The organism is Pseudomonas sp. FH4 (assembly GCF_000510915.2).
GTDB classification, from domain to species: domain Bacteria; phylum Pseudomonadota; class Gammaproteobacteria; order Pseudomonadales; family Pseudomonadaceae; genus Aquipseudomonas; species Aquipseudomonas brenneri.
In genome coordinates this window covers 1-115,343 of the sequence record NZ_AOHN01000012.1, presented here as the reverse complement: position 1 = coordinate 115,343, position 115,343 = coordinate 1, and the positions used below count along the sequence as shown (strand labels likewise).

Here is a 115,343-nt window from a genome sequence, read left to right as displayed (position 1 = left end):
TCACCGAGCACCATTCGTTCGATGACCGCCTCTCGGGCCGCTTTTTTATCCGCGTGGAATTCCGCCAGCCCGATGGTTTTGACGAGCAAGGCTTCCGTGATGGCCTGGCCACGCGCGGCGAAGCCTTTGGCATGATCTTCGAGCTGACGGCACCGAACTATCGGCCCAAAGTGGTGATCATGGTCTCCAAGGCCGACCACTGCCTCAACGACCTGCTGTACCGCCAGCGTATCGGTCAACTGTCGATGGATGTGGTCGCGGTGGTCTCCAACCACCCCGACCTCAAGCCCCTGGCCGACTGGCACCAGATTCCCTACTACCATTTCCCCCTCGACCCCAACGACAAACCGTCCCAGGAGCGTCAGGTGTGGCAAGTGATTGAAGAGGCGGGCGCCGAACTGGTGATCCTTGCGCGCTACATGCAAGTGCTGTCGCCAGAGTTGTGTCGCAAGCTCGATGGCAAGGCGATCAATATCCATCACTCGTTGCTGCCGGGGTTCAAGGGCGCCAAGCCTTATCACCAGGCGTACAACAAAGGGGTGAAGCTGGTCGGCGCCACTGCGCATTACATCAATAACGACCTGGACGAGGGCCCGATCATCGCCCAGGGCGTGGAGGTGGTGGACCACAGTCATTATCCCGAGGATTTGATTGCCAAGGGGCGGGATATTGAAGGCCTGACCCTGGCGCGGGCGGTGGGGTATCACATTGAGCGACGGGTATTCTTGAACGCCAATCGCACCGTCGTTCTTTAGATTGCTATCGCAGGCAAGCCAGCTCCCACACAAATGTGGGAGCTGGCTTGCCCGCGAAGAGGCCATCAGCAACAACACAAGAAACAGCATCTGTACCCGAGCACTTAAACGCGCCGCCCACCCAAAGGGGCCGCGCAGTTCCATAAAAACAACAGCGAGGTGAAAGCATGTCTGGTAATCGTGGTGTCGTATATCTGGGCAACGGCCAGGTCGAAGTACAGAAAATCGACTATCCCAAAATGCAGGATCCCCGTGGCAGGAAGATCGAACACGGCGTCATCCTGCGCGTGGTCTCCACCAACATCTGCGGCTCCGACCAACACATGGTGCGCGGCCGTACCACCGCCCAGACCGGCCTGGTACTGGGTCACGAAATCACCGGTGAGGTGATCGAGAAAGGCAGCGACGTCGAGAACCTGAAGCTTGGCGACCTGGTATCGGTGCCGTTCAACGTTGCGTGCGGGCGCTGCCGTTCCTGCAAAGAGCAACACACCGGTGTGTGCCTGACCGTCAACCCCGCCCGTGCCGGTGGTGCCTACGGTTATGTGGATATGGGGGACTGGACGGGTGGGCAAGCGGAATACGTGCTGGTGCCGTATGCCGACTTCAACCTGCTCAAGCTGCCGGATCGCGACAAGGCCATGGAGAAGATCCGCGACCTGACGTGCCTCTCCGACATCCTGCCGACCGGCTATCACGGAGCGGTCACCGCAGGCGTTGGCCCTGGCAGTACCGTCTACATTGCTGGCGCCGGCCCGGTTGGCCTGGCCGCTGCGGCCTCTGCTCGCCTGCTGGGTGCGGCGGTGGTGATCATCGGCGACGTCAACCCGATCCGCCTGGCCCATGCCAAGGCCCAGGGTTTTGAAATCGCCGACCTGTCCACTGACACTCCGCTGCACGAACAAATCGCTGCGTTGCTCGGCGAGCCGGAAGTGGACAGCGCCGTCGACTGTGTGGGCTTTGAAGCACGCGGCCACGGCCACGACGGCGTCAAGGCGGAAGCCCCGGCCACGGTGCTCAACTCACTGATGGGCGTGGTACGAGTGGCGGGCAAGATCGGCATCCCCGGCCTGTACGTCACCGAAGATCCGGGTGCGGTGGACGCTGCCGCGAAAATGGGCAGCCTGAGCATTCGCTTTGGCCTGGGTTGGGCCAAGTCCCACAGCTTCCACACCGGCCAGACCCCGGTGATGAAGTACAACCGCCAGTTGATGCAGGCGATCATGTGGGACCGTATCAACATCGCCGAAATCGTGGGCGTACAGGTGATCAGCCTGGACGACGCGCCACGCGGTTATGGCGAGTTCGATGCCGGTGTGCCGAAGAAGTTTGTGATTGACCCGCACAAGTTGTTCAGCGCGGCGTAATCACCGCCACCAATAGCCAATGTGGGAGCTGGCTCCCACATTGGTTTTGTGGTGTTTGAGCGTCAGCGGATTGCCAGCGCGCCCTGGTACACCGTCGGGCCGGTAGGCTGCTTGCTCACCGAGCCACCCTTGGTTTCCGAACTGACCATCAACTCTACCGGCTGGCTGATGGTTTCCTGTTGGCGCGGATTAAGGCCAATGATGCCTTTGCCATCCTCCGGCAACAGGCCCAGGGACACCGGTGTGCCGCCAGCGGGCAGGGCCCACAGTTCAAGGCTGCGATCCGGCTCCGGCGCAGTGCTGGCGATCGGTTGGACTTCCAGGTAATCCTTGTGCGCCATGATTTGCGCAGCCGGTTGTTGCGTAGTGCTCACCAGCGTTGCAGCGGCTTTTACGCTGTCCTGGGTGTAGAGCGCGCCGCCAATGCCGGCAACCACCACCACACAGGCGCCGATGAACAGGCGTGAGCGGGTCCAGAATGAGGGCTTGTGCTCGATCACTGGAGGTTGGGACGCAGTCATAAGGCTCTTCCTGACAAATTTTGTAGTGTCTTGATTGACCCTATGAGCGGTGATGGGTTCCTAGTGGCAATTTGATTGCGTCGGTTTTTGTCGCCTATCTGAACAAATCTGCGCGGCGGAACAACCTACGGGATGCTGAGTCCAACGGCTGCTTTAGCTCCTAATTTTAGAGGTTGTCCCCATGAAGATTTCACGCGGTTTTGCCCTGTCCTGCCTCCTGACCGTGGCTGCCAGCCCGGTATTCGCAGCAGGCTTCAGCCTGGGCGATGTGGCCAACGCCGTGTCCGGCGCGCAAGGTACCAACAAGGCCGCCGCTGCCGCACCGACTTCAGAAACCGCCGGTTTGCTGGGGGCGTTGACCAAGCAGTTGAATATCACCCCGGAGCAGGCGGTCGGTGGTACCGGCGCTATGTTGGGCCTGGCCAAGAACCAGTTGGGCGGCAGTGATTACTCGCAGTTGAGCAAGAGCGTACCGGGCCTGGACAAGCTGTCGGGCAACAATGCGTTGGGCAGCCTCGGCGCCTTGAGCGGCATGCTCGGCCAGACCGGCGGCAGCAAGACCAGCGGCCTCGATGGCCTGCTGGGTAACGTCAAAGACACCAACGACCTGAACACCGCCTTCAGCGCCCTGGGCATGGACAGCGGCATGATCGGCCAGTTTGCCCCGGTGATCCTGCAGTATCTGGGTGGCCAGGGTGCAAGCACTTCTGTACTGGGCAAGCTCGCCGGCATCTGGGGGGCGGGGAGCTGAGAAACATCTCGCTGTGAAGTTGTCCTGGGAACTGAGCGGTCGGTCTGTACCACTGATCAACACTCGCTTGGAACCCGGCTTCTTCTTATTCCTGTGAGGGAGTGCCAGGACGGGTGTCATTACCTTCATGGAGATCTTTCAATGAGTGAATCAACAATATCGCGCAACCCAGTCTCGTCATTCGTGCAACCCCAGGGCGCCAACGAAAAAATGACCAAGGAGGAGTTTGAGAAGGCCAGCGGTATGAAGTTCATGTCTTTCTCTGAAATGACAAACGGTAACAAACCTGAGTCGGGAGCGGGTAATGCCTCCGGTGGTGCGCACGCCTCGGGGAGCGTTGGCGGTATTGGTTTCAGTGCAGGAAGCAGTGCTTCGGTCGAGTTTTAAACGAGTGAGTTTGTCTGGGGGTAATCGCTGTCGGCAACGAGTTACCTGGCAAGCTCATCAATGCGCACATCCTTCTCCATCCAGAGCTGGTTGACCCAGTTCTGGACGGTCTGGCGAAACGCCGGATCGTTCTCGTAATCGCCCTGCCACAGCGCTGGATCCAGCTCGCGGGTGCGGATATCAACAATCACGCGGGGCACTGCGCCGCTGATCAAGTCCCAGAAGCCCGGGATCCTGTCTTGTGGATAAACCACCGTGACGTCGAGGATCGCGTCCAGCTGTTCGCCCATGGCCGCCAGCACAAACGCCACGCCACCGGCCTTGGGCTTGAGCAGGTGGGTGAAGGGTGAATCCTGTTGTGCCCGCTTGGCTTGGGTGAACCGCGTGCCTTCCAGGTAGTTGACCACCGTCACCGGCTGGCGCTTGAACAGCTCGCAGGCCTGTTGGGTGATCTTCAGGTCCTGGCCCGCCAGTTCCGGGTGCTTGGCCAGAAACGCCTTGCTGTAGCGTTTCATGAACGGGTAGTCCAGGGCCCACCAGGCAAGGCCCAGGAACGGTACCCAGATCAGTTCCTTTTTCAGGAAGAACTTGAAGAACGGCGTGCGCCGGTTGAGGGTCTGGATCAGCGCCGGGATATCGACCCAGGATTGGTGGTTGCTGATCACCAGGTAGGACGTGTCGCCACGCAAGCCGGTATCGCCGCGAATGTCCCATTGGGTGGGAATGCACCAGGCGAATATCAGCTTGTCGATCTCGGCCCAGGTCTCGGCGATCCACATGACTGCGGCGGAGGCGTAGTCCCGTGAACGACCGGGCGCCACCAGCTTGAGCAGGGCGAATACCAACAGGGGGCCGATCAGGATCAGCGTGTTGAGTAACAGCAGCAGTGTGACAAAACAGCCGGTGAGCAGGCGGCGCATAAGGAACTCTTGCAAGCGGGTGGACGTGCCATCATAAGCAGCTTGAGTCTAGAGGCCAAATCGCAAATCGCCTGACGAATGTTTCACTTTGTGTTGTGTATGGTAAGTAATGATCCAACTTCGGGCTGTATTTGCAGTCTAGTATTGGCCTACTTACTTCAAGGAACCCTCCGACGTGAAATCTCTCCTTGCTCTGTTAGCCCTGGCTGCCCTGCCGGTGATGGCCGCCGAGCCGACCCTGTACGGGCGCTACGAATACATCCAGTTGCCGGAGATCGGCGAAACCTTCAAGGCCAAGATGGACACCGGCGCGCTGACGGCTTCGCTGTCGGCCCGTGACATCGAGACCTTCACCCGCGATGGTGAGGATTGGGTGCGCTTCCGTCTCAGTGGCAAGGATGTGAGCAACAAGGTCTACGAACACAAAGTGGCGCGCATCAGCAAGATCAAGAACCGTGCTGACGAAGATGAAGACGGCGAAGAAACCAGCGTCGCCAAGCGCCCGGTGGTGGACCTGGAAATGTGCCTGGGCAACGTCAAGCGCACCGTCGAGGTCAACCTGACCGATCGCAGCAGCTTCAACTACCCGCTGCTGATCGGTGCCAAGGCCCTGCGTGAATTCGGCGCCGCCGTGAACCCGGCCCGCCGCTATACCGCCGACAAACCCGACTGCTGATTGACGCCGCACAAGGCATGGGGCACCGTTCACCTTTCGCTCCCTGTGCTCGGACGCCATGCCTCATATCCTGATTGTCGAAGACGAAGCGGCGATAGCCGACACGCTGATTTTTGCCCTGCAGGGCGAAGGTTTCACCACCACCTGGCTGACCCTCGGCCAGGCGGCGCTGGAGCATCAACGGCAGACCCCGGCAGATATGCTGATCCTCGACATCGGCCTGCCGGACATCAGCGGCTTTGAAACCTGCAAGCAACTGCGCCGCTTCAGTGAAGTGCCGGTGATGTTCCTCAGTGCCCGCGACGGTGAGATCGATCGCGTGGTGGGCCTGGAGATCGGTGCCGATGATTATGTGGTCAAGCCCTTCAGCCCCCGGGAAGTGGCGGCGCGGGTCAAGGCGATCCTCAAGCGGGTGATGCCGGTCGTGGCGCCGCCCAGCAGCGAACTGTTCCAGGTCGATCACGAGCGGGTACAGATCCACTACCGTGGCCTGCCCTTGAACCTCACCCGTCATGAATTTCGTCTGCTCAACTGCCTGCTGGAGCAGCCCGAGCGGGTGTTCAGCCGCGAGCAACTGCTGGATGCTGTCGGTGTGGCCGCCGATGCCGGCTACGAGCGCAATATCGACAGCCATATCAAAAGCCTGCGCAGCAAGCTACGCAGTGTGGCGGCCGATGCCGAGCCGATCCAGACCCATCGCGGCCTGGGTTACAGCTACAGCCCGAGCCACGCCTGATGCGCATGGGGCTGCGGATTTTCCTGGTGTATGCGCTGTTTATCGGCCTGACTGGCTACTTTGTGCTCAACACGGTGATGAAGGAAATCCGCCCCGGCGTGCGCCAGTCCACCGAGGAAACCCTGGTGGACACCGCCAACCTGCTGGCGGAAATCCTGCGTGAGGATGTGAAGAACGGCACCCTGGGCCAAAGCCACTGGCCGACGGTGCTCAAGGCCTATGGCGAGCGCCAGCCCGGCGCGACGATCTGGGGGCTGGCGAAGAACCAGGTCAACCACCGTATCTATGTCACCGACGCCAAGGGCATTGTGCTGCTGGACTCTACCGGTGAAGCCGTGGGCCAGGACTACTCGAAATGGAACGACGTGTACCTGACCCTGCGCGGCGAATATGGCGCCCGTTCGACCCGCAGTGATGCCGATGACCCGGCCTCGTCGGTGATGCACGTCGGCGCGCCGATCCGCGATAACGGGCAGATCATCGGCGCGGTTACCGTGGCCAAGCCCAACAGTTCGCTGCAACCCTATGTCGACCGTACCGAGCGCCGTTTACTGTGGTACGGCGCGGGCCTGGTGGCGCTGGGTTTATTGCTGGGGGCGCTGTTGTCGTGGTGGCTGAGTGCTGCGCTGCGGCGCCTGACCACCTATGCCCAGGCCGTCAGCGAAGGGCGGCGCGCCGAGTTGCCGCATTATCGCGGCGGTGAGCTGGAACAGCTGTCCACGGCGGTGGAGCACATGCGTACACAACTGGAAGGCAAGGCCTACGTCGAGCGTTATGTACACACCTTGACCCATGAACTGAAAAGCCCGCTGGCGGCGATCCGTGGTGCGGCGGAGTTGTTGCAGGGTGAAATGACAGCGGTCCAGCAGCAACGGTTTGTCGGCAATATCGCCAGCGAAAGCGCGCGGTTGCAGCAGTTGATCGAGCGCCTGTTGAACCTGGCTCAGGTCGAACAACGCCAGGGCCTGGAGCAGCAATCGGCGGTGCCGTTGGCGGCGTTGGTGGATGAGGTGCTCAAGGCGCAATGTGCGCGGATCGAACAGGCGGGGTTGCAGGTCGAGCGCCTGATCGAAGCCGACGTGAAGCTGTATGGCGAGCCGTTCCTGCTGCGCCAGGCCCTGGGCAATCTGCTGGAAAACGCCCTGGATTTCACCCCGCCCGGCGGCATCCTGCGCTTCAGTGCCCAGGTGCACAATGAGGATGTGCATGTGCGCCTGTTCAACCAGGCCGAGCCAATCCCCGAGTATGCCTTGCCACGCTTGAGCGAGCGTTTCTACTCCTTGCCACGCCCGGCCAGCGGGCGCAAAAGCACCGGCCTGGGCCTGAATTTTGTCGAGGAAGTGATGAAGCTGCATGGCGGCTCATTGCAGATCGGCAATGTGCCCGGTGGTGTGCAAGTGGTGCTGCATCTCCACACAGTCTCCACATTGCCCTCATAAATCCCCCACACGCCACCACCAGACTCTCCCCATCCAAACAGGGAGAGACCCATGAACCGCAGCCTGCTATTCAAACTGGGCGCCATTGCGCTGCTGATCCTGCTATTGCTGATTCCGTTGCTGATGATCGACGGCATCATTAACGACCGCCAGGAGATGCGCGACGGCGTATTGATGGACATTGCCCGCAGCTCCAGCTACAGCCAGCAGGTGAGTGGGCCGTTGATGGTGGTGCCGTATCGCAAGACCGTGCGTGAATGGAAGCTCAATGAAAAGCTCAACAAACGCTATGAAGTGCTCAGCGAAGAACACGGGCGCCTGTACTTCCTGCCGGAGCATTTCGAACTCGACGGCAAGGTGCAGACCGAACTGCGGGCGCGGGGGATTTACCAGGCGCGGCTGTTCCATGCCGACAACCGTATCAGCGGTCGGTTTGTGCTGCCGGCGCAGATGGGGATCAAGGAAAACTTTGCCGATTACACGTTTGAGCAGGCGTTCCTGGCGGTCGGCATCAGCGACATCCGTGGGATTGAAAACGCCCTGAAGCTGGAGTTGGGCAGCCAACGCCTGGAGTTTGCCCCGGGCACCCAGGTCAGCTTCCTCGGTGCCGGCGTGCATGTACCGCTGCCGGCCCAAGACAGCAAGAACCCCGCACCGCTGGATTTCGCCTTCGACCTGCGCCTGCAAGGTACCGAGCAACTGCAAGTGCTGCCGGTGGGCAAGACCAGCGTGGTCAAGTTGGCCTCCAACTGGCCCCATCCGAGTTTTGTCGGCAACTTCCTGCCGGTGCAGCGCGAGGTCACTGACCAGGGGTTTACCGCCAATTGGCAGACGTCGTTTTTCTCCACCAACCTTGAGGAGGCGCTGTACGGCTGCGTGGTTAGCAGTCGCTGTGATGACTTCAACGAACGCAGCTTTGGCGTGAACTTTATCGACCCGGTGGACCAGTACCTCAAGAGTGATCGCGCGATCAAATATGCGCTGCTGTTTATCACCCTGACGTTCGCCGGTTTCTTTCTGTTCGAAGTGCTCAAGAGCCTGGCGGTGCACCCGATCCAATATGCGTTGGTGGGGGTGGCCCTGGCGTTTTTCTACCTGCTGCTGCTGTCGCTGTCCGAGCATATCGGCTTTGCCCTGGCGTACCTGATCTCGGCCAGTGCTTGTGTGTTGTTGATCGGTTTTTATGTGTGCCATGTGCTGCGCAGCGTGGCCCACGGCCTGGGGTTCTCGGCGGGGTTGGCGGCGCTGTACGGCTTGCTGTACGGGCTGCTGAGTGCCGAGGATTACGCGCTGTTGATGGGCTCGTTGTTGCTGTTCGGGCTGTTGGGCACGGTGATGGTGCTGACACGCAAACTGGACTGGTATGGCGTGGGCAAGCGCAAGGCGGCCGAGCCGTTGGCGTTTGACCTGGAGGCGGTGCAATGATCGGGCTGCGTGAGGATCAGCAGGTGAGGGGAGAGTTGGTGGCGATGATCATCGCCTTGCTCCCCGCCCCTTGTAGGAGCGAGTTTGCTCGCGCAAAAGGTACATCCACCTCGGCAATGCGCCTGCAATACCTTCGCGAGCAAGCTCGCTCCTACAGGGGGGACGCCGGTCAGGCCGGAGGCTGAGTCGCCAGCATCGAAGGCCGTTGGCTGACCTCGGCGTACCAGGCTGCCAGTTTTGGATTGCTGGAGCGCCACTGCAGGCCCGGGTGGCGGAAATCCACATAACCCAAGGCGCAGGCGACGCTGATTGAGGCGATGTCGAAATGGCAGGCCAACTCAGCGATAGCGTCCCGCTCCAGCTCGGCCAGGGCGCGGCGGATCTTGTTGCGCTGCTCTTGCAGCCAACTGTCCCACTGCTTGTCGGCCGGGCGCAGGGCGGTTTCGTAGCGCATCAGTACGGCCGCATCCATGACCGCGTCAGCCATCGAGGCCAGGGTCAGGCGCCGCCAGCGGGCCGAGCCATCACGGGGGATCAGCGGGTTGCCGACATGCTGGTGGTCGAAGTAGTCGAGGATCACCCGGCTGTCGTGCAACACATTGCCATCGGCCAGGCGCAGGGCCGGGATCTTGCCCACCGGGTTGCCTTCGTTCAGCGCCGGGACCGGGCTGATCGGCGTGACCTGCACGGTCTCCAGCGCGACCCGGTCTTGCTGGCCGGTTTCGTGGAGCAGGACCAGGACTTTGCGGACAAATGGCGAAGCGGGATGTTGGAACAACGTCATGCTAGGCGCGGACATGGGCAATCCTCGGAAAAGGTCGGCCATAGACTAGACAGTTGTTGGGTGGCTGGCGAGGATATTGAGGTGTTTTTGCGGGCCTCATCGCGAGCAAGCCCCCACATTTAGATCTGGGGATATCACTGGGTCGTGAGCTCCTCCTTGACACCTTTTTCGGACAAAATCGCGGGTTCAAGATCAACGACTTGGCGACGGGCATGTTTAATAAGCCCAGCTGCGCCGACAGCTTCCAGGCGGGGCTACACCTCTTGGACTGGTGATCGCTCACACAATCATCCAGCCCGGCAGCCCCGTTTCTTCAGGGGGAATTTCAGATTAAGTTGAGACTTTTATCGTTTTTATGTCATTGGTTGATGCAGCTGCATTTGCTCCATCAAGTTCACCATCGTCAGGTCGGCCTGAACGGTTACACCGTAATCGGTGGAGGGGATTGGCGATAATGTGCTGTCTTGAGCAAACAGTTGTGCATCAAACTCCAGGACCGGTACGGAGAATCCGCTGCTGACTTCAGGTGCTGCTGTGACAAAGAAGTCTTTACTGGTGTCGCTCATGACATCGCACAGGGTCAGCCCCAACGGATTGTTCAACCCCGTCAGAGGGGTAACTGTCAGCTCGAATGTATTGCTGATCACGCCATTGGTGCTTATCGCGCTAATGCTGTGATCACCTTCACTCAGAGGCTGTGCCGGTGTGAACCGCCATTGGCCGTCAGCGGAGGCTTGAGCCGAGCCGATGACTTGGTCGTCGCTGTAGAAAGTGATCAGGCTATCAGGTATGCCGCTGCCAGTGAACGTAGGCGTAGCGTCATCGGTAGCGTCTCCATCACCAAAGTAACCCGTTTCGATACCAACGTTGTCGATAAAGTAGCTGATAAAGGGGGCCTGAGGTTCTACCGTCAGCGAGAAGGTCTCGCTACGTTCGCCAGCACTGTCGACAGCTACGAAATGGTGATCACCCAAGGACAGTTCGGTACGTGGGCTGAAGTACCAATCACCTCCAGTGTTACTGATTGTCGAGCCGATCTCCTGCTCACCGTCATAGATCGTGATAACCGAGTTAGGTCGGCCTTCCCCATACAGGCCTGGGCGAGCGTCATCGGTGCTGGCGCCATTGGTGAGAAATGCCTGTTCACCACCGACATTGTCTTGGGCCGATCCAATACTTGGATTTGGCGCGGGCGGGGTTATGACATTCAGCTCGAAGGGTTGGCTGCTCTGTCCGGCAGCATTCACCACGGTGAAGCTGTGAGTCCCGTCACTCAAATCCTTGAAGGTGCTGAGTGACCAGTTGCCGCCATTGTCGACTTTGACCGAGTTCAGGTAGATGCCGTTATCGAAGATATGCAGCTCGCTATTGGGGGAGCCTTTCCCTAGCAACTGAGGGCGCAGGTCGTCGGTGCTGGCGCCGCTGGCCAGGCTGCCTTGGCTGTAGCCGACATTATCAAAGACCGACTCAATACTCGGCTCGGGCGGGGCTATGACATTCAGCTCGAAGGGTTGGCTGCTCTGTCCGGCAGCATTCACCACGGTGAAGCTGTGAGTCCCGTCACTCAAATCCTTGAAGGTGCTGAGTGACCAGTTGCCGCCATTGTCGACTTTGACCGAGTTCAGGTAGATGCCGTTATCGAAGATATGCAGCTCGCTATTGGGGGAGCCTTTCCCTAGCAACTGAGGGCGCAGGTCGTCGGTGCTGGCGCCGCTGGCCAGGCTGCCTTGGCTGTAGCCGACATTATCAAAGACCGATTCAATGTTTGGCGGCTGAGGTAACGCTGGCAAGGATTCAATATGTAAGTTGAAGTCCGCGCTGACCAAGCCGTCGGTGATATCCTCCACAGTGAGGATCTGATTACCCTCGAGTAGTGGTTGGCTGAAGCTGAAGGACCAGTTGCCGCTGGCATCAACGTTAGCCACCCCCTGATAAGTGCCATTGGCATATACATTGAGTACGCTGTTGGGCTTGCCGTGGCCGGACAATACCGGAAAGTTGTCATCAGTGCTGGCGCCGTTACCGAGGTTACCTTGACTTGAACCTACATTATCAACGGCCCAACTGATGCGAGGTGTTGGATCCGGCGCTTGCGTCGGGTCTTGGATCTGTACGTTGAAGACGTCGCTATGCTGACCGCTGGCATCGATCACCGTGAAACTATGAGCGCCAACACTTAGGTCATTGGTTGGTGTGAATTGCCATTTACCCTTGGCATCAGCCTGAGCTGAACCGATGACCTGATCACCCTCATATATCGTGACGATGGCCTTGGGCTGAGCAACTCCACCGAAGGTAGGGCGGGCATCGTCGGTGCTGGTGTTATTGGGGAAGTACCCCTGTTGTACGCCGGTATCATCGAAATAGTACGTGATGCCGACTTCGGGCGCAGCTTCTCCCGGTCCCAGAATACGTAACACGAACACTTCGCTCTGGCCAAAAGAGTCGCTGACACGCAGATTGTAGTCACCTGGGCTCAGGTCGATGGCGGGAGTGAAACTCCACTCGCCGGAGGCATTGACCTGGGCTGTCCCGAGTAATACACCGTTGTCACGGACAGTCACCAAGCTATTGGGTTCGGCGATGCCTTGGAAGGTAGGCCGAGTGTCATCTGTGCTGCTGCTACTGCCACGCAAGCCTACGCTTTCTCCGACGTTGTCGAATACCCTCGTGATGGCGGGGGTGGAAGTGATGTCTGTGGACGAAGTGACGCTATCTTCGCTCAAGGTAGGGGTAACACCAGGTGTCATCGAAGCAGCATCTTGAAGCTGGGATATATCCGAGTTCACTGTGGCAGTCTCGATGATGCGTTTTTTTGTAGGCATGCTTAGTTACTCCTAGGAGGATGGCGGAACCTGCAGGTTTAGAGGGGAATTGAAACGACCCTGCTGATAGGAGAGTTTGAAAATGGGGAAAAATTACACGGCTGTAACGATATAACTTTGATTGAACTCCGTAATGGGCACTGACTTGAAAGATATTTGAGGAGTGTCTTGTTTTTCTGTCGTTACGTATGTGCTTGCCCTCGTCTTGTGCAGGGGGCATGAGTGTCGGATTGAGCTCCATTTATCGGCTAAGGCGTTCTGCTGAATTGAGTTAAGACAGATCTTATGTGACGGCCCAGACCCGATAAATATCATGGCGCTCCAGCTAGTTTAAATTTCCTTATGGTGTGCATCGTGGTAAAGCTTGGGCCGTTAACTCTACTGATTAGTTATTTGTTCTCAGATTATCTGTTCGCTTCGGCAAAGCAGAGCACTTTTCTAAAAACGGAACATACAAGTAATACTTCAAGCAACGCTCCTGATAAGTAAGCGTACGGTAAACATACCTTGCGAATCTTTCGCCCCCTCCGGTTTCGATAGCAGCTTGCTTCGCTTATGCTTCTCGACTCACGTGTAAGGATGATCTAAATAGGTGTGACGGCATGTAAGCAGATAAATCTTGTCCTGTAGTTCTGATATGCCGTGAACACTGTCGAATGTGGGAGCGGGCTTGCTCGCGAAAGCGTCCTCAAGGCCGCCGCACCAACCCCCATACACCGATTACCGCCGGGATCCCCAACCCAATCCAGCTAAGGGAGTCCCAAACTCCATCCCCCAACAGCGCCGCAAACAACCCCGCACCACTGAGCAACCCGATCCCCAGCGGCACCCCAAACACCTTCCAGAAGTTCGACTGTCGCGGCCTCATGGCTTGGCCGCCTTGCGCCGCACCCGCCACAGGTACACACCGCTGCCCAGCACGATGATGGTCAACACATCCATCACCGCCCAGAGGATTTTCATCGGCATGCCGCCGTAGTCGCCAAAGTGCAGGGGCTGGGACATGCCCATGGCGTCCATGTACCACGGCCGCCCGGCCACGGCGGTGACGCTCAGGTCGCTGGCGTCGATCAGTACCGGCGTCAGCAGGTGCGAGGTCAGGTGTGTGCTGCCTTTCATGAACACTGCGTAATGGTGCTCGCTGGAAAATCGCGTACCGGGAAACGCAATAAAGTCTGGCGTCATGCCCGGCGCGACCTGTTCGGCGATCTTCAGCAGGTCGGTCGCCGGCGCACGCAAGGTCAGCGGCGGCGCGTTCTTATAGGGTTCGATCATCGCGGTGAGGCTGTCATTGCGCCAGGCGGCGATGATCAGGTCGGCACAGGCGCTGATCACCCCGGTGACGCCCACCACCAGCACCCAGGTCAGGGTGACGACGCCGATCAGGTTATGCAGGTCGAGCCAGCGCAGGCGTGTGGACTTGTCCTGGCGCACGGTGGCGAATTTCAAACGGCGCATGAACGGCAGGTACAGCACCGTGCCGGAGATGATCGCGACCACAAACAGTATGCCCATGAACGCCAGCAGCAACTTGCCCGGCAACCCGGCGAACATATCCACATGCAGGCGTAGCAGGAACATCGTCAGCCCGCCATTGGCCGAGGGCATCTCCACACTGTCCCCGGTTCGGGCGTCGAGCATGAAAGTGTGGGACGCGTTCGGCTCGGTGCCGGCGGTGGCCGCCATGATCGCGATCACGCCGTTCTTGTCGTCTTCATCCCAGGCCAGGTACTGCATGGCTTCGCCAGGGCGATGGGCCTGGGCCTTGGCCACCAGTTGCTCAAGGTTGAGCTGCGGGGTATCGGCTGGCATCTGCTGGAGTTCGGGCTCGTTGCCCAGCAGGTGATCGATCTCATGGTGAAAGATCAACGGCAGGCCGGTCAGCGCCAGCATCAGCAGGAACACGGTGCAGATCAGGCTGGTCCAGGTGTGGATGAAGGACCAGCGGCGGATGGTTGTGCTTTTCATCACGGCTCCAAAAGGCAAAAGGGCCGCAATTGGGGCGGCCCTTCATCTGCGGTTTTTAACCGTCTTAGAATTTGTAATTCACGCTGGCGACGACGTTACGCTGGTCGCCGTAGTAGCAGTAGAAACCATCACAGGTGGCTAGGTAGTCCTTGTTGAAGATGTTCTTGGCATCGACCGCCACGGTGACTCCTTTCAGGGTGCTGCTTACGCGGCCAAGATCGTAGTGGGCCGAGGCGTCGTACACCGTGTAGGAGCCTACATGACCCCAGTCGGTGTTGGCAGCATTGCCGTAGGTGTCGCCGACATAGCGCACGCCCGCACCAACGCCAAAGCCATCCAGTGGGCCGCTGTGCCAGGTGTAGTCGGCCCAGGCGGTGGCCTGGTTGCGAGGTACCTGATTCATGCGGTTGCCTTTTTCTTCGGCAGTGCCCTTGGTGATTTCGCTGTCGTTATAGGTGTACGAACCCACGAGCTTGAGGCTTTCGGTAACGTCAGCACTGGCTTCCAACTCCAGGCCACGCACTCGTACCTCGCCCACTTGGCGAGTAATGCCGCCTTCTGTCACCGAGGTGTTGGTCTGAGTCAGATCGAACACAGCGGCGGTCAGCAACGCCTTGGTGCCAGGTGGTTGGTACTTGATACCGGCTTCGTATTGCTTGCCCTCGGTAGGCTTGAATGCACCTGTGCTGAGCACTTGCGTACCGGAGCCCGCCTGGAATGATTCGGCGTAAGACAGGTAGGGAGTGATGCCATTGTCGAACACATAGCTGAGCGCCGCGTTACCGCTGAAGCTCTTGTCGCGCTGGGTGTTGGTGGCGTCGTTCTGATTGTGGAAGGTAGTCCCGGTGTGTACCCAGTCCTCACGCCCGCCAAGCGTCAGGCGCCAGTTGTCGAGGGCCATCTGGTCCTGGATGTAGAGGCCGGTCTGCTGAGTTTTCTGAGTGTAGTCATACATGGTGAAGTATTGGACTTTGGAGAAGTCCTGGCCGTACACCGGTCGATTGAAGTTGATGGTAGGAACACCGGCAGAACCCCACAGCCAACGAGCATCGGCATCAGAGCGCTGGTGGTCCAGGCCCAGCAGCAAGGTGTGGCTTACAGCCCCCGTCTGGAAGTCGGCCTGGAAGTTGTTGTCGACGGCAAACTGCCCGATGTTTTCATCGACTTTGCCGGCTGAGCGGCTCACATTGCCATCGGCGTCTACAGCCAACTCTGGCCCGTTTGGCCAAAAACTCCCACCTGCAGTAATGCCTTGGAATGACAGGTCATTTTTGGTGTAGCGCAGGTTTTGACGGAACTGCCAGGTATCGTTCAGACGAGTTTCAAACGCATAACCGAGCGCGTAGTAAGTACGGTCGTAGAATTCCCAGTCAGGATCACCCAGATTTTTGTGGTGGGAAATTTTGCCAGCCGGCGAAGACAATTTGGTGCCTTGCAGCGGCAAGAACTGGCCAGTGATCCCGGTGTCGTCGCGGGTGAACTGCGAGAGCAAGGTCAGTTTGGTGTCGTCGTTGATATTCCAAGTCAGGCTGGGCGCGACGTTGTAGCGTTTGTCGGGGATGTGATCGACCGCTGTATCGCTGTCACGCACTACGCCACCAATGCGGTAAAGGAATTGACCTTCGTCATCGATTTTTCCGGTGCTGTCGAAGCTGATCTGCTTGTGATTATTGGTGCCGGTCTGTACCTCGACCTCGTTACTGCTTTCAGCTTGTGGACGACGGCTGACCATATCTAGCAAGCCGCCGGGAGGCGTCTGGCCGTAGACAGACGAAGCCGGACCGCGCAGTACGGCGATACGCTCCAGGCTCCAAGTATCGATTTTTGGCGTGGCATAGTTGCCCTTTGGCAAAGGCAGGCCATCGAGGAATTGGGTCGGTACAAAACCGCGCACCAGCAACCAATCGCTGCGCGAGTCAGAACCATAGCCGCTGCTCTGCACCCCAGCGGTATAGCGCAGGGCGTCATTGAGGTTGAGAACAGAGCGGTCTTCCATTTGTTTACGGGTGATTACCGTCACGGAACGCGGTAATTCGGCAATTGGTGTATCCGTCTTGCTCCCCGCCGCCGTACGCGTAGCCACATACCCCTCCACCGGCCCCCAGGCGCTTTCATAATTGCCCTGGCCAATGATGCTGGTCTCTGGCAGTGCAACCACACCCTCCGGGACCGGCACCAGGCTGAACGTGCCGGCGCTGCTCTGCTCCAACTGCAGACCACTGCCGCGCAAGGCTTCACGCAGGGCGCCCTGGGCGTCGAACTGGCCCTTGACCGGGGCCGAGGTCTTGCCCGCTGCCAGCGCGGGGTTGAGGGTCAGGGCCAGGCCGGCCTGGCTGGCGATCTGGTTCAGGGTGCTGGCCAGGGGGGCGGCCGGCAGGTTATAGGCACGTACGCTAGACGCCTGTTCGGCAGCGATCAGCGCAGTGCTGGCCAGCGGGGCGCTGAGGGCAATGGCCACGGCTAACAGGCTGGGGCGCAACAAGGTGTCTAGCGTGCGGGACATAGGGCGGCTCCTGAATGGAAATATTTCTCAATTGCCTGTGTGCCGAGCGAGAATCAAAAAGTGATAGGGCTGGGGGGAAATATTTTTGTCTGGGAGGAAATGGGGGGGGGCAGAGCCCTATCGCAGGCTTGCCTGCGATAGGGCCCTAAGGGTTACCCGCGACCTTTGGCACTACCGTCACCCACCACGGCGTACGCTGCTGGATCTGCACTGGCAAGGTCGGCAGCAGCGCATTCAAGGCCAGGTCGGTGTCCTGCAGCGGAAAGCTGCCGGTGATGCGCAGGTCGGCCACGTTTTTATCCACACCCAGGTAGCCGCTGCGGTAGCGGCCGAGTTCTTCGACCACATCCCCCAGCCGCGCGTTGTCGACCACCAGCATGCCGCGGGTCCAGGCATCGGAGCCGGGAGTGACCGTCAGCAGTGGACCGAGGCCGTCATGGCGCATCAGGACCTGCTGGCCTTGCTTGAACACCTGCTCCTGCTGCAACGCCTCAGGCTGCGCTGCCACGGCCGACTGCAAAACGCTGAGCCGCGTACCGTTGTCCTCGCGTTTGACGATAAACCGCGTGCCCAGGGCGCGCAGGCTGCCGTCGCGGGTCTCGACGACAAAGGGGCGTGCATCGTTGTGACCGGTCTCGACGAGGATCTCGCCGTCCTGCAGCACAATCACCCGGCGCTTTTCGTCAAAGCGCACGTCAATGGCGCTGTGGGTGTTGAGGTTGATCAGCGTGCCATCCGCCAGTTTCAGCGTGCGTTGTTCGCCGGTGGCGGTGCGTTGGTCGGCCAGCCAATAGTTGATGGGCACGTAGCGCTGGCCGGCGAACAGCGCCAGGCCGCAGACCAGCACCACACTGGCCAGGCCACTGCCGAGCTTGCGCACCCGTCGCCGGATACTTTCACGCGATTGCAGCAGCGCCGCCCGCGCCGGGCCGCTGGCCACGCAAAAGCGCTGATCGAGCATGCCCAGTTGGCGCCAGGCGCGAGCATGTTCTTCGTTGCTGGCCAGCCATTTATTGAATTCTTCATGCTCCACGGCGCTGCCATCCCCGGAATCCAGGGACAGTTGCCAGGCAATCGCGGCATCCAGCACTCGCGCAGAAACCGGTTTTGAACTGATCTGACTCACAGCGGCTCGCCATACAGTGCGATGTAGCACTGGCGAATCCCCTGGGCCAGATACTGCCGCACCCGTGGCACGGAAACCCCCAGGCGCTGGGCAATTTCGGCGTGGCCCAGGCCATCCAGGCGGTTGTAGAGGAAGGCGGCGCGAGCCTTGCTGGAGAGCTTGCCCAGCAGACGGTCGATGGCCTTGAGGTCTTCGAGGATCAGGTGCTGTTCTTCCGGGGACGGGTGTTCGCTTTCCGGGATCAGCATCAGTTCGCTGAGGTAGGCCTGTTCCAGCGCGGCGCGGCGGAAATAGTCAAACAGCAGGCCCTTGGCGACGGCCACCAGGAACGCCCGCGGTTCACGGGGCGCACGCAGTTCTTCACGGCCCAGCAGGCGCATGAAGGTGTCCTGGCTCAGGTCTTCGGCCCGACTGGGGCAGGCCACGTTGCGCCGCAGCCATGCCAGCAGCCAGCCGCGATGGTCACGGTACAACGTGCCAACAAGCTCACTGTGGGGACTTTGGGCTGACGACAAGGCATCACCAATCGAGAAGTTTAAACTAACGAGAATTATTCGCGATTGTGGCAGAGGCGCGGAATGGGCGCAATTGGCGTTGGTCGGGTGATGGCACCACAACCCATTGCAGGAGCCGGTTGCGGTGTTTAGAAGGAAGGGGCTTGCTTGCGACGTTTCCACTGGTTCAGGCGTTGCTGCAACGCAGCGGGGCTGTCCAGCCCTTGCTGGCGGGCACGGCTGAACAGAATCAACATCAACTCAGCGGTGGCCAGGGCATCGGCGCTGGCGTGATGGCGCTCACCGACCTGCAGGTTGAAGTGGGCGATCCAGTCATCCAGGCCGGCTTCGCGGATATGCGCTTGCGGGCACAGCAGCGGCGCCAGGTCCGCCACGTCGAGGAATGGATGGGCCAGGCGATAACCCAGGCTGTCCTTGAGCGCGCGGCCGAGCATGTGTTGGTCGAACGGTGCATGGAACGCCAACAGTGGGCTGTCGCCGACAAAGTCCATGAAGTCCAGCAACGCCTCGGCTGGTTCGCAACCAGCGGCGATCGCACTGGGGCCGAGGCCGTGGATCAGTACGCTGGGGCTGAGTTTGGTTTGCGCCCGTTGCAGGGTGCGCTCGAACTGCTGGGAAAAATCGACGGCACCGTCTTCGATCACCACCGCGCCAATCGACAGTACCTGATCGCGATTGAGGTTCAGGCCGCTGGTTTCCAGGTCCAGGACGACCCAGCGCTGGTCGCGCAGGGTCGTTTCGCCGAGCACTGCGGGCGCTGCTGGCAATTGCTGCAGGCGTGCTTGTTGATGCTCATCCAGTCCCGGACGGGAAGGGCGCAGCCAACTGAACAGGCTCACAGCTGATACCTCAGGGCCAGGCTGCTTTGCAGGCGCTGGGCCTGGCGCAAGGATTCACGCAGGATGCGCCGATCCAGGTGGTTGAGGCTGTCGGGATCGACCCGGTTGGAATACGGCTGGTTCTCGCGGGTCTGCAACTGGTGCTGCTGCATGCGGGTTTGCTGGATAAAGTGGTAGGCCTCTTCGTAGGCTGCGCCGTCCAGGCGTTCGATCACCTCCTTGTCCACCAGTTGCTGCAAGCGTTCCAGAGTGTTGTTGGCGGCGATCCCATTGGCCAGGGCCAGCAGGCGGGCGCCATCGACGAAGGGTGTCAAACCCTGCACCTTGAGGTCGAGCGTGGCCTTGTCCGCGCCTTTGCGCGTCAGCACGAAATCACGGAAACGCCCCACCGGCGGGCGCTGGCGCAAGGCGTTCTCGGCCATCATCCGTTGGAACAGGCGATTGTCCGCGACCTGCTCAAGCAGGTCCTGGCGCAATTGCTCACAGCCCTGTTCATCGCCCCAGACCACCCGCAGGTCGAAGTAGATACTGGATTTGAGCAGGTTCTCCGGCGTCGCCTCGCGGATAAACGCCGCAAAGCGCCGGGCCCATTCGGCACGGGACAGGCACAGCTCGGGGTTGCCGGCCATGATATTGCCCTTGCACAGGGTAAAGCCGCACAGCGCCAGGCTCTGATTGATCTGCTGCGCCAGCGGCAACAGCAGGCCGCGAATCTCGGCGGCGTGGGCGGCGTCCCTGGCGTCGAACAGAATGCCGTTGTCCTGGTCGGTATGCAGCGTCTGCTCGCGGCGGCCTTCGCTGCCGAAACACAGCCAACTGAAGGGCACGCCGGGGTCGCCTTTCTCGGCGAGGGTCAACTCGATCACCCGGCACACCGTGTGATCGTTGAGCAACGTAATAATCTGAGTGATCTGGGTGGACGACGCACCGTGGGCCAGCATGCGTTCGACCAATTGGCCGATCTCCCCGCGAATCGCCACCAGGTTCTCCACCCGTGGCGCATTGCGGATGGTGCGCGCCAGGTGCACCAGGTCGACCCGTTGCAGGGAGAACAGATCGCGCTCGGACACCACGCCGCACAGGCGCCGGTCCTTGACCAGGCACACATGGGCGATGTGCCGTTCGGTCATGGCAATCGCCGCGTCGAAGGCGCTGTGATCGGGGCTTAAAAAGAACGGCGCCTGGGTCATATGGCGCTCGATGGCCTGGGTGAAATCGCTGATGCCGTCGGCCACCACATGACGCAGGTCGCGCAGGGTGAAAATCCCCAGGGGCGTCTTGTGCTCATCCACCACCACGATGCTGCCGACCTGCTGCTCATGCATCAATGTGACCGCTTCACGCAGCGGCGTCAGCGGGCTGCACGTCACCGGGTGGCGCATGGCCAACTCGCCCAGGCGGGTATTCAATGAATACTGGGTGCCAAGATTTTCTACGGCTTTTTGCTGGACTTGCTGGTTGACCTGATCCAACAGGCTGCTGACCCCGCGCAAGGAAAAATCGCGGAACGGTCCGGAGAGGGCAAACAGCTTGATAAACGCCGGCTTGTTCAGTTGCAGGCAAAAGGTGTCTTCGGCGGCCTTGTGCTCCGTGCGGGTGGCCCGTTCCCCCAGCAGGGCGGCCAGGGGGAAGCATTCTCCGGTGGTGATTTCGAAGGTGGTTTCGGCCGAGTCCGGGCGTTCGCCAACCACACGCCCCTGCTTGACGATATAGAAGTGCTCCACCGGGCCTGCCGACGGCTTGAGGATGCTCTCGCCGGGGCCGTAGAAGCGCAATTGGCACTGCTCCACCAGAAACGCCAGGTGGGCGTTTTCCATCTGGTTGAAGGGCGGGAACCGTTGCAGGAATTGCAGGGTGCCGTGAATGTTCTGCAACACCGCAGTTTTCCCTGCCTGGGTGAAAGCATCAGCTTTACTCATAACCATGACCGCAGTTTTTTTGTCGTTATCGTGCCTCATGGTCGACCCCCACGCGACGGGTGCCCATTGGACGTAAGTCTAGGTAGCTATAAGGCCTTCAATGACTAAGGAAAAACCTTACATGAATATCGTCCAGACCCGTAGAACGCCCACTAGGAAAACTATCCGACGAAGTGCACATTGTTCGCCCTTCCGGTGATGTCTGACTTCTGTGCTGGGAGATTGAGTTGAACTGCCGAGAAACCTATGCCCGACCAAGATATTTTGAGTGATGCCGAGCGCGAGGCGCTGAGCGCCGTGATGCTGGAGCCTGATCTACCGCCGCAACGGGTGCTGATCGTTGATGACGATAAAGACGCCCGTGAATTACTGGCCGAAATCCTTGGGCTGGACGGCATTCGTTGCATGACGGCGGACAGTGGCGAGGCGGCGTGGCAGCTCCTCAACTCCAACACGTCCATCGGGTTATTGATCACCGATCTGCGCATGGCTCCCAGCAACGGCCTGGAATTGATCCGACGGGTGCGCGAGTCCACCCGGGCGGCGTTGCCGATCATCATCATGTCCGGGGATGCCGAGGCACCGGATGTGATTGATGCGATGCACTTGAGCGTGGTGGACTTTCTGCTCAAGCCGATTGATAGCGTGAAGTTGGCGAAGATGGTCAAGCGCGAGTTGGGGATGGCGCAGTAGGCGGGGTTGGGCCGTTGGTCGGGACTGTCAGATTTCACAGTATCGGCGTTTTGAGGGGGGCCTGTTTAATCGTTGGGAGGGTGCTGGCTTGGGATCGGCGCCCCTCAATGCTGCGAACAGGAGTTCACCATGAGTAATGTATGTAATAGCACCACCACGGTCGAAGCAAACATCTCGGTGCGTATCGATGGGCAAGATCAAGGCTTTTTCCCGAATCAATTTTCTGGCAGTTCGTCTGGGGTCAAGCTGGTCGCTAGCAGTGATACCACGCACCTGGAGATTGACTATGGCCAGTCCCTGGGACAGGGGACTCACAATTTAACGCATACGCAATTTCAGATAGATTATCTGGACCCTGCTGGGCGCACCTTTACACACCCGGTTGCAGGCACCATCCAGGTGAAGGTTGTCGGTAACGTGCATATGGGCACATTGACCGGTGTAAAAGTTGACGGAACGGGTTCTGGGGCTGGGGCTCAGGCTCTGCTTTCGGGGACCTACGTCATTATTGTCAGTTAAATCTTTCTACACGCTATATAAAAAGCCCCGGCCATATGGCCGGGGCTTCTTTATTTCAGTTGTCAGTTACAGGCCATTCCTGGCCTTGAACTCCCTACGCCTGCGATGCAACACCGGCTCGGTATAACCATTGGGCTGCTGGGTCCCTTCAATCACCAGCTCAATCGCGGCTTGAAACGCGATATTGCTGTCAAAATCCGGAGCCAACGGACGGTACAGCGCATCCCCGGCATTCTGCCGATCCACCACCGGCGCCATGCGCTTGAGGCTTTCCATGACCTGGGTTTGGCTGACCACGCCATGGCGCAGCCAGTTGGCGATGTGCTGGCTGGAGATACGCAGGGTGGCGCGGTCTTCCATCAGGCCCACATCGTTGATATCCGGCACTTTCGAGCAACCCACGCCCTGGTCGATCCAGCGCACCACGTAACCGAGGATGCCCTGGGCGTTGTTGTCCAGTTCGTTGCGGATTTCTTCCTCGGACCAGTCGGTATTCTGCGCCAGGGGAATGGTCAGGATGTCGTCCACCGAAGCACGCTCGCGCTTGGCCAGTTCGGCCTGGCGGGCAAATACGTCGACCTTGTGGTAATGCAGTGCGTGCAGCGCCGCGGCGGTAGGTGATGGGACCCAAGCGGTGTTGGCGCCGGCCAGTGGGTGCGCGATCTTCTGCTCCAGCATGGCAGCCATCAGGTCGGGCATCGCCCACATGCCTTTACCGATTTGCGCACGACCTTGCAGGCCGGTACTCAAGCCAATATCGACGTTCCAGTTTTCGTAGGCGCTGATCCATTTTTCCGCCTTCATCGCGGCCTTGCGCACCATCGCGCCGGCTTCCATGGAGGTGTGGATTTCGTCGCCGGTACGGTCGAGGAAGCCGGTGTTGATAAACACCACGCGCTCGCTGGCCGCCTTGATGCAGGCCTTGAGGTTGACCGTGGTGCGGCGCTCCTCGTCCATGATCCCGACCTTGAGCGTGTTGCGCGGCAGGGTCAGTACCTCTTCGATACGGCCGAACAGCTCGTTGGTAAACGCGGCTTCTTCCGGGCCGTGCATCTTCGGCTTGACGATATACACCGAGCCCGTGCGGCTGTTCTTGCGGCTGTTGTTGCCATTGAGGCTATGGACCGCTGCCAGGCTGGTGATCAGACCGTCGAGGATGCCTTCGGGCACTTCATTGCCCTGGGCGTCGAGGATCGCGTCGATGGTCATCAGGTGGCCAACGTTACGCACGAACAGCAGCGAGCGACCATGCAAGGTCACGGCATTGCCGTCGATGCCGGTGTAGCTGCGGTCGGCATTCATGGTGCGGGTGAAAGTCTTGCCGCCCTTGGCCACTTCTTCGGCCAGGTCGCCCTTCATCAGGCCGAGCCAGTTACGGTAGATCACCACTTTGTCGTCGGCATCGACGGCGGCGACGGAGTCTTCGCAGTCCATGATGGTGGTCAGCGCGGCTTCCATCAGGATGTCTTTGACGCCGGCGGCGTCGGTCTGGCCGACCGGGGTGCTGGCGTCGATCTGGATTTCGAAATGCAAGCCGTGGTTTTTCAGGAGGATCGCGATTGGCTGGGCCGCATCGCCCTGGTAGCCGATCAGTTGCGCATCGTCGCGCAGGCCGCTGTTGCTGCCGCCCTTGAGGCTGACAATCAGCTTGCCATCGACAATCTTGTAGCCGGTGGAGTCAACGTGGCTGCCGGCGGTAAGCGGTGCGGCTTCGTCGAGGAAGGCGCGGGCGAAGGCGATGACCTTGTCGCCACGCACCTTGTTGTAGCCCGGGCCTTTCTCGGCGCCGTCGGCTTCGCTGATGGCGTCGGTGCCATACAGCGCGTCGTACAGCGAGCCCCAGCGGGCATTGGAGGCGTTGAGGGCGAACCGCGCATTCATCACCGGCACCACCAACTGGGGGCCGGCCATGCGGGCGATTTCGTCATCGACGTTTTGTGTGGTCGCCTGGAAGTCCGCCGCTTCTGGCAGCAGGTAGCCAATATCTTGCAGGAAGGCCTTGTAGGCCACCGCGTCATGGGCCTGGCCGGCGTGGGTCTGGTGCCAGGCATCGATCCGCGCTTGGAAATCGTCGCGTTTGGCGAGTAGGGCTTTGTTCTTCGGTGCCAGGTCGTGAATGACCTTGTCGGCACCGGCCCAGAACTGGTCGGCGGTCAGGCCGGTACCGGGAATGGCTTCGTTGTTTACGAAGTCGAACAGGACTTTGGCGACCTGCAGGCCACCGACTTGAACGTGTTCAGTCATTGCTTGCCTCACTCTGCGGAGCTAATTCGCTTTTCAGCTTTTCAATTTACCAATGAAGCCTTCGGCCATTTAAACCACAAACCCAAGGCACCAGTACATGCCATCAACGGCGGCTGGGTGGTTCCAATCAACGGCGCAAGGCTTGCTGACGGGGTGTTCGGGGTTACGACGGCGCCTGGGCAGACATCGACCTAACGTTATGTAGTGCGCGCCGAGGCATACTACATGATGAGTTGCGGTTGTGAAAATTAGACTAAATACGTCGTTTAGCGACCCACTTTGGTTGTACGGTCACAGCGGGGTATGGGATGTTCTCAAAAAACTAATGGATTGTTCCAGATAAATATAAAAATGGTACACGATTTGTTTTTCGCTTAGCCAAATCCCCTGTAGGAGCGAGCTTGCTCGCGAAAAACTCAAGTGCGCCGCGTACATCCAGGATGCCCGCGTCATCGCTAGCGATTTTCGCGAGCAAGCTCGCTCCTACAGGCAGGTGCCTATAATCGAGTATTCATCACCAGAGGACTGTTGCCATGGACCATCTCGTACTCACCGTCATCGCCGCCGACAAACCCGGTGTGGTCGAACGTGTTGCCCACTGCATTGCCGAACGCGGTGGCAACTGGCTGGAAAGCCGCATGGCCCATATGGCCGGGCAATTTGCCGGGATCCTGCGGGTCAGTGTGCCGATGGAAAACCGCAGCGAATTGGTCAGCGCCCTGGAGGACCTATCCACCCATGGCATTCGGGTGCTGGTGGGTGAGGGCAGTGGCGGGCAGGCGAGCGCGAGCAAGCCGATCCTGATGACCCTGGTGGGCAATGATCGGCCAGGCATCGTGCGCGAAATCACCGCGCTGTTGAGCAAGCAAGGAGTCAACCTGGAACGCCTGAGCACCGACGTGCGTCCGGCGCCAATGAGCAGCGACCCGTTGTTTCACGCCGAAGCTGCGCTGGCGGTGCCCTCCACCCTGGCATTGGATGAGTTGCAGGCTGCGCTGGAAACCCTGGCCGACGATTTGATGGTGGAATTGCAACTGCGCAGCGAGGAATAACCGTCCACAGGGTTGTTCATGGAAATCTTGCATGGGCCTGTGGATAAGCTGTAGAGACCCGGCGCCAGGCCACGCCGGCCGGGGCTCTCCGTGCGCTGAGCAAAAAACGAGCAATTTCAACGGCTTGTGCACAAACACCGGGGATCAGGCTGTGGATAACCTTGGGGTGAAAGCCTGCAAGCCACGCCGGCTGTGGCATGCAGGGGTTTGTACGTTATTTGATCAGCGTTTGCGCAGGCTCAGCCATGCATCAACGCTGTAGACCGCCAGCCCGGCCCAGATAAACACGAACGCCACCAGGCTGGCGGGGGTCATGTGTTCGCCGAACAGCAATACGGCTTGCAGCAGCACCAGGGTCGGCGCCAGGTACTGCAGGAATCCCAGGGTGGTGTACGGCAAATGCCGCGCAGCGGCGTTGAAGCAGACCAACGGGATCAAGGTCACCGGGCCTGCGGCTACCAGCCACCAGGCCTCGGAGGTGCTCCAGAACGCCATATTCGCGCTGTGGGCTGTCGGATTGAGCAGCAACCACGCTAGGGCAATCGGCACCAGCATCCAGGTTTCCACCACCAACCCCGGCAGCGCCTTGACCGGCGCCTGCTTGCGGATCAAGCCATAGAAGCCAAAGGTCAGCGCCAGTACCAGCGACACCCACGGCAAGCTGCCGACCTGCCACACCTGTTGCGCCACACCCACGGCGGCCAGCCCGACGGCCACCCATTGCAGGCGGCGCAGGCGTTCGCCGAGGATCAGCATGCCCAGCAGCACGTTGACCAGCGGGTTGATGTAGTAACCCAGGCTGGCTTCGAGCATGCGCCCACTGTTGACTGACCACACATAGGTCAGCCAGTTGCCCGCGATCAACGAGCCGCTCAGCGCCAGGATCGCCAGACGCTTGGGGTTGTCCCGCAGTTCACGCCACCAGCCGGGGTGTTTCCACACCAGCAACAGCAAACCGCCGAACAGCGCCGACCACAGCACGCGGTGGACGATGATTTCGGCAGCCGGCACGCTGGCGATGGCTTTGAAGTAGAGCGGGAACAGGCCCCAGATGATGTAGGCACTCAGGCCCAGGATGTACCCGCGACGCGGGTTGGCGGCTTGCATGCAGAATCCTTGCATAGGCAGCTAACAAAGCCGTGATTGTAAGGAAATTTGTCTATCGATGGGTTGGCTTTTTGTAGGAGCGAGCTTGCTCGCGAAAAACCTGAGGGCACCGCTGGGTGTCAGGTTTCCCGCGTTATCGTTAACGACCTTCGTCGGAACGCCGCCCGGAGACAAGCACGCTCCTACATGCTGAGCGCGCGTGATTTCATTTAAAACAACTTCAACGGTTCTTCGTTAAGCGCCGACAATTGCTCGCGCAGCGCCAGCACCTGGTCGCCCCAATACCGCTCGCTGCCAAACCACGGGAAGCTGTGGGGGAACGCCGGGTCATCCCAGCGCCGTGCCAGCCACGCGCTGTAATGCATCAGGCGCAAGGCGCGCAAGGGTTCGATCAGCGCCAGCTCGCGAGGGTCGAAATCGTGGAACTCCTGGTAGCCGTCCATCAGTTCCGACAGTTGCCCCAGGCATTCCTGGCGATCACCGGCGAGCATCATCCACAAATCCTGCACCGCCGGGCCCATGCGGCAGTCGTCGAGGTCGACGATATGGAACATCTCGTCGCGGCACATCATGTTGCCGGGGTGGCAGTCGCCGTGCATGCGGATGTTCTTGTGCGGCGTGGCGCTGTACACGTCTTCCACGCGCTTGAGTAGGTCGCGGGCTACGGACTCGTAGGCGGGCAACAGGCTCTTGGGAATGAAATTGCCTTCGAGCAGGGTGTTCAGGGAGTCATGGCCGAAGTTCTTCACGCCCAGGGCTTCGCGGTGTTCGAAGGGACGGGTGGCACCGACCGCATGCAAGCGTCCGAGCAACTGCCCGAGGCGGTACAACTGATCAAGATTGCCCGGCTCCGGCGCCCGGCCACCACGGCGGGGAAACAGGGTGAAACGAAAACCCGCGTGTTCGAACAGGCTTTCGCCGTTATGGATCATCGGGGCCACGACCGGCACTTCGCACTCGGCCAGTTCGAAGGTGAAGCGGTGTTCTTCGAGGATCGCCTCGTTGGTCCAGCGCTGGGGCCGGTAGAACTTGGCGATCAGCGGTTCGCTGTCTTCGATGCCGACCTGATAGACGCGGTTTTCGTAGCTGTTGAGCGCCAATACGCGGGCGTCGCTGAGGAAGCCGATGCTTTCGACAGCGTCAAGAACCAGGTCGGGGGTCAATGTTTCAAACGGGTGGGCCATGCGAACTCCTGCGCGCAGCAGGTCGCCGCGTCCGGCCGGGTATGGTAGCGCACCGGGCTGGAGATAGGTGGTGTGTGTACTATCGCCTTCGCGAGCAAGCCCGCTCCCACAATGTTTCTGTGTACACCGGTCAAATGTGGGAGCAGGCTTGCCCGCGATGAGGCCCTAAAGATCACCTAAACCGGCGTGCCCAACAGCACATTGCTCGGCGCAAACTGCACCTGTACCCGCGTGCCTTCACCCGCCCCCAGCGCCTTGAGCTGCTCGGGCGCCGCCAGTGCACACAGCACCAGCCCATTCGGCAAGACAATGCGCACCTCACTGGGACCATCATCGGCATCAAGAATGGCCTCGACCACGCCGCCCATGCAGTTAAATCCAGGCTCAGGTGCCAGGTCCGCCGCGATCAACTCCAGCCAGCCGGCCTTGATCAGCGCGACCACCTCAGTGCCAATTTCCAGCTCCAGGCGCAGGGTGCTGTCATGGGTGATCTGTGCATCGAGGGTCAGGCCACCGGCCAGTTCCAGGCGCACCCGATCATTACGGCCATGGCTATCGATGGCGATCACCTGGCCATGCAATTGGTTACGCGCGCTGGTGCGCAGCATCAGGCGGCCCAGCAGGTTGAAGTCGCTGGCGTCTTCAGCGGCCTCCAGTACCTGGGCTTGCAGGGTTTGCAGGCGCTGATACAGGCGCAACACCCGCTCACCCTCTGCCGAGAGCCGCGCACCGCCGCCGCCCTTACCGCCGACGCTGCGTTCGACCAGGGGTTTTTGCGCCAGGTTGTTCAATTCATCGATGGCATCCCACGCGGCCTTGTAGCTTAAACCGGCGCTTTTCGCGGCGCGGGTAATGGAGCCCTGTTCGGCGATATGTTGCAGCAAGGCGATGCGCTGCGGGCGACGGACGATATGTTGGCTCAACAGAGACGGTAAAGGCATGGCGAACGGCTGCACACTGGCTTGGAATGCACAGGACGTTGCGGGCAGGCGTCGCCAGAGTCAAGTCATGTGCCGGGCTTGGGTGTGCGCGCCAGGCAATACACGTCGACCTGGCGCGCGCCGGCGTCCATCAGCAAGCGCGCCAGGCTGTGGGCGGTGGCGCCGGTGGTCAGCACATCATCCACCAGCGCCAGATGTTGGCCCTGGACCCGCGCGCCGGGTGCCAGGGCAAAGGCCTTGAGCAGGTTGCGCTGGCGCTGCTTGGCGTCCAGTTGCTGCTGGGCGATGGTGTCATGGGGGCGTAGCAGCGCCTGTTCATCCAGGGGCAGGTCGAGGTCCTGGCTCAGCCAGCGGGCGAGCATGGCGGCCTGGTTGTAACCGCGTTGGCGCAAGCGTTTGGTGGCCATCGGCACCACCAGCAAGCGCTCGGGCCGTGACAGTTCGGCATTGTCGAAGCGGTGTTGCAGGCATTCTCCCAACAGGCTCGCCAGCAAATGCCCCAGGGGCCATTTGCCCTGGTGCTTGAAGCGGCTGATCAGGCTGTCCACGGGAAAGTGGTAGGTCCACGGCGCCACCACTTGGTTGAACGCGGGCGGTGACCGCTGGCATTGGCCGCAGATCAGCCCGCTGGCTGGCAAGGGCAGGGCACACACCTGGCAGCCCTGTGTCAGCCACGGCAGGTCGATTTCGCAGGCGTTGCACAACGTCGCGGCCGAGTCAGTGGCTTCATCACAGATCAAACAGATTTGATTGCTTTTTAACCAGATGTAAACCTTGTGTTTGTAGTCAGGTTGACAGTGCATGAATCTTCCTTAAATATGCCGAGCATCCGTGTCGTGCCTGTGGGTATTGCCCTTCCCACAGCGCTTGCCCAAGCATAAACAAGGAATCGCCCATGAGCGCCAGCCTCACTGCCACCTTGCGTCACGACTGGTCTTTGGCCGAAGTCAAAGCCCTGTTCGTCCAGCCGTTCAATGACCTGCTGTTCCAGGCGCAGACCGTGCACCGCGCGCATTTCGATGCCAATCGGGTGCAGGTTTCCACGTTGCTGTCGATCAAGACCGGTGCCTGCCCGGAAGATTGCAAATATTGTCCGCAGTCGGGCCACTACAACACCGGCCTGGAAAAAGAAAAGCTGATGGAAGTGCAGAAAGTCCTCGAAGAGGCGGCACGTGCCAAGGCTATCGGCTCGACCCGCTTCTGCATGGGCGCCGCCTGGAAGCATCCATCGGCCAAAGACATGCCCTATGTGTTGCAGATGGTCAAAGGCGTGAAGGCCATGGGCCTGGAAACCTGCATGACCCTGGGTCGTCTGGACCAGGACCAGACCGAGGCCCTGGCCCAGGCAGGCCTGGACTACTACAACCACAACCTGGATACGTCGCCGGAGTTCTACGGCTCGATCATCACCACCCGCACCTATAGCGAGCGCCTGCAAACCCTGGCGTATGTGCGTGATTCGGGGATGAAGATCTGCTCGGGCGGCATCCTCGGCATGGGCGAATCCCTGGACGACCGCGCCAACCTGCTGATCCAGTTGGCCAACCTGCCGGAGCATCCGGAATCGGTGCCGATCAACATGCTGGTGAAGGTGGCGGGTACGCCGCTGGAGAATGCCGAGGATATCGATCCGTTCGACTTTATCCGCATGCTCGCCGTGGCGCGCATCCTGATGCCGCAATCCCATGTGCGCCTGTCCGCCGGCCGTGAAGCGATGAACGAGCAGATGCAGGCCCTGGCGTTCTTTGCCGGTGCCAACTCGATTTTCTACGGCGACAAATTGCTGACCACCGCCAACCCGCAGGCGGACAAGGACATGCAGCTGTTCTCACGCCTGGGCATCTTGCCGGAAGCCCGTGAAGAGCACGCCGATGAGGTCCACCAGGCGGCGATTGAGCAGGCGTTGGTCGAGCAGAAGAGCAGCGAGCAGTTCTACAACGCTGTCGTCTGATTGAAACGCCATCCAAATGTGGGAGCGGGCTTGCCCGCGATCAGGGAGAGTCAGTCAAGACATTAGCTGACTGACACACCGTAATCGCGGGCAAGCCCGCTCCCACATTTTTGATCGAGTTCAATCCCTTGAATATGAGGCCAGCATGTCTTTCGATCTCGCCGCGCGCCTCGCTGCCCGCCGTACCGATAATCTCTATCGCCAACGCCCGCTGTTGCAAAGCCCGCAAGGCCCGCAGGTGGTGGTGGACGGCCAGCCGTTATTGGCCTTTTGCAATAACGATTACCTGGGCCTGGCCAATCACCCACAAGTGATCGAAGCCTGGCAGGCTGGTGCTGCCCGTTGGGGCGTGGGCGGTGGCGCCTCACACTTGGTGGTCGGCCACAGCACGCCGCACCATGCGTTGGAGGAGGCATTGGCCGAATTCACCGGGCGCCCGCGTGCCTTGCTGTTCACCACCGGTTATATGGCCAACCTCGGCACCGTCACCGCGCTGGTGGGGCAGGGTGATACGGTGCTGGAAGACCGGCTCAACCACGCGTCCCTGCTGGACGCGGGTTTGCTGTCTAGTGCGCGGTTCAATCGTTATTTGCACAACGATGCGGCCAGCCTGGCCACACGCCTGGAAAAAGCCTGCGGCAATACCCTGGTGGTTACCGACGGCGTGTTCAGCATGGACGGTGACCTTGCCGACTTGCCGACCCTGGCCCGCGAAACACGGGCTAGGGGCGCCTGGCTGATGGTTGATGATGCCCACGGCTTCGGCCCGCTGGGCGCCAAGGGTGGTGGGATCGTCGAACATTTCGGCCTGAGCCAGGAAGATGTGCCGGTATTGGTCGGCACCCTGGGTAAGGCGTTCGGTACCGCGGGGGCGTTTGTTGCCGGCAGCGAGGAACTGATCGAAAGCCTGATCCAGTTTGCCCGCCCCTACATCTACACCACCAGCCAGCCGCCGGCGCTGGCCTGCGCCACCCTCAAAAGCCTGGAGTTGCTGCGCAGCGAACACTGGCGGCGTGAGCATTTGAATGCGTTGATCCGCCAGTTCCGCGAGGGTGCCGAGCAGATCGGCTTGGAGTTGATGGACAGCTTCACACCGATCCAGCCGATCATGATTGGCGACAGTGCTCGGGCGGTGCGTCTGTCGCAGATGCTGCGTGAGCGCGGGATCATGGTCACGGCAATCCGCCCGCCCACTGTGCCGGCTGGCAGTGCCCGTTTGCGCGTGACCTTGAGTGCCGCCCACAACGAGGCGCAGGTGCGACTATTGTTAGACGCACTGGACGAGTGTTTCCGCTTGTCAGGCCGGGAGTCCGACCATGCGTGACCGACTGATATTACTTCCCGGTTGGGGCCTGGGCGTATCGCCACTGGAACCCCTGGCTGCTGCCCTGCGTGGTCTGGATGAGCATCTGCGGGTGGATATCGAGCCGTTGCCAGCGCTCGCCGGCAGCGATCTTGATGAATGGCTCGACGAACTCGACGCCACCTTGCCAGATAACGTCTGGCTGGGCGGCTGGTCCCTGGGCGGGATGCTCGCGTCCGAGTTGGCGGCACGGCGCGGTGAACGCTGCTGCGGCTTGCTGACCTTGGCCAGCAACCCCTGTTTTGTTGCCCATGAGGGCTGGCCCAGCGCAATGCCGGCTGAGACCTTTGATGCGTTCCTGGCCGGTTGCCATGCCGACTCGCAAGTCACCCTCAAACGCTTCGGCTTGCTGTGTGCCAAGGGCACGCAAGACCCACGGGGCATTGCGCGCTTGCTGGTCAGCAGCGCGCCGGCTACCCCGTCCAGCATGTTGATGACCGGCCTTGAACTGCTCGCACAACTGGACACCCGCGAGGCCTTGCAGGCTTTTCGTGGTCCGCAGTTGCATCTGTTTGCCGGCCTGGACGAGCTGGTGCCCTGTGAGGCGGCAACCGAGTTGCTGAAGTTGTTACCTGATGTTGAGATCGGCCTGATTGAACAAGCCGGCCACGCTTTCCTACTGGATAACCCCCATGGAGTGGCGGGGGCGATCCAGGCTTTCTTGCATGAGTGCGGTGATGACTGATTTGTCCCATCCTCCACTGCCGGGCGCCTTGCCCGACAAGCGCCAGGTCGCGGCGTCGTTTTCCAGGGCGGCGGCCAGTTATGACAGCGTTGCCCAGTTGCAGCGTGACGTCGGCGGCGAGTTGCTCAGGCGCTTGCCGTCGTCGCTACTGCCTGGGCGCTGGCTGGACCTGGGCTGCGGCACCGGGTATTTCAGTCGCGCATTGAATGGGGCGTTTCCCCAGAGCCAGGGCCTGGCGCTGGATATCGCCGAAGGTATGCTCCATCACGCGCGACCCTTGGGCGGTGCCGAGCATTTTATCGCCGGGGATGCCGAACGCTTGCCGTTACAGGATGGCCGTTGTGAGTTGATCTTCTCCAGCCTGGCGGTGCAGTGGTGCGCGGACTTCACCGCGGTGCTCAGTGAAGCCCGACGCGTATTGCAGCCTGGCGGGGTGCTGGCGTTTGCCAGCCTGTGCGTCGGTACGCTGGATGAGCTGCGCGAAAGCTGGCGGGCGGCGGACGGCCTGGTGCACGTCAATCGCTTTCGCCCGTTCAGTGCTTATCAACAGCTGTGCGCCGCCAGTGGTTTGCGCGTGGTGAGCCTGGAACAGTGCCCCCACGTGCTGCATTACCCGGATGTGCGCAGACTGACCCACGAATTGAAAGCATTGGGGGCGCACAATCTGAACCCGGGGCGCCCCGGTGGCTTGACGGGCCGGGCGCGGATTGTTGCACTGGTGCAGGCCTATGAGCAGTTCCGCCAGGCCCGGGGCCTGCCGGCAACCTATCAAGTTGTGTACGCCGTACTGGAGAAACCATTATGAGCGCTGCCTATTTCATCACTGGCACTGACACCGATGTCGGCAAGACCACCGTCGCCGCCGGCCTGCTGCACGCCGCCCGACAGGCCGGCAAGAGCACCGCCGCCGGCAAGCCTGTGGCCTCTGGGTGCGAAGTGACCAGCCGTGGCTTGCGCAACGCCGATGCCCTGGCCTTGCTGGCCGAGTGCTCGTTGCCGCTTACCTACGCCGAAGTCAATCCACTGGCCTTTGAACCCGCCATTGCGCCGCACCTGGCGGCCCGTGAAGCCGGTGTGGCGCTGACTGTGCAAGCCTTGCTCAAGCCGATGCAACATATCCTCGGCAAGCAAGCAGACTTCACCTTGATCGAAGGCGCAGGCGGCTGGCGCGTGCCGCTGGCCGACCAGGACAACCTGTCAGACTTGGCGAAGGCGCTCAAGCTGCCGGTGATTCTGGTGGTGGGCGTACGCCTGGGTTGCATCAGCCATGCCTTGTTGACCGCCGAAGCCATCGCCCGGGACGGTTTACCGTTGGCAGGATGGGTGGCCAATATCATCGACCCGAAGACCTCCCGTCTGGAAGAAAACCTCGCCACCTTGGCCGAACGCCTGCCCGCGCCATGCCTGGGGCGGGTGCCGAGGCTCAAGCAGCCCACGGCCGAAGCGGTGGCCGAGTACCTGCAATTGGACTTGCTTGATTAGTTTTTCCTAGCGATAAGGCATTATGCCATTAGTGTTATTGACGGGCCTTTTGCCAGATTGTCTGCTTCAATAAGGATTCACGATTTATTGCAAGGCAGGTTCACGCCATGGAAATCTCTGGAAGCAGTGCGTTTTATTCAGGCCTGAGCACGATTCAGGCTGGGCAAAACCGCGTCGACCAGGCCGCCGGCAAAATCGCCAGTGCTGCCACCAGCCAGCCTTCGGATGCGCAGAATGACCGCTTGCAGGCGGTCAATCGCGGCCAGCCGACCAGCTCCGCAAGCAATATGGTGGAACTGGCTGAAGGCAAGCTTCAAGTGGAGCTGGGTGCGAAAGTCGCCAAGGCTTCCGACGAAATGCTCGGCACGTTGATCGACACCTACGCCTGATCCCCCCGATTCTCCTGTAGGAGCCGGCTTGCCGGCGATTGCGGCGTGCCAGATACGCCGCTATCGCCGGCAAGCCGGCTCCTACATTTATCTCCCGTTGAAATTCTGTGCGGCATCACGCTGCAGGCCTCGTCGCGCCTGGCGTTGACCTGCGTCATGACAAACGGCATCTGCTGGGCGCTTGACAAGGATTGGTCGTAAACGTATGTTTCAAACAGCTGTTTGACCGCTACAACAAATCCACGCGGTTGTTCATTCCAGGATTCATCAGCAGAGGTTTATCGCTATGCCTGACTACAAGGCCCCCTTGCGTGATATTCGCTTCGTTCGTGACGAACTGCTCGGCTACGAAGCGCACTATCAGAGTCTGCCGGCTTGCCAGGACGCTACCCCAGACATGGTTGACGCCATTCTCGAAGAAGGCGCCAAGTTTTGTGAGCAAGTGCTGGCCCCGTTGAACCGCGTCGGTGACATCGAAGGGTGCACCTGGAGCGAGTCAGGCGTTAAAACCCCTACTGGTTTCAAAGAAGCCTACAAGCAATTCGTCGAAGGCGGCTGGCCGAGCCTGGCCCACGACGTGGCGCACGGCGGCCAAGGCCTGCCGGAATCCCTGGGCCTGGCTGTCAGCGAGATGGTCGGTGAAGCCAACTGGTCGTGGGGCATGTACCCAGGCCTGTCCCATGGCGCGATGAACACCATTTCCGAGCACGGTACCCCCGAGCAGCAAGACGCCTACCTGACCAAACTGGTCTCGGGCGAGTGGACCGGCACCATGTGCCTGACCGAACCGCACTGCGGCACCGACCTGGGCATGCTGCGCACCAAGGCCGAGCCTCAGGCCGACGGTTCCTACAAAGTCTCCGGGACCAAGATCTTCATCTCGGCCGGTGAGCACGACATGGCCGACAACATCGTCCACATCGTACTGGCCCGCCTGCCGGATGCTCCGGCTGGCACCAAAGGTATTTCGCTGTTTATCGTGCCTAAGTTCCTGCCCAACGCCGATGGTTCGGTGGGTGAGCGCAACGCGGTGTCCTGTGGCTCCCTGGAACACAAGATGGGCATCCACGGCAACGCCACCTGCGTGATGAACTTCGACGCGGCCACCGGTTACCTGATCGGCCCGGCGAACAAAGGCCTGAACTGCATGTTCACCTTTATGAACACCGCTCGCCTGGGTACCGCGCTGCAAGGCCTGTCCCATGCCGAGATCGGTTTCCAGGGTGGCCTGAAATATGCGCGTGACCGCCTGCAGATGCGTTCCCTGACTGGCCCGAAAGCGCCGGACAAGGCCGCTGACCCGATCATCGTCCACCCGGACGTGCGTCGTATGCTGCTGACCATGAAAGCCTTCGCCGAAGGCAACCGTGCGATGGTGTACTTCACTGCCAAGCAAGTAGACATCGTCAAGTACGGCACCGACGACGAAGCCAAGAAACAGGCTGATGGCCTGCTGGCGTTCATGACTCCAATCGCCAAGGCGTTCATGACCGAAGTCGGTTTTGAATCCGCCAACCACGGCGTACAGATCTACGGTGGCCACGGCTTCATCGCCGAGTGGGGCATGGAGCAGAACGTTCGCGACAGCCGCATCTCGATGCTGTACGAAGGCACCACCGGCATCCAGGCGCTGGACCTGCTCGGCCGTAAAGTGCTGATGACCCAGGGCGAAGCGCTCAAGGGCTTCACCAAGATCGTGCACAAGTTCTGCCAGGCCAACGAAGGCAATGCAGCGGTCAGCGAGTTCGTCGCACCGCTGGCGGCACTGAACAAGGAATGGGGCGAGTTGACCATGAAGGTCGGCATGGCTGCCATGAAGGACCGTGAAGAAGTCGGTGCCGCCTCCGTGGACTACCTGATGTACTCCGGTTATGCCTGCCTGGCTTACTTCTGGGCCGACATGGCGCGCCTGGCTGCCGAAAAACTGGCTGCCGGCACCAGCGAAGAAGGCTTCTACACCGCCAAGCTGCAGACTGCGCGCTTCTACTTCCAGCGCATCCTGCCGCGTACCCGCACCCACGTAGCAACCATGCTGTCGGGTGCCAACAACCTGATGGACATGAAAGAAGAGAACTTCGACCTGGGCTACTAAGCCCCGGCGGGTTCACTGCCAAGCCGCCGCTCTTTCGGGAGCGGCGGCTTTTTTGTGGACGGGTGAAAAAACCTGAGTGGCGCGCTCAGGGATTACGCCTTGCTGCCGTTACAGTGATGGCAATGTGATGCAGGTCACATTGAATGTGCTTAACTGTGAACAGTGAAGGCACTGTGCCATCTTTTTTGTGGGTCGGAGCTTTACCCTTGTCGCGCGCGTCTGCTGTACGTTTCAGTCATTTCCTACCATCGTTGCTGTTATTGCTGGCGGGGTTGTCGGCTGCTTACGTCAAGGACCTCAACGTCTTCTTCACCTCCTTGTTCAACGTCCTGCCGACCCTGGTGTTGCTGCTGGGCGGTGCCTATTGCGCGGTGTACCGCAGGCAGCGTGAGCTGTTCCTGATGATTACCGTGTACGTCGCCTACTTCTTGCTGGATACCCAGACGGATTTCTACCGCGACCATGGCCGCGTGCGTGAAGACGCCGCCGTGGTGTTTCATCTGGTGTGCCTGCTCCTGCCGATGTTGTTCAGCATCTATGCACTCTGGCAGGAGAAGACTCACTTGTTCCGCGACTTTGTCGCACGCTGCGCGGTGCTGCTTGCCGTAGGCAGCGTGGCCTTGGGCCTGGAGCAGAGTTATCCGGGGCCGTTGCTCAACTGGCTGGCGGAGATTCGCTGGCCTGCGTTGCATGGCGCGTGGATGAGTCTGATCCAGCTGTCGTACCCGATGTTCCTGCTGGGTTTTGTCGCACTGGCAGCCCAGTACTGGCGTGAGCCTCGGCCGTTGCATGCCGCGCAGTTGGTGGGGTTGCTGGGGATGTTCTGGATGTTGCCGCAGACTTTTATCCTGCCGTTCACCCTGAACATCATGTGCAGCCAGGTGATGTTGATGATCGCCGCGGGTGTGGCCCATGAGGCCTATCAGATGGCCTTTCGCGATGAACTCACCGGCCTGCCGGGGCGCCGGGCCCTCAACGAGCGCATGCAGCGCCTGGGGCGCAACTATGTGCTGGCGATGAGCGACGTCGATCACTTCAAGCGTTTCAACGACACCCACGGCCACGACGTTGGCGACCAGGTGCTACGGCTGGTGGCCAGCAAGCTGTCGAAAGTCAGCGGCGGTGGCCGGGCCTATCGGTATGGCGGCGAAGAGTTTGCCGTGGTGTTTGCCGGCAAGACCCTGGATGAATGCCTGCCGCACCTGGAAGAAATTCGCGAGATCATCGCCAATTACCACATCAAGTTGCGCAACCAGGACAACCGCCCCCAGGACGATCACCAGGGGCGTCAGCGCCGTTCGGGTGGCGGTGATTCCAGCGTGTCGGTGACCGTGAGCATCGGCGTCGCCGAGCGCCAGGCCGAGCAACGCACCCCGGAAGAAGTGCTCAAGTCCGCGGACCAGGCGCTGTACAACGCCAAGGGCGCCGGGCGTAACTGCGTGGTGGCCGCCGGCCAGAACCGCCGTGGCGCGGTGCGTATGCAGGGCGCTGCCGGTTGAGTGATGGCGGTGTATTCAGCGCCTGTACAGTGATTGTCCAGGGCCATCGGCAGCAGTAGGTTGAAGCCATCTGCCGCCGGAGACATCACCATGCCTGCCTATAAAGCTCCCCTGCGCGACATGCGCTTTCTGATCGATCACGTGTTTGACTTCCCTGCTCATTACGCTGCCCTGGGGGCCACCGAGGCCAGCCCGGATATGGTCAGCGCGATCCTCGAAGAGGGCGCCCGGTTCTGCGAAAACGTGCTGGCCCCGTTGAACCGTCCAGGTGATGAAGAGGGCTGCCATTTTGACAACGGCGTGGTGACCGCACCCAAAGGTTTCAAGGAAGCCTTCGCGCAATACGTCGAGGGCGGCTGGCATGGCCTGGCAGCGGATCCGGCCTACGGCGGCCAAGGTCTGCCGTCTTCCCTGGGCTTGGTGCTCAGCGAGATGATCGGCTCCAGCAACACCTCCTGGGGCATGTACCCTGGCCTGACCCACGGTGCCATGACGGCGATTCACGCCCACGGCACCGCAGAGCAGAAAGACACCTACCTGAGCAAACTCACCGCCGGACAGTGGACGGGCACCATGTGCCTGACCGAAGCCCACTGTGGCACCGACCTTGGCATCATCAAGACCCGCGCTGTGCCCCAGGCCAACGGCAGCTATGCGGTGACCGGTAGCAAGATCTTCATCTCTGCCGGCGAGCACGACATGAGTGAAAACATCATCCACCTGGTGTTGGCCAAGTTGCCGGACGCGCCTGCTGGCACCAAGGGGATTTCGCTGTTTATCGTGCCCAAGTTCCTCGCCGATTCCGGCGCGCGCAATGGGGTCAGTTGCGGCTCCATCGAGCACAAGATGGGGATCAAGGCCTCGGCCACCTGCGTGCTGAATTTCGATGGTGCCGAGGGCTACCTGATCGGTGAGGCCAACAAGGGCCTGAACTGCATGTTCACCATGATGAACCATGCGCGCCTGGGCACGGGCATGCAGGGGTTGTGCCTGGGTGAAGCGAGCTTCCAGGGCGCGATCAAGTACGCCAACGACCGTCTGCAGATGCGCGCCCTGACCGGCGCCAAGGCCCCGGAAAAACCGGCGGACCCGATCATCGTGCATCCCGATGTGCGGCGCATGTTGCTGACCATGAAGGCCTTCAATGAAGGTAACCGCGCCCTGACGTACTTCACCGCACAACTGCTGGATACCGCGCACTTGAGCGACGACCCGCAGCAGCGCCAGCAGGCTGAGGATCTGTTGGCGTTCCTCACCCCGATCTGCAAAGCCTTTATGACGGAAACCGGCCTGGAGGTGACCAACCACGGCATGCAGGTGTTTGGCGGCCACGGGTTTATCCGCGAATGGGGCATGGAACAGTTGGTGCGCGACTGTCGGATCGCACCGATCTATGAAGGCACCAACGGCATCCAGGCCCTGGATTTGCTGGGGCGCAAGGTGCTGGGCAGCCAAGGCAAGCTGCTGCGCGGCTTTACCAAAATCGTGCATAAGTTTTGTGCGGCGAATGCCGAGCATCCACAACTCAAGGCCCAGGTCGCGCAGCTCAATGAGTTGAACCAGCAATGGGGCGAGTTGACGACCAAGGTCGGCATGGCCGCGATGAAAAACCCCGATGAAGTCGGTGCTGCGGCCCTGGATTACTTGATGTACAGCGGCTACATCATCCATGCCTACCTGTGGTTGCGCATGGCGCTGGTGGCCCAGGCGCAGTTGGATGCAGGCCAGGGCGATGCGGACTACGCCCGTGGCAAGTTGGCGACCTGCGAGTTTTACTTCAAGCGTCTGTTGCCGCGCACCAGTGCCCATCGTGCGGCGGTGGAGGCGGGCAGTGATTGCTTGATGAGTCTGCCTGCCGAGATGTTCGCCCTGTAGCGGTAGGAATGAAGGTTGTGTGACTGAAAAATACTTGTCGGTCACAAGCAGACCCTATGTGTCACAAAAGTTGTTCGGTTACACTCAGGGTCTGTGAAACCGATCCTACCGAATCACTTTTAACGTTCCTACGAGGTTTGCCATGGCTGACTACAAAGCGCCGCTGCGCGATATGCGCTTCGTCCTCAACGAAGTATTCGAGGTTGCCAAGCTGTGGGCGCAATTGCCGGCCCTGGCCGAGACCGTCGACGCCCAAACCGTCGAGGCAATCCTTGAAGAGGCTGGCAAAGTCACGGCCAAGACCATCGCCCCGCTGAGTCGCAACGGGGACGAGGAAGGTTGCCGCTGGGACAACGGCGTGGTCACCACCCCGGCCGGCTTCCCCGAAGCCTACAAGACCTATGCCGAAGGTGGCTGGGTGGGCGTAGGTGGCGATCCGGCCTACGGCGGCATGGGCATGCCCAAGGCCGTGTCGGCCCAGGTTGAAGAAATGATCAACTCATCGGGCCTGGCGTTTGGCCTGTACCCGATGCTGACGTCCGGCGCCTGCGTATCGATCAATACCCACGCCAGCGATGAACTTAAAGCCACCTACCTGCCGAATATGTACTCGGGCGTGTGGGCCGGTTCCATGTGCCTGACTGAACCTCATGCCGGCACCGACCTGGGGATTATTCGTACCAAGGCTGAGCCTCAGGCGGACGGTTCCTACAAGGTCAGCGGGACCAAGATCTTTATCACCGGTGGCGAACACGACCTCACCGAAAACATCATCCACCTGGTGCTGGCCAAGTTGCCGGACGCTCCAGCGGGGCCCAAGGGCATCTCGCTGTTCCTGGTGCCCAAGTTCATGGTCAATGCCGATGGCAGCCTGGGGGCACGTAACCCGGTGACCTGTGGTTCGATCGAACACAAGATGGGCATCCAGGCCTCCGCCACCTGTGTGATGAACTTCGACGAAGCCGTCGGCTACCTGGTGGGCGAGCCGAACCGTGGCCTGGCGGCGATGTTCACCATGATGAACTACGAGCGCCTGGGCGTCGGCATCCAGGGGCTGGCGACTGGCGAGCGCTCTTACCAGAACGCTGTGGAATACGCGCGTGATCGCCTGCAAAGCCGCTCGCCGACTGGCCCCAAGGCCAAGGACAAGATCGCCGACCCGATCATCAACCACCCTGATGTGCGGCGCATGTTGCTGACCATGAAGGCGGCGAACGAAGGCGGTCGTGCGTTTTCCACTTATGTGGCGATGCAACTGGACACCGCCAAGTTCAGCGAAGACGCCGCGACCCGCAAGCGCGCGGATGACCTGGTGGCGCTGCTGACCCCGGTTTCCAAGGCGTTCCTCACGGACCTGGGCCTGGAAACCACCGTGCACGGCCAACAGATTTTTGGCGGCCATGGCTATATTCGTGAGTGGGGCCAGGAGCAGTTGGTGCGTGATGTGCGTATCACCCAGATCTACGAAGGCACCAACGGCATCCAGGCGCTGGACTTGATGGGGCGCAAGATCGTTGGCAGCGGCGGGGCGTTCTACACCCTGTTCGCCGATGAGATCCGCCATTTCATCGCCACCGCAAGCAGCGACCTGGCCGAGTTCACCCAACCGCTGGGTGTTGCCGTCGATGAGCTCGATACCTTGACCGCTTGGGTGCTGGATCGCGCCAAGACCAACCCGAATGAAATCGGCGCGGCCTCGGTGGAGTATCTGCACGCCTTTGGCTACATGGCCTACGCCTACATGTGGGCACTGATGGCCAAGGCGGCCTTGGGTAAAGAAACCGAGGAAGATTTCTACGCCAGCAAACTGGGGACGGCGCGCTTCTACTTTGCCCGCTTGCTACCGCGAATTCACTCCCTGAGCGCCTCGGTGAAGGCCGGTAGTGAATCGCTGTTCTTGCTGGACGAAGCACAGTTCTAAGCGGGGAGGGCGTGTAAGCATTCTCTTACATGACGTGCTGCTAATCGTCCTCTATCGCAAGATTGGATCCACAGCTAATCTACTTCACATGGACGTCGCGCAGGAAGCGCAAAGCAACAACAGGGACACGTAGGATTCTGCCAGGATGGCGGAGTGAAATGGATGTCAGGGAAACAGTCTGCAAAGCCCCGCTTCGGCGGGGTTTTCTTATTGCCCGTGAAAAAGTTCAGGCCAGCCCGTCTACCGTGGCCGCCGGTCCATGCGGGCCATTCATCACGTCTTCGAGCAAGGTGCGCAGTAGTTCAAGCGTTGCCTGCTGCCTTTGTATATCCCGGCACACCAACCCGACCTTCAGCGGTACCCGTGGCTCACTCAAGGGTTTCCACAGGAGCGCCTGGCTGCTGTGTTCGTCCTGTGAGCGGCCGGGCAGAACGGTTGCCAGCCGGGTATGGGGCAGGCTGTCGAGAATCCCCACCATGGTGTTCAGTTCCGCCTGGACCTGTGGCCGGCGCCCCAGGTTCGCCAACTGCGCCTGCCAGATCTGCCTGACCTGGAACTCTTCCCCCAGTAACAGCATGGGCAACTCCGCCGCTTGCTTGAGGGAAACCTTCTTGAATTCACGCAAAGGATGGTCAGCCGGGATGACTACTTTCAGTTCATCTTCATACAGCAATACGCCGTGCAGACCGGGCTGACGCGCGGGCAGGTAACTGATGCCAATGTCCAGAGAACCATTGAGCAGGCGGCGTTCGATCTCCAGGCCCGTCAGTTCGTAGATCTGCACCACCAGGTGTGGCTGGGCTTTACGCACACGTTCGAGCATCTGCGGCACCAGGCTGGTATGCACGGTTTGCAGCACGCCGATGGCCAGGGTACGCAGCGCCTGGCCCTTGAAGTGTCGCAGGGCCTCGACGGCTTGCTGCATGCCATCGAGCAACGGCAGGGCGTGGTTGTACAACGTGTGGGCGGCCAGGGTCGGCAACAGGCGCTTGCTGCTGCGTTCGAACAGGCTCACGTCCAGGTGCTGCTCCAGCTGGCGGATCTGCTGTGACAGCGCCGGCTGGGAGATCGACAGGCGCTCTGCGGCCCGGCCGACATGGCCTTCTTCGTACACCGCGACGAAATAACGCAGTTGCTTGAAATCCATAAGTAACGCTTATCGAAAAAGCTGGAAAATCGAAATGGCTGTACGCCCTCAAGGCGCCTAGTCTAGCGCCTATTCAAAGGGCTTACAGGGCCAAGACGCGCGATGAATACCGTTTACAGTGATGGTGTTTACATAGGCAAGGCAAAAAACCACTGGCCGAGCTCCCGCCAACCTGAGGTTGCCAACCGCCTGTGGGGTGTGCAGGCATGAACCTGTTCAACCTGCGCCGCCCGGCACCAAGCCTGGATGATCTGCTACTGGACACGAAACCCTCGATGCCGCGCGATGAGCTTTCCAGCCAATCCCTGATGCCGACCGTGGCCCGTCCGCCGCAGGTTTTCGTACGTGGCCAGGGTTCCTGGCTGTGGGACAGCGAAGACCGTGCCTACCTGGACTTTACCCAGGGCGGTGCTGCCAACAGCCTCGGCCACAGCCCTTCGGTACTGGTGTGCGCGTTGGCCGACCAGGCGCAGGCGTTGATCAACCCCGGCATAGGGCTGCACAACCGCAGCCAATTGAACCTGGTGGAGCGCCTGTGCCACAGCACCGGCAGCGACCAGGCCTACCTGCTCAACAGCGGTGCAGAAGCCTGCGAGGCGGCCATCAAGTTGGCGCGCAAGTGGGGCCAAGTGCACCGGGGCGGCGCCTATCGGATTATCACCGCGAGCAACGCCTGCCACGGCCGCAGCCTGACCACGCTGGCGGCCTCGGCGGGGGCTGGGGACAATCGTTTCGAACCGCAACTGCCGGGCTTTTGCCATGTACCGTTCAACGATCTGCCAGCCTTGCATGCCGCAGTCGATGCGCAAACCGTGGCGATCATGCTGGAGCCGATCCAGGGCGAAGCCGGTGTCATCCCGGCCACCGAGCATTATCTCAAAGGGGTTGAGCGCTTGTGCCGGGAGCTGGGCATTTTGTTGATTCTCGACGAGGTGCAGACCGGGATGGGCCGCTGCGGCACCTTGCTGGCAGAACAACGCTACGGCGTGCGCGCCGACATCGTCACCCTGGGCAAGGGGTTGGGCGGCGGGGTGCCATTGGCTGCCCTGCTGGCTCGCGGCAAAGCCTGCTGCTTTGAACTGGGTGAGCTGGAAGGTACCCATCACGGCAATGCCCTGATGGCTGCAGCCGGAGTAGCCGTGCTCGAAAGCGTGCTGAGCCACGACTTCCTCGAACACGTGCGTGATACCGGCCAGTACTTGGGCGAAGGCCTGGCGCGCCTTGCCCACCGCTACGGCCAGGGCGAACTGCGAGGGCAGGGCCTGTTGTTGGGCCTGAGCTTGTCAGATGATTCGGCAGATGCGGTGGTAAAAGCGGCGCTTTATGAGGGCCTTATCCTCAATGCCCCACAACCCAACTGCCTGCGCTTTACCCCGGCACTGACGTTAAGCAAGAGCAATATCGACGAAATGCTACTGCGCCTGGCTCGCGCATTCTCCCGCGTGCACAGCGCCCAACTGCAATGCCGCAAGGGCATCGCCGTTTAACCCTTTTTCCTGAACCGTCTCGCGGTATACGCAGCGCCTCCAGCTTGATTTTTTTGGCTGGGGGCGTTTTTTTGTGTGTCATTTCTGGATTGAAAAGGATGCTTGAGGCTTATCGAGAAAAATGGCTTTTTAGCGGGCACCGGCAGGGAGTGCCGGTAGGGCGCAAAGATTTTTTGTGAGCCCTATTTCTAATCTGTACCACTGGGTGGTATGTTTGTGTGGAAGGGATGCCTATGAAGCTGCGACTATTCAAAAGCCGGCATTTTGCTGATGCCGCCAGCAAGGCCTGGATCTGCGATTCGGAATTAGGAGAGGCATTTGGCGAAATGCTCAGGGGCCAGGCGGACAATCTGGGCGGTGGAGTCTGGAAGAAACGCCTCAATCACAACCGGCATCGTTCCATCGTCCTGGCGAAGGGCAGGCATTACTGGGTTTACCAGTTTCTGTTCGCCAAGCAAGATCAAAGCAATATCAGTCACAAGGAATTGACTGGGTTTCGGGCGTTGGCAAAGGCCTATGAAGGCTTAAACGAAATACAGATCCAGCAATTACTGGATCTCAGGGAGTTTGTGGAGATACATCATGACCAGAAAATATGAAAGCCAAGCGCTGGAGTCCATTCACCAATCGGCCAGCGCGCTGCATTCGATTGGCGCCATCAGCAAGACCACCCTTCGTGAATTCGATGAGCTGTGCATTGCGCCTGTACCGGCACAGATACCTGCCGACCAGATCAAGCAACTGCGCGAGCGCAGTCATGTCAGCCAACCGGTGTTCGCCCGTTACCTGAACACCAGCGCCTCGACAGTCAAGCAATGGGAATCCGGTGAGAAGCAGCCTAGCGGCATGGCGCTCAAGTTGCTGAGTATCGTGCAAAAGCATGGGTTGGATATCCTTGCCTGAGGAAGATGGCCCCGTGCCAGATTCTACTGAACCCTCGCGCACGCCCAGGGTCGATTAGCTGTACGGCTCACACGAGCCGATTTTTCGGAGCTGAACCCATGGATATCATTCGTATCATCATCGCCATTCTGGTGCCGCCACTGGGTGTGTTCCTGCAAGTGGGTTTCGCCGGCGCGTTCTGGCTGAATCTTCTGTTGACCCTGTGCGGCTACATCCCAGGCATCGTGCATGCGGTGTACATCATCGCCAAGCGCTGATCGGTCAGCCTTTGGCGATCAGCCGGGAGTTTCGCTCATTGCGAAAAGCCAGTTGCTCGATGGTCTGCGTGGCGTGTTCGGCTTCAAGACGGGCATTAAGGATGATGCCGTGGTCGGCGGATTTGCTGCACACCGGGTCAGCATTGCTGGCATCCCCCGTGAGCATGAACGCCTGGCAGCGGCAACCGCCGAAGTCCTTTTCCTTCTCGTCGCACGAGCGGCAGGGCTCGGGCATCCAGTCATAACCACGAAAGCGGTTGAAACCAAACGAGTCGTACCAGATGTGCTGCATGCTGTGATCGCGCACATTGGGAAACTGCACCGGCATTTGTCGGGCACCGTGACAAGGTAGGGCGGTGCCGTCTGGTGTGACTGTCAGAAAGATGCTGCCCCAACCATTCATGCAGGCCTTTGGGCGTTCCTCGTAGTAGTCCGGCGTGACGAAAATCAGCTTGCACGGATGCCCTTCGGCTTCCAGCTTGGCGCGGTATTCGTTGGTGATGCGTTCGGCGCGGGTCAGTTGTTCCTGGGTTGGCAGCAGGCCAACGCGATTGAGTTGCGCCCAGCCGTAGAACTGGCAGGTAGCGAGTTCGACAAAGTCTGCTTCAAGGGCGAGACACAGCTCGATGATGCGATCGATCTTGTCGATATTGTGTCTGTGGGTAACGAAATTCAGCACCATCGGATAGCCATGGGCTTTGACCGCCCGGGCCATTTCCAGCTTCTGCGCGAAAGCCTTTTTGGAGCCGGCCAGCAGGTTGTTCACCTGTTCGTCGCTGGCCTGGAAGCTGATTTGGATATGGTCCAGGCCCGCCTTCTTGAAGTCGCTGATCTTTTGCTCGGTCAGGCCGATACCGGAGGTGATCAGGTTGGTATAGAACCCCAGCTTGCGCGCTTCGCTGATCAGTTCGGCGAGGTCCTGGCGCACCAGCGGCTCACCACCGGAAAACCCCAGTTGTGCCGCGCCCATTTCCCGGGCTTCGCGAAACACCTTGATCCACTGTTCGGTGCTCAACTCTTTGCCCTGCTCGGCGAAGTCCAGCGGGTTGGAGCAGTACGGGCACTGCAACGGGCAGCGATAGGTCAGCTCGGCAAGCAACCATAGCGGCAGGCCAATCTCGGGCTTTTCAGGCAAGTTCGATCCAGTGCTCTGCACGCGCCACCTCCATGAATTGCTCGATGTCTTCACCGAGTTCGGGTACGCCGGGGAATTGCTGCTCCAGCTCGCCAATGATGGCCGCCACACTGCGCTCTCCGTCGATCAAGCCACCAATCAACGCGGCGCTGTCATTGAGCTTGATCATGCCTTCGGGGTACAGCAACACATGGCCCTTCTGCGCCGGCTCGTACTGGTAGCGGTAGCCCTGGCGCCAGGTCGGTTTTTTGCTGCGGTCGAAACTCATAGGGTGATCCCTTTATGCCAGACCCGCTGCGCAGTCACGCTGTGATAGGGCGGGCGGTTCAGTTCGTAGGCCATGCTCATGGCATCGAGCATGCTCCAAAGAATGTCGAGTTTGAACTGGAGAATCTCCAGCATCCGCTCCTGGCCGGCGCGGCTGGTATAGTGCGCAAGCGTGATCGCCAGCCCGTGCTCGACATCCCGTCGGGCTTGGCCCAGGCGGGTGCGGAAATACTCATAGCCGGCAGGATCGATCCACGGGTAATGCTGGGGCCAGCTGTCGAGGCGCGATTGGTGGATCTGTGGGGCAAACAGCTCGGTCAGCGAACTGCTGGCTGCTTCTTGCCAACTGGCCCGGCGGGCGAAGTTGACGTAGGCATCCACGGCAAACCGCACGCCGGGCAGCACCAGTTCCTGGGAACGCAGTTGATCCGGGTCCAGGCCCACCGCCTGGCCCAGGCGCAGCCAGGCTTCGATGCCGCCGTCTTCGCCGGGGGCGCCGTCATGATCGAGCAGGCGCTGGATCCACTCGCGGCGGACTTCCCGATCCGGGCAGTTGGCAAGGATCGCGGCGTCCTTCAGTGGGATATTCACCTGGTAGTAGAACCGGTTGGCGACCCAGCCTTGGATCTGCTCGCGGGTGGCGCGGCCTTCATACATCGCCACGTGGTAGGGGTGATGGATATGGTAGAAGGCGCCTTTGGCTCGCAAGGCCTGTTCAAACTCGGCGGGGGTCAGCGGTGTATCGGTCATTGGGGGTCTCCGTTGTAGGAGCAAGCTTGCTCGCGATGGTCGTTAACGATGACGTGGGCATTGTGGATAAATGCGTTGCTCTTACGTTTTTCGCGAGCAAGCTCGCTCCTACAGTTTGATGCTCATGCCGTCGTAGGCTACTTCCACGTTGCGCCGCGCCAACTCGGCCCGTTCGGGCGAGTCCTCGTCGAGGATCGGGTTGGTGTTGTTGATGTGGATAAGCACCTTGCGCTGCTTGGGCAATTGCTCCAGCACTTGCAGCATGCCGCCGGGGCCGTTCTGTGCCAGGTGGCCCATTTCGCGGCCGGTACGGGTGCCGACGCCACGCCGTTGCATTTCATCGTCATCCCACATCGTGCCGTCCACCAGCAGGCAATCGCTGCCTGCCATGATCTCCAGCAACGGCGCGTCGACCTTGCCCAGGCCAGGGGCATAGAACAGCTTGCCGCCGGTGCGCAGGTCTTCGACGATCAAGCCGATATTGTCACCGGGGTGCGGGTCGAACCGATGGGGCGAGTAGGGCGGCGCAGCGCTGCGCAGGGGCAGCGGGGTGAAGCGCAGGTTGGGGCAGGCAGGGACGGTGAAGCTGGTATCCAGCTCGATGCGCTGCCAATCCAGGCCACCATTCCAGTGGGTCAGCATGGTGAACAATGGGAAACCGGTGCTCAGGTCTTCATGGACCATGTCGGTGCACCACACCTGGTGCGGGCAGCCTTCGCGCAGGCTGAGCAGGCCAGTGGTGTGGTCGATCTGGCTGTCCATCAGGATGATTGCGCTAATCCCGGTATCGCGCAGGGCTCGGCCCGGTTGCATCGGCGCAAAGCCCTGCAATTGGGCGCGGATATCCGGCGAGGCGTTGCACAGCACCCAATTCACGCCATCATCGGACAGGGCGATGGACGATTGGGTGCGCGCCTGGGCGCGCAGGCTGCCGTCGCGAAAGCCGGCGCAGTTCACGCAGTTGCAGTTCCACTGTGGGAACCCACCACCGGCAGCCGAACCTAGAATCTGGACAAACATCGCCGCTCCTTCACACAAGACTCAAAATAAAAACGCCCCGGCGAGCCGAGGCGTTGCATTGCAATACAAAAGCAATCAGCGGCTGGCGAAGTACATGGTGACTTCAAAACCGATACGCAGATCAGTGTAAGCAGGTTTGGACCAAGTCATATTCATACTCCTACGAAGGGATGGGACGTTTACTACCAAGTAATACATATAGTCCACCTCCAGGCGGAGATGTTCAGATGTGTGTGGGAATATTACTCATTTCTCGTCGAGCTAGCGCTGTCTTGGTGGAAAAAGCCTGTTGCAGCATCAGCAACGATCAGCTCATAGCTGCCAGGGATCGCCCACCGCAGCCCCATTGGCCAGGCAGAGCCAGCCGCCGGCGGCTTGGTTGAGTTGTTGCGCCGCGTTGATCAACTGCTGGCGTGTGCGGGTCTGGATCAACTGTTGCAACTGCTCAAGATAGTCCGCGCCATGCCCTGCCAGGCGGGCCTGCCAGAGCCATTCGGCGGCTTGGGGTATCGGCAGTGCGTGTGGCGAAAACTGCTCGGCCAGGGCCGCGTTGCCCATGTTTTCGTCGGCATTGATCAAGGCCGGCAGTTGCATGAGGAAGGCCCGGATGTGAGTGAGCAACCCCTCAAGCGCCACGCTGGGCGACTGTACGCCAAGCAGCAAGCCGGTTTGCCCATTGAGCTGTCGGATACCGCTGAATACGGCGTAGCCCACTTGCAGCTCGACGCGCAGGCGCTGGTAGAACGGGGTCTGGGCCAGGTGGGCGAGCAATCGCCAGTCGGCCTCGTCGGCGAGAGACTGGCTCGGTGCCGGGCAGAACAGCAGCAAGGCGGCTTCATCGCCAGCGGTGTTTACTGTTTGCCAGCGATGTTGGCCGTTGATGGGCTGGGTCTTGTGTTCAACGTCGGCGCATTGCCCGGGCAGGCGTGCCGCCGCACTTTTGATCGCCATTTCACAGGCGGCCGGCAGGCCGACGCCCAGGCCTTGCCAGTGGGCGGTGGCCCACAGGTCGGGTAACACGTTGAGATCAGCGATGAGCCCGGTGTCCGCAGTAGAGGCCGGCAATGCCTTGAGCAATTCGCGAATGGCCATCTGTGGTGCCGGGCTGGCAGGCGTCTCTTGCCAAAGGCTCGCGTCGGGTTGAGCCAGGTCGCGTGCCAGTTGTTCGACGATGAGTGGCATGGGCTCATGCAGCCCGGTCATCCTCAGGAGCCCGTCATTGCCTATGGCCTCGAAGGATATTTCCACGCCGGCCTGACGGGCGTTTTCTCGCAGCGGCTGGAGGCTGCTGGCCAAGCGTGGGAAAAACGCTCCATGCTCGGATGAATCGAACTGCCAGCGCAGGTAAAGGGCGCCTTCGTCATTGTCGTCTGGCAATGCTCTGCTGAACGTCAGGGCTGGCAGGTCCCGTCTGCCACGGGAGCGATCCTGGGCAAAGCTCCGTAACCCGCGATGGGCGCTGGTCTGGCCGCGAATCAGTCCGGGGCGTTGCTCTTTGGATGCCTGTTGCAGGAATGGATTGGCTGGCGGCAACTTCCAGGCTTGTTCGGCGGGCGTCAGGTGCTGTGCATCCAGCATCGCCTGAAGGGTCTGGCAATGCTCTTCGCACAACTGCGGCGTTTCCTGCCGTGCCAGGGCCAGGGCGCCCCGGGTTTGCTGCTGGCGGGCGACCAACAGGGCGTACTCTGCACGCAGCGCAGTCCAATCGCTGTGAGCAAAAAAGCTCAGCCAGTCATTCAACAGTGCTTCGATTGCCGGGGCTTGTTGCGCCCCTTTGGGCCCCAGGGTGAACTCAATATCCAGCAGTGCCTGCCCGGCAAACGCGTACAGCACCTTGGCGTGCAACGCACTCGCCCATCCGCGGGTTTTCAACTCGGCAAGCAAACCGCCCGGCGCCGCAGCATTCAGCCAGGTGCAAAGGAACTGCAATGCTTCACGGGGCGTGTTGCAGGCAATGATGTGATGCAAGCGGTTTTTTTCGAGGTGTGAGTAGCGGTGTTTATCACCGCTCATCAATGCCGGTGGTGCTTGCTGTGGGCGCAGCGGCCCTGGGCGCAGGCTGTCGCCAAAGCGCTGGGCCAGGACTTGCAGCGCCTCCAGCGACTGTGGGCCGGCAAGGCTCAAGGTCATCTGCCCGGTGTGATAGAAGCCTTGGTAAAACGTGTGCAACCCTTGTTGAAAGTCCTCGTGTGGAACCGGCAGGCTGTCGCGATTGCCCGCATGGAAACCCCGTAGCGGATGCCCGGCAGCGAGGCCTTCGAGTAGCGCAACCTGATGTTGTGCCTCGGCATCCTGGGACCAGGCGACAAATTCTGCCTGCAGCACTTCACGCTCGCGCAGTTGATCGTCCATGGCCAGGCGCGGCTGAGCGAGCATATCGGCCAGGCGTTGCAGCGCTTCGCCCAATACCTGCTTGGGCACTTCGAAGAAAAAGTCAGTGGTGCGCTCGCGGGTGCTGGCGTTGACCTGCCCACCGTGGCGCTGCACGTAGGCCATCAAGCCATCAGATGCAGGAAAAGCCTCGGTGCCAAGAAACAGCAGGTGCTCCAGAAAGTGTGCCAGCCCCGGCCAGGCCAGCGGCACGTCATGGCTGCCGGCCGCTACCCGCAAGGCTGCTGCACAGCGCTTCAGATGTGGGGCATGACGCAGGGAAACCCGCAGGCCATTGGCCAGGGTCAGTTGCAGGTGATGAGGGTGGGCCGGCACAGGCATGGACACTTCCAGAACGTAGGAAGTGCCTATGCTAGCGCAAAGCGCGGCCGTCAGTGCTTGTGCAACGCTGCATAAAGCTCGGGGCGACGGTCCGCCAGGTAGTGATTGGCGGCTTGCGCGTCGTGTATCAGCTGGCGGTCGAGGGTGGCGACGATCAACGCCTCATCGAGGCCCGCCTGGGCGACACGCTGGCCATTCGGCGCGGCGATGCTGCTTTGCCCGCAATACTGGATCTGATCTTCATGCCCGCAATAGTTGGCGTAGGCCACGTAGCACTGGTTTTCAAAGGCCCGTGCCCGGACGGTGACGTCGGCGATGAAGTCGAAGGGCACCATGTTGGCCGTCGGTACCAGGATCAACTCGGCACCCGCCAGGGCCAGGCGTCGGGTGTTTTCCGGGAACTCCAGGTCGTAGCAGATGAGGAATCCCAGCTTCCAGCCGTTCAGCTCGACGACAGGGAATTCGTCGCCGCCGGCGCTGAACATCGAGTGATCGAGGTCGCCGAACAGGTGCGTCTTGCGGTAGTTGCACAGGCGCTGGCCATTGGCGTCGATCAATTGCACGGCATTGTAGATCTGACCGTCCTCGGTGCGTTCCGGGTAGCCATAGAGAATCGCCAGGCCGGTGTTCTTTGCCAGTTCGGCAATGGTCTGCGCCGACGGCCCGTCCTGCGCTTCGGCCAGCGCCCCCACCGCTTCTGCACCGATGTTGTAGCCGGTGAGGAACATCTCCGGCAGCACCAGCACGTCGGCATCGCACGCTTCATGGGCGACGCTATGCAGACGCTTGAGATTGCCAGCGACATCCAGCGGCAATGGCGGGCATTGATACAGGGCGACACGCATGGCTTGACTCCTTATTCGGCCAGGGCGATGGGGCCGATTTCATCGAACACATCCCCCGGTCCCGGGTTCTCTGGGTGAGTGCTGCCACCGAAGTGGCTCATGATGCCCCAAACCGCGTTCAGTGAGGTCTGCACTGCGCCTTCGACCCAGGCAGGTGTCCAGGATACATCGTCGCCAGCGATGAAAATCCCGCGCTGCTCGGCCGGCATGTCCTTTTGCATGAAGTGCGCATACATCCGCTGGTTGTAGCGGTAGTGGCCCGGCAACGCGCCCTTGAATGCGCCGAGGAAATGCGGATCGGCCTCCCAGGAAACGGTGATCGGGTCGCCAATGATGCGCGCCTTGAGGTCGACTTTCGGGTAGATCTTTTTCAGCGCGTCGAGGGCCAGCTTCACTCGTTTATCGATGGGCTGCGGGAGCATTTTCAGCGCGTCGCTCATCCACGAATAGGACAGGCAAATGACCCCGGGCTTGTCGTCGCCGTTGTCGAACAGGTAGGTGCCGCGGGTCAGGCGGTCAGTGAGGGTCATGCTCATCAGGTCGCGGCCGGTTTGCGGGTCTTTGTCTTTCCAGAAAGGCCGGTCAACCATGACAAAGGTTTTCGACGACTGCATGTAGCGCGTACGGTCCAGGGCCATCCACATTTTTTGCGAGAACAGGCTCTCGTCGCATTCGATCTGGGTGGTCAGCAGCCAGCTCTGGCAGGTGGTCAACACGGCGGCGTATTCACGAGTGTCGCCATAGTTGTCGGTCACCGCGAAACGCCCGTCGGCCGCATGGGCAATGCGCTTGACCCCGGCCCGTGGCGCGCCATGGTGCAGGGAGCTGAGGCTGGTGCCTTGCGGCCAGTGTGCACAACGCTCAGGCACATGGCGCCAGATACCCATGGGCACTTGCGCCACGCCACCGACCACCAGGTGCTGGTGGTCGTCGCAGTTGGTCATCACCACGCGGAAGATTTCCAGCATCGAGTTGGGGAAGTCCGAATCCCAGCCACCCGTGCCGAAACCCACTTGGCCAAACACTTCGCGGTGATGGAACGACAGTTTGGCAAACGCCTTGGAGGTGGCGACGAAGTCATAGAAGGTGCGGTCGTCCCACAGCGGCACCAACTTGTTCCACAGCTCCTTGAGCCGTGGCACGTCACGGTCGCGAATCGCTTGTTGGATATCTCCGAACTGCGAGCCGGCCTCCAGGGCGTCGGCCCAGGCGTCAGCCACTTCCTGGAACAGCGCAGGAAGGTCGGAGATTTTCTGTGCGTAATGAGTCTGGCCTTCCAGGTCGATCACGGTGCTGCCGGAGGCCGGTGTCAACGGGTTGGGGAATGGCTTGGTTTCCAGGCCCAGCTTGTCCACATAGTGGTAGAACGCCGTCGACGACACCGGGAAGCGCATGCCACCCAGCTCCGCGATGATGCCTTCGGCCCCTTCAAACGCCTGGGAGCGCAAGCGCCCACCCATTTTCGAGGCTTCATACACCACTGGCTTGAGACCGAGCTTCATCAACTCGTAGGCGGCCACCAGCCCGGCGATACCTGCGCCGACAATCGCCACTTCGGCCCCGTGGTTGGCGGCGGGAATACTGCCCAGTCCAGCCGGGTGTTCAATCCAGTCATCGAAGGCGAACGGGAAATCCGGGCCAAAGATAGTGATGGGCTTTTTACCGTCTGCAGGGTGGCGATTGTTCTTGTGGGTGGCGTTCATGGCTGACCTTGCTGGCAACTCGACGGGGCACGACCCGTTGAGTATAGGAAAAGATGGCAGCCATTCTAGGGAGCGTAGCGCTCGTTAATAAGACGCAATGTGTCGTCGAATTGAATTGTTTTCAGTCGAAGTGACGATATTGGTGGTCAAACTGGTTGTCCGCGATCCAGTTTGTTACTGAGGATGATCGAAGTGGTGGTCTTTTCCACCCCATCGACACTGCCGATCTGGTCCAGCAACTGATCCAGCTGTTCCGGCGAGTCGGTGCGCAGCCAGGCCACATAATCAAACTCACCACTGACCGCACACAGCTGCTGGACCTGCGCCATGGCGCTGAGGCGACGCAGCACTTCCTTGCCGGAACGCGGTTGCACGGTAATCCCCACATACGCCTGCAACCCACCATCCACCACACGCTGACCAAGGCGCACGCCATAGCCGGTAATCACCTGGGTCTTTTCCAGGCGCGCCAGGCGCGAGGTCACAGTGGTGCGGGCAATCCCCAATTGCCGAGCGAGCATGGCCACGCTTTCACGGGCATTGATCTGCAAGGCGGCGATCAACTGGCGGTCGATTTCATCGAGGACGGGAGGGCGGGTGGCGGACAAGATGGGCTCCGGCGTGGGTGGCAATGAGGGAGCATGTTACAGGCTCGTGTTCGCGGGTGCTTAGGGCGACCGCCAGAAACGCAAAAGCCGCGCAGTGCGCGGCTTTTAAAGAGGGTGGGCCCAGTAGGACTCGAACCCGCTGGAGGCCCTGTAATACGTGGTGTTAAGCGTAATTTTGAGAAGGTTGTTCAAGCTGAGTACCAGAGACGGCACCGAGAAATCGTGCCAGGGCTTCAGTCCCCCTCCGTGAACCGCCGCCGCGTCAGGAAAAGCACTACGCCCAGCGGCACGGCCAGCAGTGCTAGCAGCTCCAGATCAAAGCCCAGCGCCTGCTGCTCACCCACCTTGAAGAGGCTGATCAAGCCCGTTGCCAGCAGCGCCAAACCCAGCCACTTGCGCAGCGGGTATGGTTTCAGAAACTGAACGAGGATCGCGCCCAGCACCAGAAGGACGACAGTTTGCATGATGTAGGGCATGTGCAGTTCCTCAGACCTTGATGACCAGCGTCACGACAGAGCGCTGTGGGCCAATCCCGCCATGGACCTCTCCCTCGATGCTGACCAGCACGTCACCTGCATGCAGGTTCGGCAGGGCCCCTTTGAGGTACCAGTTGACACCTGTCGTCACGACTGCACCTGAAGCCCAGCCAATGAGCGGCCCACCGAACGCACCTACCTTCCCGGCAACGCCACCTGAGGCCGCAGCAATTCCCTTGGCGGCGTTGCCGCGCATAGTGTTGATAGCATCGGCCTGCTGCCGGATGAGGGGATTGGAAATGCAGACTGTCAGCAGGCATGGCAGGTTTCGAGTCTGCATTCGGTCGTACATATCGACGACCATGCTGTTGACTTGGTAATGGGCGCGTTTCGCTTCGCCAAAGTGCAGCTCGCGCAGGCGACCTCGGTCGCTTTCCATGAGGGTGATTTGAGACAGATTGAAGACGATCCCTTCCTCGGACCTGTACTGCGTGGTCTTCTCGAACTTCATGCGCGTATCCATTCGTGCAAAAAGACGACGATTTTCTACAAGCGGTGACTAAGATGCAAACAGTCTTTGATGTGAGGCTCCGTGGAATTTGACGTCTGCATGGGGCTCATCGCCAGAAGCCAACTCCCCGCTAACAACTCATCGAGCGCGTCGGTTTTGGAGACGTTAGGCCGAGGGGATTCAGACTGTATCTGCGGTGGTCCATCCAGAAACACGAAAGCCGCGCAATGCGCGGCTTTGAGTATGGTGGGCCCAGTAGGACTCGAACCTACGACCAAGGGATTATGAGTCCCCTGCTCTAACCAACTGAGCTATAGGCCCTCAGTAGGTCGCGGATTATAACGATGGTTTCTCCACTGTGCTATCCGAAAAATCCGAATGGGTCATGTGAAGGAAGGTCGCGGCGAAGATGTCGGCGGGGAGGGGCAGGCTGACGATGTAGCCTTGCATTTGTTCGCAGCCTTCGGCGGTGAGGAAGGCTTGCTGGGCGGGGGTTTCCACGCCTTCGGCGATGATGGTGAATTGCATGCTGTGGCCCAGGGCGATGATGGCGCGCACGATGGCGGCGTCGTGGGGGTCGTCCGGCAGGCCGCGGACAAAGGATTGGTCGATTTTCAGGAAATCCAGGGGCAGGCGCTTGAGGTAGCTCAAGGATGAGTAGCCGGTGCCAAAGTCGTCGATGGCCAGTTGCACGCCCAGGCGCTTGAGTTGATGCAGCACTTCCAGGGCTTCTTCGGCCTGGCTCATGATGAAGTTTTCGGTGATTTCCAGTTGCAGGCAGCCCGGTTCCAGGCGGTTGTCCTGCAGCAGTTGCTCGATGCGCCCCAGCAGGTTGGGGTGGCGCAGTTGGGCGCCGGCGAGGTTGACGGAGAGCGGGCCAAAGTCGTCATAGGATTTGCGCCACAGGTGCAGTTGGCGGCAAGCCTGTTCCAGGACCCAGTCGCCGATTTGCAGGATCATGCCGTTCTCTTCGGCCAGGGCGATGAAGTGCTCGGGAGGCACATCGCCAAATGTCGGATGGCGCCAGCGGATCAGTGCTTCGGCGCCGATCAGTTGTTGGGTTTCCAGGCTCCATTTCGGCTGGTAATACAGAAACAGTTCTTCGCGCTCGATGGCCCGGCGCAGTTCGTGTTCGAGGGCGACGCGCTCGTTGGCCTGGGCGGTCAGGTCCTGGGTGTAGCGTTCGACCCGGTTGCGGCCCTTGGCTTTGGAGCGATACATGGCGGCATCGGCGTTTTTGACCAGGGTGGCGACGTCGATACCATCCTGCGGATAGAGGCTGGTACCGATACTGGCGCTGATAAAAAACTCGTGTTCGCCTGCCTGGAAGGGCAGGGTGAAGCAGGCCAGCAGTTTATTGGCCAGGTGTTGGGCGTCGCTGGCTTGTTGCAGGCCAGGCAGCAGGATGATGAATTCGTCACCGCCCAGGCGGGCCACGGTGTCGATATCGCGCAGTTGTTCCTTGAGGCGCACGGCGATGTCTTTGAGCAGCAGGTCGCCAATCGGGTGGCCGAGGCTGTCGTTGATGTGCTTGAAGCGGTCGAGGTCGAGAAACAGCACCGCACCCTGGCTGGCCGTTCCCGGTTGATTGTTGAGGGCGGTTTGCAGGCGGTTTTCAAACAGAGTGCGGTTGGGCAGGCCGGTGAGGGGGTCGTGATGTGCCTGGTAGTCGAGCCGCGCCTGGGCGTGCTTGAGGCTGGAGATGTCGGCAAACACCGCCACGAAGTGGGTGATTGACTGGTCGGGGTTGCGCACGGCGCTGATGGTCAGCCAACTGGGATACAGCTCGCCGTTCTTGCGCCGGTTGGAGATCTCGCCTTGCCAATGGCCGTTGGCCGTCAGTTGGTGCCACATGGCGGCGTAGAACGCGCTGTCGTGCAGCCCGGAGGCCAGCAGGCGCGGGGTGTGGCCGAGGGCTTCGGCTTCGCTGTAGCCGGTGATCTCGCTGAAGGCGCGGTTGACGGCGCTGATATTCTGCCGGGTATCGGTGATCAACACGCCTTCGGCGGTGCTTTCGAAAACCGTCGCAGCCTGTTGCAGTTTTTCCTGCATCAACTGGCGTTCGGTGATGTCCCGGGCGATGGTCAGCATGCAGTCTTCGTCGCCAATGGGCAGTGGGCGACTGGACACTTCGCACAGGCGAATTTGGCCGTCACTGCGCCGGATATGGCAGACGAAATCACGCACCAGGCCGTCGCGCTGCAGCAGGTCAAGCATGTGCTTGCGTTCGTTCAAGTCCACCCAGATGCCCAGGTCCAGGGTCGATTGGTCCAGGGACGTTGCACTGTTGAAACCAGTGATACGGCTAAAGCCTTCGTTGACTTCCAGCAGCAGGCCATCGCGCTGGCGACTCAGCAATAAGCCGTCGGGCGAGGCATGGAAGGCCTTGGCGAACTTCTCTTCGGAGGTTTGCAACAGTTGTTGGGTTTCTTTCAGTTGGGTGATGTCCCGCACCACGACCACCAACGCTTCGGTCGCATCGAGCTGGAAGGGTTCGGCAGAAATCAGCCCGGTAAACGCCTGGCCGTTACTGCGCAGGAACGGCATCTCCAGGTTGCGAATGCTGGTGGTCTGTACGCGCTTGAGCAGGTTGGGGCCCACGCCCTGGATGCCCCAGATATTCAGCTCGGTGGCGGTCTTGCCGATGACCTCGGCGGCGCTCAGGCCAATCTGGTCCTCGAAGGCCTTGTTGACCTCCAGCAAGCAGCCATCGGACAGGCGGGCGATCACCAATATGTCCGGGCATTGCTGGAACACCGAGGCGAACTTCTCCTGCGAAAGTTGTAGCGCTTCCTCCGTGCGCTTGGCCTCGCTGATGTCGATCATCAGCCCACGCATGACCGGCTCATGCCCATGCTTGATCAGGCTGACAATGTCCCTGACCCACAGGCAACGACCGTCGGCGGTGATCACTCGGTAGTCGATGCTGTGGTCGCGGTTGGCGCGGGTTTCACGCTGGCAGAAGGCTTCGGCGCGGGTCAGGTCGGCGGGGTGGATGATGTTGCGCCAGAAGCCCGGGATCAGCCAATGCGCCCGTGGATAGCCCAGCAGTTCCTCGGCATGGGGTGACACATAGCTGTAGGTGAAGTCAGCGATGTCCGCTTCCCAGGCGATGGCCGACAGGCTTTCCACCAGGCCACGGTAATGGTATTCGCTGCTGCGCAGCTCTTGCTCCAGGGCTACCCGGCGGGAAATTTCCGAGCTGAGTCGGCGGTTGATTCGGATCACGATGGCCAGCACGGTGCTCAACAGCAGCACGGCAGGCAGGCCGTAGAGCAGCAAGTCGGCCCAGAAGGCCCGATGATCGATGACATTGCCGACCCAGTGTTCCTGGATCTCGTTGATTTCGCTGGGGCTCAGGTCGGCGAGTACTTTATCCAGAATGCTTATCAGCATTTTGTTCTGGCGGGGCACGCCCATTGCCAGTTGGTAGCGATACGGTGTTTCGCCGCTGACGTATAAACCGTCGAGCTTGAGCTGGCGCAGGCTCCAGACACTGGAGGCCAGGTCTCCGACGACGGCGTCTACCTCATCAGTGGCCAGGGCCTGCAACGTCGAACTGACGTTGGGCATCGCTACCAGGTTCAGGTCGGGATGGTGGGTGCGCAGCAATTCGTGGGGGGCATAGTTCTCCACCACCGCGATCTTCAGCCCATACAGGTCCTTGAGGGAGCGGGGTTGGGCACCGCCTTCATGGGCAAGAATGACGATGGGGAAGTCGAGGTAAGGCCGGGAAAATGCCAGGAAACCCTGACGCTCCGGGGTGGACATAATCCCTGGCAACAGGTCGAGCTGGTTGTTCCGGGCCTGCTCCAGTAGCGCGCTCCAGTTGGCGGGCTCGATCAGTCTGATCTTGATGCCCAGGCGTTCCTGGATCAGCCGCACATAGTCGGCGGCCAGGCCCTGGTAGCGGCCGTCTTCATCGCGGTATTCAAACGGCGGCCACGAAGCATCAACGCCCAGGCGCAATTCTGGGTGGGCCGCCAACCAGCCATGCTCTTCATCGGTGAGAGTCAACGCGCCAGCCGTTGCGGTCCAGGTCAGCAGCGACAGCAGTAGCACGGCCGGCAGTCTGGGCATAACGGTCTCGTTATGGCACGGGGAATGTTTCGAGTGTAGACGGGCATTGCGAGGGGGGGTAAAGCGGGGGAGATTTAATCTGCACAAAGCAAAACCCCCAGGCCAGGGCCTGGGGGTTTTGTGATCACTCGTCGAGGAAGGAGCGCAAATGCTCGCTTCTCGTCGGGTGGCGCAACTTGCGCAGCGCCTTGGCTTCGATCTGACGGATCCGCTCGCGAGTCACGTCAAACTGCTTACCGACTTCCTCAAGGGTGTGGTCGGTATTCATGTCGATGCCGAAACGCATGCGCAGTACCTTGGCTTCACGGGCAGTGAGGCCGGACAGTACGTCGCGCGTCGCTTCTTTAAGGCTCTCAACGGTGGCGACATCGATTGGCGACTGCATGGTCGAGTCTTCGATGAAGTCACCCAGGTGGGAGTCTTCGTCATCACCGATCGGGGTTTCCATGGAGATCGGCTCTTTAGCGATCTTCAATACCTTGCGGATTTTATCCTCAGGCATTTCCATGCGTTCGCCCAGCTCTTCCGGGGTCGGTTCACGACCCATTTCCTGCAACATCTGCCGGGAAATACGGTTGAGCTTGTTGATGGTCTCGATCATGTGCACCGGAATACGGATGGTGCGGGCCTGATCGGCGATCGAGCGAGTGATCGCCTGACGGATCCACCAGGTGGCATAAGTCGAGAACTTGTAGCCACGACGGTATTCGAACTTGTCCACCGCTTTCATCAAGCCGATGTTGCCTTCCTGGATCAGGTCGAGGAATTGCAGGCCACGGTTGGTGTACTTCTTGGCGATGGAGATCACCAGACGCAAGTTCGCTTCAACCATCTCTTTCTTCGCGCGGCGGGCCTTGGCCTCGCCGATCGACATGCGACGGTTGATGTCCTTGATCTCGGCAATCGTCAGACCGGTTTCGGTCTGCAATGCAGTCAGCTTCTGCTGGCAACGAACGATGTCGGCCTGGAAGCGACCAATGGCTTCAGCGTATTTGCTTTTGCCCTTGGCCAGTGCGTCGGTCCAGCTTTCGTCAACTTCATTGCCCGGGAACTGGCGCAGGAAGTCGGCACGCGGCATGCGCGCATCACGGACACAGAGCTGCATGATCGCACGCTCTTGTGCACGCAGACGCTCAAGGGCGCTACGAACCCGCTCAACCAGGCCTTCGAATTGCTTGGGCACCAGCTTGATCGGCATGAACAGCTCAGCCAGGGCCAGCAGTTCGGCGGTTGCCTGCTTGCTGCCACGACCGTGCTTCTTCAGGGCCTTGCGCGCCAGTTCCATCTGATCGGAGACGGCGCCAAAGCGCTGGGCTGCGATGATCGGATCCGGGCCGCTTTCGACTTCTTCTTCGTCGTCGGTGCTGGCTTCAGCCTCGTCGTCGTCGGTCTCGTCGTCCGCTTTCGCGGCTTTGGGGTCGACAGGCGGCGGTATTTCGGCGGCAGGCGGCGCAATGCCGTCGTCCGGGTCGATGTAACCGCTCAGGACGTCGGACAGGCGGCCACCTTCGGTGGTAACGCGGGTGTACTCGGAGAGAATGTGGTCAACCGTGCCTGGGAAGTGCGCGATTGCGCCCATCACTTCACGGATGCCCTCTTCGATACGCTTGGCGATTTCGATTTCGCCTTCGCGTGTCAGCAGCTCGACGGTACCCATTTCACGCATATACATGCGCACAGGGTCGGTGGTACGACCGATATCGGTCTCCACAGCAGCCAGCGCGGCAGCAGCTTCTTCAGCGGCGGCCTCGTCGGTATCGGCGTCCGCCAGCATAAGAGAATCCTTATCTGGCGCAGCTTCGAATACGTTGATCCCCATGTCGTTAATCATGCGGATGATGTCTTCCACCTGTTCCGGATCTGAAATATCCTCCGGCAGGTGGTCGTTGACCTCCGCGTAAGTCAGGTAACCCTGCTCACGACCAAGGACGATCAACTCTTTGATACGAGACTGCTGTTGCGCTTTTCCGGACATAACACCCTATCCACTGAAGGTCTTGGCGGGCAAAAAACAAGCCGAGGATTATACCCGAGCTATGACCTCACGCGCCAGTTGAGGTCGGGTTTGATGCGCAAACATTCTGTTTTAAGAGGTCGCGCATCTGTTTTGCTATCTGAATTTGCTCTTCAGCCGACAATCCCGGCTGCCTTGCTTTCTTGATAAGTTCATCGAGGGTCTGCGTATGCTGGCCCGCGGATAACCTAGTAATGGTGTCTAAAAACTGTTGTTCAAGGTTATCGCCGTCAATTAGCCATTCCTTTTCGGCGAGGGCTTTCAATAATCGCCCTTGTTCTGTTCCGTGCCAGCGGGCCATCAACTGGATTGAGTTTAGCTTAGGATTTTTCTGCACGGCCTCGATCAGGGCGATTAGCACCTGAGCGTAGGTATTGCTCTCGTTGGCAAAATGCTCGGCACTTTCTACCTTGCCCGCCAGTTGCGGGTGGTGGATCAGGGTGCGCAGGGCAATCAGCGTCGGGGCTTCCACGGCCACCGGCGTGCGGGGGGCGTATGACTCGTCGCGATCACCACGCTTGCCGTTTTTACTCCAGGGTTTCTTGTCCCACTTTTTGCCGCCATCGCCGGGTTTCTTCGGCGTCCACTCCTGTTGAGGCGCAAAGGCTTCTTGGGGCTGGTGAAAGTCAGCGTAGTCCGGCATGGCGTCGTAGTCGAAGCCTGGATCGTAAGCCGGTGGCGCATCCTGTGGCGCGCTGTGCACCAGTTGGCTGACTGCCTCGCCGCTCAGGCCGGTGATTTCCAGCAGGCGCTGGCGCATCAAGGCCTTGAGGTTGGCGCCGGGTACCTTGTCGATCAGCGGTGCCGCGAGGGTGGCCATGTGAGCCTTGCCTTCGAGGGAGCGCGGATCAGCCTCTTCAGTCAATTGTTGGAAGAAATAATCGGCCAGCGGTTGTGCGTGCTGATGAATGCGCGCGCGGAACGCATCGGTGCCTTCGGAGCGCACCAGGGTGTCCGGGTCTTCGCCTTCGGGCAGGAACAGAAAGCGCGCGCGGCGCCCATCCTGCAGGCTCGACAGCGTGGCTTCGAGGGCGCGCCAGGCGGCATTGCGGCCGGCCTGGTCACCGTCGAAACAGAACAGCACGCTGGGCACCACGCGAAACAGGCGCTTCATGTGTTCTTCACTGGTGGCGGTGCCGAGGGTCGCCACGGCATTGCGCAGGCCTTGTTGGGCCAGTGCGATGACGTCCATATAGCCTTCGACCACGATGATTTCATCGAGGTTGCGATTGTTCTTGCGCGCTTCGAACAGGCCGTAGAGTTCCTGGCCCTTGTGAAATACCGGGGTTTCCGGGGAGTTCAGGTATTTGGGCTTGTCGTCGCCCAGCACCCGGCCACCAAAGGCAATGATGCGGCCACGGCTGTCGCGGATCGGGAACATCACCCGGTCGCGGAAGCGGTCATAACGCTTGCCGGTCTCGGCGTTTTCCACCAGCAGGCCGGCGTCGATCATGGCTTTTTGCTGCAGGGTGTCGCTGCTCAGGTGCTTGTACAGGTTGTCCCAGCCCGGCGGGGCGAAGCCCAGGCCGAAGTCGCGGGCGATTTCCCCGGTCAGGCCGCGGCCCTTGAGGTAGTTCACGGCGGCTTTGCGCTGGGGATGGCTTTTCAGTGCCTGGCGGTAGAACTCGGCGGCGGCGGTGAGCAGCGGGTACAGCGGCGAGTCGGTGGGCTGGCGCGGTTTGTGCGGCCGGCCACTTTCTTCGCGAGGGATTTCCATGCCAGCGGCTTTGGCCAGTTCCTCGACGGCCTGGGGGAAATCCAGGTTGTCGTGGTCCATGATAAAGCCGAGAGCGTTGCCGCCAGCGCCACAGCCGAAGCAGTAATAGAACTGCTTGTCGGGGCTGACGCTGAATGATGGGGTTTTTTCTTTGTGGAACGGGCAGCAGGCGGTGTAGTTCTTGCCAGCCTTTTTCATTTGCACGCGCGAGCTGACAACATCGACGATGTCGGTGCGGTTCAGAAGGTCGTCAATAAAGCTCTGGGGAATTAGCCCGGCCATGGCGTTCTCGTCATCACTGCGTGTAAATGAGGGCCCGCGACACACTCAAGGCGCACTTGGCGGCGTCTTGATCATCGATTGTCTGTTTGGGCTGTCAGGAAGTCTATCTGTCGAGCGTTCACTGACGTTAGTTCCAATCAGTCTTCGACGTGTTTGAAAGTGTTGCCCTGGAGTCCGGTCACGGCCAATGGCGGCCTCGGAGGCTCATCGTGGGGCACAGCCGATCTATTGATCGTCTGCCTGAAAAATAGGTGTGCTCGTCAGTAGCCTTGATAGGCTCGTCAGAAGAGACGTGCACCGCTGGCAAAAGAGCCAGTCCTGACGTGTGAAGCTTTGTCTCGGTCGCGTGTGCGGCGTCGACGGTGAAGCATCAAGCGATATCCGCAAATGCCAACAGCCCGGCTGAGGGCCGGGCTTGGCAGAAGCTTGCTACGAACGTCTGTGTATTAGTACAGACGAACGGCGCGGCGCTGTTCGCGCTGAACTTTCTTGGCGTGACGCTTAACAGCGGCTGCTGCTTTACGCTTACGCTCAGAAGTTGGCTTCTCATAAAATTCGCGGCTACGAACTTCAGCCAGAACACCGGCTTTTTCGCAGGAGCGCTTGAAACGACGCAGAGCTACGTCGAAGGGTTCGTTCTCTTTTACTTTGACGGCTGGCATCCAGAGCTACCTTCTTTCATTACCGGGAATCAACGTTCTCGTCGCAAAAAATTCGCGGCTGAGGTCGTCGGTTTTTAAGGGTTGCGGATGTTAACCCCTCATTGACCGGAATGCAAAGCCTCTGATCGAAAACCGCTGGTCGGGGCCGGAAGTGGCGACTATTATGCGCGCCTTCGAATTCAGCCTCTACAAGGCGCAAACCCATGTTAGTACTGGGCTTAGAAACCTCCTGCGACGAGACCGGCGTCGCGCTTTACGACAGTGAACGCGGGCTTTTGGCCGATGCACTGTTCAGTCAGATCGACTTGCACCGGGCCTATGGCGGCGTGGTGCCGGAGCTGGCCAGCCGTGATCACGTCAAACGCATGCTGCCATTGATCCGTCAGGTGTTGGACGAGGCCGATTGTGTCGCGACCGAGATTGATGCCATTGCCTACACCGCCGGCCCTGGATTGGTCGGGGCCCTGCTGGTTGGGGCTTCCTGCGCCCAGGCGCTGGCATTTGCCTGGGGTATTCCAGCCCTTGGCGTGCACCATATGGAAGGCCATTTATTGGCACCCATGCTGGAAGAAAACCCACCCGGGTTCCCGTTCGTCGCTTTGTTGGTTTCGGGCGGCCATACGCAGTTGGTTCAGGTCGATGCAATCGGTCAGTACACGCTTCTGGGGGAAACCCTGGACGATGCCGCCGGTGAAGCTTTCGACAAGACTGCCAAGATGATGGGCCTCAATTATCCCGGTGGGCCGGAAATCGCGCGCCTGGCGCAAAAAGGTGTGGCAGGGCGCTATACCTTCCCGCGTCCCATGTGTGACCGCCCTGGCCTGATGTTCAGCTTCAGTGGCTTGAAAACCTCGGCCTTGAACACCTGGCAGCAAAGCGTCAGCGCCGGGGACGACAGTGAGCAAGTCCGTTGCGACATCTCTCTGGCGTTCCAGCAGGCGGTGGTGGAGACTTTGACCATCAAGTGCAAGCGCGCCTTGAAGCAGGCGGGCATGAAGCGCCTGGTGATTGCTGGCGGTGTCAGCGCCAACCAGGCGTTGCGTCTGTCGCTGGAGAAAATGCTCGGCGACCTCAAGGGCGATGTGTTTTACGCGCGCCCCGAGTTTTGCACCGATAACGGCGCGATGATCGCTTTTGCCGGTTGCCAGCGCTTGCAGGCAGGTCAGCACGAGAGCCTGGCTATCAGTGTGCAGGCGCGCTGGCCGATGGAGCAGTTGCCGCCGTTGTGATCGACGAACATGAGCCGGGTTCACCGGGCGTATTTAAAAATGCCGTTCGCGCCCGGCAAACAGGTCGCGTAAATTGCCGCGATGGCGCCAGACGATCAGCAGGGTGAGCACGCTCATCGGTAGCAGTGCTGCCGGCTCCTGCCAGGCCAGCAGCGGCAGGGTCAGGGGGGTGGCGATCAACGCTGCGAGGGAGCTGGTGCGGGTCAGGTAGAACGTCAGCAGCCAGGCGGCAATGGCCAGTAGCGCCGCTGGCGGGTAGATCCCCAGCAGCATGCCGGCTGCCGTCGCGACGCCCTTGCCGCCGCGAAAGCGAAAGTACAGTGGGAACAGATGGCCGAGCACGGCGCATACGCCAATCCAGGCTTGTTGTTGCAGGGAGAGGCCAGCGAGATCGGCGATCAGTACCGGCAACAGGCCTTTGCAGACGTCGCCGAACAACGTCAGTACGGCGAGTTTTTTACCGGCCAGGCGCAACATATTGGTGGCGCCGGCATTGCCTGAGCCACTCATTCGCGGGTCGGGATTTCCCGTCAGGCGGCTGAGCAAGATGGCAAAGGACAGCGAGCCGAGCAGGTAGGCGAGGGTCGCCAGTAACCAAGACATGCTAACTATTCCGGGCGAGGACGCCTTGATTCTAACGGGGCATTGCGCCCTTGTCGTGCTGTGGAGAAGAGTGCTTGGACAGAGTGTTTATCGAAGGCCTGGAAGTCGACACCGTGATCGGGGCCTACGACTGGGAGCGAGGTATCCGTCAGTGCCTGCGCCTGGACCTGAGTTTCGCCTGGGACAATCGCCCGGCCGCGGCCGGTGATGACCTGACCCTGGCGCTCGACTACGCCAGTGTTTCCTCACGTATCCAGGCCTTTGCCGCGCAGGCGCAATTCCAGCTGGTGGAAACGTTTGCCGAGCGCCTGGCGCAAGTTTTGATGGAAGAGTTCCAGATTCCCTGGCTGCACCTCAAGTTGACCAAGCCCGGTGCCGTCCCGGCTGCCAAGGGCGTGGGCGTGGAGATCGAGCGCGGATGTCGCTAACTCAGGTTTACCTTGGTCTTGGCAGCAATATCGAGCGCGAGTCTCATTTGCATGCGGGCCTTGACGCGCTCTCAGGCTTTTTGACGGATTTGCGCTGCTCCGCCGTGTTCGAAAGCCAGCCGGTGGGAATCAAGAGTGGACCGTTCTTCAATTTGGTGGTGTCGGCGTATACCGATTTATCGTTGGCGGAACTGGATCGGCGGTTGAAGTCGATCGAGGCTGATAATGGCCGCTATGCCCCGGATCGCAAGGGGCTGCCACTGGATATTGATGTGCTGTTGTATGGCGACCTGACCGGTGATTTCGATGGTCTGGTGTTGCCGCGGGCGGAAATCCTGAAGAACGCCTTTGTGTTGTGGCCGCTGTCGTTGATGGCGCCGGAACGTGTGCATCCTGTAGTGGGCAAAACGTTTGCCGCGTTGTGGGGCGATGCACAGATCGATCAGGTGCTGGCTCCTGTTGTCTTCAAATGGCGCGACCTGCAACTGACCCCGGACGTTCTTCTGTAGGAGCGAGCTTGCTCGCGAAAAACGTCAACGATAACGCGGGCATTCAGGTTTACTGTGTCGTTCTGGCGTTTTTCGCGGGCAAGCCCGCTCCTACAGTGAATGTTGTTCTTTGTAGGTTTTCAGGGCCTTGAGCCGTTCGCGATTGAGGGCTTCGCCCAGTTCCGGGCCCTTGAAGCCTTTCTCCAGCAGCGGCGCCACTGCAACACCTCGCGCCACCTGCGCGGCGGCCCGTAAATAATCCGCCTGTGGATAACTTCTCTGCTCAAAACCCTTGCGGCCCCGCGCGTCCATTTCGCAAGCGACGATAAACTCTTCAAAGCGCTGTGGCCGGCGGAACACGTCAAAATTCTGCAATAACTCCAGCAGCGTCGAGGCCTTGAGCTCCAGCGCCCGGTGACCGTGGGTGTGGTATTCACCTACCAGCAGCGCCAGTTCCTGGCAGTCTTTCGGTGCTTTGAAGCGCTCATTGACCGCCTTGATCAGCTTCAGGCCCCTCTGTTCGTGGGCGATGTGTCGGGGCAACTTATCCACAGGCGTCAGGCCCTTGCCCAGATCATGCAGCAGGCAAGCCCAGCGCACGGTCAAGGGTTGGTCGTGCAGGGCGGCCTGCTCCAGCACGCTCAAGGTGTGAATGCCGGTATCAATTTCTGGATGGTGCGCTTCGGGTTGTGGAACGCCGAACAGCGCATCCACTTCCGGCAGCAAGGTTTTCAGGGCGTGACAGTCGCGTAGCACTTGGATAAACACCTGGGGCTGATCTTCCATCAGTGCCCGGGAAATTTCCTTCCAGCACCGCTCGGGTGTCAAGGCTTCCAGTTCGCCGGAGTCACTGAGCTGGCGCATGAGTTCGAGGGTTTCGGGGGCGACGGTAAAACCAAGTCCGGCATAACGTGCGGCAAACCGTGCGACCCGCAGGACTCGCAAGGGATCTTCGGCGAATGCCGGGGAAACGTGACGTAAAACGCGGGCTTTAAGGTCGCGTTGGCCGTGGTACGGATCGGTCAGGTTGCCGTCGTCGTCTTCGGCCATGGCGTTGATGGTCAGGTCGCGGCGGATCAGGTCTTCTTCCAGGCTGACATCGGGGCTGGCGTGAAACACAAAGCCGCCATAACCCCGGCCACTCTTGCGCTCGGTGCGGGCGAGGGCATATTCGTCGCCATTGCTCTGGTCAAGGAACACGGGGAAGTCAGAGCCCACAGGCTTGTAGCCCCTGGCGAGCATTTCTTCGGTGGTGGCACCTACGACGACGCGGTCGATATCGGTAACCGGGATGCCCAGCAGGCGATCACGTACCGCACCGCCGACTTTGTAAATTCGCATGAAAAAGCCTCCATTAGCCCTACAGGATAACGCCTGTGCCTGGCCAATGGAGGCAATGCTGCGTCAAAGGTGAATGACGGCCAGGTCCAGGCGGCCGTAATCGTTGTCGTTGTGTTCGTTGCGCGGTGGCACGTGGTGAGTCTTCATGACCTGATCGCCTTGCAGCGTTTCCAGATGAATATCGAACCCCCATAGCCGGTGCAAGTGCTTGAGTACCTCGTCCGTGGACTCTCCCAGGGGTTTGCGGTCATGTTGCTGGTGGCGCAGGGTCAGGGAGCGATCACCGCGCATATCGATACTGTAGATCTGCACGTTGGGCTCGCGGTTGCCCAGGTTGTACTGGGCCGCCAGGGTCTCGCGGATGGTGCGGTAACCGGCTTCGTCATGGATCGCGGGTACCAGCAGGTCGTCCTTGAGGTCGTCATCCATGATGCTGAACAGTTTGAGGTCGCGGATGACCTGGGGTGACAGGTACTGCAGGATAAAACTCTCATCCTTGAAGCTGCTCATGGCGAACTTGATGGTCGATAGCCAGTCGCTGCCGGCGATCTCCGGGAACCAGCGGCGATCCTCTTCGGTTGGGTGTTCGCACATACGCCGGATATCCCGATACATGGCAAAGCCCAGTGCATAGGGGTTGATGCCGCTGTAGTAGGGGCTGTCGAAGCCCGGCTGGAAGACCACGCTGGTATGGGAGGTGAGGAACTCCATCATGAAGCCATCAGTCACGAGCCCTTCGTCATAGAGGTCGTTCATCAGGGTGTAATGCCAGAACGTGGCCCAACCCTCGTTCATCACCTGGGTCTGGCGCTGTGGATAGAAATACTGGGCGATCTTGCGCACGATCCGCACGATTTCCCGTTGCCACGGCTCCAGCAGCGGGGCGTGTTTTTCCAGGAAGTAGAGGATGTTTTCCTGGGGTTCGACGGGGAAGCGTGCATTGTCCTTGTCGCTGTTTTTGTCGGCCCGTTTGGGAATGGTGCGCCACAGGTCGTTGATCTGTTTTTGCAGATGCTCTTCTCGATCCTTCTGCCGCAGCCGTTCTTCCTCGGCGGAAATGGGGTAGGGGCGCTTGTAGCGGTCCACCCCGTAGTTCATCAGGGCATGGCAGGAGTCGAGCAGGTCTTCCACCGCGTCGATCCCGTGGCGCTCCTCGCATTGCATGATGTACTGCTTGGCGAACACCAGGTAATCGATGATCGAGCTGGCGTCGGTCCAGGTGCGGAACAGATAGTTGCCCTTGAAAAAACTGTTGTGGCCATAGCACGCATGAGCCACCACCAGCGCCTGCATGCAGATGGTGTTTTCTTCCATCAGGTAGGCAATGCACGGGTCGGAGTTGATCACGATCTCGTAGGCCAGGCCCATCTGGCCACGTGTGTAGGACTTCTCGGTACTGAGGAAGTGTTTGCCGTAGGACCAATGGTGATAGCCCAGGGGCATGCCCACCGAGGCATACGCGTCCATCATCTGCTCGGCGGTGATCACTTCGATCTGGTTGGGATAGGTATCCAGAGCATAGCCGGCCGCAATGCGGCTGATTTCCCGGTCATAGGCCTGGATCAGTTCGAAGGTCCATTCGGACCCCGTGGAAATGGGTTGGCGCTTATGCTCTTTGGCGGTCATGTCACTAACCTGCGCTGGAAGAGTTCACGGAAGACCGGATAGATATCGCCGGCCGAGACCAGTTGTTGCTGGGCGAAAGTATCGGCGAAAGCTTCACCGATGCGCTCGTATTCGAACCACAGGGCCTGGTGCTCGCGGGGGGTAATCTCCACATAAGTGTAGTACTGCACGAACGGCATGATCTGGTTGATCAGGATGTCGCGGCAGATGGGCGAGTCGTCGTTCCAGTTGTCGCCATCGGAAGCCTGGGCGGCGTAGATGTTCCATTCGTTGGCGGGATAGCGCTCAGCCATGATTTCCTGCATCAGTTTCAGCGCGCTGGAGACGATGGTGCCGCCGGTCTCCCGGGAATAGAAGAACTCTTCTTCGTCGACCTCGCGGGCACTGGTGTGATGGCGAATGAAGACGACGTCGATCTTGTCGTAGTTCCGCTTGAGAAACAGGTACAGCAGGATAAAGAAGCGCTTGGCGATGTCCTTGGTCGCCTGGGTCATCGAGCCGGAAACGTCCATCAGGCAGAACATCACCGCCTTGGAGCTGGGGTTGGGTTGCTTGACCAGCAAGTTGTATTTCAAGTCGAAGGTGTCAAGGAATGGCACGCGGTGAATACGCGCGCTGAGTTTCTCGATTTCTGCCTCGATTTCCTGGATATCGCCGAAGTTGTCCGGTTCTTCGCGCTTCAAGCGCGCCAACTCTTCCTTGGCCTCCTTGAGTTTGGCGCGACTGCTGCCCGACAGGGCGATACGCCTCGCATGGGCCGAGCGCAGGGTGCGGATGATATTGATCCGCGAGGGGTTGCCCTCGTTGCTGATGCCGGCGCGTACGGTCTTGAAGGTATCGGTGCCGGTCAGGTTGCGCTTGACCAGGTTGGGCAGTTCCAGGTCCTCGAACATGAATTCGAGAAATTCCTCCTGGGTAATCTGGAATACGAACTCGTCCATGCCTTCGCCGGAGTTGCCGGCCTTGCCTGGGCCTTTACCGCCCCCGCCGCCTTGAGGACGCTGGATATGCTCGCCGGTGGTGAATTCCTTGTTTCCCGGATGAACCACAGTCTGCTTGCCGCCGCGGCCGTGATGCAGCACCGGTTCGTCGATATCACGACCGGGAATGCTGATCTGCTCGCCATGCTCCATATCGGTAATGGAACGGCGACTCACCGCCTCTTCGACGGCTTTTTTGATGTGGTCACGGTAGCGCCGCAGGAAACGCTGGCGGTTTACCGTGCTCTTGTTCTTGCCATTGAGGCGTCGGTCGATCACATAGCTCATGGTGGAGCCCTCCGGGCAGCTTCAAGTTACAAGCTTCAAGCGCCAAGCTGGAAGCTTAAAGACAAGCGGTCGGCTGCCGCAGCCAAGGCGCCCCAATCGAGGCGCCAGTAGCCTGCAGCGTGCCGCTTGTCGCTGCCTTACTGGGATTTTCTGACCCGCAGGTACCACTCGGAGAGCAGGCGTACCTGTTTGTCGGTGTAGCCGCGCTCGACCATTCGTGTGACGAAGTCGTTGTGTTTTTGCTGGTCCTCCTTACTGGCCTTGGCGTTGAAGCTGATGACCGGCAGCAGATCCTCGGTGTTGGAGAACATTTTCTTCTCGATGACCACCCGCAGCTTCTCGTAGCTGAGCCAGGTAGGGTTCTTGCCGTTGTTGTTGGCCCGGGCGCGCAACACGAAGTTGACGATTTCGTTGCGGAAATCCTTCGGATTGCTGATGCCGGCCGGCTTCTCGATCTTCTCCAGTTCCTCGTTGAGGGCCACGCGGTTGAGGATCTCGCCGGTTTCCGGGTCGCGATATTCCTGGTCCTGAATCCAGAAGTCTGCGTAAAGCACATAGCGATCGAAGATGTTCTGGCCGTATTCGCTGTAGGACTCCAGGTAAGCGGTCTGGATTTCCTTGCCGATGAACTCGATATAGCGCGGTGCCAGGTACTCCTTGAGGAAGCGCAGGTAGCGCTCGCGGGTTTCGGCCTGGAATTGCTCCTGTTCGATCTGCTGCTCCAGTACATAGAGCAGGTGCACCGGGTTGGCCGCGATCTCATGGGGGTCGAAGTTGAAGACTTTGGACAGGATCTTGAACGCGAAGCGGGTCGACAGGCCGTTCATGCCCTCATCCACGCCCGCCGTATCGCGGTACTCCTGGATCGATTTGGCCTTGGGATCGGTGTCCTTGAGGTTTTCCCCGTCGTAGACGCGCATTTTCGAGTAGATGTTCGAGTTTTCCGGCTCCTTGAGGCGCGACAGCACGGTGAACTGGGCGAGCATCTTCAGGGTGTCTGGTGCGCAATGGGCCTTGGCCAGGGAGCTGTTGAACAGCAGCTTGTCGTAAATCTTGATTTCATCGCTGACCCGCAGGCAGTACGGCACCTTGACGATATAGATCCGGTCGATGAAGGCTTCGTTGTTCTTGTTGTTGCGGAAGGTGTGCCACTCCGATTCGTTGGAGTGGGCCAGCAGGATGCCAGTGAACGGAATCGCCCCCAGGCCTTCGGTACTGTTGTAGTTGCCTTCCTGGGTCGCGGTGAGCAGTGGGTGCAGCACCTTGATCGGCGCTTTGAACATCTCCACGAATTCCATCAGGCCCTGGTTGGCCCGGCACAGCGCGCCCGAGTAGCTATAGGCATCGGCGTCGTTCTGTGGGAACTCCTCCAGTTTGCGAATATCGACCTTGCCCACCAGTGCCGAAATATCCTGGTTGTTCTCATCCCCCGGTTCGGTCTTGGCGACGCCGATCTGGTTGAGGATTGACGGATAGAGCTTCACCACCCGGAACTGGCTGATATCGCCGCCAAACTCGGCCAGGCGCTTGGTGGCCCAGGGCGACATGATGGTGTTGAGGTAGCGCCGTGGGATGCCGAAGTCTTCTTCGAGGATTGCGCCATCTTCCGTGGCGTTGAACAGGCCAAGGGGCGACTCGAACACCGGGGAGCCCTTGATCGCGTAGAACGGCACCTTTTCGATCAGTTGCTTGAGTTTTTCGGCCAGGGAAGATTTACCGCCGCCCACGGGGCCGAGCAGGTAGAGGATCTGTTTCTTCTCTTCCAGGCCTTGGGCGGCATGGCGGAAGTAGGAGACGATCTGGTCGATGCATTCTTCCATGCCATGGAAGTCTTCAAAGGCCGGGTAGCGGCGGATCACCTTGTTGGAGAATATTCGCGACAGCCGCGAGTTGTTGGAGGTGTCTACCAGCTCAGGCTCGCCAATCGCCAGTAGCAGGCGCTCGGCGGCAGATGCGTAGGTGCTGCGGTCTTTTTTGCACAGCTCAAGATACTCTTGCAGCGTGAGTTCTTCCTGCTGTGTGGACTCGAAGCGTTGTTGGAAGTGGCTAAAAATACTCATGACGTCGTCACCTCGCTCGATACGTGGAGCCGACGCCGGATCAATCAGTCGATGCTGGCAGCCAGTGGCGCTTGCCGTGGCCATTTCCCCCCAGAACACCCTGAAACGCTACCGATGACCCGCACGCCGGTGTACCGGCTCTCCCCTGTTTTGGATGGCCTGCGCTTAATGATAGTTGGGAATCCGGGAGGTCAAGGCGAGATGCCGAATTAGTTTGGGCGCACCGTTCGTCAGAAACGGCGCGAGCCCAAGCTTGACGCGGGGTAGCGGGGTTTGAAAAAAATTATTGCGAATCGCCTGTGGCAATTTCTGCAGGATAGGTCGTACGCCATAGCTCAAAGCCACCGTCCAGGCTGTAGACATCGGAGAAGCCCTGGCTGACCAGATAGGCGGCCGCGCTCTGGCTGGAGTTACCGTGATAGCAGGCGACGATCAGCGGTGCGTCGAGGTCGGCGGCACGGATGAAGTCGGCGATATTGACGTTGTCCAAATGCTTGGCCCCGCTGATGTGGGCAGCGGCGTAAGTAGGCTGGTCACGGATATCCACCACCACGGCGCCTTGCTCACGCAGGGCTTGGGCTTGTTCGGGAGGGATACGTTTGAATTCGCTCATGGCGGGCTCCTTGGGCGGGCGGCAAGCGGCGTCTAGCGCTTGGCGGCAGCCGGCAGTGTAACGGGAAGGGGAGATTCGCACTGGCAGCTCAGGCGCTCGCCGGTGTCGATGTTCATCAGGGTCATGGCGCCGCCCCAGACACAACCGGTGTCGAGGGCGAATACGCCGGGCTCGTCGCAGTGGCCTTCAAGGGCGGCCCAGTGACCGAAGATGACCTTCGTCTCACGGGTCTTGCGCTCCTTGTGGGCGAACCAGGGTTTGTAGCCGGGGAGGGCGGTTTCTGCGCCTTCCTTGCTCTTTAGGTCGAGTTTGCCTTCGGCGGTGCAAAAGCGCATGCGCGTGAAGTAGTTGGTGATGACTCGCAGGCGGGCGACGCCTGTCAGCTCGTTATCCCACTTGACCGGCTCATTGCCGTACATGCCGTCCAGATAAGTGGCGAACAGGGTGTCATCGGCCAGGGCGGCTTCGACTTCGGCGGCACATTTGAGCGCCTTCTTGAGGGTCCACTGCGGCGGGATGCCGGCATGTACCAGGGCGGTATTACGACTTTCATCGTAATGCACGAGTTTCTGCCGGCGCAGCCAGTCGAGCAGCTCGGCGCGATCCGGCGCTTCGAGGATTTCGCGCAGGGTGTCGCCCTTTTTCAGACGCTCGATGTTATTGCCGGCCGCCAACAGGTGCAGGTCATGGTTGCCCAGCACGCACACCAGGGAGTCGCGTAGACGATACAGGTAGCGCAGGGTTTCCAGGGATTGCGGGCCGCGGTTGACCAAGTCGCCCACCAGCCACAGGCGATCTTTGGCTGGGTCGAAGGCTACGCGGTCAAGCAGGCATTTGAGCGGCTCCAGGCAGCCTTGCAGGTCGCCGACAGCATAGGTTGCCATCAGTGCAGGGCTCCCGGCACCGCCAGGCGGAAGGGGGCAATGATGGCGTCGAAGTGTTTGCCGTCGTCGGCAAGCATCTGGTAGCTGCCTTGCATCGTGCCGACCTTGGAGGTCATCACGGTGCCGCTGCTGTAGGTGTGGCTTGCGCCGCTGCCGATCAGTGGCTGTTGGCCGATGACGCCGGCACCGCGCACTTCCTCGACATGGCCGTCACCGTCGGTGATCACCCAGTGGCGAGACAACAGCTTGGCAGGCACCTGGCCATTGTTCTTCACCGTGACGGTGTAGGCAAAGGCATAGCGATTCTGTTCGGGTTGCGATTGTTCCGCCAGGAAGCGGGTGACGACGCTGACGTCGATCTGATAGCGAGGATCGGACATGCAAGAGGCCTTAAGAGCAAAAGCGGAGGACAGCAGATGCGGATCAGTCTAGGCCATGAGGTAGGCACTAGGCCAGACATGCTGTCTGACCTGGTGCGCTCCCGTGCAGGAGCCGGCTTGCCGGCGATGGCGGTGGGTCAGTCGACGGCGGGCGCTGGCTGGATGGCTAGCTGGTCCGCCAGGCGCACGAACGCGGCCAGGTCCAACTGCTCCGGGCGCAGGCTGCCGTCGACACCGGCGGCTTCGATCTCGGCGTTGCTCAAGAGTGCCTTGAGCGTGTTGCGCAAGGTCTTGCGCCGCTGGTTGAATGCTTCGCGTACTACCCGCTCCAGCAGGCGATGATCCTTGGCCGGGTGCGGAAGGACGGCGTGCGGCACCAGGCGCACAATCGCCGAATCGACTTTTGGCGGCGGATTGAACGCGCCCGGGCCCACATTGAACAGGTGCTCGACCCGGCAGTGGTACTGAACCATGATCGACAGGCGACCCCAATCACCGCCGCCTGGGCCGGCCGCCAGGCGCTCGACCACTTCTTTCTGCAGCATGAAATGCATGTCGCGGATGATGCCTGCGTTGTTCAGCAGGTGAAAAATCAGCGGCGTGGAGATGTTATACGGCAGGTTGCCGACAACCCGCAGGCTGTGGGGGGCAGCATTGAGGCTGTTGAAGTCGAACTTCAGTGCATCGCCCTGGTGCAAGTTGAAGTTGGGCTTGCCGGCGAATTGCTGGTTGAGGATTGGAACCAGGTCTTTATCCAGCTCAATTACATCCAACTGCCCGCCGCTGTTGAGCAGGCCCTGGGTCAGTGCGCCCTGGCCCGGGCCGATTTCCAGCAGGCGGTCTTCAGGCTTGGCGTGGATGGAGCGCAGGATGCGGTCGATGACGCCGGCATCGTGCAGGAAGTTTTGCCCGAAGCGCTTGCGCGCCCGGTGTTGGTAATGCTCGGTCATATACGGGTCTCGGCCATCTGATAGGCGGTTTCCAGGGCCACGTGCAGGCTGCCGGTATCGATCTTGCCGCTGCCCGCCAAATCCAGGGCGGTGCCATGGTCGACGGAGGTGCGGATGATCGGCAGGCCTAGTGTCACGTTGACTGCGGCGCCGAAGCCTTTGTATTTCAGCACTGGCAGCCCCTGATCATGGTACATCGCCAGCACTGCATCGCAGTGCTCCAGATATTTGGGGGTAAACAGAGTGTCCGCAGGCAGTGGGCCACGCAGGTCCATGCCTTCTTGGCGCAGACGCTCCAGGGTTGGTTCGATGATGTCGATTTCTTCATGGCCCAAGTGGCCGCCTTCGCCGGCGTGGGGGTTGAGCCCGCAGACCAGGATGCGCGGTTGGGCAATGCCGAATTTTTGTTGCAGGTCGGCGTGCAGGATGCGCGTTACACGCTCCAGGCGTTCGACGGTAATGGCATCGGCAATCTCGCGCAGCGGCAGATGGGTGGTCACCAAGGCGACTCGCAAGCCGCGCGTGGCCAACATCATCACCACTTGCGCAGTGTTCGTCAGCTCGGCGAGGAATTCGGTGTGACCGGAAAAGGCGATGCCCGATTCGTTGATCACGCCTTTGTGCACAGGGGCGGTGATCATGCCGGCGAAGTCGCCGTTGATGCAGCCTTGCCCGGCACGGGTCAGGGTCTCTAGCACAAACGCCGCATTGGCTTTGTCCAGATGCCCGGCGATCACCTTGGCTTGCAGCGGGGTGTCCCACACATACAGGCTGCCCGCGGGTGCTGGCAGGTCGGGCCAGTTGCCCGGTGCGACGTCCAGCAAGTTGACCGCCACGCCCAACTGCGCGGCCCGCTCAAGGAGCAGGTCGCGGCTGGTAATGGCAATCAGGGGATGTGGCTGGGCGTGCGAGGCGAGCAGCAGGCACAGGTCTGGACCTATGCCGGCCGGCTCGCCGGGTGTCAACGCGAAACGCTGGGGTTTCACTGGGCTGCCTGGTCGGTGCCTGTCGGTTCGGCGCCAGGAAGCTTGTTTTCCACGTAGGCTTCGTCACGGATCTGACGCAACCAGGTTTGCAGCTCTTCATCGTACTTGCGGTTACGCAATACGGTCAGCGCTTGCTGCTCGCGGGCCTGGGTGGTGTTGTCGGTGGCGCGGCGGCCAAGGACTTCCAGGACATGCCAGCCGTATTGGGTCTTGAACGGCTTGGACAGTACGCCTTGCGGCGTATCGTTCATGACTTGCTGGAACTCGGGCACCAGGGCTCGTGGGTCGATCCAGTTCAGGTCGCCACCGTTGAGGGCAGAACCCGGGTCTTCCGAGAAGCTTTTGGCCAGGGTGGCGAAGTCTTCGCCGCCTTCGATGCGCTCATAGATCTTCTGCGCCAGTTCCTTGGTTTGAGCCTCGGTGCGAATCTCGCTTGGCTTGACCAGGATGTGACGGACATGCACTTCGTCCTTCAACGAAGCCTCACCGCCGCGACGCTCCAGCAACTTGAGAATGATGAAGCCGCCAGGCGTGCGCGCAGGTTGGGTGATACCACCCACTTCCATGGCGCTCAGCTCACGGTCAAACGGTGGTGGCAATTGAGCGGCTTTACGCCAGCCCATGTCACCACCTTCAAGGGCGTTGTCGCTGCCGGATTGGGCAATGGCCATCTGGGCAAAGTCAGCACCTGCCTTGAGACGGTCATAGATCGCCTGGGTCTTGGCCGCTGCGGCGTTGAGCTGCTCGGCGTTGGCGCTGTCTGGCGTCGGGATCAGGATATTGGCCAGGCGCAGCTCTTCGGAGAGCTGCATCTTGCCCAGGTCCGAGGCCAGGAAGTTCTTCACTTCCTGCTCCGAGACCTGCACGCGTTCGGCCACACGGCGCTGGCGCACGCGGCTGATGATCATTTCGCGGCGGATCTGGTCACGGGCGTCCTCATAGGAGAGGCCATCACGAGCCAGGGCCGCACGGAACTGATCAATGCTCATGTTGTTGCGCTGAGCGATGGTGCCGACGGCCTGGTTCAGCTCTTCATCGGTGATGCGGATACCCGAGCGGTCGCCAATCTGCAATTGCAGGTTTTCGACGATCAGGCGTTCCAGCACCTGCTGGTCCAGGACGCTGGTCGGCGGCACGCCACCGCCACGCTTGGCGATGGTTTGCTGAACTTCCTTGACCCGTTGGTCCAGTTGGCTCTGCATGATCACGTCGTTATCGACGATGGCCACTACCTTGTCCAACGGTTGCACTGTCGCGTGTGCCGCAGCAGTACCCAGGAACAGCGCGCCCAGCATCAGCGGGCGCAGACAATCAGAAAGCTTGATCTTCACGTTCACGATAACCTTGGATACCTTTGTCGAGGAAGCTCTCTACCTTGGCGCCAGTCAGGCCGCCGAGTCCCTTGAGGACGATTTGGAGGAAGAGCCCGTGGTCGCCTTTTTCGTTCAGCGGGGCGATCTGGGTGTATTCGTCGTTGGAAACCCAATAACGGTTGATCACACGCAGTTTCCAGCAGCAGTTGTCGTACTCGAAACCACCGAAGGCTTCCAGGGTACGGTTGCGTGCATAGTCATACTGCCAGCGGGTGATCAGGTTCCACTGCGGAATGATCGGCCACATCATCGAGAAGTCGTGTTGCTGGATTTTGTAGTAATCCTTCACGTAGTTCGCATCGCCTACCTGGCCGTAGTCACCACCGAATTGCCATTTGCCGGTCAACTGGTTGTAGACAACTTGGTCGTTGCGATAGCGATAACCAACGTTGATAACCTTGTTCGGGTTGTCTTCCGGCTGGTAGTGGAACATCGCGCTGCCGGAGCGGGCCGCGTGCTCTTCGGTGTCCCAGTTGTAGTCGGCGGTCGCGCGCCAGTCGCGGTTGAAGCGGAACTCGTAGTCCAGGGCGATTGGTGAGACGTCTGACCGCGAATCCGCACGGTCGGCGGCCACGATGCCAGGCAGTTGCACTTCACGATCCTTGAAGTACAAGGCCTGACCGACGGAAACGCGCTGACGCTCAAAGCCGTTTTCTTCGATCCAGCGGCTGGTTACGCCCAGGGACAGTTTGTTTTCGTCGCCGATCCGGTCAGAACCCGAGAAGCGGTTGTCGCGAAAGAGCGAGCTGTAGCTGAACGAGGTTTCGCTGGTATCGAACACAGGGATATCGTCCTGATCTTTCTCCGGAACATAGAGATAGAACAGGCGCGGCTCCAGGGTCTGGTTGTAGTCTTTGCCGAACCACTGGGTGCTGCGGTCAAAGAATAGCCCGCTGTCGACGCTGGCGATTGGTATGGAGCGATCTTGAGAACTCTTGAACTTCTGGCCAGCAGCCAGTTGCGACTTGCCGGTACTGTCAAGATCAAGATCGTACTTGGTGTAGGCATACTTGAGCTTCGGTGTAATGAAACCGTAGCTCCAGTTCATCGGTCGCGAAACACTTGGCGCTACATTCAACCGTGTCCCGTTGGCACGGGTCAGGCCGGTGACGTAGGTATCAAGGCGTCGGGACGGTACGCCATCCTTGTCAGTAAAGTCCCCAGTCTCAAGATCCCGGTCAAACCTTACCGCTTCGGTGTCATACGCAAAGTTCAGACCGCCCGGATGGTAGGGCAGCGAACCATTGAAGGTGATCTGCGGCAGACGGTTATACGGCGTAATCTGGGAAATCGTCGCCAACTTATACGCTTGCAAGTTCAGTCGCGCATTGTAGTTGTCACCGCGATAGTTGACCGCACCTTGCTGATTAAGCGCATCACGCCGCTCAACACCAATCTGATCAGTCTGCAGATCCTGGAAGTAGTACGGGTCGCTGATGTCGGTGTAGTCGACTTCAGTCATGACGCGCGAATCCAGGCCGCCCTTGTGCTGCCAGTTGAGCATCCAGCGGGTTTTCTCGAAATCCGTCTGCTTGCTGCGTTCGTCGTTGTCGTCGTTCAGGTAAGCACCGCCGACCTGACCTTCGCTGGACTTGGTGAGGTAGCGGAATTCGCCTTCCATCAGCAAGCCACGCTTGGTCATGTAGCGCGGATACAACGTGGCATCGTAGTTAGGCGCCAGGTTGAAGTAGTAAGGCGTCACCAGCGTAAAGCCACTTTCCCCGCCCGAACTGAAGCTCGGCGGCAGGAAGCCGGACTGACGACGATCGTCAATCGGGAAGTAGATGTACGGGGTGTACAGGATCGGGATGTTCTTGACCCGCAACGTCGCGTTGGTCGCCGTACCGAAGCCGGTGGCCGGGTTCAGCGTGATGTTGTTGCCGCGCAGTTGCCAGGCATTGCTGTCCGGCTCGCAGGTGGTGTACGTACCGTCCTTGAGACGGATGATCGCGTTTTCGGCACGCTTGGCGTACAGCGCGTTACCGCGGATGCGCGATTTGTGCATCACGTATTCGGCGTTGTCGATCTGCGCGGCGCCGGTGTCCAACTGGACTTGGGCATGGTCGCCGACAATCAGCGCGCCATTGTCGCGCAGGCGGACGTTGCCGTTCAGCTCGCCACGGTTTTCAGCTTGGTACAGGCTGGCCTCTTCGGCCTCGACCTGCATGCTGCCCTGGCGCATGACCACGTCACCGGCCAAGGTGGCCACTTGGGTTTCCTGCTCGTAACGAGAGGCCTTGGCACCGATGAAGGTCGGCGCGTCGCTCTTGTTCGTCTTGTCGTTCATGCCAGGACGGATCGGCTCGACGTACGCACCGGCGCAATAAGGACCGGTTTCGGCCAGTTGCGCGGCGGTGAGGTTTTCCCGAGGGACCCAGTCCAGGTGGCTGTAGTCGGCGCTGCGCGAACGCAGGCCACGGCCCTTGGATTCGGTGACCAGCTTGGTCTGCGGCACGGCTTCGGCACCCGCAGCTTCGCCTTGCGGCGTGCTGTTGGCCGAACTGACGGCACTGCCGTCATGCACCGGACGCGGTGGCAAAGGGGCTGCGCTGGCTTTCGGCGCGCAATCCCAGGCACCCGAAGCAGAGACTGAGCAGTCATACTGTTCCGCGGCGACCACGAATGAGGTGGCGAAGGGTTGCATGGCCAGCAGACTGCCGGTTACCAGCAACGGAAATTTTCTACGAAACGCGGGGGATTTCAATGCCATCTTATTAGTCCGGGCTTCCTGCGTGCCATCTGCCCGCGGTGTGGGCCGCACGCCTCTCGATGGTCTGAAAAAGATGGGTGATAATAAAGCATGACCCGCTTGACGGCTAGCGCCGTCGGAGACCCTTGTAATGCCCGACCAAGATCTACGTTTGCAACACCTGAAAGTCTGGCTTGATCAGCAGTTACCTATCCTTTTTGCGACTCAGGGTTGGGGTGCCGTGCCCCCGGCCACATTGACCGGGGCCAGCAGCGACGCGAGTTTCAGGCGGTACTTCCGCTGGGAGGGCGAGGGCCGCACATTCATTGTGATGGACGCTCCGCCCCCCCAGGAAAACTGCAAACCTTTCGTCGATATCGCTCGAATGCTGGCGAAATCAGACATAAATGTTCCGCAAATATATGCAGAAGATTTGTCCCAGGGCTTTCTTTTGCTTAACGACCTTGGCCAAAAAACCTATTTGGATGTGATTGACGGCGAAAATGCCGATCAATTGTTTGCCGATGCCATCGACGCGCTGCTGGCTTTCCAGCAATTGCCGATGGACGCCGGGTTGCCCAGCTATGACGTGGCATTGTTGCGCCGCGAACTTGAGCTGTTTCCCGAGTGGTACGTGCGCCGGCACCTGGGCATCGAGCTTGACGAGCAGCAACTGGCCCTGTGGCAACGGGTCAGCCAATTGTTGATCGACAGTGCCCTGGCCCAGCCCAAGGTCTTGGTGCATCGCGACTATATGCCGCGTAACCTGATGATCAGCGCCCCTAACCCTGGCGTGCTGGACTTCCAGGATGCGGTCTACGGCCCCGTCACTTATGACATCACCTGTCTGTTCAAGGACGCCTTCCTCAGTTGGCCCCAGGCGCGGGTGCGTGAATGGCAGCGCGGCTATTGGCAGCGTGCTGGCCAATTGGGCATCCCGGTACAGGCGGATTTTGAAGACTTCCTGCGTGCCAGCGACTTGATGGGGGTGCAGCGTCACCTCAAGGTCATCGGTATCTTCGCGCGTATCTGCCACCGTGATGGCAAGCCCCGCTACCTGGCGGACGTGCCGCGCTTCTTTGCTTATATAGAAGCGGTGTTGGCGGATCGCCCGGAGCTGGCTGAATTGGGCGAGTTGCTGGCCAGCCTGCGCCAACCGGCCGAGGCCCACGCATGAAGGCCATGATCCTCGCAGCAGGCAAGGGCGAGCGGATGCGCCCGCTGACCTTGCACACCCCCAAGCCACTGGTCCAGGCCGGTGGCAAGCGCCTGATCGAGTATCACCTGGAGGCGCTGGCGAAAGCGGGATTCACCGATATCGTCATCAACCATGCCTGGCTGGGCCAGCAAATCGAGAGTTACTTGGGGGACGGTGCGCAATTTGGCCTGCGGATCCGCTATTCCCCGGAAGGCGAGCCCCTGGAAACCGGCGGCGGGATTTTCCAGGCCTTGCCCTTGCTGGGCGACGAGCCGTTCCTGGTGGTCAATGGCGATATCTGGACCGACTACGACTTTGCCCGCCTCAAGCAGCCCCCAAGCGGCCTGGCGCATCTGGTGATGGTCGACAACCCGGCGCATCACCCCAGCGGTGGCGATTTCTATATCAAGGACGGTTTGCTTCATGATGCCGCGCCCGGTGCCGATAACCTGACCTTCAGTGGTATTTCGGTGCTGCATCCCAAACTGTTCGCGGGTTGCAGTGCCGGTGCCTTCAAGCTGGCGCCGTTGTTGCGCACAGCGATGGCTCAAGGCTTGGTCACGGGGGAACACATGGATGGACGCTGGATTGACGTCGGTACGCTGGAGCGCCTGGAGCAGGTCGAACACCTGCTGACCGTGGGCCAGTAAGATGCTGTGGCCAGGGACGCTGATCGGAGCCGGGGCGGGGTTTGCCATCGCCAGCATTCCGGGGGCCATGTTGGGTGCGTTATTGGGCCAGGCGCTGGATCGGCGCCTGCAATTGCGCAGTTGGGCGCACCTGCGCGAGCGCCTGGGCGGCCGTCCGACGCTGCGTAATGACGAATTGCTGTTTGTGTTGTTGGGTCGTCTGGCCAAGAGCAACGGGCGGGTGGTGGACGGGCATATCCAGCAGGCGCGGGTGGAAATGCGTTCGCTGGATATGACCGAGCCGGCCCAGCGCCGTGCGATTGCGGCGTTCAATCGGGGCAAGTCGGGGACCGATCGCGTGCGCAGTTACCTGCGTGTGCTCAAGGCCCAGCCCCATGCGGCAGAAGGCGTGCTGCGCGCCTGCTGGCGCATGGTCTGGGCCGACGGTAAGGCCAGCCATGCCGAGCGCGACCTGATCGAACTCTGGGGTAAGTGGCTGGGGTGGACGCCGCAACAGATCCAGGCCCTGGCTCAAGATTACGAGCCGGAGCGCAAACCCCTGGCCACTCGCGGTGGCACCTACCAGGAAGCCCTGCGGATTCTCGGTGTGAGCGCCACTGCGGAACCTGCGGCCATCAAGCGTGCCTATCGACGGCTGCTCAGCCGTCATCACCCGGACAAGATTGCCGGCAGCGGCGCCAGCCCTGCGCAAGTGCGCGAGGCCACCGAGCGCACGCGTGAGCTGCATAGTGCTTATACGATAATTCGCGAGCAGCGCAATTTCCGCTGAGCCCTTTGTAAGAGCGAGCTTGCTCGCGAAAAACGTAAGCTCAATGCGTTTATTCTGGCTAAACGCGGCGACCTCAGGTTTTTCGCGAGCAAGCTCGCTCCTACAAGGGGGCGGTCAGCTTCCGCTGTTTTGCGGGCTCAACCAGCCGCGAATGCGTCGGTACAACTGTTCCTGCCCGGCCGAGCTATTACCGGGGATGGTCTTCAACGACACTTGCTTGTAGTTGTCATTCTTCAGCCGCTTGCTCGCCTGGCTGCGTTCCAGCGCCATTTTGCTTGCCAGGGCGTTGTCCTGGTAGAAGACATCGGCGGTCGCCAGCTTCAAGGTCGGCGCCAACTGTTGCAGGTCCGGTTGACGACCCACCGGCGTTTGCGCGGCGACCATGATGAACTTCTGCACCTGGGCAGGTTGTTTTTCGCTCAGGTAGCGCGCTGCCCACCAGGCCCCGGTGCCGTGCCCCAGCACCACCACACTGCGGGCGCTCTGGGTCTGGGCGAAGGCCACGGCGGCATCGATACGGGCGAAGATCCGTGTCGCATCGGTCTTGTCCTGCTCATCCACGCCGGCAACCACGGCCGGGTCGGTGCCCTCGGCTTCGGCGCTGGCCGCCTGTTCGATCGGTTTGGGCGCGGCGGTGCTGGCATCCTTGCTGCTGGTGTCGACGGCCGCGTCGGGAGCCTGGATGACCCGAGGCGGCAGGGTGTCCAGGCTCAGGTCGGGTAGCGACAAACTCAGGCTGCCCCAGGCGGCATCCGGCAACTTCTGGCGCAAAGGCCCGATTGCCTGCGGCCAGTCAGCAGTTTCCCCGGCACCCGGCACGATAATCACCACACCTTGCGGTTCGGCGCTGTTGGCCGGCTTCCACAGGGCCAGGAATGACTCATCGCCTGCCTGCAATTGTTGCTGCTCCTGGGGTGGCAGTTGCCGCTCAAGGGCGCTGGCTTCCTCCTGGCTGCGCTCGGGCAGAGGCAGGCGTTGCACTGGTTTTTCGGCGGTAGCCGGCGCGGTGTCCGCCGCCTGCACGCAAAAGGTGCTGGTAAACAGGAGCGACAGGCACAATGCTGGCAGTGTCGAACGGTGAAGCAGGGGCATAGTGCAATTCCGGCCAGAAGTGATCCCGGCAGCCTAATGGGTTGGATGTGAGATGTGAATGATGATTTTTCGCTGTCTGCTGGTTATCGGCTACCTGTGCTTTCCCTTGATGGCGATTGCCGCGCCTGCGTCCGTGGTGCCGCCAGCGGTGCTCAGCGCCCAGCAGCGCGAGTGGCTGGCGCAGCACCCGCAACTGCGGGTCGGCGTGGTGTTGCAGGCACCTTACGCGCAATACGACCGGCGCCTGCAGCGGTTGTCCGGGGCCAATGTCGAGCTGATGCAGGCGCTAGCCAAGGCGTTGAATATCGAACTGACCTGGCGCAACTTCTCCACGCAAGAGCAGTTGGAGGAGGCCTTGCGCGAAGACGCGGTCGACCTCGCGCCTGGCCTGCTGCAAACCCCGGCCGGGCTGCGCCTGTGGCTGTTTTCCGACCCGTATATGCGTGTGCCCCAGCATATCGTGGGCATCCGTGACGGCAGCGGTGCGGTAGACCTGGAAAAACTCGACGAACATTCCCGGGTCGCCGTGCGCATGCCCAGTGCGGTGGCCGATTACTTGCGCAGCAATTACCCCAATCTGAACCTGCAAGGCGTGCCCCAGGAGCGCCAGGCCCTGCAATTGTTGGTCAGCCAGCAGGCGCGCTATGCGGTGATTGATGAGGCGCAGTTGAGTCGTCTGTCCGCCGAGCCTGAGTTCGCGGCTCTGGCGGTGGTCGGTGATATTGGTTTGCCTCAGTTGCTGCGGGTGGCCACTCGACGTGACTGGCAGCCTTTGGCGGACATTATCGAGAGCGGCCTGCGGGCGATTCCCGCCCGGGAGCTGGAGCAATTGCACGCCCGCTGGCTGCAACCCAAATACCCACGGCTCTCGGAATCGCCGGGGTTCTGGCAGAACCTGAGCCTGTTGCTGGGCCTGTTGTTGCTCGCCTGTCTGGCGGTTGCCCTGTGGCAGCGCCGCCACCAGCGTGTGCTGGAACAGGAACTGCTGGCAACCCGTGAAGAAAGCGCCGCCCGTGCGGCGGGTGCCGAAGCGTTGCGCCTGACCCAGTTTTCCATCGACCAAAGCACCGTCGGCATCCTCTGGGTCAACTGGGACAGTCACGTGCGCTACGCCAACGTCGCTGCCGAAGCCATGCTCGGCTACGCTTCGGGCGCGCTGATCGAGCGACCGCTGATCGAGTTCGAACCCAACTTGAGCATGGACCGCTGGCTGCACCTATGGAAGCGCGCCCGGGCCAGCGAGGACGGGCCACAGAGCTTTGCCACCCAGTGCCTGCGCGCCGATGGCAGTCTGTTACCCACGGATGTGTCGCTGAGTTTCCTGCGTTTTGCCGACGGCGAATACCTGGTGGTGTACCTCACCGACGTTACCGAGCGCCGCCGGGCATTGGCCGCCCTGCAGGAAAGTGAAGCGCGCCTGCAAGGCATCGCCGCCAATGTACCGGGGATGGTATTTCGCCTGGAGCGGTTGGCGCGGAGTGCTGAAATCGACTTTGCCTATATCAGCGAAGGCAGCGAGCGCCTGGTGGGGTACTCGCCATCTTTCCTCAGCCACCGTGATGTGGGAATTCGCAGCCTGGTCCACCCCGATGACCGGGCCAGTTATCACCAGACCCAGGACCACGCCATCGACAGCGAGAGCAACTGGTCGTGGCAGGGCCGCATCCTCACTCGCCAGGGCGAGCAGCGCTGGGCCGAGATCAAGGCCGTTACCCGGCGCCTGGCCGATGGCGCGGTGGTCTGGGACGGGATCGTCTGGGACATCAGCGACAGCAAGCGTATCGAGTTGGAGCTGGACGCCTCGCGGGCGCAACTGCGCGAGCTGTCGGCCCACCTGGAAACCGTGCGCGAGGAAGAGAAGGCGCGCATCGCCCGTGAAGTCCACGATGAACTGGGGCAAATGCTCACCGTGTTGAAGCTGGAAACCTCTATGTGCGAGTTGGCCTACGCGCAGTTGGACCCCGGCCTGCACGAGCGCCTGAACAGTATGAAGCGCTTGATCGCGCAGTTGTTTCAACTGGTCCGTGATGTGGCTACCGCGCTGCGCCCGCCGATTCTCGACGCCGGGATTGCCTCGGCCATCGAATGGCAGGCGCGGCGGTTCGAGGCGCGCACGCAGATTCCATGCCTGGTGCAAGTGCCGGACAACCTCCCAGCCCTGAGCGACGCCAAGGCCATTGGCCTGTTCCGCATCCTGCAAGAGGCCCTGACCAATGTCATGCGCCATGCCCAGGCGCATACTGTGGAGCTGACCCTGGTGGTCGACGGCGATCACCTGCGACTGACCATCAGTGATGATGGTGCAGGCTTCGTCCCTGCGCCAGGACGTCCGGTGTCGTTTGGCCTTGTGGGCATGCGCGAGCGCGTGCTGATCATGGGCGGGCAGTTGACCCTCGACAGCGAACTGGGGGAGGGCACCACCCTGAGCGTGACAGTGCCGCTGGATGCCTAACCACAACAAGAGGAAAGCCCTGTGATCCGCGTATTGGTAGCCGAAGACCACACCATCGTCCGCGAAGGCATCAAGCAGTTGATCGGCCTGGCCAAGGACCTGCTGGTGGTGGGTGAGGCGGGGAATGGCGAGCAACTGTTGGAAGCCTTGCGCCATACACCCTGTGAGGTCGTGTTGCTGGATATCTCGATGCCCGGGGTCAACGGCCTGGAAGCGATTGCGCGGATTCGCGCGCTGAACAATCCGCCGGCGATCCTGGTGCTGTCGATGCATGACGAAGCGCAAATGGCCGCCCGGGCGCTGAAGGTCGGCGCGGCGGGGTATGCGACCAAGGACAGTGATCCGGCCCTGTTGTTGACGGCGATTCGCAAAGTGGCCGCGGGCGGGCGTTATATCGACCCGGACCTGGCCGACCGCATGGTGTTTGAAGTCGGTCTCACCGATGCCCGGCCCTTGCACTCGTTGTTGTCCGAGCGTGAGTTCTCGGTGTTCGAGCGCCTGGCCCAAGGCGCCAATGTCAACGATATCGCCCAGCAACTGGCCTTGAGCAGCAAGACCATCAGCACCCACAAGGCGCGGTTGATGCAGAAGCTCAACATCACCTCCCTGGCAGAACTGGTGAAGTACGCGATGGAGCACAAACTCCTGTAGGAGACTGGCTTGCCATGCTCCTACAGGGGACGTATCTATTTGCGACACTCCTGAAACACCCCGCAGCCCATGCTTGCGGCTTATCGCTTGAAGCTTGCCGCTGCACTGTTCCCTACCCGCCATCCGTGTAGGGCAATCCCTACCCCGAACCTTCCATCGCGCTGATGCCAATCTCTCTTGCGCCCCGATTTCCGGGGGCTTGCGCCTGGACTACGCTAGCTCCACAGCAGTCCAAAACAAAAAGGTGCGGGTATGAGCGAGGTGGATTCAAATGATGTGCTGGTCAGCTTTCGTGGTGTGCAGAAGAGCTACGACGGCGAGAACCTGATCGTCAAAGACCTCAACCTGGACATTCGCAAAGGCGAGTTTCTTACCCTGCTGGGGCCGTCCGGTTCGGGCAAGACCACCAGCCTGATGATGCTCGCCGGTTTCGAGACCCCGACAGCCGGGGAAATCCTGCTGGCCGGGCGCTCCATCAACAATGTGCCGCCGCACAAGCGCGACATTGGCATGGTGTTCCAGAACTATGCGCTGTTCCCGCACATGACTGTGGCCGAGAACCTGGCGTTCCCCCTGTCGGTAAGGGGGTTGAGCAAGACCGATATCAGCGAGCGGGTCAAACGTGTGCTGAGCATGGTCCAGCTCGATGCCTTCGCCCAGCGCTACCCCGCGCAACTTTCCGGCGGCCAGCAACAACGGGTCGCGCTGGCCCGCGCACTGGTGTTCGAACCGCAACTGGTGCTGATGGACGAACCTCTCGGCGCTCTCGATAAACAGCTGCGTGAACATATGCAGATGGAGATCAAGCACCTGCACCAGCGCCTCGGCGTGACCGTGGTCTACGTGACCCACGACCAGGGTGAAGCGCTGACCATGTCTGATCGGGTGGCGGTGTTCCACCAGGGCGAGATCCAGCAGATCGCCCCTCCGCGCACCTTGTATGAAGAACCGAAAAATACCTTTGTCGCCAACTTCATTGGCGAGAACAACCGTTTGAACGGCCGCCTGCACAGCCATACCGGCGAACGGTGTGTGGTCGAGTTGGCGCGGGGCGAGAAGGTCGAGGCGCTGGCGGTCAACGTCGGCCAGATCGGTGGCCCGGTGACCCTGTCGGTGCGCCCGGAGCGGGTCAGTCTCAACGGTTCCAGCGAAAGCTGCAGCAATCGCTTCTCGGGCCGGGTGGCGGAATTTATCTACCTGGGCGACCACGTACGCGTGCGCCTGGAGGTCTGCGGCAAGGCCGATTTCTTTGTGAAACAACCGATCGCCGAACTGGACACGGCGCTGACGGTCGGCGACGTGGTTCCGATTGGCTGGCAAGTCGAGCACGTTCGCGCACTCGACCCACTTCTAGAGGCGAATTGATCGCCCCCTTGGCTTCACCCAACCCTGCACGTGGAGAGAACAATAAATGTTGAGATCCCTGAAATTGACCGCCCTGGCCATTGGCCTGGCGGGTGCTTCACAGGTCATGGCAGGTCCCGACCTGACAGTGGTGTCGTTTGGCGGCGCGAACAAGGCGGCTCAGGTCAAGGCCTTCTATGCCCCGTGGGAAAGCGCGGGCAATGGCAAGATCATCGCTGGCGAGTACAACGGTGAGATGGCCAAGGTCAAAGCCATGGTCGACACCAAGAGCGTGTCTTGGGATCTGGTGGAAGTCGAGTCGCCGGAACTGTCCCGTGGCTGTGACGAAGACCTCTTCGAACCGTTGGACCCAGCGTTGTTCGGCAAGACTGAAGATTACGTAAAAGGCGCGATCCAGCCCTGCGGCGTGGGTTTCTTCGTGTGGTCCACCGTGCTGGCTTACAACGCCGACAAGCTGAAAGCGCCACCAGGCGGCTGGGTGGATTTCTGGGACACCAAGAAATTCCCCGGCAAGCGTGGCCTGCGCAAAGGCGCCAAATACACCCTGGAATTTGCCCTGATGGCCGACGGTGTGGCGCCCAAGGATGTGTACAAAGTGCTGGCCAGCAAAGATGGCCAGGACCGTGCCTTCAAGAAACTCGATGAACTCAAACCGTCGATCCAGTGGTGGGAAGCCGGCGCACAGCCGCCGCAGTACCTGGCCTCGGGCGATGTGGTCATGAGCTCGGCCTACAACGGCCGGATCGCTGCAGTGCAGAAAGAAAGCAACCTGAAGGTGGTGTGGAACGGCGGCATCTACGACTTCGATGCCTGGGCGATTCCCAAGGGCCTGAGCAAGGAGCGCGCAGAAGTGGCGAAGAAATTCATCGCGTTCTCGGTCGCCCCGCAACAACAGAAAATCTACTCCGAAAACATCGCCTATGGCCCGGCCAACACCCAAGCCGTGCCGCTGCTGGCCAAGGACGTCCTCAAGGATATGCCGACCACTCCGGAAAACATCGCCAACCAGGTGCAGATCGATGTGAGCTTCTGGGCGGATAACGGCGAGCAACTGGAGCAGCGCTTCAATTCCTGGGCCGCCAAGTAATAAGCCACGCCGCATAACCCTGTAGGAGCTGGCTTGCCTGCGATCGAATCACCTCGGTACACCTGATACACCGAGGCGCTGCCATCGCAGGCAAGCCAGCTCCTACAGAGGTCTCAACAGTAGATTTTCCGGAGTTTGCCATGGCCATCGCCGTTCCCTCGAACGAGGTCACCACCCCCAGCTTGAAACAGCGCCTGGCGCGTGCCGAGCGGCTTAATCGCTGGAAGGCCCAGGCCTTGATTGCGCCGCTGGTGGTGTTTTTGCTGCTGGTGTTCCTGGTGCCTATCGTTGCGCTGCTCTACAAAAGCGTCGGCAACCCGGAAGTGGTCGCCGGCCTGCCGCGTACCGTGGTCGCGGTAACCGCGTGGGATGGTCGCGGCCTGCCTGACGAGCCGGTGTACCGGGCCATCAGCGAGGACCTGGGCGAGGCCCGCAAAAACCAGACCCTGGGCGATTTGTCCAAACGCTTGAACATGGAACTGGCAGGCTATCGCAGCCTGTTGACCAAGACCGCGCGGGCGCTGCCGTTTAGCGAAGCACCGGCCTCTTATAAAGAAGCGCTGGAAAACCTCGACGAACGCTGGGGCGACCCCGCGTACTGGCAGGCAATCCGCCGCAACACCAGCAGCCTGACGCCTTATTACCTGCTGGCGGCGGTCGATCACCGTATCGACGACCTCGGCGAAGTTGCGCCGGCCACGCCGGATCAGGCGATCTACCTCGATATCTTTGCCCGTACCTTCTGGATGGGCCTGGTAATCACTGTGTGCTGCTTGCTGCTGGCTTATCCGCTGGCCTACCTGCTGGCCAACCTGCCAGCGCGGCAAAGCAACTTGCTGATGATTCTGGTGCTGTTGCCGTTCTGGACGTCGGTACTGGTGCGCGTGGCTGCATGGATCGTGCTGTTGCAGTCTGGCGGCCTGATCAACGGCGCGCTGATGAGCCTGGGCATCATCGATAAACCTCTGGAGCTGGTGTTCAACCGGCTTGGGGTCTACATCTCCATGGTGCATATCCTGCTGCCGTTCATGATTCTGCCGATCTACAGCGTGATGAAAGGCATTTCGCCGACCTATATGCGCGCGGCGATTTCCCTGGGTTGTCATCCATTTGCCAGTTTCTGGCGGGTGTACTTCCCGCAGACCTACGCCGGCGTCGGCGCTGGCTGCCTGCTGGTGTTCATCCTGGCGATTGGTTACTACATCACCCCGGCGCTGCTGGGCAGCCCGAACGACCAGATGGTCAGCTACTTCGTGGCTTTCTACACCAACACCAGCATCAACTGGGGCATGGCCACGGCGCTGGGCGGCTTGCTGCTGCTGGCGACCGTTGTTTTGTACCTGATCTACAACTGGCTGGTGGGCGCCAGCCGCCTGCGCCTGAGCTGAGGAGCGCCTGAAATGACCAGCAGTCCTTACATGTCACCCATCGAGCGGGTGTGGTTCTACAGCTTGCGGATTCTCTGCGGCCTGATCCTGTTGTTCCTGATCCTGCCGGTGTTGGTGATCATCCCGCTGTCGTTCAACTCCGGGAGTTTTTTGGTGTACCCGTTGCAGGGGTTTTCGTTGCACTGGTACCAGGACTTCTTCGCCTCGGCGGAATGGATGCGCGCCTTGAAGAACAGCATCATTGTCGCCCCGGCGGCCACGGTGCTGGCGATGATCTTCGGCACATTGGCAGCCATCGGCCTGACCCGTGGCCATTTCCCCGGCAAGGCGCTGGTGATGGCCCTGGTGATTTCGCCGATGGTGGTGCCAGTGGTGATTATCGGCGTGGCCAGTTATCTGTTCTTCGCTCCGCTGGGATTGGGCAACAGCTTCTTTTCGCTGATCGTGGTGCATGCGGTGTTGGGCGTACCGTTTGTGATCATTACCGTGTCGGCGACCTTGCAGGGGTTCAACCATAACCTGGTGCGGGCGGCGGCCAGTCTGGGTGCATCGCCACTGACTGCCTTTCGCCGGGTGACGCTGCCGCTGATTGCGCCGGGAGTTATTTCCGGGGCACTGTTTGCCTTTGCCACGTCCTTCGACGAGGTGGTGGTGACGCTGTTCCTCGCCGGGCCCGAGCAGGCGACCTTGCCTCGGCAGATGTTCAGTGGCATCCGCGAAAACCTCAGCCCGACCATCGCCGCAGCGGCGACCTTGCTGATTGCCTTCTCGGTGGTATTGCTGCTGACCCTGGAATGGCTGCGTGGCCGTAGCGAAAAACTGCGCACCGCGCAGGTCTGACTGCTGAAACCCGATCACCTGTGGGAGCTGGCTTGCCTGCGATGGCATCACCTCGGTACACCTGACACACCGAGCCGATACCATCGCAGGCAAGCCAGCTCCAACATTGAACGGCCCGCCTTGAGTCATCTGACCATTCAGCCGCTGAATGGCAGACAACCCATATTCCCCAGCTATTCTTGTGCCAGCCCCCCAACCTATAAGAGGCCGCGCACATGAGTACTTCCTCATTCAAGATCGCCCACAAACTGCTCACCGGCCCAGGCGCCATCGAGCAACTGGCCTTTGAGCTGACCCGGCTGGATGTTGATAACCCGCTGATCGTCACCGATGCCGCGCTGGTCAAGTCCGGCACGGTACAACTGGCGTTGGCGCAGTTGGGTGATCGTCCCTTTGATATTTTCGACCGCGTGCAGCCCGACCCGGAGATCGCCATCGTCGAAGATTGTATGCAGGTCTACCGCGACGGTGGGCATGATGGCCTGATCGGCGTGGGCGGTGGCAGTGCCATCGATATTGCCAAGAGCGTTGCCGCCTATGCCGGTTATCACGGCGCCCTGGCTGACCTGTTCGGTGTGGACCAGGTGCCGCGCAAAGGCCCGCCGCTGATTGCCATCCCGACCACGGCCGGCACCGGTTCGGAAGTGACCAATGTGGCGATTCTGTCGGACAAGGCCGCGCAATTGAAAAAAGGCATCGTCAGCGACTACCTGCTGCCGGATGTCGCGCTGATCAGCCCACAAATGACCCTGACCTGCCCGCGCAGTGTGACGGCGGCCAGTGGCGTGGATGCCCTGGTGCATGCCATCGAGTCCTATCTTTCCCTGAACGCCTCGCCGATCACGGATGCCCTGGCCATCGGTGCAATCAAGCTGATCGCCAATGCGCTGCCCAAGGCCTACGCCAACCCGGCCAACCTGCAGGCGCGTGACGATATGGCCACCGCCAGCCTGATGGCCGGCATGGCGTTTGGTAACGCCGGGGTGGGCGCGGTGCATGCCTTGGCCTACCCGTTGGGCGGGCGCTTCAATATTGCCCACGGGGTGAGCAATGCATTGCTGCTGCCTTACGTCATGCACTGGAACAAGCTGGCCTGTGTCGAGCGCATGCAGGATATTGCCCAGGCCATGGGCGTGAATGTCAGCGGTTTGAGTATCAACGACGCTGCCGACCAGGCGGTGGAGGCGATGACGCGGCTATGTGCCGCAGTGGAAATCCCCCAAGGCCTGCACAGCTTCGGCGTGCCTGAGGATGCGATCCCGGGCATGGCGGCAGAGGCGGCGGGAATCGAGCGGCTGATGCGCAACAACCCGCGCAAGCTCAGCGCGGCGGATATCGAGAAAATCTACCGCGCTGCCTACTAGCCATTGAGTCAGGTCACGGTGCGCGCAGCAAAGCATGAGGTATACAATGCGCGCCATCGTGATTTAGCTCAGAAAAGGTGCGTCATGCAGCCCTTCGTTATTGCTCCATCGATCCTCTCCGCCGACTTCGCCCGCCTAGGCGCGGAAGTGGACAACGTGTTGGCCGCCGGTGCCGACTTCGTGCACTTCGATGTCATGGACAACCACTACGTGCCGAACCTGACCATCGGTCCGATGGTCTGCGCAGCGCTGCGCAAGTACGGCGTGACCGCACCGATTGACGTGCACCTGATGGTCAGCCCGGTGGATCGCATCATCGGTGACTTCATCGAAGCCGGCGCGACCTACATCACCTTCCACCCGGAAGCCACGCTGCACATCGATCGCTCCCTGCAGTTGATCCGCGAAGGCGGTTGCAAGGCCGGGCTGGTGTTCAACCCGGCGACCCCGCTGGACACGCTCAAGTACGTGATGGACAAGGTCGACATGGTCCTGCTGATGAGCGTCAACCCAGGCTTCGGCGGGCAGAAATTCATCCCCGGCACCCTCGACAAACTGCGTGAAGCCCGGGCGCTGATCGATGCTTCTGGCCGCGATATCCGCCTGGAGATCGACGGTGGGGTCAACGTCAACAACATACGTGAGATCGCGGCGGCGGGCGCCGACACTTTCGTCGCCGGTTCGGCAATCTTCAACACCCCTGACTATCAGGCGGTGATCGCCAAAATGCGTGCAGAACTGGCGCTGGCACGTCCATGAGTGGTTTTGAGCAGCTGTTCCCCGGCAAATTGCCACGGCTGGTGATGTTCGATCTGGACGGCACCCTGGTCGACTCGGTGCCGGACCTCGCCGTTGCGGTGGACCAGATGCTGCTCAAACTGGGGCGCAAGCCCGTGGGTATCGAGTCGGTGCGTGACTGGGTCGGCAACGGTGCACAGATGCTGGTGCGCCGGGCCCTGGCCAATCACATTGAGGCTGAAGGTGTCGATGAAATCGAGGCCGAGCACGCGCTGGAGCTGTTCAATGCCGCCTATGAAGACGGCCACGAACTGACTGTGGTTTACCCCGGCGTGCGCGACACCCTCAAGTGGTTGCATAAGCAGGGCGTGGAAATGGCCCTGATCACCAACAAGCCGGAACGCTTCGTTGCGCCGCTGCTGGACCAGATGAAGATCGGCCGGTATTTCCGCTGGATCATCGGTGGCGATACCTTGCCGCAGAAAAAGCCTGATCCGGCGGCGCTGTTCTTCGTGATGAAAATGGCCAACATCCCGGCGTCCCAGTCGTTGTTTGTCGGCGATTCGCGCAGTGATGTGCTGGCGGCGAAAGCGGCGGGCGTGCAGTGCGTGGCCTTGAGCTACGGCTACAACCATGGCCGGCCGATCGCCGAGGAATCGCCGGCGCTGGTCATTGATGACCTGCGACTGCTAATCCCCGGTTGCTTGGGAGCGGGCGCTGAGATAACGTTGCCCGACGCTGTCCCATCCCCTTCTGGAAATCCCATCGTGGTGGTCACTCGCAAACTCTGGATGAAAGTCATCAAGGCCCTGGCCCGCTGGCGTTGGCGCGCCTGACTGATCCTGGCCGCGCTGCGGCACGTTTGCATACCTGACTGTTAGACCCTCACGCCACGAGGCACCTCATGATCCGCGAAGAATTCCTGCGTTTGGCCGCTGCCGGCTACAACCGCATCCCCATGGCCCGGGAAACCCTGGCCGACTTCGATACGCCGCTGTCGATCTACCTGAAACTGGCCGATGAGCCCAACTCCTACCTGCTGGAGTCGGTGCAGGGCGGCGAAAAGTGGGGCCGTTACTCGATCATCGGCCTGCCGTGCCGCACCGTGCTGCGGGTGCATGATCATCACGTCAGCATCACGTGTGATGGCGTCGAGATCGAAAGCCACGATGTCGAAGACCCGCTGGCCTTTGTCGAAGTCTTCAAGGCGCGCTACAACGTGCCGACCATTCCCGGCTTGCCGCGTTTCAACGGCGGCCTTGTCGGTTATTTCGGCTACGACTGCGTACGCTATGTGGAACAGCGCCTGGGCAAATGCCCGAACCCCGATCCGTTGGGCGTGCCGGACATCCTGCTGATGGTTTCCGACGCGGTGGTGGTATTCGACAACCTGGCCGGCAAGATGCACGCGATTGTCCTGGCCGACCCGGCCCAGGCCGATGCGTTCGAACAAGGCCAGGTCAGCCTCGAAGCCCTGCTGGAAAAACTGCGCCAGCCGATCACCCCGCGTCGTGGCCTGGACCTCAGTCGTCCGCCGGCGGCCGATCCGATCTTTCGTTCAAGCTTTACCCAGGATGACTACGAGCGCGCGGTCGATACCATCAAGGAATACATCCTCGCCGGTGATTGCATGCAAGTGGTGCCGTCGCAGCGTATGTCCATCGACTTCAAGGCCGCGCCGATTGATCTGTATCGGGCACTGCGCTGCTTCAACCCGACGCCGTACATGTACTTCTTCAACTTTGGCGATTTCCACGTGGTCGGCAGCTCGCCGGAAGTGCTGGTGCGTGTTGAAGACAACCTGATCACCGTACGCCCTATTGCCGGGACTCGTCCTCGCGGCGCGACCGAAGAGGCGGACCTGGCCCTGGAACAGGACCTGCTGTCCGACGACAAGGAAATTGCCGAGCACCTGATGCTGATCGACCTGGGGCGTAACGACACCGGGCGCGTTTCAGAGATCGGCTCGGTGAAGCTCACCGAGAAAATGGTGATCGAGCGTTATTCCAATGTGATGCATATCGTCTCCAACGTCACCGGCGAGCTAAAGGCCGGCCTGACGGCGATGGATGCGTTGCGCGCGATTCTGCCGGCGGGCACCTTGTCTGGCGCACCGAAGATTCGCGCGATGGAAATCATCGACGAACTGGAGCCGGTCAAACGTGGTGTCTACGGCGGCGCCGTGGGCTACTTTGCCTGGAACGGCAACATGGATACCGCGATTGCGATCCGCACGGCGGTGATCAAGGACGGCGAACTGCATGTGCAGGCGGGCGGCGGGATTGTTGCCGACTCGGTTCCGGCCCTTGAGTGGGAAGAAACCCTGAACAAGCGCCGGGCGATGTTCCGTGCGGTGGCGTTGGCCGAGCAAACCCCGCAGGACTAACGGCCGATCCAGATCCAACTGTGGGGCGAGCTTATGTGGGAGCGGGCTTGCTCGCGAATGCGGTGGATCAGTCGGTACATGTATTGACTGATCCACCGCGCTCCCACATTGGTTTTTTGTTGGGCTTACGACTGCATTAGAAATCCAGGCTCACCCCGACACTGACCCCTTGCTGGGTCAGGCTGTCATCCTTCCTCACGTTATAGCCGGCCCGCAACGCCAGATCCTGGGTCAACTTGTGGCTGACCCCGAGGCTCAAGCGCTCCGAGTTGCTGCGAGGGGTGTAGCCGTCCAGCTTGAAGTCGATCCCCTGCACGCTGTTGAGCGAAATGTTGACCTTCTGGGTGTCATTTTCAAACTCATGCTCGTGAGCCACTTCGCCAAACACCTGGGTTTGCGGGGTGATCCGGTAGCTGCCTTGCAGGCCAATACCCAGGCGCCTGGAGTCGCGTTGCTGGTCATCAAACGTCAGCGCGGTGGAGCGGCTGCCTTTTTCCGAGTAGCCATCAACTTCGACCCGCGCATAGTCGGCGCTGATGAACGGGGACAGGTGCCAATCGCTGCCGACCCCGGCAATGTCATAGCCCACGCGGCCGCTCAAGGCCCAGAGCCAGCCATCGGTGTCGCCTTTTTCGGAGCCTTCGCTGACGCCCAGGGCGAACTTGCGCTTGAGGCTGTCGAAGTCCAGCCGGCCGCCGGTCAATGTGGCATCGGCCCACCAGTGATTGTTCTGATACTGCGCGAATGCGCTGCCCATGTAGCTGTTGAGCTTGTAGTCTGAGTCGCTGGCGCCGGCTTCTAGGGTCTGGCGATACAACCCCGCCGCAACGCCTACGCGCCAACTCTCGTCGAGTCGATAGCTGGTGCCGACATTCAGGTTGTAGCCGCTACCGTCACCACTGACCGAGCTGTCTTGACCATCAAAGTCCAGACGCTGGCCACCGCCGGCGACAATCGCCCGCCACTGTCCGACAGCCTGCCAGTTGCCGTTGTCAGCCTGCCATTGGTTGCGCAGTTCATCCTGATGGGCACGCAGCGTGCCTTGGGCCATCTCCGGCAGCAAGGTCAGCTCCCAGGGGGCGGCGAGCAGCGAATAGGCGTAGTCGGCGATCAAGCGTTGCCCTGCGACGGTGGGGTGGACCGAGTCGTTGTAGATCAGCTTGGTCGGATCCGGGTTGGTGCCGCCGATGCCGTAGACCGGGTTGGCGGTGCAACTGTTGCCACTGAAGCAGGTGCCGGTAAGGTTCTGCCCGGTCGCCAGGCCAAATCGGCCCGGGTCGGCGAAGGATTCCTGCAACAGCAGTGGGATATTCAACGGGATTATCTGCGCATCGATCTGCGACAGGCGTTGTACCAATGCCTGGTTGAAAATATTACTCAGGGCGGACGTCGCTGCCTGCTGCGGTGTGCCGTTGATGGCGGGTGTCAGGCCCAGGTCGGGCAGCATCCACACCATGATGTAGCGTGCGCCCGCTTGTTGCAGGGCCTGGGCACTGTCGGCCAGGCGCCCGCCGGCAGCAACGGCGTCGCCCGGGCTACCGATGCGCTGTTGCAGGAAGTCATTGCCGCCACCGGACAGAAAATACAGGGCGTTGGGGTCGGCGCGCCCGCCGTTAGCCGGCAGATAGCCCTGGCGACTGCGCAAAACAGTGCCAGCACCCGCATTGCCAGGTGGGATCGCCGTGTTGGATACCGAGGTGATGGAGTCCAGGATGTTGTCGGTACGGTAGCCGCCGACCGCCCAGTTGTTGCCGTCAGGCAAGCCTTGCGCCGCGCGAACCGGTGAGGTGGAGGCATTCAGGTCGTTTGCCGCGACGCCCAGTTTCGAGCCCAATAGGGTCGATGAAACCTGGCCATAGTCGCCCTGGAATGTAGGGCCGGTACGGTTGGTAAAACGCAGGGTGGCGCCGGACAACCCATCGGGAAACTGGCCTGCGTCCGCCAGGCTATCGCCAAAAACGACCATGGTTGAATACGGTGAAGGTGCTGCAAACGCTTGCGTGCAGGCCAGTGCCAAGAGGCAGCCGGCAAGGGGCGCGACAAAAGAGGGTCTGAGCATACGAAATTCCATGTGATTATTTTTGTATCGGAAGTGAAACACTAGCAATGTAGTGGGAGTTCTCTGTAAGGAAAATCGTTATTTTCTTACAAACCCTTTGTCATGGCCCCCGTATTTGCTACTCCATATTGCACCGCTGGCGAGGCTACGTTACTGTGTTTGAACGTATGAATGAGACCCTCCCCGTGTTGATCATCAGCAAACTCTTGATGCACGTAGTCAAGGCACACGCCCGTTGGCGTTGGCGCGCCTGAATTTTCTCTGCCGGCCCGGCCGGACCTGTACCGATTTGCCTTCTTCACCCTTTGTTTGACGCCCCTTGCCGGCTGACCCTGGCAACCGGAACGTGCGTCTGGCAGCGGGTCACTCTCTTGGAAGGCGGTCACTCGAAATCAGTGAATTCAAGAGGTTTGAACCCACATGTTGCTGATGATTGATAACTACGACTCCTTTACCTACAACGTTGTGCAATACCTGGGCGAGCTGGGTGCCGAGGTCAAGGTGGTGCGCAACGATGAAATGACCGTGGCACAGATCGCTGCCTTGAACCCGGAGCGCATCGTCGTTTCGCCCGGGCCGTGCACGCCGACCGAAGCGGGTATTTCCCTTGAAGCGATCAAGTATTTCGCCGGCAAGCTGCCGATTCTCGGGGTTTGCCTGGGACACCAGTCGATCGGCCAGGCGTTTGGTGGCGATGTAGTGCGTGCCCGCCAGGTGATGCACGGCAAGACCAGCCCGGTGTTCCATCATGACCAGGGTGTGTTCCAGGGCCTGAACCTGCCGGTGACGGTGACCCGCTACCACTCGCTGGTGGTCAAGCGCGAAACCTTGCCCGAGTGCCTGGAACTGACGGCCTGGACCCAACTGGAAGATGGCTCGGTCGATGAGATCATGGGCCTGCGGCACAAGACACTGAATGTCGAAGGGGTGCAATTTCACCCTGAATCGATTCTGACCGAGCAGGGCTACGAGCTGTTCGCCAACTTTCTCAAGCAGAGCGGCGGCACGCGCTAAGGACTTTCCATGGATATCAAGACTGCCCTGAGCCGTATCGTCGGCCATCTGGACCTGAGCACCGCTGAAATGAGCGATGTCATGCGCGAAATCATGACCGGTCAATGCACCGATGCGCAGATTGGCGCCTTTATGATGGCCATGCGCATGAAAAGCGAGAGCATCGACGAAATCGTCGGCGCCGTCTCGGTGATGCGCGAGTTGGCGGACAAGGTCGAACTCAAGACCCTCGATGGCGTAGTCGATGTGGTTGGCACCGGTGGCGATGGTGCGAACATCTTCAACGTGTCGACGGCGTCTTCCTTTGTAGTGGCGGCGGCCGGCTGTACCGTAGCCAAGCACGGCAACCGCGCCGTGTCGGGCAAGAGCGGCAGTGCCGACCTGCTGGAAGCGGCCGGGATCTACCTGAACCTGACCCCGGTCCAGGTGGCGCGCTGCATTGATAACGTCGGCATCGGCTTTATGTTTGCCCAGTCCCACCATGGGGCGATGAAGCACGCCGCTGGTCCGCGCAAGGACCTGGGCCTGCGTACCCTGTTCAACATGCTTGGCCCGCTTACGAATCCGGCCGGTGTGAAACATCAGGTAGTGGGCGTGTTCAGCCAGGCGCTGTGCCGGCCATTGGCCGAAGTCCTGCAACGCCTGGGCAGCAAGCATGTGCTGGTGGTGCATTCCAAGGATGGCCTGGACGAATTCAGCCTGGCGGCCCCGACCTTTGTGGCGGAGCTGAAAAACGATCAGGTCACTGAGTATTGGGTCGAACCAGAAGACCTCGGCATGAAGAGCCAGAGCCTGCATGGCCTGGCGGTGGAAAGCCCGGCGGCTTCCCTGGAATTGATTCGCGATGCCTTGGGGCGTCGCAAGACCGAAAACGGTCAGAAAGCGGCTGAGATGATTGTTCTGAATGCTGGCGCGGCACTTTACGCAGCCGATCACGCCTATAGTCTTACAGAAGGTGTCGCCTTGGCCCACGATGCGCTGCATACGGGTCTGGCTCGCGAAAAACTCGAAGAGCTGGGAGCATTCACGGCCGTATTCAAGATGGAGAATGAAGGATGAGCGTGCCAACAGTCCTGGAAAACATCCTCGCGCGCAAAGTTGAGGAGGTGGCCGAGCGCCGCGCCCGTGTGAGCCTTGCCGAGCTGGAAGGCCTGGCTAAAAGCGCCGATGCGCCGCGTGGCTTTGCCAATGCGCTGATTACCCAGGCCAAGCTCAAGCAGCCAGCGGTGATCGCAGAGATCAAAAAGGCCTCGCCGAGCAAAGGTGTGATCCGCGAGCACTTCGTACCGGCAGAGATTGCTGCCAGTTACGAGAAGGGCGGCGCGACCTGTCTTTCGGTGCTGACTGACATCGACTATTTCCAGGGCTCCGACGCTTACCTGCAACAAGCCCGCGCTGCGTGCAAGTTGCCGGTGATCCGCAAGGACTTCATGATCGATCCGTACCAGATCGTCGAAGCCCGGGCATTGGGCGCGGATTGTGTGCTGCTGATCGTTTCGGCGCTGGACGACGTACAGATGGCCGAGCTGGCGGCAGTTGCCAAAGGGGTGGGCCTGGATGTGCTGGTCGAAGTCCACGACGGTGATGAGCTGGAGCGAGCGCTGAAAACCCTCGATACACGGCTGGTTGGGGTCAACAACCGCAATCTGCACACCTTTGAAGTCAACCTGGAAACCACCTTGGACTTGCTGCCGCGCATTCCCCGCGACCGACTGGTGATTACCGAGAGCGGGATCGTCAATCGTGCGGATGTGGAGTTGATGGAAATCAGCGACGTCTACTCGTTCCTGGTCGGCGAGACCTTCATGCGTGCGGAGAATCCAGGCGCTGAGTTGCAGCGCCTGTTTTTCCCGGAGCGTGGCCTGCCGGTCAGCGGTTCGACGCTGGATTGATTTGAAACGCGGTCACTGTGGGAGCTGGCTTGTGTGGGAGCTGGCTTGCCTGCGATAGCGATGTATCAGTCGCCAATGTGTTGACTGAAAGACCGCTATCGCAGGCAAGCCAGCTCCCACATTTGCTTTTGTGTTTATTCAGAGAGGTAGATGCCCGATGATCCAGCCCGTAGCGATGACCGTTGAAGCAGGCCTTGCCGCCGAGCAGGACTTACTGGCTGCCGTCTGTGCGGGTGAGCAATCCTTCGGCCTGCTGTTCTGGCAGCCCAGCGACCAGGCATTGGTGATGCCTCGCCGCCTGAGCCGCTTGCCCGCGTTTGAAGCGGCGAGCCAAGTGTCGGCAGACCACGGTTGGCCGGTGTTGCTACGGGAAACCGGTGGTGAGCCGGTGCCGCAATCGAGCGCCACGGTCAATATCGCTCTGGTCTACGCCCCGCCGCGCAGTGAGAGCGACCAGGGTCGGATTGAAACCGGATACTTGCGTCTGTGTCAGCCCATCTGCGATTTGCTGACCGAGTTGGGGGGCGATGCCTCTGTGGGTGAAATCGACGGCGCCTTTTGCGATGGCCGCTATAACGTCAACCTCGACGGACGCAAGATGGTCGGCACCGCCCAGCGCTGGCGCCAGAGTGGTGGGCGCCCGGTGGGCCTGGTGCATGGCGCACTGTTGCTGGATAACCATCGCGAGGAGCTGATTGCTGCGGTCAATCGCTTTAACCAGGCGTGCGGCCTGGAGCAACGGGTTCGGGCCGACAGTCATATCGCCCTGCATGAAGCCTTTGCTGCGCCAGATGCGATCAGCCGCCTCGACGGTTTATACCGGCAGATGCTGGCGCAGGTCTTTGCGCCTTAGCGAGTGCCGAACACCACCATCGTCTTGCCTTTGACGTGAACCAGGTTGCGCTCTTCCAGATCCTTGAGCACTCGACCGACCATCTCCCGCGAGCAACCGACGATGCGCCCGATTTCCTGGCGCGTAACCTTGATCTGCATGCCGTCAGGATGGGTCATGGCATCCGGTTGCTTGCACAGTTCCAGTAGGCAGCGGGCGACGCGCCCGGTGACGTCGAAGAACGCCAGGTCGCCGACTTTGCGCGTGGTGTTGCGCAAACGCTGGGCAATCTGACCGCTCAGGGCATAGAGGATGTCTGGATCTTGTTGGGCCAGTTCGCGAAATTTTGCGTAGCTGATTTCCGCGACCTCACACTCGATCTTGGCTCTCACCCAAGCGCTGCGTTCTTGTTCTTTCCCGGCCTGCTCAAACAGCCCCAGCTCTCCGAAAAAGTCACCGGTATTGAGGTAGGCGATGATCATTTCGCGGCCATCTTCATCCTCGATCAGGATCGTGACCGAGCCTTTGATAATGAAGAACAGGGTTTCCGAGCGTTCCCCGGCGCAGATGATGTTCTGTTTCGCCGGATAGCGACGCCGCTGACAATGAGTCAGCAACTTGTCGAGGTTCTTGATCTTGGGTGTGAGGGGGGTAATAGCAACCATGGTTGTATCCCGAAAAGACTGCACGGTGTGGTTGGACTTGTTTTTTTATCGAGCGAGGTCCATCCAGTGGATGGCAATGCGCCATTGATTTGGCGCCAGCTTAACAGACACATTCTGACTCGATCAGGGAATTTATCTATCAGGGCCTGCTGTTGATCGTATTCCGGCAGAACACTGCGCTTGCGGGGGGCTGTGATAAGCTGGCGCCCCTTTTTTAGCAGTGGAGTCTGGGCGATGAAGGCACGCATCCAATGGGCGGGCGAAGCCATGTTCCTCGGTGAGTCGGGTAGTGGTCATGTGGTGGTCATGGATGGCCCGCCGGAAGCCGGTGGCCGCAATCTGGGTGTACGGCCTATGGAAATGCTCCTGCTCGGCGTGGGTGGTTGCAGCAACTTCGATGTGGTCAGCATCCTGAAGAAGTCGCGCCAGGCGGTGGAAAGCTGCGAAGCCTTTCTGGAGGCCGAACGCGCCACTGAAGATCCAAAGGTGTTTACCAAGATCCATATGCATTTTGTGGTCAAGGGGCGTGCGCTGAAGGAAGCGCAGGTCAAGCGGGCCATCGAACTGTCGGCGGAGAAGTACTGCTCGGCCTCGATCATGCTTGGCGCGGCCGGTGTGGCCATTACTCATGATTACGAGATCATTGAGTTGGGTTGACCTTCTGTAGGAGCGAGCTTGCTCGCGAAGAACGCCAACGATAACGGGTTTAGTCAGGCTGCCCGCAGTGTCCTTGAGTTTTTCGCGAGCAAGCTCGCTCCTACAATGTTCGTGTGAGGTTTAAATGCGGTAAGTGCTTTTGGTCATGACCTTGGCCATCAGGCTCATGCCAAACCTTACCGGCGCCGGGAAGCGGAAACCGCCAGCATCCAGCGCGCTTTCTGCGTGGTGCTCTTCATCGATACGCATCTGCTCAAGAATCGCCCGGGATTTTTCGTCCTCGGCCGGCAGTTGTTCCAGGTGCTCATCCAGGTGCTTGCACACCTGATGTTCGGTCGCCGCGACAAAACCCAGGCTGACCTTGTCGCTGATCAAGCCAGCCGCCGCGCCGATACCAAACGACAAACCATAAAACAGCGGGTTCAGCACACTGGGGTGGCTGCCCAACTGACGGATGCGCTGTTCACACCAGGCCAGGTGGTCGATTTCTTCCTCGGCCGCATGCTCCATGGCTGCGCGTACCTGCGGCAGCTTGGCGGTCAGGGCCTGGCCTTGGTACAGCGCCTGGGCACAGACTTCGCCGGTATGGTTGATACGCATCAGGCCGGCGACATGACGGGTATCCGTCTCGCTCATTTGTGCTTCGGGTTGCACGATGGCAGGTGACGGGCGATACGGTTGGCCGCTGAACGGCAGCAGTGTGCGCATGGCGGTGTCGGCTTGCAGCAACAGTCGGTCAATCGGCGAGTAGTGACGTTGGGTAGTCATGCTGACCTCCGGAAAAAATCTCGGCGGCCAGTTTACCGCAAGAGAGGGGCGTGCGTTTGCGCTGGGTCATGCTTCTTGTAGGGGCCGGCAAGCCGGCACCTACAATAGGGTTTCAGCCCGGTGGCCAGTTCATCTGGCGCTGACCCAATACATGCATATGAATGTGATAGACGGTCTGGCCGCCATCCTCATTGCAGTTCATCACCACGCGAAAACCTTTTTCACAGCCTTGTTCCACCGCCAGGCGCTGGGCAGTGAACAGGATATGTCCGGCCAGGCCCTTGTCTTCTTCCGTGAGGTCGTTGAGGGTGCGGATCGGTTTTTTCGGAATCACCAGGAAATGCACGGGGGCCATTGGCGCAATATCGTGGAAGGCCAGGACCTGGTCATCTTCGTAGATAATCCTCGCGGGTATTTCTCTGTTGATGATCTTGGTGAACAGAGTATCCACAGCTGTTTCTCCATTATGAAAGTGCAGGGTGAGTGTACTCAGCCGGTCAGCGCGGGCAATAGGCCTTGTTGATGGCGCCGGCAATCTTGCGGGTCAACCAGCGCGGGCTCAAGCGCGGGCTGAACGCCAGCCAGCGGTTACGGCGACCGGGAATAATGATCGCTTTGTTCTTTGCCAGGGCACGCACGGTGTGCAGCGCCACTTCTTCCGGGCTCATCAGTTGCTGGCGCTCCAGCTTGACGGTGTCCATTTGTGCAGTGCCGAAGAACGCGGTGCGTGTCGGGCCTGGGCAAAGCACTGAAACCTTGATGCCGCAGCTCTTCAGCTCTTCGCGCAGGCCTTCGGAGAAGTGCAGTACATAGGCCTTGCTGGCGTAATAAGTACTCATCCATGGTCCCGGCTGGAAGGCTGCGACTGACGCGACGTTGAGAATCTGCCCGCCACCCTGCAGGGCCATGGAATTACCCAGTGCATGGCACAGGCGAGTGAGGGCCAGGATGTTGACTTCGATCAGGTCCTGCTCGGTCATCCAGTCCTGGGCGAGAAACGGGCCGCTGGTGCCCATGCCGGCGCAGTTGACCAGCAAGTCGATCTGTCGCTCACCCTCTTCCAGTTCCAGCAGGAACCCGGAAAGCCGCAGTGGCTCGCCCAGGTCGCAGGCACGGAACAGCACCTCGACGCCAAAGCGTTGGGTCAGTTCAATGGCAATGCTTTCCAACTGATCACGCTGGCGGGCCACCAGAATCAAGCTGCGGCCGCGACGGGCCAGTGCTTCGGCCAAGGCCAGGCCGATGCCGCTGGAGGCACCGGTGATCAGAGCGTAACGGGTCATGCGTTTCTCCATCGCAACGCCACCGAGCCTGCGACAGATGCGTCACAGGCGTGGGGCGTTTCTTCATTCTTCTGGAGAGTCTACAGGTTCGGCCGCATCGTCAGCACTTTGCACGTCTTCTTCACCGGCGATGACGCTCTGGTCAGCCTCTTCGTCGGTGGTCATGGCGCTGCTTTCGTAGCCGCTGTCCACGCTGCTTTCCAGTTGGTCCAGATAGCCACTCATGCCCAGCATCACTGCGGCGGCGAATATCAGCGGGATGACTGCCAGCCACAGAGTGGCCAGGACTTTCACTGCGGTGGAGTTGCGTGGCGGTGGCGCACCATATTGGTTGGCGCCCGCATTGCCTGGCAGCACGATCAGCAGGATCGGGAAAATGCTGCCTACGATTGGCACCAGGTTCAGGAACCATAGCCATCCGGACCAGCCCAGGTCATGCAGGCGTTGCACGGTGATCTGGACACTGATCCACACAGAGGCCACGAACAGGGCGATACCGAGCAGTGAGCCAATGATGATTGCCGTAGTGGGGGAGACGGCCGCAACACCCAGGCCGACCGTGAACAGGGCGCCAACGATGGCCGACAAGACCATACTCAATACCAGCGTCCAGGCGAGGAAGCGCAGGCGACCTATCCGCCCGTTGATGGTGAAGACCTTGAGGGTGGAAAACTCAGGAAGGTTATCTCCCACGGCTGCGCGCGGTGGTGCATACGGCGACGCGGCCGGGCGCGAAAAGTCAGAGGCGCCGGAATCGGTCTCGTGGGTTTCAGCCAGGTTGAAGGCCACGGGCTGTTCGGCTTCGATACGTGCATCAACCCCGGCGTTTTTCAGCGCGGCCAGGTAGGTTTCGGCATCGGGGCGAGACAGGTCGCGCTTCAGGGCGACCGGGCGTCCGGTGAAGAGCTTTTCGATTGCCTCGACTTCGCTTTTGAACAAGTCGGCCAGGTTCAGCTTGGCAGTGGTGCTTTCGACACCCGGGAGCAGGGCTCCATCAAACACAATCTTGAAACGGTTGTCGCTCATGCGGGCATCCTTGTCACTTTTCAGGGGAGTAATGCAGGCCAGCTTCAATCGGCAGGCCTGGCGGGTGGGTCAGCGTGGCCAGCGCAATTGTACCGCTTGCTCACGCGCCTTGCGGTATTCGGCATCGAGGCGGGCAACCAGTTCATCGACGCTGGGTAAGTCGTCAATTTCACCGACGCCCTGGCCGGCGGACCATACCGTCTTCCAGGCCTTTGCCTCGTCGCTCAGAGGTTTGAGCTTGGAGCCGAAGTTGACTTCACCTTTGCCTTGCAGGGCGGCGAGGTCGAAACCGGCGTTTTCCAGGCTCTGGCGCATAAAGCTCGCGGGTACGCCGGACACCGCCGGAGTGTGCACGATATCGGCTGCGCGGGATGTGAGCAGCATCTCTTTGTAGGCATCGGGAGCGTGGCTTTCAGTGGTGCCGATAAACCGCGTGCCGAAATAGGCCAGATCGGCACCGAGCAATTGCGCGGCGAGGATCTCGTGCCCATGGTTCAGGCAGCCGGCCAGCAGCAGGGTCTTGTCGAAGAACTGGCGAATTTCCGCGATCAGCGAGAATGGACTCCAGGTGCCCGCGTGGCCACCAGCCCCTGCGGCTACGGCGATCAGCCCGTCGACCCCGGCCTCGGCGGCTTTTTCGGCATGGCGTCGGGTGGTGACGTCGTGGAACACCAGGCCGCCGTAACTGTGTACCGCGTCTACCAGCTCCTTGACCGCCCCCAGGCTGGTGATGACGATCGGCACCTTGTGCTCGACGCAGATCGCCAGGTCAGCCTCAAGGCGCGGGTTGCTGTTGTGCACAATGAGGTTGACCGCGTAGGGCGCGGGGTTGTCCAGCAGCGCCAGGCCCGCTTCGATTTCTTCCAGCCAGGCCTTGAAACCGCTGCTTTCGCGTTGGTTGAGTGCCGGGAAGCTCCCGACCACGCCATTGCGGCAGCACGCCAGGACCAGTTGCGGGTTGGAAATCAGGAACATCGGCGCAGCCACTACAGGCAGGCGCAGGCGTTGTTCAAGCAGAGCGGGCAGCGACATTGGAAGTACCCCGGATTAAGTGCGGCTGATTAGAGTTAGAACGGCTTTACGACGACCAAAATTACAATAGCCAGCAATATCAGAACTGGCACTTCATTGAACCAGCGATAAAAGACATGGCTGCGGGTGTTTTCGCCACGGGCAAAACGTTTTACCTGGGCGCCGCACATATGGTGGTAGCCGATCAGGATCACCACCAGGGTCAGCTTGGCGTGCATCCAGCCACCCTGGCTGAAAACGCTCGGGTTAAGGCTGATCAGCCAGATGCCGAATACCAGCGTAGCGATCATCGCCGGCAGCATGATGCCCTTGTACAGCTTGCGCTCCATGATACTGAAGCGTTCCTGGCTGACAGCATCCTGGCTTTGTGCGTGGTAGACGAACAGGCGCGGCAGGTAAAAAAGCCCGGCAAACCAGCAGACAATGCTGACGATATGAAAAGCTTTGAGCCATAGATAAAGCATTTTTAGTTATTCCCAGGTTCACGGTAACTGGAGATAGTAGAGGTTAGAGCGCCCACGCGTCACCTTGACGGTTGTCGCAGAACGATACGGCCCCTATTATCGACGGCTTTCCAGTGGGTTCGTTGAGGGCAGGTTTATGGTCAAGGTCGGTATCGTCGGCGGCACGGGTTACACCGGTGTCGAATTGCTGCGTCTGTTGGCTCAGCATCCGCAGGCAGAGGTGGTGGTCATCACCTCCCGATCCGAGGCCGGCCTGGCCGTTGCCGATATGTACCCCAACCTGCGCGGTCATTACGATGGCCTGGCATTCAGCGTGCCAGACATCAAGACCCTGGGCGCCTGCGATGTGGTGTTCTTCGCCACTCCCCACGGCGTTGCCCATGCGTTGGCGGGCGAGTTGTTGGCCGCCGGGACCAAGGTCATTGATCTCTCGGCGGACTTCCGCCTGCAGGATGCCGATGAGTGGGCCAAGTGGTATGGCCAGCCCCATGGCGCTCCAGAGCTGCTTGAAGAGGCAGTTTACGGTTTGCCTGAGGTCAATCGCGAGCAGATCAGACAGGCGCGCCTGATTGCCGTGCCAGGTTGCTATCCGACGGCTACCCAGTTGGGCTTCCTGCCGCTGCTCGAAGCCGGCCTGGCAGATGCCTCGCGCCTGATTGCCGACTGCAAATCGGGCGTCAGCGGCGCTGGTCGTGGCGCGGCCGTAGGTTCCTTGTACTCCGAGACCTCGGAAAGCATGAAGGCGTATGCCGTTAAGGGGCATCGCCACCTGCCGGAAATTCGCCAGGGCCTGCGTCGGGCTGCCGGCAGTGACGTCGGCCTGACGTTCGTGCCGCACCTGACCCCGATGATCCGTGGGATTCACTCGACACTCTATGCAACCGTCACGGACCGCTCGGTGGATTTGCAGGCATTGTTTGAAAAACGTTACGCCAATGAGCCGTTCGTCGATGTGATGCCGGCTGGTAGTCATCCGGAAACCCGCAGTGTTCGCGGCGCCAACGTGTGCCGGATTGCCGTGCATCGTCCGCAGGATGGCGACCTGGTGGTGGTGTTGTCGGTCATTGATAACCTGGTCAAGGGCGCGTCAGGCCAGGCGGTACAGAACTTGAACATCTTGTTCGGCCTCGATGAGAAGCTCGGCTTGTCCCATGCCGGCATGCTGCCTTAAGACGTTGGCTGCTGTGCAAAAGGCCCGTTGATCGGGCCTTTTGTGTTTTTAAGGGCGGCTGCGCAGATTGATATACCGTAACAATAGTTGACCGCTTTTCTAGGAGAAGCGGATAATGGCCGCCATCACGCATATGGCGGCGCTACGCCGGGAGATTATCAGCATGAGCGTTGAATCCTTCACCCCCACGGCTTTGCAATTCACCCACGGTGCTGCGCACAAGGTGAAGAGCCTGGTCGATGAAGAGGGTAATGATCGCTTGAAGCTGCGCGTATTCGTTACGGGCGGCGGTTGTTCAGGGTTTCAGTACGGCTTTACCTTCGATGAAGATGTGGCCGATGACGACACCATTGTCGAGCGCGAGGGCGTAAGCCTGGTCGTGGATCCGATGAGCTTCCAGTACTTGGCAGGTGCCGAGGTGGATTACCAGGAAGGTTTGGAAGGCTCGCGCTTTGTGATCAAGAACCCGAATGCCACCACGACCTGTGGTTGCGGTTCGTCGTTCTCGATCTGATCGATAGCGTCTAGGCAAAACGCCGCTTGACTCTTATGGGGTCAAGCGGCGTTTTGCTATCTGCGTTTCAGGCGGGGTAGATCGCGCCAAGTACGCGAAGGCCGCGGGCACCTGTCACGCTTGGGCGGTTGGCGGCGATGCCTTCGAGGCAGCAATGCGCCAGCCAGGCGAAGGCCATGGCCTCAACCCAGTCGGGGTCTACGCCATGGGTGGCGGTGCTGCTGACGTGGGTGGCGGGTAGCATGGCTGCGAGGCGGTTCATCAGTGTCGTGTTATGAGCGCCGCCGCCGCACACCAGCAGGGTTTCGGTTTGCGGCTGTGCGGTTTTCAGCGATTCGACGATGGTCTGCGCTGTCAGCTCCAGCAACGTGGCCTGGATATCTTGCGCCTTGAAGGTTGGCAGTTGGCCGAGATGCTGTTGCAGCCAGGGCAGGTTGAACACTTCGCGCCCAGTGCTTTTCGGGCCTTGGGTCAGGAAGAAAGGGTCGCTGAGCAGGGCGTTGAGCAGCAGTGGCTCGACCTTGCCTGCAGCTGCCCATTGGCCGTCGCGGTCAAAAGTTACGCCCTGTTGCTGATGAATCCAGGCATCCAGCAGGACATTGCCCGGACCGCAGTCAAAACCCGCTACCGGTTTGCCGGTCTCGATCAGGCTCAAGTTGCTGAAGCCGCCGACATTCAGTACTGCCCGGTTGCCGCGAGCCTCGCCGAACAGTGCTTCGTGAAAGGCTGGCACCAGTGGCGCGCCCTGGCCACCGGCAGCCACATCGCGGCTTCGAAAGTCACTGACGACGGTTATCCCGGTCAGTTCGGTCAGTAGTGCGGGGTTGCCAATCTGCACGGTAAAACCACGGGCAGGTTCATGGCGAATGGTTTGCCCATGGCTGCCAATCGCGCGGATGTCGTGGTGAGTGAGCTGCTGTTGCTTCAGCAAGGCATGAATGCCATGGGCGGCGAGTGTTACCCAGTTTTGCTGGGCAATCGCCGAGCGGGCAATCTCGTCCGGGCCGCTGGCGCAAAGGTCCAGCAGCTCCGCACGCAGAGTTTCAGGCATGGGAATGTAATGCGTGGCGATCAGTTTGACCGCGGTGTCCTGCTCGATCAGCGCAATGTCCAGGCCATCAAGGCTGGTCCCGGACATCACACCTATGTAGAGCGCCATCGCTTAACGCTTCGCCGAAGCCAGCATGGTGGCGCGTTCCTGGTCCATGCGTGCCATCAGCGGTTGGCTTTGCTGAAGGAAGCGCGCGCGCTCGGCCTTGGCGATCGGGTCGGCCATTGGCAGCTTCTGACCCAGCGGGTCGACGTGCACGCCGTTGACCTGGAATTCATAGTGCAGGTGCGGGCCGGTAGACAGGCCGGTGGTTCCGATATAGCCAATCACCTGGCCTTGCTTGACGTTGCCACCGGTTTTCACGCCTTTGGCAAAGCCTTGCATGTGGCCGTAAAGCGTCCGGTAGCTGTTGCCGTGCTGGATGATCACAGTATTGCCGTAACCGCCGCGGCGCCCGGCCAGCAGTACCTTGCCATCGCCGGCAGCCTTGATCGGCGTGCCGCGCGGTGCGGCATAGTCCACGCCTTTGTGCGCGCGGATTTTGTTCAGAATTGGATGCTTGCGGCCCATGGAGAAACGCGAGCTAATACGGGCGAAGTCAACAGGAGTACGAATGAAGGCCTTGCGCATGCTATTGCCATCGGCGGTGTAGTAGCTGCTGTTGCCTTGTTTGTTGGTGTAGCGCACGGCGGTGTAGGTCTTGCCGCGGTTGGTAAAGCGCGCCGACAGGATATTGCCGGTGCCGACGACCTTGCCGTTGGCCACCTTTTGCTCGTAGATCACGTCGAATTCGTCACCCTGGCGAATATCCTGAGCGAAGTCGATGTCGTAGCCAAATACGCTGGCCATGTCCATGGTCATGCTATGGGACAGGCCTGCGCGTGCCGCCGACTGGGACAGCGAGCTGTTGATCACGCCATGAATATAGGCAGAGCGCATCACCGGCTTGGTGGTCACACGATTGAAGGCAAAGCCTTTGGCGCCTTTGGTCAGGGTGATGCTTTCGAGGTCGTTGAGTTTAGTGTGCAGGGTGGTCAGTTGACCTTCCGGGTTCAGCTCGAACTCAAGCTTCTGGCCACGCTTGAGCTGGGTGAATTGCTTGGCTTGCTTGTCGCTGGCCAGTACGTCGCTAACGGTCGTGGCGGGAAGGCCGACCTTCTCGAACAGCGTCGACAGCGTGTCACCTTTGGCCACGATCACTTCGCGGTGCTCCGGGCCTTTCGCTACCTGGGGTGCAGGTGCTGCCTGGGCGGTCTCCTTGGTCTCGTCCGCACTGTCTTCAATCTGTGCAAAGGGAGACTCGACGCTTGCGGTTGTGGCTTGCTGCGCGTCAGAAGCGTCTTGATCTTGTGTCAGTTGTTCAATCGGGCTCTCCAAGTCAAGACTCAGAGTCGTTCGTTTGGCTTCTACGTCACTGGAAGGGAATACCAGGAGTGCCAGGCTGAGAAGGGCGGCGATACCACTTGCGGCGAGCAGGTGGGTCTTCGGGTAAAGCGGCGGCGCTTTAGACGGTTCAGTGGTCATAGGTAATTTGACTTTGAAAAGATGAAATGGAAAAGATGAATGACATGATGAAGATGAAATAACTGTATAAAATATAACCAAATCATCTGTGGCGCAAGCTTGCGAATGCCGGGCTCGCCGAATGGTGTCCGTTTGCAGGGCAAAACTTGTAATTAGTCCCTGATCTTGTATGGTTGGTTCCCTTTGAATCTGAGCCTTGCGGGTCTGTTATGAAGTCGGTTGAAGAGCAGCTAGCGCTGATCAAACGTGGTGCGGAAGAACTGTTGGTCGAGGCCGAGCTGATCGAAAAGCTCAAGCGTGGCCAACCCCTGCGTATTAAGGCTGGCTTTGATCCGACGGCGCCGGATCTGCATCTGGGGCACACGGTGCTTATTAATAAGCTGCGCCAGTTCCAGGAGCTGGGGCATCAGGTGATCTTCCTTATAGGTGACTTCACCGGGATGATCGGCGATCCGAGCGGCAAGAGCGCTACGCGCCCACCGCTGACTCGTGAGCAGGTTCTCGAAAACGCCGAAACCTACAAGACCCAGGTCTTCAAGATTCTCGATCCGGCCAAGACTGAAGTGGCATTCAACTCCACATGGATGGACCAGATGGGGCCGGCGGACTTCATTCGCCTGACGTCCCAGTACACCGTTGCGCGCATGCTTGAGCGCGATGACTTCGATAAGCGCTACTCCACCAATCAGCCTATCGCCATTCATGAGTTCCTGTACCCGCTGGTTCAAGGGTATGACTCGGTGGCGTTGCGTGCCGACGTCGAGTTGGGCGGTACCGACCAGAAGTTCAACCTGTTGATGGGGCGTGAGTTGCAGCGTGCGTATGGGCAAGAGGCCCAGTGCATTCTGACCATGCCTTTGCTGGAGGGGTTGGACGGCGTCAAGAAAATGTCCAAATCCTTGGGTAACTATGTCGGTATCCAGGAGGCGCCGGGTGTGATGTACGGCAAGCTGGTTTCTATTCCTGATGCGTTGATGTGGCGTTACTTCGAGCTGTTGAGTTTCCGCTCGATGGATGAGATCAACGCATTGCGTGCTGACGTAGAGGCGGGTGCGAATCCGCGGGACGTCAAGATCAAGCTGGCGGAAGAGATTGTTGCGCGCTTCCATGGTGAAGAGGCTGCGGCCAGCGCTCACCGTGCTGCGGGCAATCGCATGAAGGATGGCGAGTTGCCGGATGATCTGCCGGAGATTGAATTGACTGCTGCCGAGGCGATGCCGATTGCTGCTGTCCTTAATAAGGCGGGCCTGGTGAAGAATTCGGCAGTGGCGCGCGACCTTCTGGGGTCTGGCGGTGTGCGTATAGATGGTGAGGTTGTCGATCGCACCTTTATATACGAACTGGGTGCTACCCACGTTTGCCAGGCCGGCAAGAAGGCATTTGCGCGTATTACGCTTAAATCCGAATAAACCTGGAATTAACGGTTGACGGCGATTTATATCTGTCTATAATTCGCCCCACTTC

Annotated in this window: 104 protein-coding genes and 1 tRNA gene (1 of these 105 running past the window's edge); 49 read left to right on the top strand and 56 right to left on the bottom strand. The window is 60.3% G+C overall.

The features are described 5' to 3' along the window. Both purU and fdhA read left to right on the top strand, forming a co-directional pair. Positions 1-755, top strand: the 3' portion of a protein-coding gene (purU, locus tag H097_RS07455) for a formyltetrahydrofolate deformylase (protein ID WP_029296961.1). The gene continues 103 nt to the left of window position 1, outside the view; the window shows 755 of its 858 coding nt (coding positions 104-858); its start codon lies beyond the left edge, outside the window; the stop codon is at positions 753-755. A gap of 167 nt (positions 756-922) precedes the next feature. Then, a complete protein-coding gene (gene fdhA, locus H097_RS07450) occupies positions 923-2,122 on the top strand; it encodes a formaldehyde dehydrogenase, glutathione-independent (RefSeq protein ID WP_032858631.1) in 1,200 nt (399 codons plus the stop codon). Positions 2,123-2,184: 62 nt separating this feature from the next. On the opposite strand, the gene H097_RS07445 is transcribed toward fdhA, so the two are convergent. Beyond that, a complete protein-coding gene (locus H097_RS07445) occupies positions 2,185-2,643 on the bottom strand; it encodes an anti-sigma factor (protein WP_032858629.1) in 459 nt (152 codons plus the stop codon). 181 nt (positions 2,644-2,824) lie between these two features. Here H097_RS07445 and H097_RS07440 point away from each other — a divergent pair, with 181 nt between their 5' ends. Continuing rightward, on the top strand, positions 2,825-3,394 hold the full coding sequence (locus H097_RS07440) for a DUF2780 domain-containing protein (RefSeq protein ID WP_032858628.1): 570 nt from the start codon (positions 2,825-2,827) through the stop codon (positions 3,392-3,394). Between the two features lie 141 nt (positions 3,395-3,535). Continuing rightward, complete coding sequence (locus H097_RS07435; protein WP_032858626.1) at positions 3,536-3,781, top strand: hypothetical protein; 246 nt, start codon at positions 3,536-3,538, stop codon at positions 3,779-3,781. 41 nt (positions 3,782-3,822) lie between these two features. On the opposite strand, the gene H097_RS07430 is transcribed toward H097_RS07435, so the two are convergent. After that, on the bottom strand, positions 3,823-4,701 hold the full coding sequence (locus tag H097_RS07430) for an acyltransferase (RefSeq protein ID WP_032858624.1): 879 nt from the start codon (positions 4,699-4,701) through the stop codon (positions 3,823-3,825). A gap of 175 nt (positions 4,702-4,876) precedes the next feature. Between H097_RS07430 and H097_RS07425 the strand changes: the two genes are divergently transcribed. The 4 genes from H097_RS07425 to creD are packed head-to-tail and all read left to right on the top strand — an operon-like array spanning position 4,877 to position 8,977. Beyond that, complete coding sequence (locus H097_RS07425; RefSeq protein WP_032858623.1) at positions 4,877-5,377, top strand: ATP-dependent zinc protease; 501 nt, start codon at positions 4,877-4,879, stop codon at positions 5,375-5,377. 58 nt (positions 5,378-5,435) lie between these two features. Then, positions 5,436-6,113 (top strand): two-component system response regulator CreB, encoded by a 678-nt coding sequence (creB, locus tag H097_RS07420; protein ID WP_032858621.1) that lies wholly within the window; start codon positions 5,436-5,438, stop codon positions 6,111-6,113. After that, positions 6,113-7,552, top strand: a complete 1,440-nt coding sequence (creC, locus tag H097_RS07415) for a two-component system sensor histidine kinase CreC (protein WP_032858619.1) — start codon at positions 6,113-6,115, stop codon at positions 7,550-7,552. The genes creB and creC overlap by 1 nt, the downstream gene beginning before the upstream one ends. 51 nt (positions 7,553-7,603) lie before the next feature. After that, on the top strand, positions 7,604-8,977 hold the full coding sequence (gene creD / locus H097_RS07410; protein WP_032858617.1) for a cell envelope integrity protein CreD: 1,374 nt from the start codon (positions 7,604-7,606) through the stop codon (positions 8,975-8,977). 169 nt (positions 8,978-9,146) lie between these two features. Here the strand turns inward: creD and H097_RS07400 are convergent, their stop codons facing one another. From H097_RS07400 to H097_RS07360, 9 genes are all read right to left on the bottom strand, one after another. Continuing rightward, the gene (locus tag H097_RS07400) at positions 9,147-9,776 is read right to left on the bottom strand and encodes a glutathione S-transferase family protein (protein WP_032858615.1); all 630 of its coding nucleotides are present in this window, start codon (positions 9,774-9,776) and stop codon (positions 9,147-9,149) included. A gap of 338 nt (positions 9,777-10,114) precedes the next feature. Beyond that, positions 10,115-12,586, bottom strand: a complete 2,472-nt coding sequence (locus H097_RS07395; protein WP_156356781.1) for an Ig-like domain-containing protein — start codon at positions 12,584-12,586, stop codon at positions 10,115-10,117. A gap of 688 nt (positions 12,587-13,274) precedes the next feature. Next, positions 13,275-13,454 (bottom strand): hypothetical protein, encoded by a 180-nt coding sequence (locus H097_RS07390; protein ID WP_032858613.1) that lies wholly within the window; start codon positions 13,452-13,454, stop codon positions 13,275-13,277. Next, a complete protein-coding gene (locus H097_RS07385; RefSeq protein ID WP_032858611.1) occupies positions 13,451-14,554 on the bottom strand; it encodes a PepSY-associated TM helix domain-containing protein in 1,104 nt (367 codons plus the stop codon). The genes H097_RS07390 and H097_RS07385 overlap by 4 nt, the downstream gene beginning before the upstream one ends. Before the next feature lie 64 nt (positions 14,555-14,618). Beyond that, the gene (locus H097_RS07380) at positions 14,619-17,057 is read right to left on the bottom strand and encodes a TonB-dependent siderophore receptor (protein WP_032858610.1); all 2,439 of its coding nucleotides are present in this window, start codon (positions 17,055-17,057) and stop codon (positions 14,619-14,621) included. A gap of 145 nt (positions 17,058-17,202) precedes the next feature. Then, the gene (locus H097_RS07375) at positions 17,203-18,183 is read right to left on the bottom strand and encodes a FecR family protein (RefSeq protein WP_032858608.1); all 981 of its coding nucleotides are present in this window, start codon (positions 18,181-18,183) and stop codon (positions 17,203-17,205) included. Further along, complete coding sequence (locus H097_RS07370) at positions 18,180-18,698, bottom strand: RNA polymerase sigma factor (RefSeq protein WP_032858607.1); 519 nt, start codon at positions 18,696-18,698, stop codon at positions 18,180-18,182. The genes H097_RS07375 and H097_RS07370 overlap by 4 nt, the downstream gene beginning before the upstream one ends. A gap of 128 nt (positions 18,699-18,826) precedes the next feature. Further along, positions 18,827-19,537 carry a 3'-5' exonuclease gene (locus H097_RS07365; RefSeq protein WP_032858606.1) on the bottom strand — a complete coding sequence of 237 codons (711 nt, stop codon included), beginning with the start codon at positions 19,535-19,537 and terminating at the stop codon, positions 18,827-18,829. Further along, on the bottom strand, positions 19,534-21,456 hold the full coding sequence (locus H097_RS07360) for a putative nucleotidyltransferase substrate binding domain-containing protein (RefSeq protein WP_032858605.1): 1,923 nt from the start codon (positions 21,454-21,456) through the stop codon (positions 19,534-19,536). The genes H097_RS07365 and H097_RS07360 overlap by 4 nt, the downstream gene beginning before the upstream one ends. Positions 21,457-21,702: 246 nt before the next feature. Between H097_RS07360 and H097_RS07355 the strand changes: the two genes are divergently transcribed. Next, entirely contained in the window at positions 21,703-22,149 is a 447-nt protein-coding gene (locus H097_RS07355; RefSeq protein ID WP_032858604.1) for a response regulator, read from the top strand. A 129-nt stretch (positions 22,150-22,278) separates the two neighbouring features. Further along, the gene (locus H097_RS07350) at positions 22,279-22,668 is read left to right on the top strand and encodes a hypothetical protein (protein ID WP_032858602.1); all 390 of its coding nucleotides are present in this window, start codon (positions 22,279-22,281) and stop codon (positions 22,666-22,668) included. A gap of 66 nt (positions 22,669-22,734) precedes the next feature. Here the strand turns inward: H097_RS07350 and H097_RS07345 are convergent, their stop codons facing one another. Then, on the bottom strand, positions 22,735-24,912 hold the full coding sequence (locus H097_RS07345; RefSeq protein ID WP_032858601.1) for a malate synthase G: 2,178 nt from the start codon (positions 24,910-24,912) through the stop codon (positions 22,735-22,737). A gap of 533 nt (positions 24,913-25,445) precedes the next feature. On the opposite strand from H097_RS07345, the gene H097_RS07340 reads away from it, so the two are divergent. Then, a complete protein-coding gene (locus H097_RS07340) occupies positions 25,446-25,964 on the top strand; it encodes an ACT domain-containing protein (protein WP_032858599.1) in 519 nt (172 codons plus the stop codon). A 222-nt stretch (positions 25,965-26,186) separates the two neighbouring features. Here H097_RS07340 and rarD read toward each other — a convergent pair whose 3' ends face one another. The 4 genes from rarD to H097_RS07320 all read right to left on the bottom strand — a co-directional run bounded on the left by rarD (position 26,187) and on the right by H097_RS07320 (position 29,999). Further along, entirely contained in the window at positions 26,187-27,071 is an 885-nt protein-coding gene (rarD, locus tag H097_RS07335) for an EamA family transporter RarD (protein WP_032858597.1), read from the bottom strand. Between the two features lie 209 nt (positions 27,072-27,280). Further along, positions 27,281-28,255: a serine/threonine protein kinase gene (locus H097_RS07330; RefSeq protein ID WP_032858595.1), complete on the bottom strand. Its 975-nt coding sequence runs from the start codon at positions 28,253-28,255 to the stop codon at positions 27,281-27,283. Between the two features lie 176 nt (positions 28,256-28,431). Next, positions 28,432-29,196, bottom strand: coding sequence for a TOBE domain-containing protein (locus H097_RS07325; RefSeq protein WP_032858594.1), 765 nt, complete (start codon positions 29,194-29,196; stop codon positions 28,432-28,434). A 65-nt stretch (positions 29,197-29,261) separates the two neighbouring features. Then, the gene (locus tag H097_RS07320; protein ID WP_032858592.1) at positions 29,262-29,999 is read right to left on the bottom strand and encodes a ComF family protein; all 738 of its coding nucleotides are present in this window, start codon (positions 29,997-29,999) and stop codon (positions 29,262-29,264) included. A 92-nt stretch (positions 30,000-30,091) separates the two neighbouring features. Between H097_RS07320 and bioB the strand changes: the two genes are divergently transcribed. The 10 genes from bioB to H097_RS07270 all read left to right on the top strand — a co-directional run bounded on the left by bioB (position 30,092) and on the right by H097_RS07270 (position 42,453). After that, the gene (gene bioB, locus H097_RS07315; RefSeq protein WP_029296913.1) at positions 30,092-31,147 is read left to right on the top strand and encodes a biotin synthase BioB; all 1,056 of its coding nucleotides are present in this window, start codon (positions 30,092-30,094) and stop codon (positions 31,145-31,147) included. Between the two features lie 145 nt (positions 31,148-31,292). Continuing rightward, entirely contained in the window at positions 31,293-32,471 is a 1,179-nt protein-coding gene (gene bioF, locus H097_RS07310) for an 8-amino-7-oxononanoate synthase (protein WP_032858590.1), read from the top strand. Then, a complete protein-coding gene (locus H097_RS07305) occupies positions 32,464-33,195 on the top strand; it encodes an alpha/beta fold hydrolase (RefSeq protein ID WP_032858588.1) in 732 nt (243 codons plus the stop codon). Before bioF ends, H097_RS07305 begins: the two co-directional genes overlap by 8 nt. Further along, the gene (gene bioC / locus H097_RS07300) at positions 33,188-34,000 is read left to right on the top strand and encodes a malonyl-ACP O-methyltransferase BioC (RefSeq protein WP_032858587.1); all 813 of its coding nucleotides are present in this window, start codon (positions 33,188-33,190) and stop codon (positions 33,998-34,000) included. The genes H097_RS07305 and bioC overlap by 8 nt, the downstream gene beginning before the upstream one ends. Then, positions 33,997-34,677 (top strand): dethiobiotin synthase, encoded by a 681-nt coding sequence (bioD, locus tag H097_RS07295; protein ID WP_032858585.1) that lies wholly within the window; start codon positions 33,997-33,999, stop codon positions 34,675-34,677. Before bioC ends, bioD begins: the two co-directional genes overlap by 4 nt. 107 nt (positions 34,678-34,784) lie before the next feature. After that, the gene (locus tag H097_RS07290; protein ID WP_029296904.1) at positions 34,785-35,066 is read left to right on the top strand and encodes a hypothetical protein; all 282 of its coding nucleotides are present in this window, start codon (positions 34,785-34,787) and stop codon (positions 35,064-35,066) included. A 286-nt stretch (positions 35,067-35,352) separates the two neighbouring features. Further along, the gene (locus tag H097_RS07285; RefSeq protein WP_029296902.1) at positions 35,353-37,158 is read left to right on the top strand and encodes a phenylacyl-CoA dehydrogenase; all 1,806 of its coding nucleotides are present in this window, start codon (positions 35,353-35,355) and stop codon (positions 37,156-37,158) included. 206 nt (positions 37,159-37,364) lie between these two features. Then, on the top strand, positions 37,365-38,657 hold the full coding sequence (locus tag H097_RS07280; protein WP_032858583.1) for a GGDEF domain-containing protein: 1,293 nt from the start codon (positions 37,365-37,367) through the stop codon (positions 38,655-38,657). Between the two features lie 90 nt (positions 38,658-38,747). Continuing rightward, positions 38,748-40,532, top strand: a complete 1,785-nt coding sequence (locus H097_RS07275) for an acyl-CoA dehydrogenase C-terminal domain-containing protein (protein WP_032858582.1) — start codon at positions 38,748-38,750, stop codon at positions 40,530-40,532. Between the two features lie 142 nt (positions 40,533-40,674). After that, the gene (locus H097_RS07270) at positions 40,675-42,453 is read left to right on the top strand and encodes an acyl-CoA dehydrogenase C-terminal domain-containing protein (protein WP_032858580.1); all 1,779 of its coding nucleotides are present in this window, start codon (positions 40,675-40,677) and stop codon (positions 42,451-42,453) included. 226 nt (positions 42,454-42,679) lie between these two features. Here H097_RS07270 and H097_RS07265 read toward each other — a convergent pair whose 3' ends face one another. After that, a complete protein-coding gene (locus H097_RS07265; protein WP_032858579.1) occupies positions 42,680-43,600 on the bottom strand; it encodes a LysR family transcriptional regulator in 921 nt (306 codons plus the stop codon). 206 nt (positions 43,601-43,806) lie between these two features. On the opposite strand from H097_RS07265, the gene H097_RS07260 reads away from it, so the two are divergent. The 4 genes from H097_RS07260 to H097_RS27590 all read left to right on the top strand — a co-directional run bounded on the left by H097_RS07260 (position 43,807) and on the right by H097_RS27590 (position 46,247). Further along, entirely contained in the window at positions 43,807-45,087 is a 1,281-nt protein-coding gene (locus H097_RS07260; protein WP_032858577.1) for an aminotransferase class III-fold pyridoxal phosphate-dependent enzyme, read from the top strand. A gap of 233 nt (positions 45,088-45,320) precedes the next feature. Continuing rightward, positions 45,321-45,686, top strand: coding sequence for a type II toxin-antitoxin system RelE/ParE family toxin (locus H097_RS07255; RefSeq protein ID WP_032858575.1), 366 nt, complete (start codon positions 45,321-45,323; stop codon positions 45,684-45,686). Further along, the gene (locus tag H097_RS07250; protein ID WP_032858574.1) at positions 45,670-45,990 is read left to right on the top strand and encodes a DNA-binding transcriptional regulator; all 321 of its coding nucleotides are present in this window, start codon (positions 45,670-45,672) and stop codon (positions 45,988-45,990) included. Before H097_RS07255 ends, H097_RS07250 begins: the two co-directional genes overlap by 17 nt. 98 nt (positions 45,991-46,088) lie before the next feature. Beyond that, on the top strand, positions 46,089-46,247 hold the full coding sequence (locus H097_RS27590) for a YqaE/Pmp3 family membrane protein (RefSeq protein ID WP_032858573.1): 159 nt from the start codon (positions 46,089-46,091) through the stop codon (positions 46,245-46,247). Between the two features lie 4 nt (positions 46,248-46,251). Here H097_RS27590 and pqqE read toward each other — a convergent pair whose 3' ends face one another. The 16 genes from pqqE to rpsU all read right to left on the bottom strand — a co-directional run bounded on the left by pqqE (position 46,252) and on the right by rpsU (position 65,029). After that, entirely contained in the window at positions 46,252-47,403 is a 1,152-nt protein-coding gene (pqqE, locus tag H097_RS07245) for a pyrroloquinoline quinone biosynthesis protein PqqE (protein WP_032858572.1), read from the bottom strand. Then, entirely contained in the window at positions 47,375-47,650 is a 276-nt protein-coding gene (gene pqqD, locus H097_RS07240) for a pyrroloquinoline quinone biosynthesis peptide chaperone PqqD (RefSeq protein WP_032858571.1), read from the bottom strand. The genes pqqE and pqqD overlap by 29 nt, the downstream gene beginning before the upstream one ends. Further along, positions 47,647-48,399, bottom strand: a complete 753-nt coding sequence (gene pqqC / locus H097_RS07235) for a pyrroloquinoline-quinone synthase PqqC (protein WP_032858569.1) — start codon at positions 48,397-48,399, stop codon at positions 47,647-47,649. Before pqqC ends, pqqD begins: the two co-directional genes overlap by 4 nt. A gap of 108 nt (positions 48,400-48,507) precedes the next feature. Continuing rightward, positions 48,508-49,419 (bottom strand): pyrroloquinoline quinone biosynthesis protein PqqB, encoded by a 912-nt coding sequence (gene pqqB, locus H097_RS07230; protein ID WP_032858567.1) that lies wholly within the window; start codon positions 49,417-49,419, stop codon positions 48,508-48,510. Between the two features lie 75 nt (positions 49,420-49,494). Then, positions 49,495-49,569, bottom strand: coding sequence for a pyrroloquinoline quinone precursor peptide PqqA (gene pqqA, locus H097_RS07225; protein ID WP_003194766.1), 75 nt, complete (start codon positions 49,567-49,569; stop codon positions 49,495-49,497). A gap of 162 nt (positions 49,570-49,731) precedes the next feature. Beyond that, complete coding sequence (pqqF, locus tag H097_RS07220) at positions 49,732-52,131, bottom strand: pyrroloquinoline quinone biosynthesis protein PqqF (RefSeq protein WP_032858566.1); 2,400 nt, start codon at positions 52,129-52,131, stop codon at positions 49,732-49,734. Between the two features lie 50 nt (positions 52,132-52,181). Next, complete coding sequence (locus tag H097_RS07215; RefSeq protein WP_032858564.1) at positions 52,182-52,976, bottom strand: carbon-nitrogen hydrolase family protein; 795 nt, start codon at positions 52,974-52,976, stop codon at positions 52,182-52,184. 11 nt (positions 52,977-52,987) lie between these two features. Then, a complete protein-coding gene (locus H097_RS07210) occupies positions 52,988-54,679 on the bottom strand; it encodes an NAD(P)/FAD-dependent oxidoreductase (protein WP_032858563.1) in 1,692 nt (563 codons plus the stop codon). Between the two features lie 146 nt (positions 54,680-54,825). After that, positions 54,826-55,287 (bottom strand): Lrp/AsnC family transcriptional regulator, encoded by a 462-nt coding sequence (locus H097_RS07205; protein WP_032858561.1) that lies wholly within the window; start codon positions 55,285-55,287, stop codon positions 54,826-54,828. A gap of 233 nt (positions 55,288-55,520) precedes the next feature. Further along, entirely contained in the window at positions 55,521-55,763 is a 243-nt protein-coding gene (locus tag H097_RS07200) for a hypothetical protein (RefSeq protein WP_032858560.1), read from the bottom strand. A gap of 10 nt (positions 55,764-55,773) precedes the next feature. Beyond that, a complete protein-coding gene (locus tag H097_RS07195) occupies positions 55,774-56,274 on the bottom strand; it encodes a hypothetical protein (RefSeq protein ID WP_032858559.1) in 501 nt (166 codons plus the stop codon). 244 nt (positions 56,275-56,518) lie between these two features. Further along, positions 56,519-56,595: transfer RNA gene (locus H097_RS07190), tRNA-Ile, on the bottom strand. A 15-nt stretch (positions 56,596-56,610) separates the two neighbouring features. Further along, on the bottom strand, positions 56,611-60,354 hold the full coding sequence (locus tag H097_RS07185) for an EAL domain-containing protein (protein ID WP_032858558.1): 3,744 nt from the start codon (positions 60,352-60,354) through the stop codon (positions 56,611-56,613). A gap of 124 nt (positions 60,355-60,478) precedes the next feature. Continuing rightward, positions 60,479-62,329, bottom strand: coding sequence for an RNA polymerase sigma factor RpoD (gene rpoD, locus H097_RS07180; RefSeq protein ID WP_032858556.1), 1,851 nt, complete (start codon positions 62,327-62,329; stop codon positions 60,479-60,481). Positions 62,330-62,396: 67 nt separating this feature from the next. Next, a complete protein-coding gene (gene dnaG, locus H097_RS07175) occupies positions 62,397-64,367 on the bottom strand; it encodes a DNA primase (RefSeq protein ID WP_032858554.1) in 1,971 nt (656 codons plus the stop codon). Positions 64,368-64,813: 446 nt separating this feature from the next. Then, positions 64,814-65,029 (bottom strand): 30S ribosomal protein S21, encoded by a 216-nt coding sequence (gene rpsU / locus H097_RS27585; RefSeq protein WP_002551877.1) that lies wholly within the window; start codon positions 65,027-65,029, stop codon positions 64,814-64,816. A 203-nt stretch (positions 65,030-65,232) separates the two neighbouring features. On the opposite strand from rpsU, the gene tsaD reads away from it, so the two are divergent. Then, complete coding sequence (gene tsaD, locus H097_RS07165; RefSeq protein ID WP_032858553.1) at positions 65,233-66,258, top strand: tRNA (adenosine(37)-N6)-threonylcarbamoyltransferase complex transferase subunit TsaD; 1,026 nt, start codon at positions 65,233-65,235, stop codon at positions 66,256-66,258. A 33-nt stretch (positions 66,259-66,291) separates the two neighbouring features. Here tsaD and plsY read toward each other — a convergent pair whose 3' ends face one another. After that, entirely contained in the window at positions 66,292-66,861 is a 570-nt protein-coding gene (plsY, locus tag H097_RS07160; RefSeq protein WP_029296831.1) for a glycerol-3-phosphate 1-O-acyltransferase PlsY, read from the bottom strand. Between the two features lie 74 nt (positions 66,862-66,935). Between plsY and folB the strand changes: the two genes are divergently transcribed. Both folB and folK read left to right on the top strand, forming a co-directional pair. Continuing rightward, positions 66,936-67,289, top strand: coding sequence for a dihydroneopterin aldolase (folB, locus tag H097_RS07155; protein WP_032858551.1), 354 nt, complete (start codon positions 66,936-66,938; stop codon positions 67,287-67,289). After that, positions 67,280-67,798, top strand: a complete 519-nt coding sequence (gene folK / locus H097_RS07150; RefSeq protein WP_032858550.1) for a 2-amino-4-hydroxy-6-hydroxymethyldihydropteridine diphosphokinase — start codon at positions 67,280-67,282, stop codon at positions 67,796-67,798. Before folB ends, folK begins: the two co-directional genes overlap by 10 nt. 90 nt (positions 67,799-67,888) lie before the next feature. Here folK and H097_RS07145 read toward each other — a convergent pair whose 3' ends face one another. From H097_RS07145 to H097_RS07095, 11 genes are all read right to left on the bottom strand, one after another. Continuing rightward, the gene (locus H097_RS07145; RefSeq protein ID WP_032858549.1) at positions 67,889-69,118 is read right to left on the bottom strand and encodes a multifunctional CCA addition/repair protein; all 1,230 of its coding nucleotides are present in this window, start codon (positions 69,116-69,118) and stop codon (positions 67,889-67,891) included. A gap of 63 nt (positions 69,119-69,181) precedes the next feature. After that, entirely contained in the window at positions 69,182-70,744 is a 1,563-nt protein-coding gene (locus H097_RS07140) for a SpoVR family protein (protein ID WP_032858548.1), read from the bottom strand. After that, positions 70,741-72,012: a YeaH/YhbH family protein gene (locus tag H097_RS07135; protein ID WP_016977872.1), complete on the bottom strand. Its 1,272-nt coding sequence runs from the start codon at positions 72,010-72,012 to the stop codon at positions 70,741-70,743. Before H097_RS07135 ends, H097_RS07140 begins: the two co-directional genes overlap by 4 nt. A 137-nt stretch (positions 72,013-72,149) precedes the next feature. Beyond that, positions 72,150-74,072: a PrkA family serine protein kinase gene (locus tag H097_RS07130; protein WP_017739508.1), complete on the bottom strand. Its 1,923-nt coding sequence runs from the start codon at positions 74,070-74,072 to the stop codon at positions 72,150-72,152. A 283-nt stretch (positions 74,073-74,355) separates the two neighbouring features. Continuing rightward, positions 74,356-74,685 (bottom strand): thiosulfate sulfurtransferase GlpE, encoded by a 330-nt coding sequence (glpE, locus tag H097_RS07125; protein WP_032858547.1) that lies wholly within the window; start codon positions 74,683-74,685, stop codon positions 74,356-74,358. Positions 74,686-74,717: 32 nt separating this feature from the next. Further along, positions 74,718-75,569: a symmetrical bis(5'-nucleosyl)-tetraphosphatase gene (locus tag H097_RS07120; protein WP_032858546.1), complete on the bottom strand. Its 852-nt coding sequence runs from the start codon at positions 75,567-75,569 to the stop codon at positions 74,718-74,720. Continuing rightward, complete coding sequence (gene apaG, locus H097_RS07115) at positions 75,569-75,949, bottom strand: Co2+/Mg2+ efflux protein ApaG (protein WP_032858544.1); 381 nt, start codon at positions 75,947-75,949, stop codon at positions 75,569-75,571. Before apaG ends, H097_RS07120 begins: the two co-directional genes overlap by 1 nt. Positions 75,950-76,086: 137 nt before the next feature. After that, on the bottom strand, positions 76,087-76,899 hold the full coding sequence (gene rsmA / locus H097_RS07110; protein WP_032858542.1) for a 16S rRNA (adenine(1518)-N(6)/adenine(1519)-N(6))-dimethyltransferase RsmA: 813 nt from the start codon (positions 76,897-76,899) through the stop codon (positions 76,087-76,089). Then, on the bottom strand, positions 76,896-77,885 hold the full coding sequence (gene pdxA / locus H097_RS07105) for a 4-hydroxythreonine-4-phosphate dehydrogenase PdxA (RefSeq protein WP_032858540.1): 990 nt from the start codon (positions 77,883-77,885) through the stop codon (positions 76,896-76,898). The genes rsmA and pdxA overlap by 4 nt, the downstream gene beginning before the upstream one ends. Then, positions 77,882-79,216 carry a peptidylprolyl isomerase gene (locus tag H097_RS07100; protein WP_191982820.1) on the bottom strand — a complete coding sequence of 445 codons (1,335 nt, stop codon included), beginning with the start codon at positions 79,214-79,216 and terminating at the stop codon, positions 77,882-77,884. Before H097_RS07100 ends, pdxA begins: the two co-directional genes overlap by 4 nt. Further along, positions 79,197-81,968, bottom strand: coding sequence for an LPS-assembly protein LptD (locus tag H097_RS07095; RefSeq protein WP_032858538.1), 2,772 nt, complete (start codon positions 81,966-81,968; stop codon positions 79,197-79,199). Before H097_RS07095 ends, H097_RS07100 begins: the two co-directional genes overlap by 20 nt. A 130-nt stretch (positions 81,969-82,098) precedes the next feature. Between H097_RS07095 and H097_RS07090 the strand changes: the two genes are divergently transcribed. Genes H097_RS07090 through H097_RS07080 form a run of 3 tightly spaced genes read left to right on the top strand, consistent with a single transcriptional unit; the run spans position 82,099 to position 84,564 of the window. Continuing rightward, entirely contained in the window at positions 82,099-83,124 is a 1,026-nt protein-coding gene (locus H097_RS07090; protein WP_032858537.1) for a phosphotransferase, read from the top strand. Next, on the top strand, positions 83,121-83,795 hold the full coding sequence (gene murU, locus H097_RS07085) for an N-acetylmuramate alpha-1-phosphate uridylyltransferase MurU (protein ID WP_032858535.1): 675 nt from the start codon (positions 83,121-83,123) through the stop codon (positions 83,793-83,795). Before H097_RS07090 ends, murU begins: the two co-directional genes overlap by 4 nt. 1 nt (position 83,796) lies before the next feature. Beyond that, a complete protein-coding gene (locus H097_RS07080) occupies positions 83,797-84,564 on the top strand; it encodes a DnaJ domain-containing protein (protein ID WP_032858533.1) in 768 nt (255 codons plus the stop codon). A gap of 114 nt (positions 84,565-84,678) precedes the next feature. Here the strand turns inward: H097_RS07080 and H097_RS07075 are convergent, their stop codons facing one another. Further along, positions 84,679-85,656, bottom strand: a complete 978-nt coding sequence (locus H097_RS07075; RefSeq protein WP_032858532.1) for an alpha/beta hydrolase family protein — start codon at positions 85,654-85,656, stop codon at positions 84,679-84,681. A 61-nt stretch (positions 85,657-85,717) separates the two neighbouring features. Here H097_RS07075 and H097_RS07070 point away from each other — a divergent pair, with 61 nt between their 5' ends. From H097_RS07070 to trpE, 10 genes are all read left to right on the top strand, one after another. Beyond that, on the top strand, positions 85,718-88,108 hold the full coding sequence (locus tag H097_RS07070) for a transporter substrate-binding domain-containing protein (protein ID WP_191982821.1): 2,391 nt from the start codon (positions 85,718-85,720) through the stop codon (positions 88,106-88,108). 21 nt (positions 88,109-88,129) lie between these two features. After that, positions 88,130-88,759: a response regulator transcription factor gene (locus tag H097_RS07065; RefSeq protein WP_029296794.1), complete on the top strand. Its 630-nt coding sequence runs from the start codon at positions 88,130-88,132 to the stop codon at positions 88,757-88,759. 252 nt (positions 88,760-89,011) lie between these two features. After that, on the top strand, positions 89,012-90,124 hold the full coding sequence (locus H097_RS07060; protein ID WP_032858529.1) for an ABC transporter ATP-binding protein: 1,113 nt from the start codon (positions 89,012-89,014) through the stop codon (positions 90,122-90,124). 46 nt (positions 90,125-90,170) lie between these two features. Further along, the gene (locus H097_RS07055) at positions 90,171-91,211 is read left to right on the top strand and encodes an ABC transporter substrate-binding protein (protein ID WP_032858528.1); all 1,041 of its coding nucleotides are present in this window, start codon (positions 90,171-90,173) and stop codon (positions 91,209-91,211) included. Between the two features lie 140 nt (positions 91,212-91,351). Continuing rightward, positions 91,352-92,599 carry an ABC transporter permease gene (locus H097_RS07050; protein ID WP_032858526.1) on the top strand — a complete coding sequence of 416 codons (1,248 nt, stop codon included), beginning with the start codon at positions 91,352-91,354 and terminating at the stop codon, positions 92,597-92,599. A 12-nt stretch (positions 92,600-92,611) separates the two neighbouring features. Then, positions 92,612-93,439 carry an ABC transporter permease gene (locus H097_RS07045; RefSeq protein WP_032858524.1) on the top strand — a complete coding sequence of 276 codons (828 nt, stop codon included), beginning with the start codon at positions 92,612-92,614 and terminating at the stop codon, positions 93,437-93,439. A 215-nt stretch (positions 93,440-93,654) separates the two neighbouring features. Further along, positions 93,655-94,803: an iron-containing alcohol dehydrogenase gene (locus H097_RS07040; RefSeq protein WP_032858522.1), complete on the top strand. Its 1,149-nt coding sequence runs from the start codon at positions 93,655-93,657 to the stop codon at positions 94,801-94,803. Between the two features lie 84 nt (positions 94,804-94,887). Then, positions 94,888-95,562 carry a ribulose-phosphate 3-epimerase gene (gene rpe / locus H097_RS07035; RefSeq protein WP_032858521.1) on the top strand — a complete coding sequence of 225 codons (675 nt, stop codon included), beginning with the start codon at positions 94,888-94,890 and terminating at the stop codon, positions 95,560-95,562. Continuing rightward, complete coding sequence (locus tag H097_RS07030; RefSeq protein WP_032858519.1) at positions 95,559-96,377, top strand: phosphoglycolate phosphatase; 819 nt, start codon at positions 95,559-95,561, stop codon at positions 96,375-96,377. Before rpe ends, H097_RS07030 begins: the two co-directional genes overlap by 4 nt. A gap of 68 nt (positions 96,378-96,445) precedes the next feature. Then, positions 96,446-97,927, top strand: a complete 1,482-nt coding sequence (gene trpE / locus H097_RS07025) for an anthranilate synthase component I (RefSeq protein ID WP_032858518.1) — start codon at positions 96,446-96,448, stop codon at positions 97,925-97,927. A 136-nt stretch (positions 97,928-98,063) separates the two neighbouring features. Here trpE and estP read toward each other — a convergent pair whose 3' ends face one another. After that, positions 98,064-99,986, bottom strand: coding sequence for an esterase EstP (gene estP, locus H097_RS07020; protein ID WP_032858517.1), 1,923 nt, complete (start codon positions 99,984-99,986; stop codon positions 98,064-98,066). Between the two features lie 420 nt (positions 99,987-100,406). Here estP and H097_RS07015 point away from each other — a divergent pair, with 420 nt between their 5' ends. The 4 genes from H097_RS07015 to H097_RS07000 all read left to right on the top strand — a co-directional run bounded on the left by H097_RS07015 (position 100,407) and on the right by H097_RS07000 (position 103,745). After that, on the top strand, positions 100,407-101,000 hold the full coding sequence (locus H097_RS07015; RefSeq protein WP_032858516.1) for an aminodeoxychorismate/anthranilate synthase component II: 594 nt from the start codon (positions 100,407-100,409) through the stop codon (positions 100,998-101,000). Between the two features lie 9 nt (positions 101,001-101,009). Continuing rightward, positions 101,010-102,059: an anthranilate phosphoribosyltransferase gene (trpD, locus tag H097_RS07010; RefSeq protein ID WP_032858515.1), complete on the top strand. Its 1,050-nt coding sequence runs from the start codon at positions 101,010-101,012 to the stop codon at positions 102,057-102,059. Next, complete coding sequence (trpC, locus tag H097_RS07005) at positions 102,056-102,892, top strand: indole-3-glycerol phosphate synthase TrpC (protein ID WP_032858513.1); 837 nt, start codon at positions 102,056-102,058, stop codon at positions 102,890-102,892. The genes trpD and trpC overlap by 4 nt, the downstream gene beginning before the upstream one ends. Before the next feature lie 157 nt (positions 102,893-103,049). Further along, a complete protein-coding gene (locus tag H097_RS07000; RefSeq protein WP_032858511.1) occupies positions 103,050-103,745 on the top strand; it encodes a lipoate--protein ligase family protein in 696 nt (231 codons plus the stop codon). On the opposite strand, the gene crp is transcribed toward H097_RS07000, so the two are convergent. Then, positions 103,742-104,389 carry a cAMP-activated global transcriptional regulator CRP gene (gene crp / locus H097_RS06995; RefSeq protein ID WP_032858510.1) on the bottom strand — a complete coding sequence of 216 codons (648 nt, stop codon included), beginning with the start codon at positions 104,387-104,389 and terminating at the stop codon, positions 103,742-103,744. The two genes, H097_RS07000 and crp, sit on opposite strands and share 4 nt — an antisense overlap. 234 nt (positions 104,390-104,623) lie before the next feature. Here crp and H097_RS06990 point away from each other — a divergent pair, with 234 nt between their 5' ends. Then, entirely contained in the window at positions 104,624-105,046 is a 423-nt protein-coding gene (locus H097_RS06990) for an OsmC family protein (RefSeq protein WP_005792019.1), read from the top strand. Between the two features lie 120 nt (positions 105,047-105,166). Here the strand turns inward: H097_RS06990 and coq7 are convergent, their stop codons facing one another. The 6 genes from coq7 to hemJ all read right to left on the bottom strand — a co-directional run bounded on the left by coq7 (position 105,167) and on the right by hemJ (position 109,619). Then, on the bottom strand, positions 105,167-105,814 hold the full coding sequence (gene coq7, locus H097_RS06985; protein ID WP_029296753.1) for a 2-polyprenyl-3-methyl-6-methoxy-1,4-benzoquinone monooxygenase: 648 nt from the start codon (positions 105,812-105,814) through the stop codon (positions 105,167-105,169). A gap of 112 nt (positions 105,815-105,926) precedes the next feature. Then, entirely contained in the window at positions 105,927-106,265 is a 339-nt protein-coding gene (locus H097_RS06980) for a histidine triad nucleotide-binding protein (RefSeq protein WP_032858506.1), read from the bottom strand. A gap of 46 nt (positions 106,266-106,311) precedes the next feature. Then, positions 106,312-107,097 (bottom strand): SDR family oxidoreductase, encoded by a 786-nt coding sequence (locus tag H097_RS06975; protein ID WP_032858504.1) that lies wholly within the window; start codon positions 107,095-107,097, stop codon positions 106,312-106,314. A gap of 63 nt (positions 107,098-107,160) precedes the next feature. After that, positions 107,161-108,123 (bottom strand): DUF805 domain-containing protein, encoded by a 963-nt coding sequence (locus H097_RS06970; RefSeq protein WP_032858502.1) that lies wholly within the window; start codon positions 108,121-108,123, stop codon positions 107,161-107,163. 69 nt (positions 108,124-108,192) lie between these two features. Further along, positions 108,193-109,155 (bottom strand): nitronate monooxygenase family protein, encoded by a 963-nt coding sequence (locus H097_RS06965; protein ID WP_032858500.1) that lies wholly within the window; start codon positions 109,153-109,155, stop codon positions 108,193-108,195. A gap of 35 nt (positions 109,156-109,190) precedes the next feature. After that, positions 109,191-109,619 (bottom strand): protoporphyrinogen oxidase HemJ, encoded by a 429-nt coding sequence (gene hemJ, locus H097_RS06960; protein ID WP_032858499.1) that lies wholly within the window; start codon positions 109,617-109,619, stop codon positions 109,191-109,193. Positions 109,620-109,755: 136 nt separating this feature from the next. Between hemJ and argC the strand changes: the two genes are divergently transcribed. Both argC and erpA read left to right on the top strand, forming a co-directional pair. Further along, positions 109,756-110,790, top strand: a complete 1,035-nt coding sequence (gene argC, locus H097_RS06955; protein WP_032858497.1) for an N-acetyl-gamma-glutamyl-phosphate reductase — start codon at positions 109,756-109,758, stop codon at positions 110,788-110,790. Between the two features lie 163 nt (positions 110,791-110,953). Then, positions 110,954-111,304, top strand: coding sequence for an iron-sulfur cluster insertion protein ErpA (gene erpA, locus H097_RS06950; RefSeq protein ID WP_003176443.1), 351 nt, complete (start codon positions 110,954-110,956; stop codon positions 111,302-111,304). A gap of 67 nt (positions 111,305-111,371) precedes the next feature. Here erpA and H097_RS06945 read toward each other — a convergent pair whose 3' ends face one another. Next, entirely contained in the window at positions 111,372-112,463 is a 1,092-nt protein-coding gene (locus H097_RS06945; RefSeq protein ID WP_032858495.1) for an anhydro-N-acetylmuramic acid kinase, read from the bottom strand. Positions 112,464-112,466: 3 nt separating this feature from the next. After that, positions 112,467-113,879 (bottom strand): peptidoglycan DD-metalloendopeptidase family protein, encoded by a 1,413-nt coding sequence (locus H097_RS06940; protein WP_032858493.1) that lies wholly within the window; start codon positions 113,877-113,879, stop codon positions 112,467-112,469. A 209-nt stretch (positions 113,880-114,088) separates the two neighbouring features. Here H097_RS06940 and tyrS point away from each other — a divergent pair, with 209 nt between their 5' ends. Then, the gene (gene tyrS / locus H097_RS06935) at positions 114,089-115,288 is read left to right on the top strand and encodes a tyrosine--tRNA ligase (protein WP_032858492.1); all 1,200 of its coding nucleotides are present in this window, start codon (positions 114,089-114,091) and stop codon (positions 115,286-115,288) included. The last annotated feature ends 55 nt before the right edge of the window (positions 115,289-115,343 follow it).

Bases quoted from the DNA above. Each gene is read 5' to 3' on its own strand.
- trpD (WP_032858515.1), top strand. From the start codon at position 101,010: ATGGATATCAAGACTGCCCTGAGCCGTATCGTCGGCCATCTGGACCTG.
- plsY (WP_029296831.1), bottom strand. From the start codon at position 66,861: ATGTCTTGGTTACTGGCGACCCTCGCCTACCTGCTCGGCTCGCTGTCC.
- crp (WP_032858510.1), bottom strand. From the start codon at position 104,389: ATGGTTGCTATTACCCCCCTCACACCCAAGATCAAGAACCTCGACAAG.
- H097_RS07185 (WP_032858558.1), bottom strand. From the start codon at position 60,354: ATGCCCAGACTGCCGGCCGTGCTACTGCTGTCGCTGCTGACCTGGACC.
- H097_RS07320 (WP_032858592.1), bottom strand. From the start codon at position 29,999: ATGCACTGTCAACCTGACTACAAACACAAGGTTTACATCTGGTTAAAA.
- H097_RS07135 (WP_016977872.1), bottom strand. From the start codon at position 72,012: ATGAGCTATGTGATCGACCGACGCCTCAATGGCAAGAACAAGAGCACG.
- trpC (WP_032858513.1), top strand. From the start codon at position 102,056: ATGAGCGTGCCAACAGTCCTGGAAAACATCCTCGCGCGCAAAGTTGAG.
- H097_RS07430 (WP_032858624.1), bottom strand. From the start codon at position 4,701: ATGCGCCGCCTGCTCACCGGCTGTTTTGTCACACTGCTGCTGTTACTC.
- H097_RS07445 (WP_032858629.1), bottom strand. From the start codon at position 2,643: ATGACTGCGTCCCAACCTCCAGTGATCGAGCACAAGCCCTCATTCTGG.
- H097_RS06945 (WP_032858495.1), bottom strand. From the start codon at position 112,463: ATGGCGCTCTACATAGGTGTGATGTCCGGGACCAGCCTTGATGGCCTG.
- H097_RS07395 (WP_156356781.1), bottom strand. From the start codon at position 12,586: ATGCCTACAAAAAAACGCATCATCGAGACTGCCACAGTGAACTCGGAT.
- H097_RS07215 (WP_032858564.1), bottom strand. From the start codon at position 52,976: ATGCGTGTCGCCCTGTATCAATGCCCGCCATTGCCGCTGGATGTCGCT.
- rpsU (WP_002551877.1), bottom strand. From the start codon at position 65,029: ATGCCAGCCGTCAAAGTAAAAGAGAACGAACCCTTCGACGTAGCTCTG.
- creC (WP_032858619.1), top strand. From the start codon at position 6,113: ATGCGCATGGGGCTGCGGATTTTCCTGGTGTATGCGCTGTTTATCGGC.
- pqqF (WP_032858566.1), bottom strand. From the start codon at position 52,131: ATGCCTGTGCCGGCCCACCCTCATCACCTGCAACTGACCCTGGCCAAT.
- H097_RS06970 (WP_032858502.1), bottom strand. From the start codon at position 108,123: ATGAGCGACAACCGTTTCAAGATTGTGTTTGATGGAGCCCTGCTCCCG.
- bioF (WP_032858590.1), top strand. From the start codon at position 31,293: ATGTCTTTCGATCTCGCCGCGCGCCTCGCTGCCCGCCGTACCGATAAT.
- pqqD (WP_032858571.1), bottom strand. From the start codon at position 47,650: ATGAGTTTCGACCGCAGCAAAAAACCGACCTGGCGCCAGGGCTACCGC.
- H097_RS07355 (WP_032858604.1), top strand. From the start codon at position 21,703: ATGCCCGACCAAGATATTTTGAGTGATGCCGAGCGCGAGGCGCTGAGC.
- H097_RS07270 (WP_032858580.1), top strand. From the start codon at position 40,675: ATGGCTGACTACAAAGCGCCGCTGCGCGATATGCGCTTCGTCCTCAAC.
- H097_RS07350 (WP_032858602.1), top strand. From the start codon at position 22,279: ATGAGTAATGTATGTAATAGCACCACCACGGTCGAAGCAAACATCTCG.
- creD (WP_032858617.1), top strand. From the start codon at position 7,604: ATGAACCGCAGCCTGCTATTCAAACTGGGCGCCATTGCGCTGCTGATC.
- rpe (WP_032858521.1), top strand. From the start codon at position 94,888: ATGCAGCCCTTCGTTATTGCTCCATCGATCCTCTCCGCCGACTTCGCC.
- H097_RS07285 (WP_029296902.1), top strand. From the start codon at position 35,353: ATGCCTGACTACAAGGCCCCCTTGCGTGATATTCGCTTCGTTCGTGAC.
- H097_RS07435 (WP_032858626.1), top strand. From the start codon at position 3,536: ATGAGTGAATCAACAATATCGCGCAACCCAGTCTCGTCATTCGTGCAA.
- H097_RS07305 (WP_032858588.1), top strand. From the start codon at position 32,464: ATGCGTGACCGACTGATATTACTTCCCGGTTGGGGCCTGGGCGTATCG.
- H097_RS07000 (WP_032858511.1), top strand. From the start codon at position 103,050: ATGATCCAGCCCGTAGCGATGACCGTTGAAGCAGGCCTTGCCGCCGAG.
- H097_RS07340 (WP_032858599.1), top strand. From the start codon at position 25,446: ATGGACCATCTCGTACTCACCGTCATCGCCGCCGACAAACCCGGTGTG.
- rsmA (WP_032858542.1), bottom strand. From the start codon at position 76,899: ATGACCGAGCATTACCAACACCGGGCGCGCAAGCGCTTCGGGCAAAAC.
- H097_RS06940 (WP_032858493.1), bottom strand. From the start codon at position 113,879: ATGACCACTGAACCGTCTAAAGCGCCGCCGCTTTACCCGAAGACCCAC.
- H097_RS07080 (WP_032858533.1), top strand. From the start codon at position 83,797: ATGCTGTGGCCAGGGACGCTGATCGGAGCCGGGGCGGGGTTTGCCATC.
- pqqB (WP_032858567.1), bottom strand. From the start codon at position 49,419: ATGTTTGTCCAGATTCTAGGTTCGGCTGCCGGTGGTGGGTTCCCACAG.
- H097_RS07095 (WP_032858538.1), bottom strand. From the start codon at position 81,968: ATGGCATTGAAATCCCCCGCGTTTCGTAGAAAATTTCCGTTGCTGGTA.
- H097_RS07255 (WP_032858575.1), top strand. From the start codon at position 45,321: ATGAAGCTGCGACTATTCAAAAGCCGGCATTTTGCTGATGCCGCCAGC.
- H097_RS07325 (WP_032858594.1), bottom strand. From the start codon at position 29,196: ATGCCTTTACCGTCTCTGTTGAGCCAACATATCGTCCGTCGCCCGCAG.
- H097_RS07390 (WP_032858613.1), bottom strand. From the start codon at position 13,454: ATGAGGCCGCGACAGTCGAACTTCTGGAAGGTGTTTGGGGTGCCGCTG.
- H097_RS07195 (WP_032858559.1), bottom strand. From the start codon at position 56,274: ATGAAGTTCGAGAAGACCACGCAGTACAGGTCCGAGGAAGGGATCGTC.
- H097_RS07380 (WP_032858610.1), bottom strand. From the start codon at position 17,057: ATGTCCCGCACGCTAGACACCTTGTTGCGCCCCAGCCTGTTAGCCGTG.
- trpE (WP_032858518.1), top strand. From the start codon at position 96,446: ATGATCCGCGAAGAATTCCTGCGTTTGGCCGCTGCCGGCTACAACCGC.
- pqqC (WP_032858569.1), bottom strand. From the start codon at position 48,399: ATGACCGATACACCGCTGACCCCCGCCGAGTTTGAACAGGCCTTGCGA.
- H097_RS07070 (WP_191982821.1), top strand. From the start codon at position 85,718: ATGATTTTTCGCTGTCTGCTGGTTATCGGCTACCTGTGCTTTCCCTTG.
- bioD (WP_032858585.1), top strand. From the start codon at position 33,997: ATGAGCGCTGCCTATTTCATCACTGGCACTGACACCGATGTCGGCAAG.
- H097_RS07260 (WP_032858577.1), top strand. From the start codon at position 43,807: ATGAACCTGTTCAACCTGCGCCGCCCGGCACCAAGCCTGGATGATCTG.
- H097_RS07330 (WP_032858595.1), bottom strand. From the start codon at position 28,255: ATGGCCCACCCGTTTGAAACATTGACCCCCGACCTGGTTCTTGACGCT.
- H097_RS07090 (WP_032858537.1), top strand. From the start codon at position 82,099: ATGCCCGACCAAGATCTACGTTTGCAACACCTGAAAGTCTGGCTTGAT.
- argC (WP_032858497.1), top strand. From the start codon at position 109,756: ATGGTCAAGGTCGGTATCGTCGGCGGCACGGGTTACACCGGTGTCGAA.
- H097_RS06965 (WP_032858500.1), bottom strand. From the start codon at position 109,155: ATGTCGCTGCCCGCTCTGCTTGAACAACGCCTGCGCCTGCCTGTAGTG.
- H097_RS07200 (WP_032858560.1), bottom strand. From the start codon at position 55,763: ATGCCCTACATCATGCAAACTGTCGTCCTTCTGGTGCTGGGCGCGATC.
- H097_RS07210 (WP_032858563.1), bottom strand. From the start codon at position 54,679: ATGAACGCCACCCACAAGAACAATCGCCACCCTGCAGACGGTAAAAAG.
- H097_RS07345 (WP_032858601.1), bottom strand. From the start codon at position 24,912: ATGACTGAACACGTTCAAGTCGGTGGCCTGCAGGTCGCCAAAGTCCTG.
- H097_RS07265 (WP_032858579.1), bottom strand. From the start codon at position 43,600: ATGGATTTCAAGCAACTGCGTTATTTCGTCGCGGTGTACGAAGAAGGC.
- H097_RS07440 (WP_032858628.1), top strand. From the start codon at position 2,825: ATGAAGATTTCACGCGGTTTTGCCCTGTCCTGCCTCCTGACCGTGGCT.
- H097_RS07400 (WP_032858615.1), bottom strand. From the start codon at position 9,776: ATGTCCGCGCCTAGCATGACGTTGTTCCAACATCCCGCTTCGCCATTT.
- H097_RS07140 (WP_032858548.1), bottom strand. From the start codon at position 70,744: ATGACCGCCAAAGAGCATAAGCGCCAACCCATTTCCACGGGGTCCGAA.
- tsaD (WP_032858553.1), top strand. From the start codon at position 65,233: ATGTTAGTACTGGGCTTAGAAACCTCCTGCGACGAGACCGGCGTCGCG.
- H097_RS07015 (WP_032858516.1), top strand. From the start codon at position 100,407: ATGTTGCTGATGATTGATAACTACGACTCCTTTACCTACAACGTTGTG.
- H097_RS07075 (WP_032858532.1), bottom strand. From the start codon at position 85,656: ATGCCCCTGCTTCACCGTTCGACACTGCCAGCATTGTGCCTGTCGCTC.
- H097_RS07030 (WP_032858519.1), top strand. From the start codon at position 95,559: ATGAGTGGTTTTGAGCAGCTGTTCCCCGGCAAATTGCCACGGCTGGTG.
- estP (WP_032858517.1), bottom strand. From the start codon at position 99,986: ATGCTCAGACCCTCTTTTGTCGCGCCCCTTGCCGGCTGCCTCTTGGCA.
- H097_RS07385 (WP_032858611.1), bottom strand. From the start codon at position 14,554: ATGAAAAGCACAACCATCCGCCGCTGGTCCTTCATCCACACCTGGACC.
- bioC (WP_032858587.1), top strand. From the start codon at position 33,188: ATGACTGATTTGTCCCATCCTCCACTGCCGGGCGCCTTGCCCGACAAG.
- H097_RS27590 (WP_032858573.1), top strand. From the start codon at position 46,089: ATGGATATCATTCGTATCATCATCGCCATTCTGGTGCCGCCACTGGGT.
- erpA (WP_003176443.1), top strand. From the start codon at position 110,954: ATGAGCGTTGAATCCTTCACCCCCACGGCTTTGCAATTCACCCACGGT.
- H097_RS07120 (WP_032858546.1), bottom strand. From the start codon at position 75,569: ATGGCAACCTATGCTGTCGGCGACCTGCAAGGCTGCCTGGAGCCGCTC.
- bioB (WP_029296913.1), top strand. From the start codon at position 30,092: ATGAGCGCCAGCCTCACTGCCACCTTGCGTCACGACTGGTCTTTGGCC.
- glpE (WP_032858547.1), bottom strand. From the start codon at position 74,685: ATGAGCGAATTCAAACGTATCCCTCCCGAACAAGCCCAAGCCCTGCGT.
- rpoD (WP_032858556.1), bottom strand. From the start codon at position 62,329: ATGTCCGGAAAAGCGCAACAGCAGTCTCGTATCAAAGAGTTGATCGTC.
- H097_RS07130 (WP_017739508.1), bottom strand. From the start codon at position 74,072: ATGAGTATTTTTAGCCACTTCCAACAACGCTTCGAGTCCACACAGCAG.
- H097_RS07045 (WP_032858524.1), top strand. From the start codon at position 92,612: ATGACCAGCAGTCCTTACATGTCACCCATCGAGCGGGTGTGGTTCTAC.
- H097_RS07290 (WP_029296904.1), top strand. From the start codon at position 34,785: ATGGAAATCTCTGGAAGCAGTGCGTTTTATTCAGGCCTGAGCACGATT.
- H097_RS07145 (WP_032858549.1), bottom strand. From the start codon at position 69,118: ATGCGAATTTACAAAGTCGGCGGTGCGGTACGTGATCGCCTGCTGGGC.
- murU (WP_032858535.1), top strand. From the start codon at position 83,121: ATGAAGGCCATGATCCTCGCAGCAGGCAAGGGCGAGCGGATGCGCCCG.
- coq7 (WP_029296753.1), bottom strand. From the start codon at position 105,814: ATGACTACCCAACGTCACTACTCGCCGATTGACCGACTGTTGCTGCAA.
- dnaG (WP_032858554.1), bottom strand. From the start codon at position 64,367: ATGGCCGGGCTAATTCCCCAGAGCTTTATTGACGACCTTCTGAACCGC.
- folK (WP_032858550.1), top strand. From the start codon at position 67,280: ATGTCGCTAACTCAGGTTTACCTTGGTCTTGGCAGCAATATCGAGCGC.
- apaG (WP_032858544.1), bottom strand. From the start codon at position 75,949: ATGTCCGATCCTCGCTATCAGATCGACGTCAGCGTCGTCACCCGCTTC.
- H097_RS07055 (WP_032858528.1), top strand. From the start codon at position 90,171: ATGTTGAGATCCCTGAAATTGACCGCCCTGGCCATTGGCCTGGCGGGT.
- H097_RS06990 (WP_005792019.1), top strand. From the start codon at position 104,624: ATGAAGGCACGCATCCAATGGGCGGGCGAAGCCATGTTCCTCGGTGAG.
- hemJ (WP_032858499.1), bottom strand. From the start codon at position 109,619: ATGCTTTATCTATGGCTCAAAGCTTTTCATATCGTCAGCATTGTCTGC.
- tyrS (WP_032858492.1), top strand. From the start codon at position 114,089: ATGAAGTCGGTTGAAGAGCAGCTAGCGCTGATCAAACGTGGTGCGGAA.
- fdhA (WP_032858631.1), top strand. From the start codon at position 923: ATGTCTGGTAATCGTGGTGTCGTATATCTGGGCAACGGCCAGGTCGAA.
- H097_RS07060 (WP_032858529.1), top strand. From the start codon at position 89,012: ATGAGCGAGGTGGATTCAAATGATGTGCTGGTCAGCTTTCGTGGTGTG.
- H097_RS07250 (WP_032858574.1), top strand. From the start codon at position 45,670: ATGACCAGAAAATATGAAAGCCAAGCGCTGGAGTCCATTCACCAATCG.
- H097_RS07360 (WP_032858605.1), bottom strand. From the start codon at position 21,456: ATGAGTAAAGCTGATGCTTTCACCCAGGCAGGGAAAACTGCGGTGTTG.
- creB (WP_032858621.1), top strand. From the start codon at position 5,436: ATGCCTCATATCCTGATTGTCGAAGACGAAGCGGCGATAGCCGACACG.
- H097_RS07050 (WP_032858526.1), top strand. From the start codon at position 91,352: ATGGCCATCGCCGTTCCCTCGAACGAGGTCACCACCCCCAGCTTGAAA.
- rarD (WP_032858597.1), bottom strand. From the start codon at position 27,071: ATGCAAGCCGCCAACCCGCGTCGCGGGTACATCCTGGGCCTGAGTGCC.
- H097_RS07040 (WP_032858522.1), top strand. From the start codon at position 93,655: ATGAGTACTTCCTCATTCAAGATCGCCCACAAACTGCTCACCGGCCCA.
- H097_RS07275 (WP_032858582.1), top strand. From the start codon at position 38,748: ATGCCTGCCTATAAAGCTCCCCTGCGCGACATGCGCTTTCTGATCGAT.
- H097_RS06975 (WP_032858504.1), bottom strand. From the start codon at position 107,097: ATGACCCGTTACGCTCTGATCACCGGTGCCTCCAGCGGCATCGGCCTG.